Genomic DNA, 115,343 nt, shown 5'->3' with positions numbered 1-115,343 from the left:
TGAAGGAAAAGAACATTGCCGTAGAAATTTTGAAAAAACTTATGGCAGAGCAAGTTTCACTGTATAAACGGACAAATGTTGTGCAGTCTCAGAAGTTTTCAGAAAAGATTACACAGTTGATGAACTCTTACTACAATGGCTTGATTACAAACGAGGAGGTCATCAAGGAACTTCTGAAAACGGCACAGGAGATTACAGAACTGTATAACAACGGTAAAAAGCTGGGCTTGACGCAGGAAGAACTGGCTTTTTACGATGCTCTGACAAAGCCGGAAAACATCAAGGATTTCTACCAAAACAATGAACTGATTGACTTAACCAGAGAACTTACGGAAATGCTGCGCAAAAATCGGACAATAGACTGGCAGAAAAAAGAAACTGCTCGTGCGAGTATGCGTAAGATGGTGAAGCACCTTCTGAAAAAGTATAAGTATCCACCGGAAGATTATGATACGGCAATCAGCACGGTCATTAGCCAGTGTGAGATGTGGACGGACAATATGACGATTTGAGGAGGAAGAGTAAAAAATGACATTAGAGCAAATTGAGTCCATCTTTAATAAGCTCCAAGAAGGAAGTTCCTTAAGCCTTCAACTCCTCAAAATTAAGGTGTCGGCAAAAAATAAAACAAGTTATTCTACTTGTAAGGTCAATCTTTCACCAGAGGGAAGACTGACTCATTTTGTTGGTGAAATTTCTGATCATTACAAAAAAGAATTTAAGAAATATCATACCGTAAAAGAATATGATGGGAGTGCTGATGCACAAACAATTTATGAGCTACCAGCGGAAAATGTATTGATTTGTGATGAATTTAAAACACTTCAAGAAGCGATATCGAAACCAGATGTGGAAATTAATCCTTTGAAATTTTCCGCATCGGCTCAGCTAATCAAAGAAACCCTAAGTATAAATGGAGAAGATTATCGTATTAAACTTTTTTCAATGCAAAATCCGATTACAACATTGCGGCATAAATTTTGGGAATCGAGTGGCACATTTAGCGAAATCGATAACAAAGTACTTTCACTCAGAACCAACTTGGATATTATAATAATAGACGATACAGCTTATATGCTATCCATGGCAGGAGAAAAACTTTTTAATATAGAAAGAGCATATAAGGGAATCTGTTTGCAAAAAGTTGCAGCAGTAGAAAAAATGCGCATTGTGACAGATTTTGAGTTGTTTAGGACATGTGCATCAAGTGGCCATAATCCGAGAAGATTTGTGGCTTTTAATGACGAGCATTTAAAAAAGTTAGAAAATTCGGATGATAGAAGACGTTTGGCCGAAAAGTTTGGTCTTCCGTTGCTTGAAGGAAAATTCGACACAACACAAAACGGTGTTTCTGAAAAGCTTGTTAAACTGCTATGTAATAAAGGTATGGTTGACCCATTTGATGATCTTCCGATGGAAGTGTCCAGTCCTCGAAAGTGGGAGTGAATAGAGTGTCAAAACTTTTTACAAGCGCATTGTTTTTCATATCATTTGCGCCATTATGGTTGTCTGTTATTTTTGTTGACACTGTGAGCCTTTTAGAAGATACTCAGTCATCAGGTATAGAGAAGATAGGCATTTCAACAATACTAGTTGTCTTTTCAATATCTCTTGTTTTCGTGTTAAAAAAACTTCGAGTAGAAGCAAACTCTGAAGCTGAAAGATATACAATACTTACTGTTACCGAAGAAAAAACGGTGACATCAGAATTTTTACTTTCATATATTTTACCATTGTTTGCATTTGACTTCACACAATGGAAAAGCGTTGCGTTGTTTTTGATATTTTTTCTCACACTTGGTTTTTTGTGTGTTAAGCACGAAACATTTACAGTAAATATTGTGTTAGAGGTGTTTGGCTATCAATTTTATAGATGTGATTTGGAGGATGAAGATGGAAACGGTATCACATGGATGATTATTAGCAGAACAGACCTAAAAGGATGTGTTGGAGACAGTGTGTACCTTAGACCGTTGAATAATGAGTGCCGGTTGAATGCTTCAACTCGATGAGATATAAATCTGAAAAATTAGGTGTTGACTTTTAAATCTTTTCCATGTAAAATTTAATTAAAGAATACTATTATTGAAAAAGTGAAAGGCTACTTTATGGGAAAGATGATTTTAGATGACCTCCGCAAGCGTCTGGAACGTCTGGACGAAGACGCAGACCTGATGATCGACAATAACGACCGCTATCAGATGGTGATTGTAGGTGGCAGTGCGTTTATTTTGTTGGGCAAGCTGACCCGCGCTACTCATGACATTGATGCCTTGAGTGTTCCGAAAGAACTGTACAGTTTGCTTGGCAAGTACGACATCAACACCGATGTGGAAGCCTACATCGACAATTTCCCATATAACTTCCAAGACCGGCTTCAGCCGCTACCCTTTGGTGGTACAAAGGTGCAGTTCTACACACCCAGTCTGGAAGATTTGGTGATTGCAAAGCTGTGCTCTTTCCGGGACACCGACAAAGCAGACGTAGAGAGCGAGGCCGTGCGGAACTCTTTGGACTGGGATTTGCTGGAACACCTTGCAACGGATGAAGATGAACTGAAAGCCAGCATCTTGAACGACTGGCGGTATCGGGATTTTTATATCCGTTATCAGGAGTATGTGGAGAGGTGGAGACCATGCGAAAGCTGACATTTGAGGGTTTCTTGAAGCAGTATGTGGCAGAGCTTTCCGGGGTGCAGACGGCTAGTATTCATAAGCTGGCAGATTGTCTGAGCGAGAATCCCCGCCTGAAAGAACCGTTGTTTCTCTATGCTTTGGCCTTTGATAAAGTAGAACTGCTGCTCCGCTACACCGCAAACAGTACGATTGCTGCGGAATATGAGCAACTTTCTAATCTCTATTCGCTGGAGCAAATGCTGGTGCTTCTTGAAAAGCAATCATCAGAACTGCCGGAAGGCTATTTGAAGGTTTGGCGCAGCTATTGCTCGGTGCGGGATACCTCTCTTGCGGACAATGATACGAAAGCGTTGATCCATCGCCGGGTATTGGAACTTCAGCAGAAAAAGAAACTGACGAATTATCGTCTCTACACAGACTTGAAGCTGAATCCCGGCAATGTGAATGCATGGCTCAAACATAACGATTCCAGCAAAATGAGCCTCGACTGTGCGCGCCAGATCTACAAGTATGCAAAAAGCTACCCATCTGTTCGATAAAAAAGGAAGTGAGTCTATGACCGCCGTAATCTATGCCCGCTATTCATCGGATAACCAGCGCGAAGAATCTATCGAAGGCCAGATTCGGGAATGCACAGATTATGCGGAAAAGAACGGCATTACGGTCATCAAGCACTACATTGACCGTGCATTCTCTGCCAAAACGGACAATCGCCCGGAGTTCCAGCAGATGATCAAAGACAGCGGCAAAAAGCTGTTTGATGTTGTTCTCGTCTGGAAATTTGACCGCTTTGCCCGGAATCGTTTTGATAGCGCAAACTATAAGATGATCCTGAAAAAGAACGGTGTCCACCTGATTTCCGTTATGGAACCCATTGCCGAGGGTTCACAGGGCATTCTGGTGGAAACCCTCCTGGAAGGTATGGCGGAATACTATTCGGCAGAGCTGTCCGAAAAGGTGATTCGTGGCCAGACGGAGAATGCTTTGAAGGGAAAGTGTACTGGCGGTACGGGAACCATCGGCTATAAAATCGACGATGACAAGTTCTATCATCTTGACCCGCTGACCGCTCCGTTGGTACTGGAAGCCTTTCAGCGGTATGACAACGGCGATAAGATGGTGGAAATCGTAAACTTCCTCAACGACAAGGGTGTCCGCAATATGCTGGGCGGCAAAATGACCCACAGCAGCGTGAACACCATGCTGAAGAACCGCCGGTACATTGGCGAACTGTCTTTCTGGGATATCGTTGTGCCGGATGCAATTCCGGTTATTGTTCCGAAAGACCTGTTTGACCGGGTGCAGAAGCGTCTGGATAAGAACAAGCGTGCCCCTGCCTGTGGCAAGGCAGACGAGGAATATCTGCTGACCACCAAGCTGTTCTGCGGCAAATGCGGTGTGCTGATGTTCGGTGAAAGCGGAACCAGTGCCACCGGACGCGCCTACTATTATTATAAATGCGCCAACGTCAAGCGGCGCAAGGGCTGCAACAAAAAGACCGTGCAGAAGGACTGGCTGGAAGATCTGGTCGTCCGGGAGACCATGAAGCTGATTCAGGACGATGTGGTGATCGACAAGATCGTTCAACTGGTCATGGATGTCCAGAATCAGGAGAACACAACGATCCCTCTGCTGATTACGTTCAACTACAAGGATGGCACCCAAACCGTCCGTTTTGAGGACACTTTGACCGCTGATGGGGTGGAAGGAAAAAGTTCGGATTTGTCCAGCTCTGCTGGACCATAGATCCAACGATTTCACGTTAGAAATCGTTGGATTTTTTTGTTTGTGGGCTGACCTCATTTGATTTTGACCACAATTTTGACCACAATGCCAAAGATTTTATCTGGTCAATCGCAGGGGCAAGTGGGCTTTTTTGACGCAACATCATCTGCTGCGATATGCGAGCCAGCGTTGATGCCAACAATTTGAAAAGCTGGCTCGCGATAATTAGTGCTGTTCCGTCCAATTTTCAGGCCGAAACCGCCTTGCTGAACAACTGGATCGCACTCTGCCGAATGGATTCCTGAACATGGAGATAATGCTCAGTCATCTCGGTGTCGGCGTGACCTACGATGCTCTGGATGGTCTGAATATCCACGCCCAATGCCTGCATACCACAGTTTTCGCAAAACTGCCAGCCTTCAAGGTGATCTTTCAGTCGATCCTTTATGTCAGCCGACCTCCGTCAACGAAGATGGGTGGCGATGCCGCAGCTTGGATGGGAGAGACGGTAGAAAATGTCCCGCTGGAGGCTCTTTCATCAGCCAATCCGGTTCTATCATCAGCCGATGAACCTATGCAAAGGGGTGCGGATGAGCACAACCAGCGACTTTGCAGCCTGCAGGTTTTGCTAATAAAAACCTTGAACCGAAACAACTCATGTGTGTACGCCTCCTATCAAATTTTTGTGTAATTCTATATAGCTTTTGGGGAATGTGCTGATTATATCCTAAAAATTTGTATACTTCAATACGTTAAAGAAAGTTTGGAGAACCATTCAAAGAAATGCTCTAAACAAAAGCTGAATGCAGTTATTTTGACATAGCAACGCTACTTATATAGAGCGAAGCACTACTTGTAAATAGTGGTGTCAGGAATTGAGATTTTGTGATACCAAAAAAGACACCCTCGCTTTTGATAGTAATCTCATGCAGGGATGTCCATATCTCAATGCGAAGGTGTCTTAATAACGAGGGTCAGATGCCACGGAACGTAAAGGTGAACTCCACAGGCTTGGTTACATCAGGAATATACTCCGGGTGGACATTGGCACCCCAGCTGTCATCACCGCCGACGCCCATCTGCTCGCCGATGGCACGGATGACCGTGTAATGGACCGGGGGCAGCTCGTAGGGGTGCTTGGCACTCTCCATTTCATGGGGAGTGTAGGGCAGCGCAGAGAAGAACATGGGCTTTGCGGCATCTGCGGTAAACAGCAGCCCGCGACCCTTGCGGTCCACTACCTTTGCCCAGCGCACAGCGGTCTTTGCGCCACACTCCTGCGGCACAAGGTACTGTGCCATGTTGTCTGCGACCTTGTTCTGGTAAATGCCCAGCTTTGCACCATGCTGACGATCCCAGTAGGTCTCCGCAGGACCGTTTCCGTACCACTCCACCGTGTCGTAGTCAGCGTCGATCTTGAACAGTACGCCGAACTCCGGCATTGCTGCAAGTCCTTCCACCGGGTCATAGTGCAGGGTGGTCTGGATGCGGCCATCACCGAACACACGGTACTGCAGGCTGCACTCTGCTGCGGGGCTGGTCTGGAGGTTATAGAGATAGGTCACGACAACGCTGTCGGCTTCCACCTCGCAGGTGGGGTTCTGGAGGATGGTGCCGCCATGAACAGACGGAATCTCCTTGCCGATGCCCTTGGCGGTAGCGTACAGGCTTGCCAGCTTCCACTGACCGCGAACGCCGCCCATGTTGTTGCCGCAGTCGTTGTCGGTGGGAGCGCGCCAGAAGTTGGGACGGGGAATCTCCTGAATCATCTCCTTGCCAGCATAGCGGTAGGAAGTCAGACCACCGTTCAGATCGGAGAACAAAACATCGAAATTCTCACCACGGACACCGATGTTGTGTGTACCGTGCGTAACGGTAAACGGCGTGACCTTCTTGCTGGGAATGGAATGGACCACAGCGATCACACCCTGTCCAAAGGCGACTTCATGGCCCTTCTTTGCCCAGCTGGTGTCCTCCTTCAAACGGAAGCTGATGGTCACTGCATATTCACCGGGGAGCGCAGGAACTATAAACGGCAGCGGGAAGCTGGAACGCTCTTCGGGAGCAACATCAATATTGGTCAGTTCCTGCTGCTGATACAGCTTTCCATCACGATGCAGCAGTGCAACGCAGTCGAAAGCATCCGTAGAGGTGAACAGGTTCTTATTCCAGACTTCGAAGCCAGAGTTGTCGATGGAAATGGCGATGTTCTGATAGCAGAACTTGACCTCCTGCATCTTGGGAGAAGGAGCACGGTCACCACCGTAGGCAATGCCGTTTCCGCTGAAATTATAGTCGGTAGGACGCTCGCCGAAATCGCCGCCGTAGGCTTGGAACCACTTGCCGTAGCGGTCTTTTTTCCAGATGGACTGGTCGATGTAATCCCAGATAAAGCCGCCCTGATAGCCGCAGTCCTTCTGGTCGGCAAGTTCCGTGTACTTGTGCAAAGCACCGTTGGAGTTGCCCATAGCATGAGAGTATTCGCACTCGATATAAGGCCGCTTATCGCCCTGTGCCAGATACTCTTTAATGTCCTTCACAGTGCTGTACATATGGCTCTCAATATCGGTGGTTTCGAGGAAGCGGGGATCATTGACCACACCTTCGTAATGCACCAGACGGGTGTCATCAAAGCGGCGGACCATCTCTGCCATCTGGAGCAGGGTCTCACCGCCAAACGATTCGTTGCCCAGAGACCAGATCAGAACAGCAGGATGGTTTTTGTCACGCTGGTAAGTGGAATTCATGCGGTCAAACAAGACGGCTTTCCACTCCGGCTTATCATTGGGCAAAACGCCCTCGATGCCGCGAATGCCCGCCTGATGGATGTCCCATGTGCCATGGGATTCCAGATTATTCTCTGCGATCAGATACAGACCATACTCGTCGCACAGGTCGTACAGTGCATCCTGATTCTGGTAATGGCTGGTGCGGATGGCATTGATGTTGTTCTGCTTCATGGTGATGATATCCCGAAGCAGTTCCTCATGGGTGTGTACGCCCATAGCACGACCCGTAATGGAGCTGAACTCATGACGGTTAGCACCCTTGAACACGATGCGCTTGCCGTTGAGCAGCATCCGATTGTTCTTCAACTCGAACTTGCGGAAACCGACTTTCTGCCCAGTCACCTCTACCAGATGGCCTGCATCGTCCAGCAGCTCGATTTCCAGTTCATACAGAGCCGGGTTTTCTGCACTCCACAGGTAGGGGTTCTCCACCGCATGGCTGAACAGAGCAGAGCCGCCGTTCAGTGCGATTTTTTCGGAGAACACTTCCAGTTCACTGCGGCGCAGGGTCAGACGGGCTGCGCCCTTACCCTCCACCTGCAGTGCAACTTCCAGCGTGGAATGAGTAAAATCATCCCCGGCAAACAGCGTTTTGACAGATACATCTTCCAGATGCACGATGGGGATGGCGTACAGCCACACGCTGCGGAAGATGCCGGAGAAGCGGAAGAAGTCCTGATCTTCGCACCAGCTGGAGGAAGTCCACTTGAACACCTGCACAGCAAGTTTGTTCACGCCCGGCTGGAGATAGGGAGTCAGATCGAATGCGTGTGCGGAGAAGCTGTCCTCGGTGTAACCCACATAAGACCCGTTCAGCCAAAGAGCCATGCCGCTTTCCACACCCTCGAACTCGATGTGGACGGGCTTGCCCTGCATGGATTCCGGCAGCTCGAAGTATTTTACATAGCTTGCCACCGGATTGAACCGCTGCGGGATCTCACCCGGCTGTACTTCTTCACGGCCATCCCACGGATACTGAACATTCGCGTATTGGGGAATGTCGTAGCCCTCCATCTGGATGTGTGCCGGAACATGAATGTCATCCCAGCCGCTGCAATCGTAATCTGTCTTTTCAAAGCTGGGGATGGCACTGGTGTAGTTCTTTGCGTAGGCGAATTTCCAGATACCGTCCAGCTTCAGCGCCAAAGAAGAGGAGCCTGTCCGATATTCTTCGCGGGAAGCGTAAGTACGGAAACTTGCATGAGCATTCAGCACGTTTTCCTTGAAAAAGGTGGGGTCTTTTACTTTTGCAAAATCAAATGTAGCCATAGTATTTCCTCATTTACCTTTTATAATTTTATAATATTTCTCCAGCCTCCCCGGAGGAATCGCTGGATTCCTCCGGGGAACAGCAGATGAAGGAGAAATGATAATGGCTTCTTATCAGGCTGCTGCACGCAGCTTTTCATTTGCTTCTTCGACCTTCATACGAGAGAGAATGAAGGTGATGATGGCATCCAGAGCAAACGGAATCACAAGATACATGATCTTCAGCATCGAGATGCAGGATTCGGGCTGGATAGCCAGCGCACTATCGAAATGGCTTGCTGCCAGCAGCCAGCCGGTGATGGCAGTACCCAGACCGCCGCCCAGCTTCACACCGAGAGAAGTGCAGGAGTACATCGTGCCATCCACGCGCTTATGCTTCGTCAGCCAAGTGTACTCGGAGCAGGCTGCGATCACGGCGTTCATGTCGCCCTGCCAAGGACCCTGACCAAGAGCTGCGATTGCAGTAAAGAGCAGCATCAAGGTCACATTGCCGCTGCCCATGTAACCTGCCACAGCGACCAGTGCACGGGCAACGGTTGCCAGAGTATAGCTCATGACGTTCAGCTTGTACATTCCGCTCCATTTGGCAACCAGCGTCGGGGTGAATACCAGAGCGATGATCAGAGGAATATTGACTGCCCAAGAGAACACGCCAAACAGATTCTGGTTGCCGAGAATGTAGGTTGCATAGTAGGTGCCCATGCTGATCATGGCACCGTAGATCTGCTGCAAAATGTAGGTGACGCAAATCATCATATAATATTTGTTACCAGCAAGCAGCTTTGCAGCCTGAACCAGATTGTACTTTTCGTCCTGTTCGATTTCCTTTTTGTCGGTGGTATCCACCAATTCGCCTTCCGGCAGTTCCTTCACGGAGAAAACGGAGAGGGTGTTGACAAGCAGACCGATGATGGCGTAGATGATTGCAACAGTGCGCCAACCGGCAGCACCACCGCCCAATGCCGTAACAGCACCCAGCGTGATGGACTGGATGAGCAGGCTGGTGGCAAAGGCGAACATGAAACGCCAAGAACCCATCTCGACCTGTTCGGCACTGTTCTTCGTGACGAGAGCAGTCAGTGCAGAGTAAGCAATGTTGTTGGCAGTGTAGAATACAGCGTTCAGCAGAGTATATGCGATCAGGAACCATGCGTACTGTGCAAACTGCCCCAGATTGGTCGGGATGGCGAAAATTGCCACCAGCGTAATGGCACAGCCAATGTAGCCGTACAGCATCCAAGGACGGGCTTTGCCCATCTTAGAATGCGTTTTGTCGATCAAAGAACCGAAGAAAATGTCCGTCACACCGTCCAGCAGTTTGGAAACTGCAATCAGAGTGCCGACAATACCGGGGTTCAGGCCAACGGTGTTGGTCAGATAGATCATGACGAAGGAGGACAGGAATGCATACACCACGTTGCCTGCAATATCGCCTGAACCATAGCCGACTTTATTATACCACTTTAGATAACGCTTCTCAGTCATTGTGCTTTCTCCCATCTTGCTTGTTTTATGTGGGCGCGCCCAATCTGCTGCGCACTTCAGACTGGAATTCTCATTACGCAAGTTGCCCAAATCTCTTGCGTTTCGTCTGAAAATATTATAGAATCTAATGGAACAAAAAGATATGGACAAGATGGAACAAAATATGCACAAAATCAAAGAGTTTGTAATTTTTTGATAGAACATTTCTCAAATCACTGTAAAATCTCTGAAGATGAGGAGGACGCAGGGATGTATTTCAACTCAGGATATTTGAACAACTCCCGTTTGGATTTCAAAGACTACTCAAAGCCGCTGGTCGTAGGCAGCTGCGGCACTTATCGCTTGAAAAAACGCCCTAAGCTACCTACTTTTTGGGCAAAGGGTCGCAGAGACTATCAAATCCTCTATGTGGCATCTGGTAAAGCACACTTCTGGTTCGATGGTGTTGAGGAAGTGGTGACTTCTGGACACATGGTGCTTTATCAGCCGAAAGAAATCCAGAAGTATGTCTACTATGTAGAAGATCATCCAGAGGTGTTCTGGATTCACTTTACAGGATATGATGTCAAAAACATCCTGAACTATCACGGAATACCCTTGGACAAGCACGTTTTTTACAGCGGCACACTGCCGGACTACAAAATGCTGTTCCGAAAGATCATCCGGGAACTGCAACAATGCGAATATGGCTATGAAGACTATATTGCTTCTCTCTTCAACATCATTCTGCTTTTAGTAAGCAGGCAACAGCAGGAAAGCGAGAAAACAACTACAAGCATCCCCGAAGAAATCGAAGCCGCCGCTGCCTACTTTAACGAGAATTATAATACAAAGGTCAGTGTGGACGATTACGCAGAATCGCTGCATATCAGTACGAACTGGTTTATCCGTAATTTTAAGCAGTACATGAAAATAAGCCCTGCACAATACATCCTGTCCCTTCGGATGGTAAATGCACAAAGCTTATTGGAGAACACCGAATACAATATTGGAGAAATTGCAGAGATCGTAGGGTATGATAACCCACTCTATTTTAGCCGGGTATTCAAGAAAGAGTATGGTGTCAGTCCGGCACAGTACCGAAAGAATCTGGAAGAATCGACTGAAAAATGAGAAGGATTCCTTATAAATAAGAAGAGTAGAACCATGCCGATAAAAAATGCAATCCACAGCCAACAAGTCTACGACCCAACGGATGAATCCATCATGGCAGAGCAGGAACTTTGCATGGAGCGGCTGTATGATTATAACCACACCCGCCCTTCCGAACACGCAAAACGGGAGCAGCTTTTGAAAGAAATGCTTGCAGAGTGCGGCGCAGACTGCTGGATTGAGCCGCCGTTTCACGCCAATTGGGGCGGAAAGCACGTTCACATGGGCGATTATGTCTATGCCAACTTCGGGCTGACCTGCGTGGATGATACCCATATCTACATCGGGGAGCATACCATGATCGGCCCGAACTGTGTCCTTGCGACCACAAACCACCCGATCCTGCCGGAACTGCGTGAGAAAGCATACCAGTACAATCTGCCCATCCGCATTAGACGCAACTGCTGGCTGGGTGCTGGCGTAATCGTGGTGCCGGGTGTTACCATTGGGGATAATACGGTGATCGGTGCGGGAAGCGTTGTGACAAAGGACACTCCTGCTAACGTAGGGACCATTTGCTTCTCAGTCGAACAATCTTCGGGTTGGTTCGACTGGGGAGCTTTTTTATTTTATCCGAAGCTTTTTAAACAACAGAGCCGCAGTCCTTTCGGGGGCTGCGGCTCTGTCTGCTTCTGTATCCTTATTTTCCCTCTGCGCGGAGGCGGGCGTCCTTGTCCAGCAGCGGCTTGAGGTACTGGCCGGTAAAGCTTTCCGGTACCTCTGCCACCTGCTCGGGTGTTCCCTCCGCCACGATGAGTCCGCCGGCGCTTCCGCCCTCGGGACCGAGATCGATGATGTGGTCGGCGCACTTGATGAGGTCGAGGTTGTGTTCGATGACGATGACGGTATTGCCCGCATCCACCAGCTTCTGCAGCACCTCGATGAGGCGGTGGACATCCGCGATGTGGAGGCCCGTAGTCGGCTCGTCGAGGATATACACGGTCTTGCCGGTGCTGCGGCGGGCCAGCTCATTGGCCAGCTTGACGCGCTGGGCTTCGCCGCCCGAAAGGGTCGTGGCGCTCTGTCCCAGCGTGACATAGCCCAGCCCCACATCCAGCAGGGTCTGCAGTTTGCGGGCGATCTTCGGCTGATTGGCGAAGAAGACCACTGCCTCCTCCACTGTCATGTTCAGCACGTCGGAGATGGTCTTTTCCTTATATTTGACTTCCAGCGTCTCCCGGTTGTAACGTGCACCCTTACAGACCTCGCAGGGGACGTAGACATCGGGCAGGAAGTGCATCTCGATCTGGAGGATACCGTTGCCCTCGCAGGCCTCACAGCGGCCTCCCCGGACGTTAAAGCTGAACCGGCCCGGGCCATAGCCCCGCATCTTGGCGTCCTGTGTCTGCGAAAAGACGGTGCGGATGTCGTTGAAGACGCCGGTATAGGTGGCCGGGTTGGAGCGGGGTGTCCGGCCGATGGGCTGCTGGTCGATGCCGATGACCTTGTCCACAAATTCGAGGCCCTCTACCCCATCGCATCTGCCTGCGCGGGAACGTGCGCCGTTCAACTCACAGGCCAGCGTCTTATACAGGATCTCATTGATGAGGCTCGATTTGCCCGAGCCAGAGATGCCCGTCACGCAGATAAACTCTCCCAACGGGAACTTCACATCAATATTCCGCAGGTTGTTCTCCCGTGCCCCCCTCACCGTGAGGAAATTGCCATTGCCGGTGCGGCGGGTCTGGGGCACCTCGATGCGCTTGCGGCCCGATAGATAGTCGCCGGTAATGCTGCGCTTGGCCTTGCAGATGTCCTTCACCGAGCCGGCAGCCACGATCTCACCGCCATGGACGCCTGCGCCGGGGCCGACGTCCACGATATAGTCCGCGCTGCGCATGGTATCTTCATCGTGCTCGACCACGATGACCGTGTTGCCGAGGTCGCGGAGATTTTTCAGCGTAGCGATGAGCTTATCATTGTCCCGCTGATGCAGGCCGATGGACGGCTCATCCAGCACATAGAGCACGCCGGAGAGCGCACTGCCGATCTGGGTCGTCAGGCGGATGCGCTGGCTCTCGCCGCCGGACAGAGTGCCTGCCGCCCGGGCCAGCGTGAGGTAGTCGAGTCCCACGCTCTGCAAGAACTGCAGGCGGTTCTTGATCTCCTTCATGATCTGGCCGCCGATCTGCTTCTGTTTTTCGGTCAGTTTTGGCTCATTGTCGGCGATGAACTTCAGCTCGTCCCGGATGGACAGCTCGCAGAAGTCGCTGATGTTCTTGTCTCCGATGGTCACAGCCAGCACCACCGGCTTGAGGCGTTTGCCGTGGCAGTCGGGGCACTCGACGCCTGACATAAAGCTGCCGATCTCCTCCTTCATCCACTCGCTGTTGGTCTCCCGGAAGCGGCGCTCAAGGTTCTCGACGATGCCCTCGAAGGTATTGTAATAGACACCGCTGCCGAACTCGTTGGTCCGGTGCATCTCGATCTTTTCGCCGTTGGTGCCGTAGAGCAGGGCGTTGACGGCTTCAGTGCTCATATCCTTGATCGGCGTATCCAGCGTGAAGCCGTACTTTTTACCCAGACCCAGATAGTACATCTCCGACACAGAGCCTTCGGCGTAGTACCAGCCGCTGGCCTTGATGGCCCCTTCCCGGATGGAGAGATTCCGGTTGGGCAGGATGCGCTCTTCGTCCACCCGCATAAAGGTACCAAGGCCGGTGCACTTTTCGCAGGCACCCAGCGGGTTGTTGAAGGAGAAGAGACGGGGCGACAGGTCGCTGATGGAGATGCCGTGCTCCGGACAGGCGAAATTCTGGCTGAAGGTCATGCACTCGCCGCCGATGACGTCCACCTCGGCCACGCCGCCGGTGAGGGCAAGGGCGGTCTCCAGCGAGTCCGCCAGACGGCCCCGGATGCCCTTGCGCAGGGCGAGGCGGTCCACCACCACCTCCACGGTGTGCTTGATGTTCTTTTCCAACGTGATCTCCTCGTCAAGATCGTACAGGTTGCCGTCGATCTTCACGCGGGCATAGCCAGCGCGACGGGCGGCTTCCAGCTCCTTCTGCTGGGTGCCCTTACGCTGGCGGACGACGGGGGCAAGGACCTGAAACTTCGTCCCCTCTTCCAGCTTGAGGACGGCGTCCACCATCTCGTCCACGGTCTGCTGGCTGATGACCCGCCCGCAGACCGGACAGTGGGGCACGCCCACACGGGCGTACAGAAGGCGCAGGTAATCGTAGATCTCGGTCACAGTGCCCACGGTAGAACGGGGGTTGTGGCTGGTGGTCTTCTGGTCGATGGAAATGGCCGGTGACAGGCCGGTGATCTCGTCCACATCGGGCTTGTCCATCCGGCCAAGGAACATCCGGGCATAGCTGGACAGGCTCTCCACATAGCGGCGCTGGCCGTCGGCGTAGATGGTGTCGAAGGCGAGGCTCGATTTGCCCGAGCCGGACAGGCCGGTCATGACGATGAGCTTTTCCCTCGGGAGGGTCAGATTTACATTTTTCAGGTTGTGCTCCCGCGCACCCTTTATGACTATTTTATCGTTTGCCAAGGTACTTTCTCCCTCTTCTTTGTGTCTGTGCATGGTTCTGCTTCCGCTCTGTCTCCGCCGAGGAATCCACGGTGGGGTTCTCGCCCCGGCGCAGACGGTCGATCTGGTCGCGCAGGAAGGCCGCGTGCTCAAATTCCAGCAGCTTCGCCGCCTCCTTCATCTCCCGGGTCAGGCGGTCAATGGCGGCTTCCCGCTCCAGCTTGCCCATCCGCCGGGTGTTCATCTTGGCGTTCTCGGCCTTGTCGCTGATCTCGATGCTGTCCGGGATGGCCTTCACGATGGTCTTGGGCACGATGCCGTGCGCAGCGTTGTAGGCCATCTGGATGGCGCGGCGGCGCTCCGTCTCAGTGATGGCGCGGTCCATGCTGTCCGTCACCTCGTCGGCGTACATGATGACCAGACCTTCTGCGTTGCGGGCCGCACGGCCGATGGTCTGGATCAGGCTGGTCTCACTGCGGAGGAAGCCTTCTTTATCGGCGTCGAGGATGGCCACAAGGCTCACCTCGGGCAGATCGAGGCCCTCACGCAGCAGGTTGATGCCCACCACCACGTCGATGGTGCCGAGGCGGAGGTCTTTGATGATCTCCATCCGCTCAAAGGTGTCCACCTCGTGATGCATATACTTGACCTTTATCCCCTGCTCGGTGAAGTAATCCGTCAGGTCCTCGGCCATCTTCTTGGTCAGGGTCGTGACAAGGACGCGCTCATGCCGCTGGATGCGGGCATTGATCTCGCCCAAGAGGTCTGTCACCTGCCCCTCCACCGGGCGCACCGAGATGAGCGGGTCCAGCAGACCGGTCGGCCGGATGACCTGCTGGGCCACCTGCGTGCTGTTCTGGCGCTCGTACTCGCCGGGGGTGGCCGAGACGAAGATCATCTGGTTGAGCTTGGATTCCACCTCTTCAAACTTGAGGGGGCGGTTGTCGAAGGCCGACGGCAGGCGGAAGCCGTACTCCACCAGCGTCTTTTTGCGGGCATAATCCCCGCCGTACATGGCCCGCACCTGCGGCAGGGTGACATGGCTCTCGTCCACGAAGAGCAGAAAATCCTCCGGGAAATAGTCCAGCAGGGTCGTGGGCATACTGCCCGGCGCGCGGCCCGACAGGACAGCGGAGTAGTTCTCAATGCCCTTGCAGATGCCCACCTCGGTGAGCATCTCGATGTCGTAGTTCGTCCGCTGCTGGATGCGCTGGGCCTCGATGAGCTTGCCCTCCGAGGTGAACTGCTTCACCTGCGCGTCGCACTCTGCCCGGATCTTCTCGATGGCCGCAGCCTTTTTGTCGGCGCTGACGATATAGTGGCTGGCCGGGAAGATGGCAACGTGCTTCACCACGTTCTGTTTTGCGCCGGTGAGGGGGTTGAACTCGGTGATGCGGTCGATCTCGTCGCCGAAAAATTCCACCCGGATGGCCAGCTCGCTCATATAGGCCAGATAGATGTCCACGATGTCCCCATGGACGCGGAATTTATTGCGGATAAAGTTGACGTCGTTCCGCTCATATTGCAGCGTCACCAGCTTCTCGCACAGCTCGTCCCGCTCCATCTGCATCCCGGGCCGCAGGCTGATGACCATGCTGCGGTAATCAATAGGGTCGCCCAGAGAGTAGATGCAGGACACTGACGCCACGATGATGACATCCCGCCGCTCCGACAGCGCCGCCGTGGCCGAGTGGCGCAGACGGTCGATCTCGTCGTTGATGGCACTGTCCTTCTCGATATAGGTATCGGTGCTGGGGATATAGGCCTCCGGCTGGTAGTAGTCGTAGTAGGAGACGAAATACTCCACAGCATTGTCCGGGAAGAACGAGCGGAACTCGGTGCAGAGCTGGGCCGCCAGCGTCTTGTTATGGGCCAGCACCAGCGTGGGACGGTTGCACTGGGCGATGACATTCGCCATCGTGAAGGTCTTGCCGCTGCCGGTGACGCCCAGCAAGGTCTGGCAGCGGTCGCCCCGCTCTACCCCTTCCACCAGCTGGGCGATGGCCTGCGGCTGGTCGCCCGTGGGGGCGTAGGACGACACCAGATGGAATTTTTCCTCTGCCACAAAAAGCCCTCCTTTTTGAAACTACGATTAGTTGTATGTCGTAGCGCTATTATACCACAATTATTTTATAATGTAAATCATTCTCTTCCATATGGGCGTAGCATTGTGCCGGTCTCGAAGTCGTAGAAGGGCAGGCGGTTGGATTCCCGCATGGAAAAATACTCATTTTCCGCGATGATGATGTGGTCGCGCAGGCGTATCTTCACCAGCCCCAGCGCACGGACGATGTTTTCCGTGGCGGCAAGGTCTTCCCGGGAGGGCAGCGGCACACCGTTCGGGTGATTATGGCAGAGCACAACACTCTCCGTCCCGCCTCGGAGCGCCGCCGAGACGACATCCTTCACCTCCAGACCCACCATCCGGCTGTTCCCTTCTTTCAGCCAGCAGACCCCCTTTACCCGGCTGCGGCTGTCCAGCGAAAGGAGCAGGACCTTCTCCTGCCTTGCCCCGGCGAAGCGGGGCTTCAGGTAAGTCACCAGCCGCTCGGTGGTCGTCAGCGCACCCTCGGTACTGGTGCGGTCGTGCTCATAGTATCGGCTCACCTCGGGCAGGAGATGCAGCATCCGGGCGCTGGCCGGGCCGATGCCCGCCACACTGCACAGCTCTTCTTCACTGGCCTCCAGCACCCCGGTAAAGCTGCCGAACCGCTCCAGCAGCGCGTGGGCGATGCCGTTGGTGTCCCGGCGGGCGTTGGTGATGTAGAGCAGGTATTCCAGCACTTCGTGGGGTGCGAGGCTTTCCAGCCCGTACTGTTCCACCCGGGTGCGCATCCGCTGTCGGTGTCCCTCGTGGCTTATGTTCTGTCCCGCCATAGCTGTGCTCCTTTGCATTGCAGTCGTTTCTTTTATAGTACCCCATTTTCAGCAAAAGACAAGAGCCGACCGAAAATATTCTGCGTTGACTTCATGAGAAGAGTAGATTATTATAAGGTAGAAGCAGCCCTCTCAGTCTCATCGCAGGCCCCTCTCCAGCTTCCCTTGTAGGGGGGCTTCGGCAAAAAGACAAACGACATCTTTTCAGAAAATAAAAAAGGATATGCTTTTATGAAACAATACACTGCCACCGCCAACGACGAGGGCGTCCGCCTCTCCCGCTTTGTCCAGAGCGTGACCCGCGACTTCCCTACCAGCCTCTTATACAAGAGCTTCCGCAACAAGCGCATCAAGGTCAACGGCAAAAAGGGTGCGCCCGAAGACCGCATCAAGGCCGGCGACCTCATCGAGCTGTACATCAACGACGAGTTCTTCCCGCCGGAGGGTGCAAGGCCGGCCCATAAGCCTGCCCCCAAGAAACAGCAGAACCAGCCCAAGGTGACGGTCATCTACGAGGATGAGAACATCGCCGTCCTCTACAAGCCCACCCACCTGCTCTGCCACAGCGACCGCACCGGCGACGCGAATCTCGTGGACGCATTTACCCAGTATCTGGCCCAAAAAGGCGAATACGACCCGCAGGGCGAGAACCGCTTCAAGCCCGGCATCTGCAACCGCCTCGACCGGGGCACCGAGGGCCTCGTCATTGCGGCCAAGAGCTACGCCGCCCTCCGGGACATGAACGAGATCATCCGCACCGACCTGCTCAAAAAAGAGTATTACACCATTACCGTGGGCATCCCCCAGAGCGGACGGTTCACCGCGTGGTGGGAGCACGACGAAAAGAACAACAAGGTGAGCATCCACGCCCACCAGTCACAGGACGAGCGCCGCAAGCAGATCATCACCGATGTGGATGTGCTGCGGACGGCAGGCCCCTTCGCCCTCTGCCGCATCGGCCTTATCACCGGCCGCACCCATCAGATCCGTGCCCATCTGGCCTATCTGGGCAAGCCGGTGCTGGGCGACATCAAATACGGCAACCGGAAGATGAACGAGCGCACCGGCACCACGACGCAGGCCCTCTGCGCCGTCCGTATCAGCTTCCTCGACATCCCTGAGGAAAATACCCTCCACTACCTCTCCGGCAAGGTCATCAAACTGAAAGACCCGCAGATCGTAAAGCAGTTCGACGCGCTGGATAAAAATAAGCAGGCCCCCGCCGAGGAGAAGTAAGATGGAAAAGGCCGACATCGACGCGCTATAATAAGGAGGCATTCTGATGTATCCTGACCGCAAGACCGCCGAGGCCCTTTTGAGAGAGGCCGAGCCGCACAACCCCGGCCCGTGGGGCGACCACAGCTCATAAGTAAGCCTCTCCCCTCGTTTTGCATTGGAGGTATCATATCATGCGCAAGCCCCGCATCATCTTTTTCGACATCGACGGTACTCTCATCGACATGGAGAAAAAGCGCATCACCAAGCCGACTTTGGACGCTCTGCGCCGCTTACAGCAAAACGGCATCCTGCTGGCCATCGCCACCGGGCGTTCCCCGCTCATCGTGCCGAGATTCGACGGCGTGGAGTTCGACGTCTTTCTTACCTACAACGGCTCCTACTGCTACGACCGCCGCGGAGATATTTTTGCCAGCCCCATCCCGCCGCAGGATGTGCAGACCATCCTCAAAAATGCGGCTGCTCTGGGGCGGCCCGTTTCGGTCGCGGGCCGGACGCAGCTGCTCTCCAACGGAACGGATGACGATTTAACGGCATATTACGCCATCGGCGGACGAGCGCCGGTCATTTCCGATAAGTTCGATGAAGTCTCCCGAGGTGAAGTCTTCCAGCTGCTGATGGGCTGCCGCAAGCAGGACTGGCCTGCCATCCTCAAGGGCACCACCGGCGCAAAGATCGCCGCGTGGTGGGACAGGGCCGTAGACATCATCCCCACCTCGGGCGGCAAGGGCGCAGGCATCCGGAAGGTACTGGCCCACTACGGCCTGACAAAGGAAGATGCGATGGCTTTCGGCGATGGGAACAACGATATAGAAATGTTTCAGGCCGTCGGCCACAGTGTGGCCATGGGCAACGCCTCCCCCGACCTGAAAGCCATTGCCAGCGAGGTCTGTCGTCCCTGTGCGGAGGATGGTATTTACCACTACTGCAAAGAAAATGGTTTGATTTAAGAAAACAAAAAAAGGCCGCTGTGTTCAACCTCTCCGTCACGGCTTCGCCGTGCCACCTCCCCTATCGAGGGGAGGCTTTGGCATGGCAGAAAGCCCAATCTCTTCGCCAGAGGCTCCCCTCGGTAGGGGAGCTGTCGAACGAAGTGAGACTGAGAGGTTGCTTTTACAGCGGCCTCTTTTTTGCTATTTACTTTTCTTCTCGTTCCGCCTTTTCGGCCTCCTGCTGCTGACGCAGCTTTTTGATGCGCTTTTTCTCGCTCTCAACGCGAGGCCATGGCCACGAAAAGCCCTCGTTCTCTTTGCACCAGCGGGTGAGCGGATAGAACGCGAAAGCCAGCCCGAACAGGTACAGCAGGACGTACAGCAGGCCTGAAAGCGTTACCAGTGCGTCCAGTGCACCGATGAGGGCCATAAGAAAGCCCGCCTTCAGGAAGAAAAGTCCGTTCTGACGGCAGTACTCGGGAAAATTTTCAGCCTTGACGGCCTGACGGCCCTGATCGCCCCAGACCCGGGGATTTTTCATGACCGAATACCCGTAAAAGACCAGCATCAGGCCACAGGTGAGTTGGAATCCAAAAAACATCTGCGTCGTTCCTCGCTTTATTCTGGTGTAATGGTCTCAGAAGACCGATTAGTCGTCGTACTCGCCCAGCAGCGGCTTCATGAAGGGCAGGAAGTCCAGCGTTGCGAAGTAGTCGCGGGGAGTCTCGGCGCGGCGGATGAGACGGTGGGAGCCGTCCTCGCAGAGCAGGACTTCGGCGCTGCGCAGCTTGCCGTTGTAGTTGTAGCCCATCGCAGAGCCGTGGGCACCGGTGTCGTGAATATACACGATGTCGCCGATGTCGATCTTGGGCAGCATCCGGTCGATGGCAAACTTGTCGTTGTTCTCGCACAGGCCGCCCACTACGTCATACTTGTGGTCGCAGGGGGCATTCTCCTTGCCCAGCACCGTGATGTGATGGTAAGCGCCGTACATGGCGGGGCGCATCAGGTTGGCCGCACAGGCGTCCAGACCGATGTACTCCTTGTAGATGTGCTTCTCGTGGATGGCAGTTGCCACCAGCGCGCCGTAGGGGCCGGTGGTGAAGCGGCCCATCTCGGTGAAGATGGCGACATCGCCCATCCCGGCAGGGACCAGGATCTCCTCGAATTTCTTACGGACACCCTCGCCGATGGCCATGATGTCGTTCTCAGTCTGCTCAGGACGGTACGGGATGCCCACGCCGCCGGACAGGTTGATGTAGGCGATGTGGACGCCGGTGGCCTTCTGGACGCGGACCGCCAGCTGGAACAGGATCGCAGCCAGCTCGGGGTAGTAGGCGTCCGAAATGGTGTTGGAAGCGAGGAAGGCGTGGATGCCGAAGTTCTTAGCTCCCTTTGCAGCCAGCTTCTTGTAGCTGTCGATCATCTGCTCCTCGGTCATGCCGTACTTGGCATCTCCGGGCTTGTCCATGACCTGAAAGCCCTCCTTGCTCTCGCCCAACTGGAAGGTGCCGCCCGGATTGTAGCGGCAGAAGATGTTCTCCGGCACACCGGCCACCCGGTCGAGGAAGTCCACCATCGTGGCGTCGTCGAGGTTGATATAAGCGCCCAGCTCGTAGGCCTTCTTCATGTCCTCCACGGGGGTCTGGTTGGAGGAGAACATGATGTCGCTGCCGCTGAAGCCGCACACCTCACTGAGCATCAGCTCGGTCAGGGAGGAGCAGTCCACGCCGCAGCCCTCTTCCTTCAGGATCTGGAGGATGATGGGGTTGGGCAGAGCCTTGACCGCGAAATACTCGCGGAAGCCCTTATTCCAGCTGAAGGCTTTGTTGATGCGGCGGGCGTTCTCCCGGATGCCTTTCTCGTCGTAGACGTGGAAGGGGGTGGGCACGTCCTGAATGATGTCCTGAGCCATCGACTCAGTCAAAAACGGTTTCTTTTCCATGATATACATCCCTCTCATATATTTTTACACGGCCGAATGCCGTGCAGCCAGCAGTTCACAGCTTGAGGTTCTCCCGGGTGGGGGTAAAGGTAGGCACCATCTTGGCCAGCTGGGCTACGACGTTGTCGTCGTTGTGCTCGGCGGCGGCAGACAGCTCCTGAAGCTGCTGATAGAACTCGCCAAGGTCGATGTTCCGGGGCGGAGCCACGAAGATCTTATTGTGGCCGGTACGGCGCATCTTGTCCTGTTCCTCGTCCATCATCAGCTCTTCGTAGAGCTTCTCGCCGGGGCGGAGACCCACGATCTTGATGTCCATATTCACGCCCGGCTCGTAGCCGTAGAAACGGATGAGCTGCTTTGCGAGATCCATGATCTTGACCGGCTCACCCATATCCAGCACATAGATGCTGCCGCTCTCAGCCAATGCGCCGGCCTGCAGCACCAGCTGCGCGGCCTCCGGGATGGTCATGAAATAGCGCTCGATGTTGGGGTCAGTCAGGGTGACGGGGCCGCCTTTTTTGATCTGCGCCTCGAACAGCGGGATGACGCTGCCGTGGCTGCCCAGCACGTTGCCGAAGCGGACGGCCACGCACTTCATGTCGGTGTTGCCCGCAAAGGTCTGAATGAGCATCTCGCACAGGCGCTTGGTGCAGCCCATAACGCTGGTGGGGTTGACGGCCTTATCGGTGGAAAGCTGCACCAGCCGCTCCACACCGTGTTCGCTGGCGCTGACCAGCAGGTTCTTGGTGCCGAAGACGTTATTCTTGACGGCCTCAGCGGGACTGATCTCCATGAGCGGGACGTGCTTGTGGGCCGCGGCGTGGAACACCACCGTGGGGTGGTAGGTCTCAAAGACCTCGTCCAGACGGGCCTTGTCCCGGATGGAACCCACCAGCACCGTGATGGGCACATCGCGGCCATACTTCTGTTGTAGTTCCATCTGCAGCTCGTAGGCGCAGTTCTCGTAAATATCGAAGATGAGCAGCTTCGCGGGTCTGAAGCGCATGACCTGACGGCAAAGCTCGCTGCCGATACTGCCGCCGCCGCCCGTCACCAGCACGGTCTTGCCGGTGAGGTAGCCCGAGATCTGGGCCGTGTCCAGCGTGACCTCCTCACGGGAGAGGAAGTCGGCCGTATTCAGCTCTCGGAACGCCCCCTGCTGGGGTGCGCCTGCCCCCACAAGCTGGGGGTCGCTGAGCATCTGCACCGCACAGTGGGTAGAGACGCAGAGGTCGATGACATGGTTCAGGCGGCTGCCCCGCAAGGTCGGGATGGCAATGATGATGGTGTGGATGCTGTAGCGGGTGCACAGGTCGGGGATCTCCTCCAGCGTGCCCTTCACCGGGACGCCGTGGATGGTCTGACCCAGCTTGGCGGGGTCATCGTCCACCGCCACCACCGGGTGGCCGTAGCTGCCGTTGCTCTTGCAGACGTTGATGGCCCACGCACCGGCCTCGCCCGCGCCCACGATCATCACAGGGCGGTTGGGGTCTTTGCTGGTGTTGCCCCGCAGCCGCTCGCCCAGCGGGTGGTTCAGGAAGAGCCGCCACGCCAGACGGCTCCCGCCGACGAGCAGGAAGATGAGCACCGAAGCCATCGCGTTGGCCGAGTTGAAGAGCACACCATGGATGAAGCAGCGGTTGACCAGATACACCACGACCGTCGGGGCAGCGATCATCCCAGCCAGACGGATGAGGTCCCGCTCTCCGGCGTATTTCCAGAGGATGGTGTAGAGTCTCCCGCCCAAGAAGCTGAGCAGATAGACCGCCACGATCCACGGCAGGTTCGCGTAGAGCAGGGCACGGTTGTGAGGCCACCACGAGGCCTCGACTGCGCCGTCTGCGCGGAGCAGGAGCGCAAAATAAAAGCTGAAGGCTACGATGGCTGCGTCCAGCACCACCAAAAAGGCCCGGCGGGCCAGCACCTGCAGCATACTTGTTTTCTTTTCCTTCACAAAAAGTCCTCTTTTGCATCAGGGCCGGTGTCGGAGAGACGCCAGCCGCCGTTTTTTCGACCCAAGGGCCTATCGCCCCATCGTATCTGTATCATTATACTCGATTCTTCTCCCCATGTCCAGCGCTTTTGTGTCTTCTCTCCCCTGCCACCACGTCCCGCAGCTCCTCGCCGAGGCCCAGCGGCCATGCCGCCGCAAAGCAGACCAGCGTCATCCCCGCACCGCCCAGCGCCACCGCCGCCAGCTGCGCGGGCACTCCTCTCGCCAGCCATGGGGTCAGGAGCTTCCGCAGCGCCAGCCCCGCTCCGGCACCGGCCGTCCCCGCAAGACCCGGTGCCCCCAGCCACCGCCACAGTCGCAGCGGCAGGCCGCAGCTGGACAGCAGCCGCCCGGTGTTGGCGGCGCAGGTGTAGAGACTGGACAGCAGGATCACGAAGAGGAACCCTTTCATCCCGAACCGGGGCAGCAGGAGCACCACCCCCGCGATGCGGAGGCAGGAGTCCCACATACTGTACCGGAAGACGGCTTTCTGCTCTCCCATCCCCTTCATCGCGCCGTCCACCATGCTCTCGAGGTACATCAGCGGCATGGCCGGGCCGAGGATGACGAGATAGCTGCCCGCCTCCGCGCTGCCGTAGAGTGCCTCGGCCAGCGGCTGTCCCCACACCCAGAATGCTGCCCCCGCCAGCGCCGAAAAATAGCCTGTGAGCCGCAGCATCCGGTCGATGAGGACGGAGAGGCGCCTGCTCTGCCCCCGGAGATGGGCTTGGGTGATCTCGGGCATCAGGAGGACGGACAGACTCCCCAGCAGCCCGAAGGGAAAGGTCAGCAGGGGCAGGGCCATCCCTTTCAGGTTTCCGTACTGGGTCACAGCCTCGGCACGCCCGCCGGAGCATTGCAGATAGACCGCAAGACAGGCTGGGACCAACATATTCTCGGCGGTGTGGAGGGCACTGGCGAGACATCGCCCGCCCTCCACCGGCCAGAGGATGTCCCAGAGCCGCCGCCCCGGGTCATGGGGACGCTGTACAGGCTGTGAGCCGAAGCATCGGCGGGCCTCCCGGCAGTAGAACAGGGCCATCAGACCGGTGCTGACGGCCTCGCTGGCCGCCGTTGCGCCCAGCACTGCCGTACAGCGCTGCCCCGCATCCCATCCGAGAGCGTCGGCCCGGCCCAGCGCGGTCCAGACGATGCCGATGCGGACGGTCTGCTCAGCCAGCTGGCTCAGGACATTCGGCTCGACCCGCCGTCGGGCGATGAAAAAGCCCCGCAGCACCGACGACACCGCCATCCACGGCAGGCCCAGCGACGAGACGCGCAATGCCCCCGCCGCCCGGGCATCTCCCAGCCACCACCGTGCGGCGAGGCCGGCCAGACCGAACTGGGCCGCCAACGCCGTCACTCCCAGCCCGGCCCCCGCCAGCAGAAGACGGCGCAGCATCCCCCGGGCCTCGGCCGGGCTTCGGGCCAGCTCTTCGGCCATCAGGCGGGTGGCCGCCACCGATACGCCTGCCGTCGCCAGCGTGACGAAAAGCGAGTAGACCGCCAGCACCAGCTGATACAGCCCCATCCCCTCGCCGCCCAGCGCGTTCGCCAGCCAGATGCGCAGCCCCATCCCTGCCAGCCGGAGCAGGACATCTGCTCCGGTCATCAGGGCCGCGTTTTTCAGATAGCTCTTCCCCACTGCGCCCCCTCCCTTTCCTGCTCGTATCCTTTTATAGGTATGCACGCCGCTCTGGGAAATATGAGCGGCGGCGTGGGTTGTTTCTTTCCCAGTTTTATGATATGATATATATTGCATCTGGCGGAGCGTTTTCTGCCAGACAGGATCTAAGAATGCAAGGAGGAAGCGCACCCCGGCACCACGGCCGTGCGCAATGAGACAATGAGCGAAGAATGTACCCATGACTGCTCCAACTGCGGGGCAGCGTGTTCTTCCCGCAATGCTGCACCCCAGCATGACGCCCCCAACCCTAACAGCAGCGTCAAGAAGGTCATCGGCGTCGTGTCCGGCAAGGGCGGCGTCGGCAAGAGCATGACCAGCGCCCTGCTGGCCTGCGCCATGGCACGCCGCGGCTACCACTGCGGCATCCTCGACGCCGACATCACCGGCCCGTCCATCCCGAAGCTGTTCGGCATCCATGGCCGCGCCATGGTGGACGACAAGGGCTGCTGGCCCATCCAGAGCCGGATGGGCATCGACGTCATGAGCATCAACCTGCTGGTGGAGAACGAAGAGGACCCCGTCGTCTGGCGCGGCCCCGTCATCGCCGGTGCGGTCAAGCAGTTCTGGACCGATGTGGTCTGGAAGGACGTCGATTTCCTGTTCGTGGATATGCCTCCGGGAACGGGCGATGTGCCCCTGACCGTCTTCCAGAGCCTGCCTGTGGACGGCATCGTCGTCGTGGCAAGCCCGCAGGAGCTGGTGAGCATGATCGTCGCCAAGGCTGTGAACATGGCCGAGATGATGAAGGTGCCTATGCTGGGCATCGTCGAGAACATGAGCTACATCGTCTGCCCCGACTGCGGCAAGCACATCAATGTGTTCGGCGACAGCCATGTGGACGAGGTGGCCGCAAAGCATCACCTGCCCGTGCTGGCTAAGTGCCCCATCGACCCCCAGCTGGCCGCACTGTCCGACGCCGGCATGATCGAGACCTACGGCGGACAGTTCCTCGAGGGTGCCGCTGACGCCTGCGAGAAGCTGCTGAAGTAAGACTTATCCCCCTGCACCGCCCTTCCCGGGCCGGTGCAGGGGGATTTTTATTCTTTCGCAAAATCATGCGTTATCGCCGCTTTTTGAAGCACCCGTTCTTTTTTGTGAAGTATGTTCATCTTTTCTGTAGTTTTTTTGAAAGATTTTCCAGCTTTTGCAGGGCGGGCCATCTTGTAAATCGGCGGATAAAGCTTTATAATAACGAAGTGTGCTGAGGTTCGCTGTCCTCGCCGTGGAAACGGGAGAGCCGGAGCCTCATGATAGAGCTACACGATAGAGTTAAGGGAAAAGGAGTATCTTACTATGCTGACGAATGAATATCTGAAGCGTGTCTACGAGGGCCTCGAGAAGCGCAATGCCAACGAGCCTGAGTTCCTGCAGGCTGTCCGTGAGGTGCTGGAGAGCATCCAGCCCGTCGTGGAGAAGCACCCCGAGTACGAGAAGGCCGGCCTCATCGAGCGTCTGGTCGAACCGGAGCGCATCATCTCCTTCCGTGTGCCTTGGGTCGATGATCAGGGCAAGGTCCAGGTGAACCGCGGCTACCGCGTCCAGTTCAACAGCGCCATCGGCCCCTACAAGGGCGGCCTGCGCTTCCACCCCTCTGTCAATCAGGGCATCCTGAAGTTCCTCGGCTTTGAGCAGACCTTCAAGAACAGCCTGACCACCCTGCCCATGGGCGGCGGCAAGGGCGGCTCTGACTTCGACCCCCACGGCAAGAGCGACATGGAAGTCATGCGCTTCTGCCAGAGCTTCATGACCGAGCTGTACCGCCACATCGGCCAGTTCGTGGACTGCCCTGCCGGTGACATCGGCGTCGGCGGCCGCGAGGTCGGCTATATGTTCGGCCAGTACAAGCGCCTGACCAACAGTTTTCAGGGCGGTATGCTCACCGGCAAGGGCCTGACCTTCGGCGGCTCTCTGGCCCGTACCGAGGCCACCGGCTACGGCCTGTGCTACTTCACTGCTGAGGCCCTGAAGTGTATGCGCAACGACAGCTTCGAGGGCAAGACCGTGGTCATCTCCGGCTCCGGCAACGTCGCCATCTATGCCTGCGAGAAGGCCACCCAGCTGGGTGCCAAGGTCGTCACCATGTCCGACTCCAACGGCTATGTCTACGACCCCAACGGCATCGATCTGGCCTACGTCAAGGATCTGAAGGAAGTCCGCCGCGGCCGCATCAAGGTGTATGCTGAGACCCACAAGGATGCGACCTATGTTGCTGACTGCACCAAGGTCTGGACTGTCCCCTGCGACATCGCCCTGCCCTGCGCTACCCAGAACGAGATCAACAAGGAGTCCGCTGAGGCTCTGGTGAAGGGTGGCTGCACCGTGGTCTGCGAGGGCGCTAACATGCCCAGCACTCCCGAGGCCATCGAGGTCTATCTGTCCAACGGCGTTCTGTACGGACCCGCAAAGGCTTCCAACGCCGGCGGCGTGGCCACCTCCGGTCTGGAGATGAGCCAGAACTCCGAGCGTCTGAGCTGGAGCTTCGAAGAGGTCGATGCAAAGCTGAAGGGCATCATGGAGGGCATCTTCCACGCTTCCTATGACGCTTCTGTGGCTGCCGGCTCCGAGGGCAACCTGATGGTCGGTGCAAACTGCGCCGGCTTCCTGAAGGTCGCTACCGCCATGATGGCTCAGGGCATCACCTACTAAGCTTTTTCCTGATCTGCAAGGGCCGCATCCGCGAGGGTGCGGCTTTTTTTGGTTTGCCCCGCCTGCCTGCATAACCGTCTGCCGCCCCGCTCATACTCCTTTCATCAAATGAAAAGAGGTTTTTGCATGGACGAAATGATGTTCTGTTATCAATGCGAGCAGGCGGCAAACTGCACGGCCTGCACCGGAAAAGCGGGTGTCTGCGGCAAATCAGCCGAGACAGCCGACGCGCAGGACAAGCTCACCGGGGCACTCATCGGCTTTGCCACCCTGCTGCTGGACATCGGCAGACCCATCCGGCCCCCGCAGGCACTCCTGCTGACGGAAGGATTGTTCACCACCATCACCAATGTTGATTTCGACCCCCAGACGGTGGCGCAGCTGACCGATAAGGTCTGGAAGGCCAAGCAGGAAGCCTTTGCCTCGGCCAGCCCTGCACCTGCACCAGTGTCCGACTACGATATGCAGAAGCTGTGGCAGGAGCCGGACCCCGACCGGAAGAGCCTGTGCTCCTTTGTCCTCTTTGGGCTGCGCGGCATGGCAGCTTACTCCTACCACGCGCGGGTGCTGGGCTATACCGATGGCGAGATCGACCTGTTTTTCTGCACGGCGCTGCGGGCCATCGCACAGGAGCGGGACAAGGACAAGCTCTTCCAGCTGGTAGAGGACACCGGGCGGATGGCCTACCGGGTCATGGCTGAACTGGACAAGGCCAACACCGGCGCGTTTGGCGACCCGGAGCCGGTGGAGGTGTCCCTGACCATCGAGAAAGGGCCTTTCATCGTCATCTCCGGCCACGACCTCTACGACGCCAAGTGCCTGTTGGAGCAGACCGAGGGCAAGGGCATCAATGTCTACACCCACTCCGAGATGCTGCCTGCCCACGGCTACCCGGAGCTGAAAAAGCGCTTTCCTCATCTGAAAGGCAACTTTGGCACCGCATGGCAGAACCAGCAGCGGGAGTTTGAGGACATCCCTGCACCGGTGCTCTTCACCACCAACTGCATCATGCCCCTCCGGCCCAGCTATGCCGACCGGGTATTCACCACCTCTGTCGTCTCCTATCCCGGCGTCACCCACATCGGGGAGGACCGGGATTTTTCGCCGGTCATCGCCAAGGCGCTTGAGCTGGGCGGCTACCCGGAGGACACCCTCATCCCGGGCATGAACGGCGGCAGTGTGGTCGCCACCGGCTTTGCCCACCATGCCGTACTGAGCCATGCGGAGGAGATCGTCCAAGCCGTCCACGAGGGTGCCATCCGGCACTTTTTCCTCATCGGCGGCTGCGACGGCACCCGCCCCTCCCGCCGGTACTACACGGATTTTGCCAAGCTGACCCCGCCCGACACCGTCATCCTGACGCTGGCCTGCGGCAAGTTCCGGCTCAACGACCTGCCGCTGGGTACGGTGGCGGGTCTGCCCCGCATCCTCGACGTGGGCCAGTGCAACGACGCCTACAGTGCCATCCGGATCGCGCTGGGTCTGGCCGAAGCTTTTGACTGCTCGGTCAACGAGCTGCCCCTCTCCATCATCCTCTGCTGGTTCGAGCAGAAGGCGGTCTGTGTGCTGATGGCCCTGCTGGCGCTGGGCATCCGGGGCATCCGTCTCGGCCCCACCCTGCCCGCCTTCCTCTCCCCCGGGGTGGCCGCTGTTTTGCAGGAGAAGTATGACCTCCGGCCCATCACCACGCCGGAGGACGATCTTGCCGCCTGTCTGGGCCGGCACTGAGCCGGAAAAGGCATACTATTTCCTACTCTGCGTGTCTGTTTTTCACAAGAAGAGCCGCCGCCGTGTACCCAGCTTTGGTGCAGCTGTCACTTGAATCTATTTCAACACCTTTGTATAATAGTGTTGTTATCCGGAACAAGGGCGTTCCAGATGTGTCTTTGCCGACCCATCTGGGACGCCTTTTCTTTTTATCGGCACAGAGGGGCGCTGCGGATTGTGCCGCAGCACTGCCAGGATAAGCCTCCGGAAAATCGAAAAAAGGATGGGAAAGTCTATGGAAAATTTCACGGAGCAAAAACGACCACTCGGCCTGTATGACCCCCAGTTCGAGCACGATGCCTGCGGCATCGGCGCGGTGGTGGACATCAAGGGCCGCAAGAGCCACCAGACCGTCAGCGATGCACTGTCCATCGTGGAGCGCCTTGAGCACCGCGCCGGCAAGGACGCCGAGGGCAAGACCGGCGACGGCGTCGGCATCATGCTGCAGATCAGCCACCGTTTCTTCACGAAGGTGGCCGACGAGCTGAACATCAGCCTCGGCAACGAGCGCGAATACGGCGTGGGTATGTTCTTCTTCCCTCAGAACGAGCATCTGCGGGCGCAGGCCATGAAGCTGTTCGAGCTTGTGACCCGCAAAGAGGGCCTTGAGTTTCTGGCATGGCGCGCCGTGCCCGTAGACCCCGACGCTGTGGGTCAGAAAGCCCGTGACTGTATGCCCTCCATCTGGCAGTGCTTCATCAAAAAGCCCGCCAAGGTGAGCAAGGGCATCGACTTCGACCGCAAGCTCTACATCGTCCGCCGGGTCTTTGAGCAGGCCAGCAACGGCACCTATGTGCCCAGCCTGTCCAGCCGCACCATCGTGTACAAGGGCATGTTCCTCGTCCACGACCTGCGCCTGTTCTACCTCGACTTGCAGGATGAGGATTACGAGTCCGCCATCGGCATGGTGCACAGCCGCTTCTCCACCAACACCAACCCCAGCTGGATGCGCGCCCACCCCAACCGCTTCATCCTCCACAACGGCGAGATCAACACCATCAAGGGCAACACCGACGCCATGCTGGCCCGCGAGGAGACCATCTCCTCCCCCATCATGAAGGAGGACATGAACAAGATCCTGCCCATCATCAATACCTCCGGCTCGGACTCCGCCATGCTGGACAACGCCCTCGAGTTCATGGTGATGAACGGCATGGATCTGCCGCTGGCCGTCATGATCACGATCCCCGAACCGTGGGAGAACAACAAGAACATCAGCCAGAAAAAGCGGGATTTCTACCAGTATTACGCCACCATGCTGGAGCCGTGGGACGGCCCGGCGGCCATCCTCTTCTCCGACGGCGACGTGGTAGGCGCGGTGCTGGACCGCAACGGCCTGCGTCCCAGCCGGTACTACATCACCAAGGATGGCCGGATGATCCTGTCCTCCGAGGTGGGCGTGCTGCCCTGTGAGCCGGAGAACATTCTGGTGAAGGATCGTCTCCGCCCCGGCAAGATGCTGCTGGTGGACACCCTCAAGGGCGAGGTCGTGGACGACGAAAAGCTGAAGGAGTACTACGCCAGCCGCGAGCCTTACGGCGAGTGGATCGACCGCAACCTCGTCCAGCTGAAAGACCTCAAGATCCCCAATGTCAAGACCCCCAGCTATACCGGCGACGACCTGCTGCGTCTGCAGAAGGTGTTCGGCTACAAGTACGAGGACATCAGCACCCTCATCCTGCCGATGGCACGTCAGGGCGCAGAGCCTTCCGGCGCAATGGGCACCGATACCCCGCTGGCTGTCCTCAGCGGCCAGCACCCCCCGCTCTTCAACTACTTCAAGCAGCGGTTCGCACAGGTGACGAACCCGCCCATCGACGCCATCCGTGAGAAGGTCGTCACCTCCACCAGCGTCTATGTGGGCGCACACGGCAACCTGCTGGAGGATAAGCCCGAGAACTGCAAGGTGCTCAAGGTCCACAACCCCATCCTCACCTCCACCGACCTTCTCCGCATCAAGTACATGAATGTGCCGGGCTTCAAGGTGTCCACGGTCTCCATCAATTACTACAAGAACACCAGCCTCGAAAAAGCCATCGACCGCGTCTTCCTCGAGGTGGACCGTGCCTACAAAGAGGGCGCGAACATCATCATCCTGTCCGACCGGGACATCGACGAGTACCATGTCGCCATCCCCAGCCTGCTGGCGGTGTCGGCTGTGTCCCAGTACCTCATCCGCACCAAGAAGAGCACCGCACTGGCCCTCATCCTCGAGAGCGCCGAGCCGCACGAGGTGCACCACTTCGCCGCCCTGCTGGGCTACGGCGCCTGCGCCGTCAACCCCTATCTGGCCCATGAGACCATCGGCCAGCTCATCGACGACGGCCTGCTGGACAAGGACTATTACGCTGCCGTGGACGACTACAACAAGGCTGTGCTGGGCGGCATCGTGAAGATCGCCTCCAAGATGGGCATTTCCACCATCCAGAGCTACCAGAGCAGCCAGATCTTTGAGGCCGTCGGCATCTCCAAGGACGTCATCGACAAGTACTTCACCGGCACGGTCAGCCGCGTGGGCGGCATCGGCCTCGAGGACATTCAGGCAGACGTGGAGGCTCTCCACAACGCCGCCTTCGACCCGCTGGGCCTCGACATCAATATGCAGCTGGAGGACGGCGGTGCCCACAAGTTCCGCAGCGGCAAGGAAGAGCACCTGTTCAACCCTCAGACCATCCACCTGTTCCAGAAGGCCTGCTTCACCGGTGACTACGACACCTTCAAGCAGTTCACCCACACTGTGGACAACATGGGCAGGAACGGCGTCCATCTGCGCAGCCTGCTGGACTTCAACTACGCCCCTGACGGCGGCATCCCGCTGGACGAGGTGGAGCCGGTCAGCTCCATCGTCAAGCGGTTCAAGGCTGCAGCCATGAGCTACGGCGCACTGAGCAGCGAGGCCCACAAGACCATCGCCATCGCCCTGAACCGCCTCGGCGGCCGGAGCAACACCGGCGAGGGCGGCGAGCCGGAGGAGCGCTATCACAGCGAGAGCAATTCCAAGATCAAGCAGGTGGCCTCTGCCCGCTTCGGCGTCACCAGCAAATACCTCGTCTCCGCCGAGGAGATCCAGATCAAGCTGGCACAGGGCGCAAAGCCCGGCGAGGGCGGCAACCTGCCCGGCGCGAAAGTGTATCCGTGGATCGCCAAGACCCGCCACAGCACCACCGGCGTGGGCCTCATCTCTCCCCCGCCCCACCACGACATCTACTCCATCGAGGACCTTGCAGAGCTGATCTATGACCTCAAAAACGCCAACCGTCACGCAAACATCAACGTCAAGCTGGTGAGCGAGGCCGGTGTCGGCACCATCGCAGCCGGTGTGGCCAAGGGCGGCGCACAGGTCATCCTCGTCTCGGGCTATGACGGCGGCACCGGCGCTGCCCCCCGCAACTCCATCAAAGACGCTGGTCTGCCTTGGGAGCTGGGCATCGCCGAGACCCACCAGACCCTGATCCTGAACGGCCTGCGCACCCGCGTGCGCATCGAGAGCGACTCCAAGCTCCTCTCCGGCCGGGATGTCGCCATCAGCTGTATGCTGGGCGCGGAGGAATTCGGCTTCGGCACCTCCCTGCTGATGACCATGGGCTGCGTGATGATGCGTGTCTGCAACCTCGACACCTGCCCCATGGGCATCTGCACCCAGAACCCCGAGCTGCGCAAGCATTTCCGCGGCAAGCCCGAATACATCATCAACTACCTGACCTTCGTGGCGCAGGAGCTGCGGGAGTACATGGCAAAGCTGGGCATCCGCACCATCGACGAGCTGGTGGGCCGCACCGACCTGCTCCACGTCAAGCCCGCCCCTGCCGGAAGCCGTCTGGCCAAGATGGACCTCGACTGCATCCTGCACAACCCCGCCATCGTCAACAGCAACGTCCACTTCCAGAAAGAGGATACCTATGACTTCCATCTGGAAGACACGCTGGACATGAAGGTGCTGATGAAGAAGTTCAAGCTGTCCAGCAAGACCCCCCAGAGCGTCAAGCTGGAGGTCTCCAACACCGACCGCGCCTTTGGTGCCATCTTCGGCAGCGAGATCACCCGCAAGTATGGCGGCGATCTGCCGGATGACGTCTACACCGTCCACTGCACCGGCGCAGGCGGCCAGAGCTTCGGCGCGTTCATCCCCAAGGGCCTGACCCTTGAGCTGACCGGCGACTGCAACGACTACATGGGCAAGGGTCTGTCCGGCGGCAAGCTCATCGTCCGCCCGCCCGAGGGCATCACCTTCAAGCCCGAGGACAACATCATCATCGGCAACGTGGCCCTCTACGGTGCCACCAGCGGCAAGACCTTCGTCTCCGGCGTGGCCGGTGAGCGCTTCTGTGTCCGCAACTCGGGCGCTGTGGCCGTCGTCGAGGGCGTGGGCGACCACGGCTGCGAGTACATGACCGGCGGCACCGTCGTCGTTCTGGGTCATACCGGCAAGAACTTCGCGGCCGGTATGACCGGCGGCATCGCCTATGTGCTGGATGAAAACTGGGACTTCTACCAGCGGGTGAACAAGGAGACCGTCAGCCTCGAGCCGGTGGAGCACAAATACGATGTCGCCACCCTGAAGGAGCTGATCCGGGAGCACGTCGAGCTGACCGGCTCGCCCCGCGGCAAGGAGATCCTGGACAACTTCAGCGAGTTCCTGCCCAAGTTCAAGAAAGTTCTCCCCTACGACTACGACCATATGCTGCGGGTCATCGCCTCCATGGAGGAGCGGGGTCTCGACGGCGAGCAGGCGCAGATCGAAGCATTCTACGCCGTGCAGAAGAAGAAGTAAGGAGGGGAACATCATGGCAAAACTCACTGGTTTTATGGATTACGCGCGCAAGACCAGCACGGATGTTCCGCCGCTGGAGCGCATCGAGAATTTCAACGAATTTCACATCTGGCTCTCCCGGGAGGAGCAGCAGACGCAGGCGGCACGCTGCATGGACTGCGGCGTCCCCTTCTGTCAGGCCGGCATGATGATCGGCGGCATGGCCTCCGGCTGCCCCCTGAACAACCTCATCCCGGAGTGGAACGACCTCGTATATCAGGGCAAGTGGGAGCTGGCGCTCCGCCGTCTGCGGGCCACCAATCGTTTCCCGGAGTTCACGAGCCGGGTCTGCCCGGCTCTCTGCGAAGCCGCCTGCACCTGCGGCGATGTGACCGGCAGCAGCGTCACCGTCCGGGAGAACGAGCACGCCATCGTAGAGACGGGCTACGCCAAGGGCTGGCTCCACGCCGCCCCGCCCCCGGCCCGCACCGGCAAGAGCGTGGCCGTCATCGGCAGCGGCCCCTCGGGCCTGTCGGTGGCCGAGTACCTCAACATCCGCGGCCACGCCGTCACCGTTTTTGAGCGGGCCGACCGGGTGGGCGGTCTGCTGATGTACGGCATCCCCAACATGAAGCTGGACAAATCCGTCATCGAGCGCCGCATCAAGATCATGCAGGCCGAAGGCGTGGAGTTCCGCACCAACATGGACGTGGGCGGGGCCGTGGATGCCGCCGAGCTGCTCAAGAGCTACGACGCCATCGTCCTCTGCTGCGGCGCAAAGAAGGCCCGGGACCTGAACGTCCCCGGCCGGGATGCCCGGGGCGTCCATCTCGCGGTGGACTACCTCACCAGCGTGACCAAGAGCCTGCTGGACAGCAGCTTTGCCGACGGCAAGGCCATCAGCGCCGCAGGTAAGAATGTCCTCGTCATCGGCGGCGGCGACACCGGCAACGACTGTCAGGGCACGGCCCTGCGGCAGGGCTGCACCGACCTGATGGCGCTGGAGATGATGCCCCAGCCCCCGAAGGAGCGTGCAGCGAACAACCCGTGGCCCGAGTGGCCCCGGGTGCTGAAGGTGGACTACGGCCAGACCGAGTGCCTCGCCAAGTTCGGCAAGGACCCCCGCGTTTACCAGACCACCGTGAAGGAGTTCCTGAAGGACGAGGCCGGAAATCTGACCGGCGCGGTCATCTCCTATCTGAAGCCCCAGCGCGACCCCGACACCGGCCGCACCAGCATGGTGCCCACCGGCGAAGAGTTCACCTACGACTGCCAGCTGGCTTTCATCGCCGCCGGTTTCGTGGGCTGTGAGGACTATGTCGCTGAGGCATTCGGCGTAGAGCGGAACGCCCGGGGCAATGTGGCCGACCAGAGCTTCCGCACCAATGTGGATAAAGTCTTCGTCTGCGGCGATATGCGCCGGGGCCAGAGCCTCGTCGTCTGGGGCCTGCGAGAGGGCCGCGACTGTGCCGCCGAGGTAGACCGCTATCTGATGGGTTACACCAACCTGTGACCCCCCTACTTTTGACATTCTCTTTCCTATCCTAAACAGAAACGGGAGCTTTCCTTTGTGGGAGGCTCCCGTTTCTGTTTCTCCAGTTTCCCGATTTCACAAAGCTTTCACAGTTAGTGTGTTCTATCTGCTTGCAAAAGATACCCCTAAGTGGTAAAATCAAATCATCGGGAGGCTTACCCCCGCAGGGTACGTCCTCCTACATTGAACTACCCAGAAAGGAGCTATCTGCTATGACTGATGCTGAAAAGAAGCCCTGCTGCGCCGCTGCGCCCGCCGAAAAGGAGACTGCCCCCTCCTGCTGCCGCCACAAGGACCGCACTCCCGAGGAGTACCGTGCCCTCGTCAACCGACTGAGCCGCATCGAGGGTCAGGTGCGCGGGATCCGCGCGATGGTGGAAAAGGACGTTTACTGCACCGATATTCTGGTGCAGGTGGCGGCTGTGAACGCTGCACTGAACGGCTTTTCGAAGGAGCTGCTGGGCCAGCACGTCCGTACCTGCGTGGCTGACGACCTGCGGAATGGCAGCAGTGAAAAACTGGACGAGCTGCTGACCCTGCTGCCCAAGCTCATGAAATGACCCCATTCCGGGCATCTTATGCAGCGGAAAGGAATCTGCAATGGAACAATACAATGTCACGGGCATGAGCTGCGCGGCCTGCTCTGCCCGGGTGGAAAAGGCCGTAAAGAAGGTGCCGGGCGTCACGAGCTGCTCGGTGAGCCTGCTGACCAACTCTATGGGCGTGGAGGGCACTGCCTCCCCTGCCGCCATCATCTCGGCGGTGCAGGAGGCAGGTTATGGTGCAAGCCCCAAGTCGGACGCCGCCCATAAGGCATCGGACACCAATGCCGACCTCGACGCACTGGCCGACCACGAGACCCCCAAGCTCAAGCGCCGTCTCATCGCCTCGCTGGGCTTCCTGCTGGTGCTGATGTACTTCTCGATGGGCCACATGATGTGGGGCTGGCCTCTGCCTCACTGGTTCGACGGCAACCACATCGCCATGGGCCTTGTCCAGCTGATCCTGGCTGGCATCGTCATGGTCATTAACCAGAAGTTTTTCATCAGCGGCTTCAAAGGCCTCATCCACGGTGCCCCCAACATGGATACGCTGGTGGCCCTCGGCTCCATGGCAAGCTATGTGTGGAGCACCTACGCCCTCTTTGCCATGACCGACGCCCAGCTCCACGGCAATGACGCGCTGGTCATGCACTATATGATGGAGTTCTACTTCGAGTCGGCCGCCATGATATTGACCCTCATCACGGTGGGCAAGATGCTGGAAGCACGCTCCAAGGGCAAGACCACCGACGCCCTCAAGAGCCTGATGAAGCTGGCCCCCAAGACCGCCACGCTGGTACGGGACGGCGCGGAAGTGACCGTCTCCATCGCCGATGTGCAGAAGGGCGACATCTTCGTCGTCCGCCCCGGCGAGAACATCCCTGTGGACGGCTTGGTGCTGGAGGGTGTCAGCGCCGTGAACGAGAGCGCCCTGACCGGCGAGAGCATCCCGGTGGACAAGGCCGCAGGCGACAGAGTCAGCGCCGCTACTACCAATCAGTCGGGCTTCCTCCGCTGCGAGGCTACCCGCGTGGGCGAGGACACTACCCTGTCCCAGATCATCAAGATGGTCAGCGATGCCGCCGCCACTAAGGCTCCCATCGCCAAGATCGCCGACACCGTATCGGGCTACTTTGTCCCGGCGGTCATCTCCATCGCCGTCCTCACCACCATCGTCTGGCTCCTGCTGGGCCGTGAGCTGGGCTATGCGCTGGCCCGGGGCATTTCCGTATTGGTCATCAGCTGCCCCTGCGCGCTGGGTCTTGCGACCCCCGTGGCCATCATGGTGGGCAACGGTCTCGGCGCAAAGAACGGCATCCTCTTCAAGACCGCCGCCTCGCTGGAAGCCACAGGCCGCACTCAGATCGTGGCGCTGGACAAGACCGGCACCATCACCGAGGGTGCGCCCCGGGTCACTGACCTGCTGCCCGTCGAGGGCGTCTCTGAGACCGAGCTGCTGACGCTGGCCGCCGCACTGGAAAGCCGCAGCGAGCATCCGCTGGCCAAGGCCGTTCTGGCCTGCTCCGAGGCAAAGGCCATCACGCCCCCGGAGGTCACAGACTTCGCAGCCCTGCCGGGCAACGGTCTGACCGCAAAGCTGGACGGCGTGGACATCTTCGGCGGCAGCGCATCCTTTATCCAGTCGAAACTTTCCCTGCCTGCCGCACTGACACAACAGGCCGAACAGCTGGCCGCTGAGGGCAAGACGCCCCTCTTCTTCGGCGGCGCAGGCCATCTGCTGGGCGTCATCGCCGTGGCCGACACCATTAAGGCGGACAGCCCCGAGGCCATCCGGCAGCTCCAGAATATGGGCATCCGGGTGGTGATGCTCACCGGCGACAACCAGCGCACCGCCGACGCCATTGGCCGACAGGCGGGCGTGGACGAGGTCATCGCGGGCGTCCTGCCCGACGGCAAGGAGGCTGTCATCCGCCAGCTTCAGGCCAGCGGCAAGGTAGCCATGGTAGGCGATGGCATCAACGACGCCCCCGCCCTGACCCGTGCTGACACCGGCATCGCCATTGGCGCAGGCACCGATGTGGCCATCGACGCTGCCGATGTCGTCCTGATGAACTCCAGACTCTCGGATGTGCCCGCCGCCATCCGCCTCAGCCGCGCTGCCCTGCGGAATATCCACGAGAACCTGTTCTGGGCGTTTATCTACAACATCATCGGCATCCCTCTGGCAGCGGGTCTGTTCATCCCCTTCGGCCTGACGCTGAACCCCATGTTCGGCGCTGCCGCTATGAGCCTGTCCAGCTTCTGCGTCGTGAGCAACGCCCTGCGGCTGAATCTGTTCGACCTGCACAGCACCAAGCACGACCACAAAAAAGCTTCCCCCGCAGCTGTTTCTGCACAGTCTGCGGCAGAAAATAATACGCCATCGGACACCGAAGCGCCCGATGGCAAAATGGAGGACGATCCCATGAAAAAGACCCTGAATGTTGAAGGCATGATGTGCTGCCACTGTGAGGCCCGTGTGAAAAAGGCTCTCGAGGCCATCCCCGGCGTCTCTGAAGCCGTGGCAAGTCACACCGACGGCACCGCCGTCGTCACCCTGACCGAGAATGTGGCCGACGACGTGCTCAAGAATGCAGTCGAGGCACAGGACTATAAAGTCACCGGCATCCAGTAAGCCATAAGACGCCAAAAAAGCCAGCGCACGGCTTGTGCACTGGCTTTTTTTGTTCTATTTCAGATCACGGAGTCAGACGGTTGGGGCCGCGGAACAGGAACTCGGCGTCCTTGATGCTCAGGCCGCAGAGCAGCATGGTCAGGCGGTCGATGCCCAGACCGAAGCCGCCGTGCGGGGGGCAGCCGTACTGGAAGAACTCCAGATAGAACTTGACGTCGTCGGCCAGACCCTTTTCCTCTGCCTGCTTCTTCAGCACCTCATAGCGGTGCTCACGCTGTGCGCCGGTGGTGATCTCCACGCCGCGCCAGATGAGGTCATAGCCCTGCGGCACGCCGTTCTCGTCGCGCATATGGTAGAACGCACGCTTCTCGGCGGAGTAGTCGGTGATGAACAGGAACTCGTGGCCGTAGTGCTTCTTGACCCAGTCGTAGCTCAGGCGCTCGGCCTCGGTGGTCAGGTCGCCCTTCTCGGACTCATCGACGGTGTAGCCGAACTCCTCTTCCAGAGCCTTGTACAGGTCGGCCAGCTTGACCACGGGGAACGGAGTGGTGGGGACGACGACTTCCTGACCAAACAGCTCCTTGATCTGGTCGCCGTACTGCTCCTTGACGGCCTTGAGGCCGGCAGTCAGCAGCTCCTCCTCCATCTTCATGACGTCCTTGTAGGAGGTGATGTAGCTGAACTCGAGGTCGAAGCCGGAGAACTCGGTGGAGTGCTTGTTGGTGTAGCTCTTCTCAGCGCGGAAGACGGGGCCGGTCTCGAAGATGCGCTCGAAGCCGGCAGCCATCGCCATCTGCTTGTAGAACTGAGGGCTTTGGGCCAGATAAGCGTTGCGGTCGAAGTAGTCCACCTTGAACACCTCAGAGCCGCTCTCGCTGGCGGCAGCGATGAGCTTCGGGGTGTGGATCTCGATGAAGTTACGCTCGAGCAGGAACTGGCGCATGGCGTTGACGAAGCAGCTCTGTGCCTTGAACATCAGCTGATTTTCATCGGTGCGCAGGTCGATCCAGCGGTAGTCGATGCGCTGGTCGATGCTGGAACGCTCCACAGCCTTCTTTTTCTTGGTGGCTGCGATCTCCTTGCGGACGATGGGCAGTGCGTCGGCGATGCTCTCGATCTCGATGGCCGAGGGGATCATCTCGATGCCGCCCATCTTGACATAGTCGTTCTCCACCACCTTGCCAGTGACGGTGATGACCGAGTCCGGGGTCAGCTTGTCGATGGTGTCCACCAGCTCGGGGTGATCCTCTTTCTCGACGGTGATCTGAAGCTTGCCGGTAATATCCTTCAGCACGATGAAGGCCATATACTTGCTGTTGCGCAGGTTTTCGATAAAGCCCTGCACCTTGACCGTGCTGCCAATTTCCCTTTGTACCTCATTGATATAGGTGCGTTCCATGGAAATCCTCCTTCTGTGTCTTGTATACTGTTTTATTATATAACATTTCCGACATAAATCAAGACAAAACCGCTTCGTTTCTCAAGATGCTTCAGCTCCTTCGGCGGTTCATCCCTGTTTCAGCTTTTTCCCCAGCCTCCACATCCAGCGTCCCGCCGCCGGGCAGCAGATCAGCGTCCAGAGCTTGCTCTTTTCACGCTTCTTGCTGTTCGGGACGCGCAAGGCTGCCCGCCAATGCTCTCGCGCCATCCGCACGATCTTGGCTTGCAGCTCCGAATCGGCATGGTCGCTGCCCGCCATCCGGTAATACACATGGGAGCAGGCCACCGCCAGCCGTTCCTCGGCTGTTCGTTCCATACTTTCCTCCCCAGGTCTCCTCTGCTCCCGGATCAGTGCATAAATTCTTTCCCATGCCGTTATCTCGCTGAACTGCTTTGGCTTGAATGTCTCCTGATGGAGCGCCGAGCCATCCCGCATATAGTATGCGTACAGACCGCACGGCAGATAAATATATCCTCCCGCCTTCAGAAGTGCCTTTGTCATAAACAGCGCATCTTCTCCGATCGAAAGCTCCTCATCGAACCGAATATCACGAAGAAATTCAGTCCTCATCATCCCTCTACAGCACCACAGGCACCCATTTTCATCCCAGAATGTATATCGCTTCAGATCCATCCGCTCTGTCTCCGGCATTTTTTCCGGAAGTGCCTTAAAGGGGGCCTCCTTTTCAAAATCATTCACCCGCACATCCCTGCAGATTGCAACCGCCTCTCCGCTCTGCCGGAGGGCCAGATACAGCCATTCCATATATTGCGGAGCCACAGCATCGTCCGCATCCACAAAGCACACATACTCGCCTTTTGCCTGTTCCAGCCCCCTATTGCGTGCTGAGGACACCCCGCCATTTTTCTTATGCAGGGTGCGGATGCGCAGGTCCTTCTCCGCGTATTTCTCCATGATCTCAGGGCTGCCATCCGATGAGCCATCGTTTATCAGAAGCAGCTCAAAATTCGAATACGTCTGTGTCAGGAGGCTCTCGATGCAGCGAGGGAGTTCTTTTTCTACATTGTAGACCGGTACGATCACGCTGATCTTCACATCTGTCCTGCTCGCCATCTTTTATCCCTTGCCTTTCTGCTCTGTCGATGTGCCGCCCAGCATCTCCGCTGTAACGTGATAATATTCCATCAGGTTTTGCAGCGCTTCGTCGTTCAGCATCCTTCCGGCGGTGTTGACCGACATCAGGCACTGGCGCTGGCTATTCCGGATGGTGAACCACTCCTTCGAATTGGTGCTCACCTTCACCGTCGGGATCCTTTTCTGTGCTCCTACGATCTTGAGCCACATATCGTCCGCCGTCGGACACAGCTTCAGGATCTTTTCACTGTCGAACTCGATACCGCTGAAATAGCCGGCAGGGTACAATACCCCTCCGACACCCACTGGAAAAAGCGCTTTCGAAGGACCTTTTTTGTCCGGCGACAAGCCGTGCCACTCCTGATAGGGTGCTACCCTCCCGCCTTCAAACGTGATCTCGTGCGCACGGTAGCAGCACACACAGCCCGGATACTTTTCATGGGTATCCCACAGCCCTTCCAGCCAGTTTTCCGGGTAGAGCGCATCATCGTCCGCTGTAATGATCACATCATTTTCAAATTCCTGTGCGGTATAGAACACCTTTTTAAAGGAGCGGATATTGTCGCAGAAGCGGATGTCCAGTCCCCTTTCCTTCAGGCGGAGCAGATTTTCCGGGAGCTGTGCTTCCTCCGGAAATTCCTCCTTGGACAGCCAGAGCAGGACACGAGCCGCCGGGCGGCTCTGCCGCAGGATGCTCTGGATCGTCAGATGGACTTTCCCGATCCGGAGCGGGAAGGTGGTCAGAGATACCACCATCTTTTCGCCCTGCGTTGTTTTCTGTTTCGGGAGCGGACTCCATGCACAATATACCGGATAAAGGACATTCGCCGCCACTCCAAGCATCCGGTTCACGTTGATCTGGCTTTTGGTTGCCTTTGCCCATGGAGTCGCAATGTGATACAGTTCATTCAGCATGTTATGTTTCCCCTATTTATGGTCGCTTTCCTCTTCCTCGTGCAGCGTTCCGGTGCCGCCCTCCACCACGCCGTCGTGGTCGGCCACGGCCCTGATGGTGCCGAAAAAGCATCTGACATCCAGCCAGAAGCTCATATGCTCCACATACCAGCCGTCGAGCTTGGCCTTTTCCGTGATCTCCAGCTCGTCCCGGCCATGGATCTGCGCCCAGCCGGTCAGACCGGGGCGGACATCGTTCGCCCCGTACTTGTCCCGCTCGGCCAGCAGGTCGTACTGATTCCAGAGCGCCGGACGCGGGCCGATGACGGCCATATCGCCCACGAGGATGTTCCACAGCTGGGGCAGCTCGTCCAGACTGGTCTTGCGCAGGAAGCGGCCCACCCGGGTGATATACTGCTCTGGGTCGTGGAGCAGATGGGTGGGCATATCGTGGGGGGTGTCGATGCGCATGGTGCGGAACTTGAGGATGTTGAAATAGCTCTTATGGATGCCCACCCGCTTCTGCCGGAAGAAAATCGGCCCCGGTGAGTCCAGCTTGATGGCAAGGCAAAGCAGAAGCAGCAGCGGCGACAGCACCAGCAGCCCGCAGGCCGACAGCACCACGGCCAGCAGCCGCTTGATTCCTTTCTGATACATGATGATCCTCCCCTTGTACACTAGAATATCTTTATTATATACCATTCCCCCCTGCCCAAACAAGCCCCGCGCCCTCCTTTCCGGCGAAAATGCCGGTTTTGTTGTATCGTTCTGACGGTTTTCTCTCTTGTTCTGCCGGGCCGGAGGGCGGCTCATCTCCTCTGCCGATGGCAGCGAGTGCATCGGCATCTTCCTTGATTTCCCGGGCAAAGTGAGCTGGCTACACCCGCCACGACACCCTCCGCTTCGCGGCGGCAGAATTGGACTATGCCCTCTATCTCATCACCTCCCTCACGGCGGCAGAGGCGGCGAAGGAGTTCCGGCAGCTCATCGGCCCCAGCTACATCCCGCCCAAGTGGGCCTTTCTGCCCTACCTCTACAGTGAATTCATGAAGGCCGCGCTGGAGGATGCGCCCTACTTCCGGCCTCTGGCATTCGACTACCCGACCGACCCCGACGCCCGGGAGGTGGAGGACCAGCTGCTTCTGGGCGAGGGCTTGATGATCGCCCCCATCTACACCCAGAACGCCCACGGCCGGACGGTCTATCTGCCCGAGCCGATGAAGCTGCTGCGCCTGCGCAGCAGCCGTGACTACGACGAAGAGATCCTGCCCGCCGGACGGCACTATCTGGCTTGCGGGCTGGACGAAGTGCTGCTGTTCCTCCGTCCGGGCCACACGGTGCCGGTGGCGCAGCCTGCCGCCAACACTGCCCTGCTGGACGACACCGCCCTCACCTTCTGGCGTTTTGCGCCGGACGGTCAGCCTGTGCCCTACCGAATGTACACCGACGACGGCGTCACCACCGACACTGATAAGCCCGGCCACTGGCGCATCGTCGGGTAATAAAAACCCCCGGGCGCAGCCAAGCGCTCTCCCTCTTCTGCAACGCGATGCAGCGAAACTCCTGCGGCACGGCACGATGAAAAACTCTTGACAAATGCCTCCGAAAGAGTTACACTATTTGCGTTGTGAAGAACATATGGGCCTATAGCTCAGCTGGGAGCCCATGCGGTCCTTAAACAATCTGGAGTTATATACCACGCGCCCCCAAGCGGTTTTTGGGGGCTTAAATATGGGCTCGTAGCTCAGTTGGGAGAGCGTTCGGTTCGCATCCGAAAGGTCGAGGGTTCGACTCCCTTCGAGTCCATAAAACGCCGTATCGTGTTAAACGATACGGCGTTTCTTTTTGCCATTCTTTGCAAAATCGTGCATCATTCGTCTTGACAGCGCAAAGTGACGTGTGCCGAACTTTTCGGCATAATGTTCATAGCTTCACCAGAAGTTTTGTCAAAAACGACGATTCCCCCATTCGGAGTACCCAGCCCCCTAACGGGTGCTTGTTTAAGGTCCGTTTTCCGCCCACTCGGAGTACGCACCGAGAGCGAATGACTCTTAAATTCTTCAAACTCCTCCAGCGGAACATTGAGGATGATCTCAATATCATAATCCCGTCCAACACGGACTTCCTTGATGAACTGGTTGAGGATTGCCTGCCGCTGCTGAAAGGATGCGTTCTGATAGGTGCTTGCCCAAGTGAACAGATTGCTGCAATCATTTTCAGCTTTCTTGTTTTCCTGCTCAATCTCCTCCAGCTTGTTCTGTGCAGCGGTTACCATCATTACGGATGTGGTACAGGTCGTGCAGCAAAAAGGCGTAGTCTGCCTTGCCTTTGGGGGCAAGGCCGTAATCCGAAAAGCGCGGGTTGTTCTCTTTGTCGTTCGGATTCCACGCCTGCGAATATGGGGGATTTGATACCACCGCATCCACAAACAGCGGGTCGTAGGTGTTGACCGGATCGTTTTCTTCAAAGTACGGCCAATCTTCCTCCAGCGTATCGCCGTTGCGCGTTACAATGTTGTCGGGCAGAATGCCGCGCATGACAAGGTTCATGCGGGTCAGGTTGTAGGTGTTTTCCTTCAACTCCTGTGCGTAGTATTTGATGTTGTTGCCATTGCCCATATAGGCATAATTCAGCTTTGCCTGCGATGCCTTGATATCCTCGTCCGGGAAGTCATTCAACTGCTGGTCGATCAACTCGTTGACGATCTGCCGCAGTTCCACCATGCCAGCCACACGGCCTTTGGCGTTGTCGGACAGTTCAATCTGTGTCATGATGGAGTTCTCGCGGTAGTAGATTTCACCATCCACCACAGTATAGCTGAAATTCTTCACGGTAGGGTCTGCGGGCAGAGTTTTGCGCTGCACTTCCGCATCGGCAACGTCCGGAGCGGCAATCTCCACCGCAGTGTACTGGCCCTCGATGTGCTGCACCGCTTCGGTAAGCTGGTCTGCAAGGTTTGCATCTTCGATTGGTGCAACGGTCAGGTCATGGCCGTACTGGGTGCTTTCTAGTTCCAAAATTCCCAGCACCATTTCCGGATGGTCTACAAAATACTGATTGATATTGAAGCCATCTTCGGTCTGCCCCAGCTGCACCCATGCAGGTTCGATGTCTGCAGGGCGGTCACGCTTCTGCAAAAAGAGGATATCCGAAACAACCTCGGTGCTTGCATTTGCCTTAAAAGCGTTGTTGGGTAAGCGGATGGCTCCCAGCAAATCAGCACGTTCCGCCATGTACTTGCGGGCACTGCTGTCTTTGCTGTCCATCGTGAAACGGCTGGTCACGAAAGCAATCACGCCGCCCGGTCGGATCTGGTCGATAGTCTTGGCGAAAAAGTAGTTGTGGATAGAAAAACCCAGTTTGTTGTACGCCTTGTCGTTGACTTTGTACTGACCGAAAGGGACATTACCTACGGCAAGGTCGTAAAAATCTCGGCGGTCGGTGGTTTCAAAGCCAGCAACCGTAATGTCGGCCTGTGGATATAGTTTTTGGGCGATACGCCCGGTGATGCTGTCCAGTTCCACACCGTACAGGCGGCTGTCCTGCATAGAGTCCGGCAGCATCCCGAAAAAGTTTCCCACGCCCATGCTCGGCTCCAAAATGTTGCCAGACTGGAAGCCCATCTTCTCGACCGCATCATAAATAGAGCGAATCACCACCGGGGAGGTGTAGTGGGCGTTCAGGGTGCTGGAACGGGCAGCAGCGTACTCATCCTCGGAAAGCAGCCCTTTCAGTTCGGCGTACTCTTTTGCCCAACTATCTTTGCTAGGGTCAAAGGCATCTGCCAAACCGCCCCAGCCCACATACTGCGAAAGCACCTGCTGCTCCTCGGCGGTGGCACCACGATGCTCCTGTTCCAGCTTGAACAAGGTGCGGATGGCTTCAATGTTCCGGGCATATTTCTGCTTTGCGCCACCCTCGCCAAGATGGTCGTCCGTGATGTGGAAGTTTCCGGCAGGCACAGCGTTCAGGGCTTCATCCAAGGCAGTGGCATCCGGGAAGGTCTGCACGTTTCCGTCCATCACGGTAGAGATGGGCAGTGCGTCCAGTTCCTCATCTGATAGTTCCGGCTCAACCTGCCGCAGACCGTCCTCAAATTGTTGCTTGTTGATAACCTCGTTATCCCACGACTGTCCCTGTGCGCTGGTGTCGATGCGAACGTCGGTTTCACCCACATAGCCGATTTTACCTTCGATGGTTCGGCTAGGAAGATCAACGATAACATTGTCACCGACCTTGTAAGCGGGCAGTGTGTGTTCCATCACTTCCTGTTCCTGCTCGTACAACTCCCGGACAAGAGCCAGCGGCTCCTCCCGGAAAATCGGCATCCGCATTTCTGCCAGTGCCACGTCCTGCAAGGATACGCTGCCCTTATCAAAGTTTACTGTATCCACCCGGAAGGCCCGCCCTTCCATGTGGACGGTGGCACCCAGCGGCAGATAATCCTCCCGGCGCAGATACTTCGTCTGGTGGTGGGTGCCATCCTCGTTCAGCCCGGCAAGGTAGACGTTCTCGCCGCACTGCCACAGCTGCTTGGCACGGTACACCCACTGGCCGCTGGGGAAGCCGGTGACAGGAACGATGCCCAGTGCTGTTTCTTTTTCCAGAAGTTTGCCGCCCAGAAGTTCGCAGACCTTTCGGGCATCCTCACCGTAAAACTCAAACTGTCCGTTCTGCTCAAAGCCCACCAGCGCATCCGGGTGCTGTTCCTTCAGGGCATTGTACTCGGTGGCGGCATCCAGCGGCAGCAGTGCCGAGCGTTCCTCTGCCTTGCTGTGGTAATGCTCCAGTTCCTCGTCTGTGACGCTGACCAGTTCCGAAAAATCCAGAGCCTCCAATTCGGTTTCGGTCAGATCTTCCAGACTTTCGTACTGGCGTTCATCCACAAGAATATCGCCCAGATAGCGTTCCACACGGTATCCCACCAGATCAATGTTGACCTGAATGGGAATCTCCTCATCGGTGGCGTTGGTGTAGGCAACGCCGATCTTGGACAGGTCGGAAAAGTCCGGCTCGGAGTCGTATTCTTCCAAGCAGAAATCCCGAATCAGGTTTTTGGCATGGGTAAGGGTGGCATCCGGCTCTGCGCTGACAGGCGCAGGGGGCGTGTAATGCTCCTTTTCTCTATCCGTCAGGTAGCGGTCGGACTGGACCATCAGGTCGATATACTTTTCCACCTGCGCCCATTTCAGGATGATTTTCTGATGGTCGGGATAACGGTCAAATTCCAGTCCCTTCCAGTCGTGGTTCACAAAGCCTCTGCTGCCATCCAGATAATCGTGGGAGTGCCCACCGATGCCGTACTCCTTTGCCAGAGCCTTGGCGCGGAGGCTGCGGTCAGTCTGGGTCTGGTACAGTGCCATAATGCGCTGCTTGCCGCCTACAAACCCTGAACCGTGCTTGCGCAGTTCGTTCTCAATTTCAGCCTGCGACAAAACAAAAGCGGAGGGCGTTTTTTCGCTCTCCGCTTGGTCGATGGTTTCGATTTGCTGGGCTTCGGTGGGGATGTGGGCATCGAAGAAGCTTAGCTGTAAATCAGCTCGTTCATCACCAGTTCCTCGGCCTGTGCTTTCAGGCTGTTTATGTGCTGCACCCACTCCATCTGATGCCGCTCTTTGTTCGGAGCCGGGTTCTGCTTCAGCAGTTCCTGCATGGTCTGCTGCATCCGGCTCTCTGCGGTCTGTTCCACTTCCAACAGGTGCGGATGCAGAGTCCCCGACAGGAGCATCGAATTGTACAGCACCGGGCGATGCTTCATCAGGTAGTATGATCTCGGCATGGACAAGTTCTTTCTTCTTGTTGTAGAATTTCGTTTTCTGGTCGTACTCGCTGAACAGCCGTTCGCCGCTCTGGTAAGCGGCCCCGGCAACAGCAGACTGCCCTTGGCTGCGCTTGACGATGGTAATTTTGAAATGCGGACACGGAATAGGCATCACCTCCTGATGACATTTGAATCGTTCTCTTGTAAAAATCACGGAATTATGGTACTATTATTTTGGATAAGTGAGCAGAAAGCTGGTGAGCCAATGTCGGAAAGAAAATCACAACAGGAACTAGATTTTGAACGGAAACATGAAGAAGATTTGCAGCGGTTGCGTGGGCTACGTCTGATTGATGATGATTTCATGGCTGCGGTGTTTGAAGAACGTGCTTGTGCTGAGTTTCTTTTGCAGATCATCTTGAAACGGGATGATTTGACCGTCAAAGAGGTTCACGGCCAGTACAGCATCAAAAATCTGCAAGGGCGTTCAGTCCGATTGGATATTTTGGCAGTGGATCGGGAAAACCGTGCATATAATATTGAGGTGCAGCGCAGCGACCGTGGTGCTAGTGAAAAGCGCGCACGGTACAACAGTAGCTTGTTGGATGCAAACCTGACTGATGCGGGCGATGATTACGATGCGCTGAACGAAACATACGTTATCTTTATCACGGAAAATGACGTATTAAAGGCAGGCCTTCCAATTTATCATGTTGACCGTACAGTTCGGGAAACTGGAACGGCTTTCAACGATCAGGCGCACATCGTTTATGTGAACTCACAAATCAAGGACGAAACCGCATTAGGAAAACTGATGCACGACTTTTTCTGTACCAACTCGAAGGATATGAATTATTCCATTTTGGCACAGAGGGTTCGTTATTTCAAAGAAGACACGAAGGGAGTGGCAGCTATGTGCAGAGCTATGGAAAAGATGCGGGATGAAACCGAGCATGAAACATCGGTCAAACACGCATTGGCAATGTTGGCAGATGGTGTGCCTTGTGAAAAGGTGGCAAAGTACACCGACCTTTCAATTGAGGAAGTCCGGGCATTAGCTGAAAAGAAATCTGCCTAACAAAAAGATAAGCCGATTGGAAATGCTTCTGTTTTCAATCGGCTTTTTCTATGCGTATTTTATGGTAGCGGGCAAAAGGATAGCTGCAAAGCAGCGCAAGGAAAATGCAGTTTTCCTTGGGATGGAATCGGGCTGGCGCATAAACGCCAGCTTCGATTTCATCGAGCCGTCTGCAAGACCGCAATTTCACCGGAACGGTGTATAATTGCGCCCTTTATTCTAAAGGGTTTTGGACGTTGCTGCGTTCGTGAACATCATGCACCATCTTTGCAAGAGCCAGCACGACTTCCGGTTGACGGAACGAGATTTTCAGCAGTTCCATCACCTGATCATCGGTCAGTTCTCCCGGACAGACCAGAAAACTTTCCAGCATTCCGGCACGGGTGCAAAGACGATGCACACGCTCTCTCCGGTTTAGCTCCGACATCCGGTGCTCAAGGATCTTCTCCCGGTGCTGGCAAGAGCGCAGCTTCTGCTCTGCTTTGGCTTTTTCGATGCGGAGATTTTTAAGTTTTGTATTTTCGTAGTCCAATTTTCCCTCCAGATAGTAAAGAAGAACACTCTCACAAAAGAATGTCCTTCTTTGTAAAAAAGATGAAATTTGAATGCAACTCAAGAAACGATATCAAGCTACTCCAATAGGCACACTGATATGTGCTCTGGCAACACAAATATTATTTTTCACCAGATAGCCTCATGAGTGTTTTTGAATATGATCCTTTCTTCCGGGGTTGCAGCACGGCGCTTTTTCAACTTGAAGTTCTCACGGATACTTTTACATAGCACTGTATGGCCGAGGTATTCCTGCCGGTCAAGAATAAACGGACGGCCACAGTTCTGACAGAATGCTACCCTGCCAGCCTTTTCCCGTTTATAATTCCTTCGTTCATATTCGGCATAGCACTCATCCGAACAATATTTTCTCGGCGCACCTCTTCCACTCTGCCCGATGATTCTTCCACAGACTGGACATCTGCGTTCTTTCACTCGGCCCGGCGGCACCAGATGGCAGCTTCCTATTTCCGGCAATCCCAGTTCCCGGCAGTAATCCATCACCTGTTCCACAGGCATTCCCGTCTGCTCTGCGATCTGAGAAAGTTTCGTTCCAGAAAGCCGCAGCGTCCTCACCTGCTCCCTGGCAGCATCAAACGCCATTCCTTCAAAAACACAATCCATACGGATGCCATTTCTTCTGACATCCCGTTCAATACTCAACGGCTGCATCTTTTGCCTCCTTTCCTCTTCCCCGGTTAGCACAAGCCCGGCTGCAATATTTTCGTTCCAACCCGTACTGATGCCGGTAGGAAAACTCCCTGCCGCACACCTGGCAGATCTTCGACCGCACGGTCTTCCAGTTCTCCGGCTTCGGGTGGGTGTTGTTCCACCGTGACCGGCATTCCGGTGAGCAGAACTTTCTCGGTCTGCCTTTATGATTCGGTACAATGGCTGTACCGCACTGAGGACAGAAGGAAAACGCCATGTCCCTTATCATCTCAGCCGTGTAATCTTCCATCTGCCCTCACCCCATTCTCATTTTTCGCCGTTTCTTCGGCGGTTTCTTAGAAAAATCTCATAATTCATACGAAAAGCGGCGAAGTGGAAATCGGCACCGCCCCGCCAGGTTGGATTGTTGTTGCGGCGTCCGATTCTCGCTCGCCCCTGCTCCTCCCGGAACAAGCTAAAATGTGCGAAAGCTCCCTGTTTACGAGAGGTTTCACACACTTTGGTTCATTTCGGGGAAAAAGAATGGCACCAGAACGAAAGCTCCGATGCCTGTACATTTTCCTGTTTCATTTTGCGCCGTTAATCCTCTGACCCCCGGCCTATGAATTTTGCGGTTTTTCACAGAAAAGGGGCCACCGGTCTCCGTGTGACTTCACCGTAGAGAAGTGACCCCGGCCCCGGCGGGCATGAAAAAAGCACCTATCAGATTGCTCTGACAGATGCTCTCTCGCGCTTTCGGTATTTACTTCGTCCAGTCCTCCACTTCCAAGTCTTCTACCCGGAAGAATTCTCTGGTATTGTTCGTCACAAGAATCAATCCTTCTGATCTTGCATGAGCTGCTATCAGCATATCCATCGGTCCAATCGGCGTTCCCTTGCGTTCAAGGTCTGCTCGTACCTTACCATATTCCTCTGCTGCGTAGTGGTCAAACGAGAGAATATCGATAGAAGAAAGGAACAGCGTGACTGCAACACGGTTTCGTTCCACCGCTTGACTCTTTTCTACGCCATGCATCAGTTCTCCATAAGTGATTGCTGAAATGCACATATCGTCAGGGTCATGCATCAAGAAGTTCTTAATTGCCTCTGGCGGTTTGTGCTTCATGGCGTAGATGCAGATGTTTGTATCCAGCATATATTTCATAAGGATTCACGCTCCTGCATTGCAGGCTGTTCACGACCTTCACTCATGAAATCATCAGAGAACAAATCCAAACTACTCAGGAATCCAGACCATCTGTTTTCCTTTGGCAAAAGGATTACGGCATCTCCAACCTTGCTAATCGCAACCTCGTCACCATTGAAGCGACATTCCTTAGGAAGTCGAACCGCTTGGCTACGACCATTCTCAAACAACTTTGCTGTCATCATAGTAACGCACCTCCTTGCATTTTTAGTATATACTAAGATATATATCACGTCAAGGTCTGTTTGAAATTTCTTCCGTAGTCTATGCGAAATAGCTGAAATTATGCCTCAGTAGTGGTACACTGGGTGGATGTCTTCGGTTAGGGTCTTTGCCGCTCAGAGCACCGCCGCCCATGCGACCGATGCCGCCGTATATGTCAAGAGACTTCAATGCCACATTTCCATTTGTATTTACGCATCAACTAAACCTCCATTTTGGCGAATTTGATTCTTAATTGACTCATCGCAGATACAGCCACGAAAATCATATGCATCAACATTGAAGTTCGTAACAATATCGGTGGCGCTATGAAATCTGCAATATTTTTCATGACAGAACATAATCTGTCCATTGGAAAGAATCGCAACAAGCTCATGATTTTCCGTATTAAAAGCAATATCCAATACGTCTCCGTTTATCGTAGGATCTTCAGATGAATATGGGTTACTATACCACCATCCCCTCTTTTGTCCGTCTACAGTCTTTTCATAATAGTTGAACGTCTGAAGTGCTTTACGTCCGTTAGAACAGGCAATCACCGTACTTTCAGGACTGACAACCATCATATAATTTCCGACCATCTTATCGAGAATTCGCTTTCTCATGCAATCCCCGATATGATAGATGCTAATAACATTGTCCTGCGTAGCAACCGCTATAAACGGCTCATTCTTGAAACTACTGATACCGATCACTGGTGTACTCTGACTGTTGACCTCAGAATAATTACCTGTACGAATATTTTTGAATTTTACCTTTCGAATATTGTTTCCCACAGCTGCAATCGAGCCATCCGGCATAAAACAAGCTAATTTAGCATCCTTACAGGGATTCTCTACATTTAACACTTCATCTGTCTTTAAATCATAGAGACAGATGTTAAGATTTGTATCCTTTCTCAAAACCTTAGTGTCATAGGTCGAAACTTTTCCATGTTGATCTGACACAAAGTGTTCATTGAACAGTCTAGATGTTCTTTTTTCCACATTGTAAACCCAAGTCTTCGTATCAGTTTCTCCAAGTATAAATGCACCATTTTCAGACAAGTGAACCTGCTCAACAGCACTTGGTGCTAAGACATCACCAACTCGGATCTTTTTATCCAAATCCCACAACTGTATTTTTCGTTTTCCGTTGCTCAATTCATAGCTGAGTGTTGCCGCAGACTTTCCATTCCCTGAAATAGCCCCATCCTTTAAGCACGTAACACCTCTCGCAAGGATTGCTTGAACCTCGTTACCACTTGTTATTGTTAAATCGCCTTCTACAGTGGCCGTTGCCCTAAGTCCTTGACTCTCTGTCTGACAACTCACGCCGGCTTTTCGATTTTTCTGTGCATTATCCTTTGCTTTCAGAAAAGAAACATCAATTCCGTTAACTGGATTTTTCCATGCATTCTGTTTCTGCTTGTTATAAATACGTCTACAATCTGTAAGAGAAAAACGTACCTCTCGATTGTTGTAGTAAAAATACAGGACATCATCCTTTAGAATTGCAAGCCGAAAACGGCTATTGAAGATGTCACAGTGCATTTCTGCTGGATTCAAAATCTTTCCGCAGTATGGCCATTCGTCCTTTCTCTGAAACACATGAATACTTGTATTAGATCCACCTGTTACAACAAACAAATACCCACCTATAAATTCGATTCGCGAAATCGAACTGCTGATAGAATAAACGAAGAGCGACTCTTCTGTTTGTAATGAAAATACAAATACTTTCCCATTTGAAGCTGCCGCCAAAAATTCATTCTGTGGCGAAAAGCGAAGATGCGTATAAAGTGTCACATGTTCTGAAGATTTTCCAACTGACACACAGTCTATCTTTGCTCCTCGTAACGAAATCCTATCGTCAGTCATTGTTACAGCATTGGGAATTTGTAAACCTCTTAAATCGAGATTTGAATAATTCGCGCACCCTCCAGTTTCAGAAGAAGGGAAACAGTCCAGAAGATTTCTCACGAGCTGGAATGCATCATCACGATTTTCTCCTATTACGTGAATCCGTTCAGCCAGACCGTCCCAGTACTTTCCAGAAAGATTCCGGATATGTTCCATAACCGGAAACGGTATTGCTCTGCCATTCCAATACTTTTCAAGTTCTGTCTGTTGTAAAATCCAGGTTGCAGACAGATAGTCTCTGTAAATTTGATGTGGGAATGCAGTGACAGTATCGTTTTTGTACAACAAATTCGTTTGACAAGTCAAAAAATCAGAAACCGTTCCAAATTTGAGTGCTGGCAAATCATAGTCACGGAATCTTTCCTGGAGCGGCAGAATTTTTTCTTCATTTACATGGTGCTCCTTCAAGATTCTTTGGAGAAGTCCCCGGCATTCCACATTACTCTTATTTAAGCAGTACGAGATATCGAATTCATACGCCAATGCAGGAAGAATTTCAAAAACAGCTTGATACGCAATTTGTATTTTTTCCCCATCAACACCGCTTCTCTGCAATAAGACAGCAATTTGTGCAACATAATAATTATGCAACAAATCCGACGAATTCTTAATTGGAATAATCCAGTCCAAACATTCTTCATTTTCGTACTGTTTTATAATTGGACAGATTTCCTTATACATTGTAACCATCATCGGGTTAGATAATAGTTTGTGCAATGTAAAGGTATCTTTGATTCCGGACCATTCTTCGGCGGAGAACACGGTCCCTATTTGCTCGTCACTCAATGGAACCAGTTGCCGCACGCTGTATCCGGTCATGCTATAACGCGCAGTAAAGTTTGTTCTTGAAGAAACAACAAACTGAATTCCCTCGAGCAAATTCAGTGCCTTTATTTCATTAATAAAATCTCGTTCTGTTTTCGCATCAATCTCGTTTAGGCCATCGACTAGCAGAACCAAACTTGGCTGAGAATATTTAACTCCGCAGAATTCCTCGAATCGCGCTTCATCGCCATCAAATAAGGATCGCACACAGTAGCTTTTTATCCCCATTCTCATGGCCACCAAACGTTCAGCCGGGATATATAAATTCACGTTCTCGCTATTTTCACACATATTAAGCAGCATGGTTGTCTTTCCCATGCCACCATTTGCAAGAAGGATTAAATGTGGTTTTTCTGTAATCCACGCATGATTCAACACTTCTTTTAGCCTATCCTCTCCCACGCCCTCAATGCGAGGAAGGATGCTCTCAATGACATTTGTTCTACCGACAAACTCTGTGTTGGCCCGATTCGCTTTCACGGCTTCACGGGATTGGCCATTATCACCCGGAAGCCTTAATTGAAAAGGATACTGGTCCTCTTTTCTCCCATCGTGCCAAAGAATTGGATATTTCGCCCATCCTTCCGCAAACCATGTGTATGCCGTCACATAACCTGTATGTGTATTCTCGTCAACTTCACCAATCAACACTGTCGCACGGCTCCGTTCTTCCATACGCAGTTCACCTGCTTGGAGAGAATCGAGGTAGTCAATCGGATGAACCATATGATCATGCTCATGACCTCCCAGCCATAAGCGCACGCCTTTTTTCCACAGCAATTCCCGTACATATTTTTTCTCTTCTTGAAGAAGTGCTGTAAAGGGATAATGTGAAAGTAGAATGGTCGGCTTATTCGGGTTAAGCTCCTTTAATGCATTTTGCAACAATTTCGTTCCTATAATCAAATCTGTTGCTTCCTGATTTTGGGTATATGTTAAAGTCGAGTCGATATGTAGGACATTAAACTCAGTCGTTTCTATATTAAAATGAGGTTGTAGGGGATTCGAATACTTTTCCACGCGACTAGCAGGATACAATTTAGAAAGAAAATTGCGAAAATCTTTCTGGCCAGAATAGATCAACTTCAAATCTTCGTCTTTGATCGTTCCGTATTTGGGATCATAATATCCCCCTCGCTGAAAGCTGATTTTCTTTATCGCACCATCTCGCCCATCCGAATTTCTATCCACATCATGATTTCCTGGCACAATAAACAACCTATCTGTTGTCAGCCCTACTGCGGCGCAAAGATCGATCAAATACTCTGCTGCTTCATCTGTAAACGTATTAGGATTCGCATTTGCTGTACGAATATCACCAGTACAGAAAACATAGTCGCAAAGAAGATTATTCTTTCTCAAAAATTGTGGTAACTCTTCACGCAGAGAAATTGTGCTCATGTCATCATTATTAAAATGGAGATCCGAAATATGTAACCACCTTAGCATAGAGCACATTTTCCTTTCAGCACCATAGCATTTTCGTCATTACAACAATATAACCATAATTTCATTCCACTGTTTCTGTACAATGTTCCAACAAATGCGTTGCGCAAATTCCAACTGCTTTATGACCAACACGGAAAACTGTATAATGATTTCATTGCTAACGGTCACTCATGCAAGCTTTCCCTTCTTTAACTGCAACTGCACAGAATCAATAGATGCAGCCCTCGAATATGGAAAATCGTTCACAATATATAAAAATATTTTTGAATCAAATCAAGAATCCATCAATACTCCTCCATCTATTTTCCATCTGATGTTTTAGCAACGATGCCGCGGCAGATTTACAATCTTTTCTTTTCCAGTGATCCAGATATACCAATCCGACATATAGTCTCCAACACCACCGCCATTTATTTTCCACGTCTTTTTCTTTTCATCTTTTGTATATCTGAATCCATAATCGTTTATGTATTCTCTTTCTTTTGGAGATAGCCACTCCAGCTTCGGATTCCATTCTATATAGTTCTCTACCATATCTACCAATTCAAGCAAGTAAGGATTTTCAAGATTGTAGCGGTAATAACTTTTCCGATTTTTTCCAGGCAGAGCTATTACATATGGCCATTCTAAACTCCGTAAACCATTTCGAATTATCGCCGACCTATCTACTATCTCCATGATTGTTTTTATCAATATCCGCCCTCTTGTATCCATTGCATAGTTTGCGGCATCCGGCTTATCAATCATTTTATTATTTTCACTCCTAATATGCAGCTTTTTCCAAAGCCTATTTACCGTGAAAATCTCATGGGCCAAAAGTTATGCTCGTCTTACTACAGCATTTTTCCCTTGGAATGCAATTCCTATTTTTATGATTGAATTGATGCCTGCATCACGCAGCTCTGTATCATACTTTTTCTCATCAATCTGCTGAAGTGCATTTTCTGCCAAGGAGCCCAAATCCACATGTGCATCGCTAGTATGCTTGAATTCAAAAATGAATCCCGGAATACCATTCACCAAAGGCATCAGCTGAATGTCAAAACGTCCAAGACCCGGTTCCCTATTAGAACGAACTCGATAACGATTTCCGAGGACAGCACATAACCCCAGCATCATCCCATGATAAAATTCCTCATTCACTCCATCCATAGAAGATATGCTTTTCAACATAAACTCTTCCAGAAGAATCTGCAACTTTTTCGTATCTCCCGAAAAAATGGCTTGACTGATTGAGATAGAGATATTATTTTGATTTGTGCGATTTAAAACCTCTTTTTCATACACAAATGCAATCTCTTTATTAGGGATTGCAACATCACACATAAAATTCCCATCATTTTGTGGGTAGACTGACGCAACTTTCAAGTACCCTGCAATAAGTAGGAAACTATAGATGCTGTAGGGATTATTCTGTATTTCGGGGTAAATCACACTGGTATCAATAAAAGTTGTAATTTTCTCACCGCAGAGTAGCTTATAAAGGTCTTCTGTGGTTTTCGGTGTAGCTGTCGAAATGATTTCTCCGATAATCTCGTTGCTGCCTGTAGACTGCCAAAATGCTCTAGGAAAGCACTTATCTGCAATGTAATTAATAACTGACCATGGGTTGAAGATTTCAGTATTGCCAAATCGATATCCATCGTACCAATCGCAAATTTCCTGATATTTTTCTTCCTTTTCATAATAGCTCAGAATATCCTTCACTTCTTCTTTTGTGAAGCCAAAATATTCGCTATAGCTTTCATCCAAGATTGAATTGATTTTCAAATTATTCATGCCACTAAAGATACTTTCTTTAGCTACACGCAGAATTCCTGTAAGAAATCCGAAAGCCAAATGCGGATTATCTTTGAGACCGCCAGAGAAGAAATTGCGCATGAAGTTTACGATTTCTGAGTAGAAATTGCAATTATGCCCCTGTTGAATCGGCGTATCATACTCATCAATAATAATAATACATTCCTTGCCGTAGTGCTTATGCAAGAGCAGTGACAAAAGCTGCAACCCCATTTGGCAATCGACTTCTGTTGCATTATCACTGGCGAGACGATGATACTGTTCTTTTTCATACGTAGTCAGTACAGAACTGTTTTCCAGCTCATTATGGCGTATAAATTCCAAAGAAATCAATATTCGAATTTTCTGAAAAGTTTCTTCCCATGTCAAGCATTTCACATCTTTAAACGTCAGAAAGACGACTGGATACTGACCTTGATGCCTTGTATAAAAATCGCCATACTGCCATATCTGTTTATCTTTAAAATAAACCGAAGTGTCCTCTGCCGTTTTCTCAAAAAAGACACGGAGCATATCCATATTCAGCGTCTTACCGAAACGTCGCGGGCGAGTAAAAAGCGATACCATCGGTTTTGCATCAAGAAAATCGCGGATCAGTAGAGTTTTATCCACATAGTAGTAGCCAGTGGTCGCAGCCTTAAAATCAGAGACACCTATGGGCAAAGGTTTCTTTTTTGCGTTTAAATCTTCCGAAACCGCATTTATCGGAATCATCCAAATCCGGCCTTCCTTTACTGCTCCCGGAAGTTCCCTTTGTTTGCACATCTGCTGAACCCTACGGATCGTAATCCCCAATTTTTCAGCAGCGTCAGCGCAAGATAAATAGTCCATAACGCACCTCCAAATGATGATCTACTGTGATTATACCCTGTAACGCGAAACAAATCAACTCAAATTTTCGTTTTAATTTCGTTTGAAGCGAAATTTTTAGCAATCGTTCCCCTCACAGAGAAAGGTACGCCGTCTTTGGTCATACTCTATCCACTCTTCCAGCGTCAGCGGCGTGTAGTCCGAATACATACAGAAGCAGTTGATCATCTGGCACGGCACTGGCTGCGCTGTTTCCTGATGGGCACTTTTCCGCATCGTGGCTCTGGTTTCTGCGCAAAATTTATCCACCAGCACTTGATCCTCCGTCTTATGGATATGCCCGTGCAACATATAAGTCAGCGGCGTTCCATCTTCCCCACGTCGAAACCGGCCGTTATAGCAGAATACCGGATAATGCATTAACACGATTTTTCGCTTATTGTCATATGCAGTTTGCGGATGTTGCTTGTGCATCAAAAACGCAAACTACTATAAATATATTCCTTGCCATTACGCAGCCGCGTATTCTTTGCATCATGAGGTACTTTTGCGTACGCAATTACTGCACGATCTTCTACACCTCATATTAGCAAGAATACAGCGATAATTCGTGCTTGACGAAAATCCAGTCATAGATTTTCGCTATACACACAAAAAACGCCGAGGACATCTCCCCAAAACGGGAAGAGTCCTCGGCGGTATTCGCTTATCGGGTCTGAGTTTTTTCGGTGGTGTCCTTTTCCTCTGCGAACTCCGCATCCAACACCTTGACCTTCGGCAGCTTTTGCAGTCCGGCTTCGTCAAAGGCAGCTTTTGCCGCCTTGTGCAGAGTGTTCTCCTCCCGGTGAGCCTCCAGAAAGGCTTTGCTGTACCCAGTTTTCCGATAATCAGTGTACACCTCACGGGTCTTGGCATAGTTGATGATGTGGGTTTTTAGCACGGCGATTTCCGTCAACCTCGCTTTTGCAACCTTGATGGAATCCCCCATAGAAATAATCAAGGATCATGCTGTTTTTCAACCGTCTGTCCTAAAATGAACGTGATTCTTCGTATGTGGGTAGATTTTTTTGCAACATAAATAACAGGCATTTTGAAAACTCACCCCCAGTTTTTCAGATGGGATATGCACAAAAATCAACGCTATATCGCATATGTTTTGTGATGCGTGTACCGATTGCTATATTTTGTATAGAGTAAGGCAATATTTGATAGCTTTTTGGGGCATTTTCATCTTTGTTGGGTGCGTAGCTTTCGGCGCTGTTTTTGCCGATTTGTGCAATAAAAAAAGAAACAGCCAGAAAAAATCCAACTGTTTCTCGTCAATTTTATTGCACAGGGGATATAATCCGAATCATCCCCATAAGTTGCAAAAAGCCGCTGTGTCGCAGAGCGATTCTCCGACACAGCGGCCTTTTCGTTTTTGGCTGCGGCTTACCACATCCGTCCATCGCCGCCTTTGCGTACCCAGACGGCCACCGGCTCCATGATGCCGCCGCAGTCGGAGGCGCAGTCGCCGGGTTCTTCGTCCACATGAAGGCTGGACAGGCTCACAAAATCTTATGCAGCTCCTGCACAAGGTCGCCGATCACAATGGGCTTGGACAAAAAGCCGTTCATGCCGCTCTCCAATGCGTTGCAGCGGTCCTCGTCAAATGCATTGGCCGTCATGGCGAGGATCGGGAGCTTTGCCCGGTCCGGGTCATCCAGTGCGCGGATCGTCCGGGTTGCGGTATAGCCATCCATCACCGGCATCTGCACGTCCATTAGAATCAGATCATAGCTGCCCGGTGCAGCGGCGCTGACCTTTTCCACCGCCACTGCGCCGTTTTCAGCTGTATCGACCTGAAAGCCGTACTCCCGCAGGATCTCCTGCGCGATCTCACGGTTCAGCTCATTGTCCTCCACCAGCAGGATGTGCTTGTCCTTGAAATCCGCATTCTCTTCGGGCAGGAGTTCCTGCTCTGCATCCGTCTGCTTCTGGCCGAGGGCGCTCATCAGGGTCTCCCGCAGGTCGGACATGAACATGGGCTTGGAGCAGAAGGCGGTCACACCGGCCGCCTTTGCCTCCACCTCGATGTCCGACCAGTCGTAGGCGGTCAGGATGATGATAGGCGTATCGTCGTTCAGGCTGCGGATCTGGCGGGTGACTTCGATGCCGTTCATGTCCGGCAGCCGCCAGTCGATGATATAGGCATGGTAGGCGTCGCTCATCTCGATGGACTGCCGCGCGCGCAGCACCGCCTCCTTGCCGGAGAGCGTCCACTCCGCGCGCATCCCCACCTTGACCAGCATCTTCGTCACGCTGTCGCAGGTGTTGAAGTCGTCGTCCACCACCAGTGCCTTCAGGCCTTCCAGCTCGGTGATCTTTTCCACCGGACGGTGCTCGGCCTGCGGGCGCAGCGGCACACGGATGATAAACTCGGTGCCCTTGCCCTGCTCTGTCTGGACTTCGATGGTGCCGCCCATCATATCCACGATGTTTTTGGTGATGGCCATGCCAAGTCCGGTGCCCTGTATCCTGCTTACTGTGGAGGTGCGCTCCCGCTCAAACGGCTCGAAGATCTTCTGGGCAAACTCCGGGCTCATGCCGATGCCGTTGTCCTTGATGCGAAACTCGTACTGCCCGCAGCCGCGCACCTTTCCGGCAAGCTGCCGGACGCGTACCGAGACCGTGCCGCCCGCCGGGGTAAACTTGATGGCGTTGGACAGCAGGTTCAGCAGGACCTGATTCAGCCGGGTCTTGTCGCAATAGACATCCTCGTCGGTCACATCCATGGCATCCATGTAAAGTTCCAGCTGCTTGGCGTAGATCTGCCCACTGACGATGGTTTTCAGGTCGTGCAGCACATCGGACAGGTTGACCTCCACCTCTTCCAGATGGAGCTTTCCGCTTTCGATGCGGCTCATGTCCAGCACGTCGTTGATAAGGGAGAGCAGATGCTTGCTGGAGGCAAGGGTCTTGGCGAGATAATCCTTCACCCGCTCCTTGTCGTCAATGTTGCTGACCGCCAGCGTGGTAAAGCCGATGATGGCGTTCATGGGGGTGCGGATGTCGTGGGACATATTGGAAAGGAAGGTGCTCTTGGCGCGATTGGCGGTCTCGGCGGCAGCCACTGCATCTGAAAGCGCCTGATTCACCTGCTTGTCGGCTGTGCGGTCGGACATGACGAGGATGTATTTGGCTCTGCCCTCCACCTCGCTGCCCATGGCGATGATGTGGAACCAGCGCTGCTCCCCGGTCTGCTGATGCAGATACTCAAAATCCCATTCGCGCTGTCCCCCGCTGCGAAGCCCATCCAGACAGACTTTGTCGTTTTTCGGGGCGTTTTTCGGGTGCAGCTTATCCAGAACATGGATATTCTGCCGGACTTCCCCTTCCGACACGCCCAGCAGACGCTCAATGTTCGGGCTGACGTAATCCACTTTGGAGGTCTTTGTGTCCAGCATCAGGAAGACGTCGTCCACGTTCAGCGAGAGCTTCTGGAACAGCTCGTCCCGGTACAGGATCTCGGTGTTCTTCCGGCGCAGCGTATCGTGGCTCTTGCGCAGGAGGAGCAGGATGACCGTCACTGCAAGGCAGAGGGCGATGCCTGTCACGATCTGCACCGTCCGGAACCAGAGCTTGTCCAGATTGGCATTGACGACCTTGACCGGGACAAGGCCCAGCATCGTCCAGCTCTGGACGGCTGTGCCCTCGTAGACCAGATAATAACTGGTGTCACCCAGCTTTACCTTCATGTTTCCGCTGCTGCCCTGCTCAAACGCATCCGAGAGGGCAAGGATCTGCTCCTCCGAAAGGTCGGAGTGGTCGCGCAGCACCGCGATAAAGTTGTAGACCGATTCTGTGGCGTTTGCAGAATTGTCGATGACCACCCGCCCGTCCGAGTAGACCACATAGTTGCTGGCGCTCCCCTGAAAAGCAGAATTGTCCAGCGCTTTCAGCACAGCATCGTTATAGTACGCGATGGCGATGGCATCGTAGTCGAAGTTCCGGTAGCTGCCCTGTATTTCGGGACAGATGAACACGAGCATCTGGGGTTTGCCGGGCAGTACCGCATTCATGACGATATCCTCGCCGTCGGAGAGCTTTTCGTCCAGATTGGTCTGCAAGCCGAGGTAGCCCGTTTCGCCAGACACGGTCATATAGTTTCCGTCGTAGGAAAGAAAGTAAAAGTCGGCAAATCCGGTGTCCTGCTGTGCCTTCTCGACATACGCCTGAATTTCGCCTTCGTCTGAGGTATTTTCCAGAAATCCGTTGTACAGATGCAGATAGGTCAGGTTCTTGCGCACCAGCTCCTTCAGCATATTGTTGGATTTATGCAGGACCTCTTCCAGATGCGACGTGCTCTCCTGATAGACCGTCTGCGACACATACGAGATGTACTGGCAGCTGACGCCGACCAGCAGCCCCAGCAGCAGGAGGGTGACGGCGGCGGCAGGGAGCCATTTCCGCCAGGAGCGGCCTTTTCGTTTGGGTTCGTGCATTTCGTCTGCCATTCCGCTCACCTCAGTGTCATGTAGTTTTCCGGCTCTGCAAGCGTTGCGCTGCCGCCGGAAACGTAATCGCGCCATGCGTCCTTTACCCACGTACCTTCGTCCGTGACGGCGCGGCTTTCGTCTGCAAACACCGCGGTCATCTGCTTTGTCGTGGCCAGACAGGTCACGGTGAGGGTGTCATCCTCCCGGAGCGGCTGGCCGTTCCGGGTGATGCCGGTCAGGGTATAGCTGCCGCCTGCCTCTTTTACCTCCATGGTGATGCCGCTGGCCACCGGCAGAGAGCCGCGGTTGAAGGGCACAAAGCCGCCCTCACAGCCCTCCACAAAGGCGCGGAGGGTCTCCTTCAGCTCTGCGCCGGTCATGGTGCGCTGGTAGGCCATCAGGCCGTTCGGCATGATCATGGAGACGGCCATCTCCTTGGTATAATCCGCCCGCAGCACACTGCCTGTAAAGCTGTTTGCTGCGGCGATGAGCACATCCGTGCCATACACGCCGCGCAGCGTGTTCGCCATGACGGAGAAGGAGGCGCTGCCGCCCTTTTTGTGGAAGACATTGGAATAGCTCTTCCCGGAGGTCAGCACCGTCTCGTCCGTGGTGGTCTTTTCCGTGAGGAGCTGGGCGTTGAAGTCCTGATACGCCTGCTTTGCCGTAAGCTTGCCCTCGATCATCCGGGAGACCACATCCTTGGAGATGGAGAAGAAATCGTTGGAGGCGATGCGGATGTACATATGGTTTTCTTCCACCACCGGGCGGATGTCCTTCATGTATTCGGTCAGGCGGAGGCTGACGTTCTGGCTGTAGCTCAGCAGATCCTGTCCGTCGGAGATGATGCGGTTCTGTGCGCCCTCGGAGAGCATGACGTTCAGCACCTTCATGGCCTTTTCGCGGCGTGCGCTGTCCTGCTCCAGCTCCCGGTTCAGGGCGATCTGGAAATAGGGGGTGGTCATAATCCACTTTTCCCCGTTCTGGCTAAAGAAGGGCAGAAAGGTCGTGTCGATGCCCTCCTCCTGAAACATCTTCACGCCGGCGGAGCTGCCAAAGTACATGGCCACTTCCCCGTTCCGGAACAGGTTCATCACGTCATCGTAAGTCAGCCCAAGGTCGTCCGCCGTGAGGTGGGTATCCTGAATGAACTGGGCCATCCGCTCGAATGCCCCCGGCCAGACAGTGTCGTCCAAACCCACCCGCTCGCTGTTGGCGGGGTCGCTGTAGGCGGTGCGCCACTTGCGCCCCTCCGTAGTGGTAAGCTCGGTAGCCGAAAGCCCCTGCAGCGTCTCCATGCAGGTGTAGTCGTAGGCATAATCGGCGGTAAAGCCGCGGATGCCTACCTTCTCAAAGGCCTGACAGGCCGCCACAAAGCTGTCGTAATCGGTAGGCAGCGGGATGTCGTACTGCTCGAACAGGCTGCGGTTGACCACGAATCCGTGGGCGTCGGCGCACACCGGCAGCCAGTTCACGCTGCCGTCCTCATTTTTGAAGCTGTTGAGGTAGGCGTTGTAGACCGCGCCCGCCTCGTTGGTGGTAGCAAGGTTCATCAGGCTGTCCTTCAGGGGAGCTGCATCGTGCAGCGAGAAGCGGCAGCTGGTGATGATGTCCGGCAGGCCGCCGTTCTCCTGCAAGAATTTGTAAAAGTCCAGATCGTTGTTGCCCACGATGAACTCGATATTCACGTCCGGCAGCTGCGCCTGGACATAGGGGGCATAGGTCTCGTACAGGCTATTCGTCCACAGATACACCTGAATGGTCTCAGCGTCTTCCTGCATCTCCGCCCGTTCTGCCGCCTTTCCGCTGCATCCGGTCAGCAGGGATACCCCCAGCACCAGTGCCATAAGCAGGGAAAAAAGGCTGCGCAGTGTTTTCTTCTTCATCAAACGATTCACCTCATGACCCGACGACAGCCTGCCGTCGCCCGGCAGGCTGCTTCGGTCTTCTTGTCTGTTCCATCACGACTCACGGAAAGGACGCCGCAGTCTCTCTTTGTGGGCATCCTGTTTTACGCCCCCAATACCACAACGCCATTGGAAAGGCACGTCCACAGCAAAATGACGATACAAGAATATTTTATCATTATAACGCCGGGGTTTCAAGGAATTTTAACATTTTTTCAAAAACATCGACAAACAGCAGCCCCTTTGCGGCCTTTCATTTTCTTTTTATTCCAGCACTCCCAAAAAAATGGGCAAAGCACAGGAGCGGCCTGCACAAAAAAAGAAGCAGCTGACAAAAGCTCAGCTGCTTCTCCGGTGTGTTCCGGATCTGTGGTTCAGGATTCCGCCGCCTTCTGTGCCCGGATGTCCTTTCCGACAAAGAGGCAGGGCAGGAAGGAAGCGAGGCGGCTGGAGATCTTCTCGGTATAGAGCCGTTCCAGCAGCGTGCTGTCGGTGATGTTGGTGGTGACGATGGTGGGCAGCTTTGCGCCCAGACGGTTGTTCAGCAGGCTGTAGAGGGTGCTGATGAGGAAGCTGGAGTTGAACTCCGAGCCGAGGTCGTCGAGGATGAGCAGGTCTGCCCCGGCAGCGGTGCGCAGGAGCGTCTCCTCTTCCCCGGCGGGATCTTGCCCGAAGTGCAGGGCTTCCAGCTTCGAGAAGAAATCGGGGCTGGACACATAGATGACGTCGAAGCCCTTTTCCAGCACCTCTCCGGCGATGGCCAGCGCGGCGTGGGTCTTGCCCAGACCGGCGTTGCCCAGAAGCACCAGACTGGGGCTGGTGCGGTCAAACTCGTCGGCGTAGCCCTTCAGCTCGGCCAGCTGTCCGGCCATGTACCTGCGCGCCGACTCGCCGACATCGGCGTCCTTCTCGTCGGGGTAATAGCGCAGCTCCATGGTATCGAAGCTGGAAATGGAGAGGCTGGACAGGGCCTCGATCTCCTCCCGGCGGAGCTGCTGCATCACCTTGTGGACGCACTCACAGGTGCGCCCCTTCACCACGCCGGTATCCTCGCAGAGCTTGCAGGTGAAGCGAGGTTCCAGCGCGTCAGCCGGGCGGCCGCTGGACGCCAGCAGCTCCGAGAGCTTCCTGCGGGCGTCCGCAAGGGCGGCGGCGGCCTCGGTGCGGTCCCTGCCCGCCGCACCGGCCAGTGCGCAGCGGATGCCCCGCACCCGCACCTCTTCCTCGGCGTGGCGCAGCCCGGGCAGGGCCGCTTCGGCCTCTGCACGGGCATCCTCTGCCCGCGCCCGGGCCGTCTGACGCCGCCGGGCGACGGTGCGCAGAGCCTCCTGATACAGTTCGTTCTTGGTACGCATAGTGTCTCCTTATGCCGGGTGTCACTCGGGCTTTTTCTTGAGGGAGCGGCGGCGGGCGGCGTTCTTGAGGAAGTCGTTGCCGCTGGGGGCTTCGCGGTCCACCCGGATGTTCCGGCTGGCGCCGATGGACGCCACCGGGCTGCGCACATCGTGGATGTTCCGCAGGCCCTTGGCGTTCCATGTCTTGAGGATGCTGTTCCAGTACCACAGGTCCCGCTTCGGCCCGGCCTGCACCGCTGCCTCCTGCACCATGGCGTCATCGTAGCCGTACACCTCATACCACCGGGCGATGGCCTTCCGCCCGCCGAGGGTAAGCTCGCTGTCCGGGATGCCCAGCAGAGAGGCGACGTACTGCTCCCGGGTCTGGCGGAGGGCCAGCAGCTTGAGGTGGGCGTCGGCCTGTTCGCCGGTCTCCACTCCCTCGGCCCGCCAGACCTTCAGCTCGTGGAGGACGGCGGCCATGGTCCGCTTGCCCCGGCTGGCCACATAGGCCACGCAGAGCATGACCGTCTCGGGGGCATAGCCCTCCTGCACATAGAGGTTGACCAGCTTTTCCATTTCGCTGTGGGTCAGCGGGCGGGCAAAGCCCGTCTGGGCGCAGTCGATGAGGCTGGAGATCATGGGGTCGGTGCGGCTTGCGGCGGCGATCTCCGCCCACGTCATGGGGGCGGGGGCCGAAGGCTCTGCGCCCGGGGCGGCGTTCTCGTCGTAGCGCTCCAGCAGCCCCGCGCCGGCCCAGAAAGAGAGGGCGCTCTCGGCAGAGATGCGGCTGCGCAGCTTCAGGTCTGCGCAGAGCTTGTCCGGGTCGGTGATGCCGGTAGCCAGCACATACAGCGCCACCCGGACGTTATACTCCTCGGCGATGCCCAGTTTGGAAAAGATGAGCTGCGGCACCGGGATGGTGTCGCCCTTGAGTTCCTTGATGCGGTAGATCATTTGTCTCCTTCGCTTTCTGCTTCCTCATCCTTCGGCGGCGACCACGGCTCCGAGTCCAGAATGGAGGGCCGCTGCTTCCAGTACGCAGTGTCGGCGCTGTAGGTGGCGGACAGGTACTCCGCCGCCTCCGCCCTGCCCTCCTCCGTCAGGGGAAAGACCTTCTGCCGCCGCAGGGCCGGGTCGGTGCGGTCCAGCGCCCACGGGTCGGGCCAGATGTCCACCGTGAGGACGGCCTCCTCCTTCTGCGCGCCCTCGCCGCCGTCCGGGTCGGGCACGCTGCGCTTGCCGGGCGAGAGCAGGTAGCGCATCCCGTCCTCGTTGCCGCTGTATTGGTTCTTGCACTTGAAATAGTGCAAAAGGGGTACAAAGATCATGGCGTCCCTCTCCGTTTTCTTTCGCCGAAATGATAAGAGCGCCAATTCTTGACGAATCAGCGCTCTTTTTGTGGAGCAGGATACGGGACTCGAACCCGCCGCCTACTGCTTGGGAAGCAGTCGCTCTACCGGATGAGCTAACCCTGCGTTTACTTGTTTATTGTAGCAAAGGGCGGCGGTTTTGTCAACAGCTTTTTGGCTCGAATCCCGCCGGGGCGGTCGATTTTCTGCTTTTCGGACAAAGAAATGGTAAAAAGATGGATTCTCCCTGTAAAATACAGTATAATAAGACCCAAAGAAAGACCCAAAGAGCGTTTACTTCGGAAAGGAATCAAAACTATGGGAATCGTAGTCATCGGCGCAGTTTTTGTGGACATCAAGGGCTATCCTCTCTCCACCTACATCCCCGGCGGACGGAACGCCGGGCGGATGGAGCAGGTGCACGGCGGCGTGAGCCGGAACGTGGCGGAGGACATTGCCAACGTGGAGCTGCGCCCCACCTTCGTGAGCCTTGTGGATGACAGCGGCATGGGGCAGGACGTCATCGACAAGCTGGACAACCACAAGGTCAACACCCGATACATCCAGAAAGTCCCCGACGGCATGGGCACATGGCTGGCCATCTTCGACAACGACGGCGACGTCCACGCGGCCATCTCCAAGCGGCCCGACACCACCCCTCTGACCACCCTGCTGGAAGAGAAGGGCGACGAGATCTTCCGGGACTGCGACAGCATCGCCATCGAGCTGGACCTCGAGAAAGAGACCGTCAAGCAGGTGCTCCACTACGCCAAGAAGTACAAAAAGAAGGTCTTTGCCGCCGTCTCCAACATGAGCATCGCCATGGAGCGCCGCGACTATCTGCAGCAGATCGACTGCTTCGTCTGCAACCAGCAGGAGGCCGGGCTGCTCTTCTCGGACGACTACGGCCACCTCTCCCCCACCCAGATGGCTCAGGTGCTGGCCCGGAACGTCCACAGCGCCAACATGACCAGCATGGTGGTGACGATGGGCGGTCTGGGGGCCGTCTACGCCCAGCACGACGGGGCCTGCGGCGTCGTGCCCGCCAAGAAGGTGGATGTCATCGACACCACCGGCGCAGGCGATGCCTTCTTTGCAGGGACGGTCATCGGCCTGACCTACGGCAAGAATCTGGCCCAGTCCTGCGAGATCGGCAGCCGCCTCGCCGCCTCGGTCATCTGCATCACCGAAAACGTCTGCCCCCGCTTCCGCCCGCTGGAATTCGGGCTGGATGTACCGGTGGTGGACTGACGCTGCCTCCCTCTGAGCACAGGAGCTTCTGCTTCTGTGCTCATTTTTTGATACGACCCTTCGATTCCTTCGATGGGTCTTCTTCTTCTTATCGGAAAATCGGTTGAATCCCCTCCCCGGCTGTGATACACTGGGGATATCGAATTTGTGAAAAGAGGAAAATCCAATGAATCAAAAACAGCACAAGCGGAGCGCCTTTTCGGGCAAGATCGGATTCGTTCTCTCCGCTGCAGGCGCGTCGGTGGGCCTCGGCAACATCTGGCGCTTCCCCTATCTTGCGGCCAAGTACGGCGGCGGCATCTTCCTGCTCATCTACATCATCCTCGCCTTCACCTTCGGCTACACCATGATCGTGGCCGAGACGGCGCTGGGCCGGATGACCAAGAAAAGCCCGGTGGGCGCGTTCGCCTCCTTCGGCAAAACGGGCGGGCTTTCCTTCGGCGGCTGGATCAACGCCATCATCCCCATCCTCATCGTCCCCTACTACTCGGTCATCGGCGGCTGGGTCATCCGGTATCTGGCCGACTACATCGGCGGCCACGGCAGCGAGCTGGCGGCGGACGGCTATTTCTCCGCCTTCATTTCCAGCGGCCCGTCGGCGGAGATCTGCTTCGCCATCTTTACCGTCTTTACCCTCTCCATCATCTTTGCGGGCGTGCGCAACGGCGTGGAGCGGGTATCCAAGGTGATGATGCCCATTCTTGTGGTGCTCTCCGTCGTCATCGCAGGCTACTCCGTCACACGCCCGGGCGCGCTGGAGGGTGTGAAATACTTCCTCGTGCCCAACATCGCCAACTTCTCGTGGATGACCGTCGTGACCGCAATGGGACAGATGTTCTACTCCCTCTCCATCGCTATGGGCATCCTCGTCACCTTCGGCTCCTATATGAAGAAGGACGTCTCCATCGAGGAGTCCACCGAAAACGTGGAGGTCTTTGATACCGTCATCGCCATCATGGCGGGCCTGATGATCATTCCGGCGGTCTTCTCCTTCTCCGGCGGCGACCCGGACACTCTGCAGGCCGGCCCGGCCCTCATGTTCATCACCATCCCCAAGGTGTTCGAGAGCATGGGCCTCGGCACGGTGGTGGGCATCCTCTTCTTTACGCTGGTGCTTTTCGCCGCTGTCACCAGCTCCATTGCTCTGACCGAGAGCGCCGTCTCCACCTTCGAGGACGAGCTGGGCTGGGACCGCAAACAGGCCACCATCCTCATCGGCATCATCATGCTGGTGCTGGGCAGTCTGTCGGCTCTGGGTTACGGCCCGCTGGCCCGATTCACGGTCTTCGGGATGCAGTTCCTCGACTTCTTCGACTTCCTCACCAACTCCGTCATGATGCCCATTGCGGCCATCACCACCTGCCTGCTGGTGTCTCGGGTCATCGGTGTGGAGAAGATCGAAGAGGAGGTCACGCTGGACGGCAAGTCCTTCCGCCGCAGACGCATCTTCAACTTTATGATAAAGTATCTCTGCCCCATCTTCGCGGCCATCATCCTTGTCAGCTCGGTGGCCAACGCCCTCGGCGTCATCTCCATGTAAACAGCAAAAACAAAGCGCTGGAAGCGGTCTAACGGCTTCCAGCGCTTTTTCTTTATGCTTGCAGGAGACTTTTTATCTCGTCCAAGTTCTTTGCGAAGCAGATGCCCTTCTGCCGCGCGGGGCTGGACAGGCCTGTCTCGACCATATGAGCCAGCAGGGCCTTCAGTCCGGCGTAGTAGTCGTCGAGGTCGTAGAGGATGCAGGGCGCATCGAGATGGCCCAGCGAGACCTTGGACATCACCTCGGCGATCTCTTCCAGCGTGCCGGTGCCGCCCGGAAAGGCGATAAAGGCGTCGCCCAGCTCGATCATCCGGGTCTTCCGCTCGGTCATGTCCTTCGTGACGATGAGCTTTGTTAGGCCGTCGTACTGCACCTCCGAGTCGATGAAGAACTGCGGCTCTACCCCGGTCACTTCGCCGCCCGCCGTCAGGACGCTGTGAGCGAGGCGGCCCATCAGGCCGCTGCGGGAGCCACCATAGACCAGAGCGTTCCCGCTCTCGCCGATCCACCGGCCCAGCTCCTCGACGGCCTGCTTCAGGGCCGGGTCATTGCCCTCGTTCGCCCCCAGATAGACTGTGATATTCATTCCCTTTTCTCTCCTCATCTTGCCCATGTCATTTCCTGATCCGGGCCGCTGTAGTCAAATCTGCCGTCATTCTTTTCTTCCAGCGCCTTTATCATGTGGTAAGCGAACTCATTGTAGGGCGTCGGGATGCCAAGCTCCCTGCCCATCCGGATGAGTGCGCCCGAGAACATATCGATCTCGGTGTGGCGTCCGGCGTCCAGATCCTGCAGGGTCGAATAGCGGGCCGATGGCTTGACGGCACAGCCCTTACCGGACACAGCCTCCACCCGCTGCATATCATGAAGCTATTATACCACGCTTTCCTCTTCCGGAAAAGCTCGTTGTGTTTTATTTTTGAACGTCAAAAATCTTTGACTTTTATCGAAAAGTTATAACAAAAGTGTAGAATCTCTCCGGCAAATAGAATCTTTGCCCAAAAAGGGCTTGATTTTTTTCGAAAACGGACTAGAATATCTTTTTGCAGAAGGGCCTTGCCTGTACGGCCCTCCCGCAAAACTATTTTTAAATATGAGGAGATTTTTCATATGAAACTCAAGAATGTTGCTGTTACCGTTGCTGCTCTGGTTCTGGCTGTCAGCATGACTGCCTGCGGCAGCTCTTCTTCTACCGCTGCTTCCACCTCTGAGGCTGCTTCTGCTCAGTCCGAGACCTCCGCTTCCTCCGCTGTCGCTGAGGAGAACAGCGCTTCCTCCGAGGCTGCAAGCGAGGCTTCCTCTTCTGAGGCCGCATCCGAGGTCTCCAGCGAGGCTGCATCTTCTGAGGCTGCTTCCTCTGAGGTTGCTTCTTCTACTGCCGCCTGATTTTTCGCACAAAAATGGGCCACAGCCTTCCCCTCGCGGGGTGGGCTGCGGCCCATTTTATTTTACACGAAGTCTTCCCGCATGGGGGTGAAGATGTCCAGCAGGATACCAGCCTCGGTGCAGACACAGCCGTGCTCCACGCCGTCCTCCTTCAGGATGGTATCCCCGGCCCGCACGGTGTGAGTCACGCCGTCCACAGTGAACTCGAACGCACCCGACACCACATAGGTGATCTGGGTGTGGGGGTGATGGTGGAGTGCGCCCACAGCCCCCTTCTCGAAGGTATTCTCCACGCACATCAGGCCGTCGGTATAGGCCAGCACCCGGCGGGTGACGCCCTCGCCTGCCGCCTGCGGCAGGGCCTCTGCATGGTAGACCCAGCGCTGTTTCTTCTCGGGAAGCTTCATATCCATTCCTCGTTTTCCGCCGCCAGACAGCGGCTTTTTCTTTTATTATAGCGGCCTTGGGGCTGGATTACAAGCTTGATTTGAGCGGGTGGCGCAGGATGGTCTTCCGTTTTTCCGGCAGGGTGCGGTTGGGGTCGGAGAGGTAGATTTCGTGGTGGAAGCGGGTATCCGAAAAGTCCACCGCATACCCCTGCTCTGCTGCGAACGCATCCATCCGGGCCAGCGTCTCCGGCTCATCGTCATAGAGGCCGAGGTGCAGGCACTGAACGCAGAGACCCTCATCATAGGTAAGATATTCCACCTTCGAGAAGTCCTGTTTCTTCTTGGCCGACACCTCCCTGACAGCCCAGTCAAACTCTTTCCGGGTCACGAACTCCGGCAGACGGAGCAGAGACGTCCAGCGGAAGTTTTTCTTTCCGGCACTGGTCTGCTCCCACAGCCCTTCCAGCGGGGGCACCACAAAGTCAAAATAGCCCTCCATCCGATAGCTGCCCTTTTTGCTCATCTTGATGGTGTAGAGGAGACCGTACAACAGCTCAACGGCCGCCTTGTACTCGCCTGCAGGGTCGTTGGGGTCGCCCTGCCCCCGCACTGCGGCAAAGGTCATGGCTGGCACGGTGACAAACTGCGGCTCACGAGGTGGTTGGTAGAGTGCCTTATATTCTTTCTTATAATCAAACGCCATCGTCGCTGACCTCCTCTGCCTGTCCAGCAGCTCCTTCAGCAGGGCAACCGACAGCTCCCTGTCAGTCCTAACCAAGTTCCAGTACTGCTTGTTCTTTCATCCCCAGTATATCACAACAACCAATCTTTGTAAACCATAAAGTTGTGCTATGCGCCGCAAAAAATTCCTCTGCCTTTCCAGACAGAGGACACAAACAAAAAAGTCCTTCCCACTCTCCGGAATGGGAAGGACTTTATAAGTGCTTAGTTCGCCTTAGAACTGACGTTCAAGGACAAAATCACTCAATGATCTTGCCGACGACGCCGGAACCAACGGTACGGCCACCCTCACGGATAGCGAAACGCAGGCCCTCTTCCATAGCGACGGGAGTCAGCAGCTCAACGTGCATCATGACGTTATCGCCAGGCATGCACATCTCAGTGCCTTCCGGCAGGGTGATGATGCCGGTCACGTCAGTGGTACGGAAGTAGAACTGGGGACGATAGTTGGAGAAGAACGGGGTGTGACGGCCGCCTTCGTCCTTGGTCAGAACGTAGACCTGAGACTCGAAGACCTTGTGGGGGTGCACAGAACCGGGCTTAGCCAGAACCTGACCACGCTCGATCTGGGTACGATCAACACCACGCAGCAGAGCGCCGATGTTATCGCCAGCCTCAGCGAAGTCCAGAGACTTACGGAACATTTCCAGACCGGTGATGGTGGTGCTCAGACGATCAGGCTTGATGCCGACGATCTCCATTGCATCGCCAACCTTGGCCATACCACGCTCAACACGACCGGTAGCAACAGTACCACGGCCAGAGATGGTCATGACATCCTCGATGGGCATCAGGAAGGGCTTGTCCTCCTCACGATCCGGGTTGGGGATGTAGGAGTCAACAGCATCCATCAGCTCCTTGATGCAAGCATACTCGGGAGCATCGGGATCCTTGGAGTCAGACTCCAGAGCCTTCAGAGCGGAACCACGAATGATCGGGGTGTCATCGCCCGGGAAGTCGTACTCGCTCAGCAGCTCACGGATCTCCATCTCGACCAGATCCAGCAGCTCCTCGTCGTCGACCATATCGCACTTGTTCATGAAGACAACGATATAGGGCACGCCGACCTGACGAGCCAGCAGGATGTGCTCACGGGTCTGGGGCATGGGACCGTCGGTAGCAGCAACGACCAGAATAGCACCGTCCATCTGAGCAGCACCAGTGATCATGTTCTTGACGTAGTCAGCATGGCCCGGGCAGTCAACGTGAGCATAGTGACGAGCGTCGGTCTGATACTCAACGTGAGCGGAGTTGATCGTGATACCACGAGCACGCTCCTCAGGAGCCTTATCGATGTTGGCGTAGTCCATGAAGTCTGCGTCGCCCTTCAGAGCCAGGTACTTGGTGATGGCGGCAGTCAGAGTGGTCTTGCCGTGGTCAACGTGACCGATGGTGCCGATGTTAACATGCGGCTTAGAACGGTCGAACTTTGCCTTTTCAGCCATTGGAATATCCTCCCTTAAATTAGGTTTTGATATTGGTTACAACAGTCCTGCTAATACAGAATTGCATTGCAAAACTATTCTACTAAATTCCACCTGTAAAATCAAGTGTTTTTACAGGAAATTTTGCCGGAGCTATACTACCCCGGCAAAATCTTTATCCGTTTTTCAACGATCAGCCCTTGGTGCGGCCAGCAATGATCTGGTCGGCGATGTTCTTGGGCACCGGCTCGTAGTGAGACGGCTCCATGACATACTGGCCACGGCCCTGCGTCTTGGAGCGCAGGTCGGTGGCGTAACCGAACATCTGAGCCAGAGGAACGAAGGCGTTGACACGCTGGGTGCCAGCCATTGCCTCCATGCCCTGGATCTGACCACGGCGAGCATTCAGATCGCCGATGACATCGCCCAGATACTCATCGGGAACGATGACAGCGACCTTCATGATAGGCTCGGTGATGATAGGATCAGCCTTGCGCATAGCATCCTTGAAGGCCATAGAACCTGCGATGGAGAAGGCCATCTCAGAGGAGTCGACCTCATGATAAGAACCATCCCACAGGGTGACCTTGACGTCAACGACAGGATAGCCTGCCAGAACGCCGGACTTCATAGCACCCTGAATACCGTTGTCGATAGCCGGGATGTATTCCTTCGGAATAGCGCCGCCAACGATGGCGTTGACGAACTCATAACCCTTACCGGGCTCGTTCGGCTCGATCTTGATCTTGACGTGACCGTACTGGCCCTTACCACCAGACTGACGAGCGTACTTGGTCTCCTGATTGGCCTCCTTGCGGATGGTCTCACGGTAAGCGACCTGAGGTGCGCCGACGTTAGCCTCGACCTTGAACTCACGGAGCAGACGGTCGACGATGATCTCCAGATGGAGCTCGCCCATGCCGGCGATGATGGTCTGACCAGTCTCCTCATCGGTGTAGGTCTTGAAGGTAGGATCCTCTTCGGCCAGCTTTGCCAGCGCGATGCCCATCTTCTCGTTGCCGGCCTTGGTCTTAGGCTCAATGGCGACACGGATAACAGGCTCGGGGAACTTCATGGACTCCAGAATGATGGGATGATTCTCATCACACAGGGTATCACCGGTGGTGGTGTTCTTCAGACCAACGACAGCAGCAATATCGCCTGCGTAGCAGCAGTCGATGTCCTTGCGGTGGTTGGAGTGCATCTGCAGGATGCGGCCCATACGCTCCTTGTTGTCCTTCACGGAGTTGTAGACAGTAGTACCTGCCTCGACCTTACCGGAATAGACACGGAAGTATGCCAGCTTACCAACGAAGGGGTCGGTAGCGATCTTGAAGGCCAGAGCTGCGAAGGGAGCGTCGTCGGAAGACGGACGGGTCTCCTGCTCTTCGGTCTCAGGATTCACACCCTTGATGTCCTCGACATCGGTAGGTGCGGGCATATAGTCAACGATAGCGTCCAGCAGCTTCTGCACGCCGCGGTTCTTGTAGGAAGAGCCGCAGACGACGGGAACCAGCGTATTGGCGATGGTCTCCTTGCGGATGGCAGCCTTCAGTTCCTCACGGGTGATCTCCTCACCCTCGAGGTACTTCTCCATCAGAGCCTCGTCGTTCTCAGCAACAGCCTCAACGAGGATGTTGCGGTACTCCTCGGCCTGCTCGCGCATATCCTCGGGGATAGGCTCGGTGCGCATATCGTTGCCCATATCGTCGTAGTAGACCTCAGCGTTCATATCGACCAGGTCAACGATACCACGGAAGGTATCCTCCTGACCGATAGGCAGCTGGATGGCCACGCCGTTGGCGTGCAGACGATCGTGCAGCATCTTGATGCAGCGGAAGAAGTCAGCACCCATGGTATCCATCTTGTTGACATACACCATGCGGGGGACTTTGTACTCATCAGCCTGACGCCAGACGGTCTCAGACTGAGGCTCGACACCGCCCTTAGCAGCCAGAACGGTCACAGAGCCGTCCAGAACGCGCAGGGAACGCTGGACCTCAACGGTGAAGTCAACGTGGCCCGGGGTGTCGATGATGTTGATGCGGTGACGATTCTTCTTGAATGCAACGGGATCCTTCTGAGTCTCAGAGTGGCTCCAGTAGCAAGTGGTAGCTGCGGAGGTGATGGTGATACCACGCTCCTGCTCCTGAACCATCCAGTCCATGGTAGCGCCGCCGTCGTGAACCTCGCCGATCTTGTGGTTGATGCCGGTGTAGTACAGAATACGCTCGGTAGTGGTCGTCTTACCAGCATCGATGTGGGCCATAATGCCGATATTTCTCGTCATCTGAAGAGAAACTTCTCTGGGAGTAGCCATGAAATTAACCTCCTACAGAACAGATCAATAACGGAAATGAGCGAAAGCCTTGTTGGCCTCGGCCATCTTGTGGGTATCCTCGCGCTTCTTCACGGCGTTGCCGGTGTTGTTGGCAGCATCCATGATCTCAGCAGCCAGACGCTGTGCCATGGTCTTCTCACCACGGCTGCGGCTGTAAGCAGTCAGCCAGCGCAGGCCCAGAGTCTCGCGGCGGGCAGGGCTGACTTCCAGAGGAACCTGGTAGTTAGCACCGCCAACGCGGCGGGTCTTGCACTCGAGGCTGGGCATGATGTTCTCCATCGCCTTCTCGAAAGTCTCGAGAGGATCGTTGCCGGTCTTCTCCTGAATCATGGAGAAAGCCTCGTAAACGATCTTCTGAGCGACGCCCTTCTTGCCGTCCAGCATGACGCTGTTGACCAGACGGGTGACCATCTTGGAATTGTAAATAGGATCAGCTAAGACATCGCGCTTAGCAATGTTACCTCTTCTAGGCATCTTTCTTCCCTCCTTCACAGAATGATATCATCGGTACTCGAAAGTAATAAAACTCCCGTTGTGTCACAAAGAGCTGACCTTACATAAACTGTTGCCCTCCGCACTTTCTGCGGACTTGTTATTTATATAATGGAAAGCCGTTTATGGCGGTTCGTTCCTCAATTACTTCTTTGCAGCACCGGCCTTAGGACGCTTTGCGCCGTACTTGGAGCGGGCCTGATTACGGCCTGCAACACCCTGAGTATCCAGGGTACCACGGATGATGTGGTAACGCACACCGGGCAGGTCCTTAACACGACCGCCACGGATCAGCACGACGGAGTGCTCCTGCAGGTTATGGCCGATACCGGGAATGTAAGAGGTGACCTCGATACCATTCGTGAGGCGGACACGGGCGACCTTACGCAGAGCAGAGTTAGGCTTCTTGGGGGTCATGGTACGGACTGCAGTGCAGACACCGCGCTTCTGGGGGCTGTTCAGATCAGAATACTGTTTCTTCTGAGAATTGTAGCTCTTCAGCAGGGCGGGAGCAGTGCTCTTCGTAGCCAGGACCTGACGGCCTTTGCGTACAAGCTGGTTAAAAGTAGGCATTGGTTTTCTCCTTTCTTAATGATGAACATCGGATATTTTCCGACTTTTTTGCCGCACTATCCCTGTGTGGGACGCGCAACAGTTATATAATACCCGTTTTCATCAGGAATGTCAACAGTTTTTCCAATATTTTTTTGTTTTATTCGCCGAAATAATTCTTGGCTCATTTTTTAGGGCAATTCAGCTGATTTTAACCTCTCAGTCTGCTTCGCAGACAGCTCCCCTACCGAGGGGAGCCTCTGGCGAAGAGGGAAAGCTTTCCGATATGCCAAAGCCTCCCCTCGATAGGGGAGGTGGCACGGCGTCAGCCGTGACGGAGAGGTTTATCCCAAAAAGAGCCGCCCCTGCGGATGCGCTCCGCAAAGACGGCTCTTCGTATTTACTTTACAGAATGCTGTGACGGAACATTACTGCTGCGCAGCAGCTGCCTGCTCAGCGGCGACCTCGGCGTCACGCTCTGCCTCACGGCGGGCCAGATCCTCACGCACCTCCGGGAGACCGGTACCTGCGGGGATGAGCTTACCGATGATGACATTCTCCTTCAGACCGGCCAGCGGATCGACCTTGCCCTTGATGGCGGCCTCGGTCAGCACGCGGGTGGTCTCCTGGAAGGAGGCGGCGGACAGGAAGGACTCGTTGGCCAGAGCAGCCTTGGTGATGCCCAGCAGCACCTGCTGATACTCGACCAGCTTGATGCCCTGCTCGCCTGCGTCGATCCGCTTCTGCAGCTCGGCGTTGATGTTCTCGACTTCCAGACGGTTTGCCAGAGCGCCGCCGATGAGGTCGGAAGAACCGGAGTCAGTCACGCGGACCTTGCGGCACATCTGACGGACGATGACCTCGATATGCTTATCGTTGATCTCAACGCCCTGCAGACGGTAGACCTTCTGGACCTCGCTGATGAGGTAGTTCTGGACGTCGCTCAGACCCTTGATGGCCAGAATATCCTGCGGATACAGGACGCCCTCGCGGGTGATGATGTCGCCCTTCTCCACGCGGTCGCCCGGCATGACGCGTGCGTGCTGGGTGAAGGGGATGGAGTAGCTCTTAACGACCTCAGCGCCGGTCTCGTCCTTGCCCGTGACCTTGATGACGACGTTCTTCTTGGTATCGTCGTGAGAGACGACACCGGAGATCTCGCTCATGATGGCCATGCTCTTGGGACGGCGGCTCTCGAACAGCTCCTCGACACGGGGAAGACCCTGCGTAATATCCTCAGCCGATGCGATACCGCCGGTATGGAAGGTACGCATGGTCAGCTGAGTGCCCGGCTCGCCGATGGACTCTGCAGCGATGACGCCGATGGACTCGCCCAGCTGGACCGGCTCACCGTTTGCCATATCGCTGCCGTAGCAGTGTGCGCAGACGCCGATCTTGGCGCGGCAGGTCAGCAGGCTGCGGATCTTCAGCTTGGTGATGCCTGCAGCCTCGATGTCGTTGGCATCGTAGAGGTCGATCATCTTGCCCTCGGGAACGATGACCTTGCCGGTGACGGGGTCGATGACATCGCCCACGGCGTAACGGCCGATGATGCGCTCCCGGAAGCTCTCGATCTTCTCCTTGCCCTCGTGGATCTCGGAGACCCAGAGGCCGTCGGTGGTGCCGCAGTCGATCTCGCGGACGATGACCTCCTGAGAGACATCGACCATGCGGCGGGTCAGGTAGCCGGAGTCAGCGGTACGCAGAGCGGTATCGGCCAGACCCTTACGAGCACCACGGGCAGAAACGAAGTATTCCAGAATATTCAGACCTTCGCGGTAGTTGGCACGAATGGGCATCTCGATGGTCTTACCGGCGGTGTTTGCCAGCAGGCCGCGCATACCAGCCAGCTGCTTGATCTGGTTCATAGAACCACGGGCGCCGGAGTCTGCCATCATGAAGATCTCGTTGTCCTCGGGCAGGTTTGCAGCCAGAGCCTTGGAGACCTTGTCGGTGGTGGCCTGCCAGATGTTGATGGTCTGGGCATAGCGCTCGTTCTCGGAGATCAGGCCGCGGTTGAAGAGCTTGCTGACCTGAGAGACCTGCTTGTCGGCGTCGGCGATCAGCTCGTCCTTCTGGGGCGGGATGACTGCGTCGCAGACAGCGACGGAGATGGCAGACAGGGTGGAGTACTTGTAGCCCTGTGCCTTGATGGCGTCCAGCATCTTTGCACACGTGCGGGTGCCGTTGCGGGTCATGCAGCGGGAGATGATGTCGGGCAGGGTCTTCTTAGTCACGCGGAAGCTGACCTCATACTCCAGCCAGTGCTCCGGGTCGGTGCGGTCGATATAGCCCAGATTCTGGGGCACGGGGTTGTTAAAGATGATGCGGCCGGCGGTGGCGTCCACCAGACCGGTGCGCTCCACGCCGTCGATGACCATGGTGCGGCGCACCTTGATGGGTGCGTGCAGGGTGATGACGTGCTCGGCGTAGGCCATCAGAGCCTCGTTCTCGTCGCGGAACACCTTGCCTGCGCCCTCCTCGTTCTCACGAACGGTGGTCAGGTAGTAGCTGCCCAGGATCATATCCTGCGTCGGCACGGTGACAGGTGCGCCATCCGAAGGCTTCAGCAGGTTGCCGGAAGCCAGCATCAGCATCTTGGCCTCACGGCAGGCATCCTCGCCCAGAGGCAGATGGACTGCCATCTGGTCACCGTCGAAGTCGGCGTTGAATGCGGTACAGGCCAGCGGGTGCAGCTTGATGGCACGGCCCTCGACCAGCACGGGGTTAAAGGCCTGAATGCCCAGACGGTGCAGGGTAGGTGCACGGTTCAGCAGGACGGGGTGGCCCTTGATGACCGTCTCAAGGCTGTCCCAGACCTCGGGCTTGGTACGCTCGACCATCTTGCGGGCAGACTTGATGTTGTTGGCCACGCCCTTCTCGACCAGATCCTTCATGACGAAGGGCTTGAACAGCTCCAGCGCCATCTCCTTGGGCAGACCGCACTGGTCCATCTTCAGCTCAGGGCCGACGACGATAACGGAACGGCCGGAGTAGTCAACACGCTTGCCCAGCAGGTTCTGGCGGAAGCGGCCCTGCTTGCCCTTCAGCAGATCGGAAAGGCTCTTCAGTGCGCGGTTGTTGGGGCCGGTGACCGGACGGCCGCGGCGGCCGTTGTCGATCAGGCTGTCAACTGCCTCCTGCAGCATCCGCTTCTCGTTGCGCACGATGATGTCGGGAGCGCCCAGCTCCAGCAGACGGCGCAGACGGTTGTTGCGGTTGATGACGCGGCGGTACAGGTCATTCAGGTCGGAGGTGGCGAAGCGGCCGCCGTCCAGCTGGACCATGGGGCGCAGGTCAGGCGGCAGCACAGGCAGCACATCCATGACCATCCACTCGGGGCGGTTGCCGGAAACGCGGAAGGCCTCGACGGCCTCCAGACGCTTCAGGATGCGCACCCGCTTCTGGCCGGAGGACTTCTCCACCTCAGCCGTCAGCTCCGCGCTGAGCTGGTCGAGGTCGATCTCCTTCAGCAGGTCCTGAATGGCCTCAGCGCCCATTGCAGCCTCGAACTCGTCGCCGTAGCGCTCCCGCATCTCGCGGTACTCTTTCTCAGTCAGCAGCTGCTTCTTTTCCAGCGGGGTCAGGCCGGGGTCGGTGACGATATAGCTTGCAAAGTACAGCACCTTCTCCAGCAGGCGGGGGCTGATGTCCAGCATCAGGCCGATGCGGCTGGGGATGCCCTTGAAATACCAGATATGGCTCACAGGAGCGGCCAGCTCGATGTGGCCCATGCGCTCACGGCGGACCTTGGCCTTGGTGACCTCGACGCCGCAGCGGTCGCAGATCTTGCCCTTGTAGCGGATGCGCTTATACTTGCCGCAGTGGCACTCCCAGTCCTTGGTAGGTCCAAAAATGCGCTCGCAGTACAGACCGTCGCGCTCCGGCTTCAGGGTGCGGTAGTTGATGGTCTCAGGCTTCTTCACCTCGCCGTAGCTCCAGTTGCGGATCTGGTCCGGAGAGGCAAGGCCGATTTTGATCGAATCGAAGACGTTGTTTTCCATGAAACGAACCCTTTCTTAATCTTTATAGTCTCGATGATAACAGTTGACGTTGGAAGACCCGCTGCCCTCCCCTGCCCTGCGGCGGCAGCACGCGCACCGCGCAGGGGGTCGCAGCTTTCTCATAGGGGGGTCTTATTCGTCGATGTTCACTTCGTCAGAAGCGGGCTCTGCAGCGGCAGAGCTGTCATCCTCCAGCACGGAGGGATCATCGAAACCAGCATCGGCGTCCTTGATGGTGTAATCGTTCAGCAGCTCGTTCTCGTTGGCGACAGTCTCGGTGCCGGCAACATCGCGCATATCAAAGCCGGTCTCTTCGTCGTCGAAGTTCTGGCGCATATCGATCTCGTTGCCGTCCTTGTCCTGAACGATAACGTCCAGACCCAGAGCCTGCAGCTCCTTGAGCATGACGCGGAAGGATTCGGGGATGCCCGGCTGCGGGATCGGCTCGCCCTTGACGATGGCCTCGTAGGTCTTGACACGGCCCTCGACGTCATCGGACTTGACGGTCAGGATCTCCTGCAGGGTATAAGCAGCGCCGTAAGCCTCCAGAGCCCAGACCTCCATCTCGCCGAAGCGCTGGCCGCCGAACTGGGCCTTGCCGCCCAGAGGCTGCTGAGTGACCAGAGAGTAGGGGCCGGTGGAACGGGCGTGGATCTTATCGTCAACGAGGTGATGCAGCTTGAGGTAGTACATATAGCCGACGGTGACGCGGTTGTCGAACTTCTCACCGGTGCGGCCGTCGTAAACGGTGGTCTTGCCGTCACGGTCCAGCTCGATCTTGGAGAAGTCGATGATGTGGCCCTTCTCGCCCATCAGCTTCGGCAGCTTGGTGGGGTAAGCGGGGGCGTTCTCGCCGTGCCACATCTCGCGGGCGGTATCGAAGGTATCGCCGATGTCAGCCTCGCGGGCGGAGTCGAAGACCGGGGTCATGACCTTGATGCCGCAGGCCTTGGCTGCGTAGCCGAGGTTGACTTCCAGCACCTGACCGATGTTCATACGGGAAGGAACGCCCAGCGGGTTCAGCACGATGTCCAGCGGGGTGCCGTCGGGCAGGTAGGGCATATCCTCCTGCGGCAGGATGCGGGAAACGACACCCTTGTTGCCGTGACGGCCTGCCATCTTATCGCCGACGCTGATCTTGCGCTTCTGAGCGATGTAGCAGCGGACGACCTCGCGCACGCCGGGCTGCAGCTCGTCGCTGTTCTCCGGGGTAAAGACCTTGACGTCCACGATGATGCCGTACTCGCCGTGGGGCACGCGCAGAGAGGTGTCACGCACCTCGCGGGCCTTCTCGCCGAAGATGGCGCGGAGCAGGCGCTCCTCAGCGGTCAGCTCGGTCTCGCCCTTCGGGGTAACTTTGCCGACCAGAATGTCGCCGCTCTTGACCTCTGCGCCGATGCGGATGATGCCGCGCTCGTCCAGATCCTTCAGGGCATCCTCCGAGACGTTGGGGATGTCGCGGGTGATCTCTTCGGGTCCCAGCTTGGTGTCGCGGGACTCGGTCTCATATTCCTCGATGTGGATGGAGGTGTAAACGTCCTCGCGGACGATCTTCTCGTTCAGCAGGACGGCGTCCTCGTAGTTGTAGCCCTCCCAGGTCATGAAGCCGATCAGAGCGTTCTTGCCCAGAGAGATCTCGCCGTTGCGCATTGCGGGGCCATCGGCCAGCACCTGACCGGCCTTGACGGTCTCGCCCACCTCGACGATGGGGCGCTGGTTGATGCAGGTGCCTGCGTTGGAGCGGGCGAACTTGATCAGAACGTAGTTGTCCACTGCACCCTGTGCGTTGCGCACCTCAATGTGGTCTGCGTCCACCTTCTCGACGATGCCGTCGGCCTTGGCCAGAACAGCGGTGCCGGAGTCGGTCGCAGCCTTGTACTCCATGCCGGTGGCAACGATAGGCTGCTGCGTGACCATCAGAGGCACGGCCTGACGCTGCATGTTGGAGCCCATCAGAGCACGGTTACAGTCATCGTTCTCGAGGAAGGGGATGCAGGCGGTAGCGACAGAGACCATCATTCGGGGCGAGACGTCCATATAATCGACCTTCTCGGCGTCGATCTCGAGGATGTCGTCGCGGCGGCGGGCGGAGACGCGGGCACGCTTGAAGTGCTTGGTCTCGTCCAGCGGCTCGTTGGCCTGTGCCACGACATACTCGTCCTCAACGTCAGCGGTCATATACTCGACCTCGTCGGTGACGACCTGATCGATGAGGTTGCCGTTCTCGTCGTAGGTCTTTTTGACCTTGCGGTAGGGAGCCTCGACGAAGCCGTACTCGTTGATCTTGGCGTAGGATGCCAGATAGGAGATCAGACCGATGTTGGGGCCTTCAGGAGTCTCGATGGGGCACATACGGCCATAGTGGCTGTAGTGGACGTCGCGGACTTCGAAGCCTGCGCGGTCACGGCTCAGACCGCCGGGGCCCAGAGCAGACAGACGGCGCTTGTGGGTCAGCTCAGCCAGAGGGTTGTTCTGGTCCATGAACTGGGACAGCGGAGAGGAGCCGAAGAACTCCTTGATGGCGGCCACCACAGGGCGGATGTTGATGAGGGCCTGCGGGGTGATGACGCTCTGGTCCTGGCTCTGGAGGGTCATCCGCTCACGGATGACGCGCTCCATGCGGGAGAAGCCGATGCGGAACTGGTTCTGCAGCAGCTCACCGACGCTGCGGATGCGGCGGTTGCCCAGATGGTCGATGTCATCGGTGGTGCCGATGCCGTGGCCCAGACCGTTCAGGTAGTTGATGGAGGAGAGGATGTCGGTCACGGTGACGGTGCGGCCGATGAGCTGGTCGTGGTTGCGGCGCAGCATCTCCTTCTGCTCCTCCACATCGGAGGTAGTGTCGAGGATCTTCTTGATCTCCTCGAAGGAGCAGCGCTCGTTGATGCCGCACTCCTTGACGTCGAAGGAGAAGAAGCCCTGTGCATCCACACAGCCGTTGGTGATGACCTTGACCTTCTTGCCCTCGACGTTCAGCACGACGATGTTGACGCCGGCTGCATCTGCGGCCTCCGCCATCTGACGGGTGATCTTGGCATCCTTCTCGATGAGCAGCTCGCCGGTCAGAGGAGCGACGACGTTCTCGGCGGCGACGTGGTTCATGATGCGGCGTGCCAGAGACAGCTTCTTGTTCATCTTATAACGACCGAACCGGGACAGATCGTAGCGGCGGGGGTCGAAGAAGAGCATATTGATCTGGCTGGTGGCGGACTCCACCGTGGGAGGCTCACCGGGGCGCAGCTTGCGGTAGACTTCCAGCAGGCCCTCCTCGGTGTTCTTGGTGGTGTCCTTCTCCAGCGTGGCAAGGATGCGCTCATCCTCGCCGAAGTAGTTCAGGATGTCCTCATTGGAGGACAGGCCCAGTGCGCGGCAGAGGACGGTAACGGGCAGCTTGCGGTTCTTGTCGATGCGGACATAGAACACGTTGGAAGCGTCGGTCTCGTACTCCAGCCATGCGCCGCGGTTGGGGTTCATGGTGGCGCTGTACAGGTCGTTGCCCACCTTATCCTTGGCATCACCGTAGAATACGCCGGGAGAACGGACCAACTGGCTGACGATGGCGCGCTCTGCACCGTTGATGACAAAGGTGCCTGCGTCGGTCATCAGGGGGAAGTCGCCCATGAAGATCTCCTGATCCTTCACCTCGCCGGTCTCCTTGTTCAGCAGACGGGCGGTGACGCGCAGGGGCGCTGCATAGGTCACGTCGCGCTCTTTGCACTCTTTGATGCTGTACTTCGGCTCCTTGTCGAGGCGGAAGTCCACAAAGCTCAGTGCCAGATTGCCGGTATAGTCCTCAATGGTGCCGATGTCGTGGAAGACCTCTTTCAGGCCCTCGTCCAGAAACCACTGGTACGAGTTCTTCTGGACCTCGATGAGGTTCGGCATACTGATGACTTCGTCGATGTGGGAGAAGCTCATGCGCTCGGTCTTGCCGAGCTTGACGGGCTTGACTTTCATCATAAAATCAACCACTCCTTACTTTTATACTCTACGGATGTTGCAAAATGCAGGTCGAATTTGAGCAGACACACATAATTCGGCCTGCACCGCGCGCAGAAGTCCGGCGTTTTGCACAAACTTTTCGGTGAGACCCGTCCGGCTCGCACTGCACAAACTCCCTTTTTGGCGCACTAGGCCATTATGTGATACTAATGCAGTATACACCCTGAAACCCCTGTTGTCAAGCCATTTTTCCGTTTTGAGGCAAAAAAATTCCCGAGCGCCCTCTTTTATGGGACGCCCGGGTGCGTGTACGCTTTGCGCGATTTTGGGGTTGATTTTTTTGTTTTTTACGTTCCAGACAAAAACACCCTTGTGCATTTTGTCACCATTTGCTCTTGCATCCTGCTCTACTCGTCCAGATAATCCCGCAGGCGCTTGGCCCGGCTGGGGTGGCGCAGCTTGCGCAGGGCCTTGGCTTCGATCTGGCGCACCCGCTCGCGGGTGACGTTGAACTCCCGGCCCAGCTCTTCCAGCGTCCGGGCGCGGCCATCCTCAAGGCCGAAGCGAAGGGCGATGACCCGCTCCTCCCGGGGCGTGAGGCTCTTGAGCACCGTCATCAGCTCCCGGCGGAGCAGCTGCCGCCCGGCCTCGTCGGCGGGGATGCCCGCCTCATCGTCCCGGATGAAGTCCTCAAGGTGGGCGTCCTCCTCCTCCCCCACCGGCGTTTCGAGGCTGATGGGGTCCTGCGACAGCTGCAGCAGCTCCCGCACCCGGGCCGCCTCCATGTCCAGCTGGGCGGCGATCTCCTCCACGGTCGGCTCCCGGCCTGTGCGGCGCAGCAGCTCCCCCGCCGTCTTCTTCACCCGGTTGATGCTCTCCACCAGATGCACCGGGATGCGGATGGTGCGGCCCTGATCGGCGATGGCCCGGGTGATGGACTGCCGGATCCACCATGTGGCGTAGGTGGAAAACTTGAAGCCCCGGTCCGGCTCGAACTTCTCCGCCGCCTTCATCAGGCCGAGGTTCCCCTCCTGAATGAGGTCGAGGAAGGGCAGGCCCCGCCCGGCGTACCGCTTTGCCACCGAGACCACGAGGCGGAGGTTCGCTTCGCTGAGACGGCGGCGGGCGTCCTCGTCCCCGGCCTGCGCGGCACGGGCAAGGGCAGCCTCCTCCTCCGCGGCCAGCAGGGGCACCCGGCCGATCTCCTTCAGATAGGTCTTTACCGGGTCGTCCAGCGCCACCCCCTCGGCAGAAAGCTCATCCTCGAGCCTGCCGATCTGCTCTTCGTCCAGAAGCGGCAGCTCTGTCTCCTCCTCAGCCACCTGCACGCCCCGCGTCTCCAGTGCGGCATACAGCTCGTCCAGCCCTGCCGGGTCGAAGTCCTGTTCCTCCATCGCACGGCTCACCTGCTCGGGCGTCAGGACATGGCGGCGGGCGCGTCCCGCCAGCAGTTTTGCCATTTCTTCCGTCTGTGACATTTTCTGCATCTGCTCTTCTCCTTCCGGCCCCAGCCGGTGGAGAGATCAGACCGAATCTTCTGCGTCAGCAGTTCCCTGCTTTTGTTCCCGCATCGACTGGAGATACTGTTCAATATCGTTGGTTGACATACTGGCGGCGCGGCTGGCCACGGGGGTGCCCCGGGCGATGCGTTCCAGATAGAGCTGGATGTCCTCCGGCGTACAGTTCACATCGCTGTATTGTGCCGCAAGACGGCTCAATTCATTCAGGGCCTCCTCGCTGACGAAGGCCCGCAGGGTGGCGAGGCTCACGTCCACCCCCTGCTCCCTGCAGCGGAGCATGGCCTCGTACAGCTCCTTCTGCTGGGGCTGCAAAAACTGCTCCGGCCTGAGCCGGGCACTCACCTTGTCGATGTAGCCCGGCTCCCGCAGCATGGCGGCCAGAAGCCGCTGTTCGGCGCTGGCCATCCCCAGTGCGCCCCGGCCTGCGCCGTAGGGCACCTTGATCTGGTCCATCTCGCCCTCCCGCAGACGGGCGCGGCTCCGCTCCCAGCGGCGCTTGCTGCCGGCCCTTTTCACGGCGTCGGCCAGCTGGGCCATGATGGCGGTCTTGGAGATGTTGGTCTCCTCGGCCAGACGGCCTGCGTAGACCTCCTGCTCGGTGGGGTTGGAGCGCTGGGCCAGCATCTCCACGGCCTCCTTGACGTACTCGAGGCGCTGGGCGTCCTGCTTGAGGTCGTACTGGTCCCGCAGCCGCTTCATCCGGAAGTCCAGCGCGTTGCCCACGCCGTCCAGCAGGGCCTTGAAGCGGTCGGCACCGTATTTCTTGATGTACTCGTCCGGGTCCTTCGCCCCCGGGATCTGTAAGACGCCCACCCGCACCGGGCTGTTGCAGAACAGCTCCAGCGAGCGGAGGGTGGCCTTCTGGCCCGCCTCATCGGAGTCGTAGCTGAGGATGACCTCCTCGGCGTACTGGCTGATGAGCTTGACCTGATCGGGCGTCAGGGCCGTGCCGCAGGCGCAGACGGCGGTGTCGATGCCCGCCTGATGCATGGAGATGACGTCCATGTAGCCCTCACAGAGGACATACCTGCGGGAGGCGCTCCGCTTGGCGATCTGGAGCGCAAACACCGTGTCCGACTTGTGGTAGACCAGCGTTTCGGGGCTGTTGACGTATTTGGGCTTGGAGTCATCCAGCACCCGGCCGCCGAAGGCGATGATGTTGCCCCGCAGGTCGAAGATGGGGGTCATGACCCGCCGCCAGAACAGGCAGTAGATGCGGCCCGACTGGCTGCGCTTGAACAGGCCGCTGGCGTCCAGCTCCTGCTGGTTGTACCCCTTATCCCGGAGGTACTGGTAGAGCGCCTGCCCGTCGTCGGGGGCATAGCCCAGCCCGAAGCGGTTGATGGTCTTGTCGTCGAGGCCGCGCCGCCGCCAGTAGGCCCGGGCCTGCCGGGCCTCCTCCACCGTGGAGTTGAGGCAGGCGTGGAAGAAGCGGGCCGCGTCCTTGTTCATGGTCAGGATGCGGCTGCGCAGACGGCCCGTTTTGTCGTCCTCGGTGGGTTCGGGCATCCCGGCCCGCTGGGCCAGCAGCTTGACGGCCTCGATGTAGTCGATGCTGTTGATCCTCTTGGTAAAGCTTACCGCGTCGCCGCCCGCGCCGCAGCCAAAGCAGTAGAAGCTCTGGGTGTCCGGGTAGACGTAGAACGAGGGGGTCTTCTCGCTGTGGAAGGGGCACAGCCCGCCGTAGAGCCGGCCCTTCCGTTTGAGCTGGACATAATTGCCCACCAGCTCCACGATGTCGGTGCGGCGGGTCAGCTCTTCAATATATTCGTGTGGGATCATAACGATGTTCGGCGCTCCTTTTTCTCCAAAACGTGCCGCCTGCGGGGCACAAAGACGTCCTCGAAGGTGCGGACGGCAGATCTGCCGCTTCTGTTTCTCTCGTTCCCCCTCCTCTCCGTGCGCGGCCGATCCCAGTGCCGCGTCTGCGGCTATTGTAACCGATTTGCGCTGTCGAAGGGGGAAAATCCATGACTCTTCGTTCAAAAAATGTTTCGATGGGTTTGCTGGGAATTTTTGGTATTTTGGCCTCTTTCGCCGGTTGCTGCTGTTTTTCGTTCTTTGGCAGCGGCATGCCCCCTCAGAACGCCGCATAAAACGGTGCGCTCACGGTGACATTGGCCGTGCCCCGTGTCAGCTCCTGCAGCTGGGTGAGCAGCGGCCCCTCGGTGTGTTCCGGCATCTGCCAGCGGAGGGTGACCCGGTCGGTGAACTCCGGCTCGGCCAGCTTGCCCCCTGCCGCCCGGATGAGGAGGTCGGCCCGCTCATAAAGCCCGTAGTCCACCGTCACCTCCAGCGCCACCACGCTGCGCACTGTGACCACCTCGGCGGCTTCCAGCGCCCGGGCGGTGGCTGTGGTGTAGGCCCGGACGAGGCCCCCTGTGCCCAGCAGCACACCGCCGAAGTACCGGGTGACGACCACGATGAGGTCGGTCAGGCCGCTGTGCTGCAAGACCTCCAGCGCAGGCGTCCCCGCCGTCTTGGCCGGTTCGCCGTCGTCGGAGTAGCGCTCCCGGCTGCCCTCCCGCAGACGGTAGGCATAGACGTTGTGGCGGGCAGTGCGGTTGGCCGCACGCACCTGCTCCAGAAAGGCCACGGCCTTTTCCTCGCTGTCTGCAAAGGAGAGCTGCGCGATGAAGCGGCTCTTCTTCTCTTCGTATTCTCCGATGGCCGTGCCTCGGATGGTGCGGTAATCCTCCACGCTGGTTCCTCCTGCTTTTCATCAATGAGATAAGTATAGCATAAACCGCCCCAAAGAAAAAGCCCGCCTGTGCCAGCGGCACAGACGGACTCATTTTTCATATCAGGTTCAGCGGATCTCGATGCCCAGCTTGAACTTCAGGTTGCCCAGCACCTTCTTGACGGTGCGCTCCACCTGCTCGGCGGAGACTTCGGCAGCGGGGTCGGACAGGGTCAGGGAGAAGGCCATGCTCTTCTTGCCCTCGCCGAGGTTCGCGCCCCGGTAAATATCGAACAGCTTGACCTCGGTGATGAGGGGGCTGGCCTTTTTGATGGCCTCCTCGATGTCGCCGCAGGCCACAGCCTCGTCGCAGACCAGCGCCAGATCGCGCTTGACGGCGGCGTAGGGGCTGAGGGGCTTGTAGCGCAGCCCGCCCTCGACGCAGGACATCAGGGCCTCGTAGTCCAGCTCGCCCAGATAGATGTTCTGGCTGTCCTTCTGCTCCTTGGCGATCTCCAGCTCAGCGTTGATCTCGTTGGCCAGCTTGCCAAAGACGCCCAGACGCTTGCCGTTGCAGTAGACGGCGGCGCTGATGCCGGGGTGGAGCCAGCTGGTGGTCTCCCGCTGGTAGGTGAAGGTCAGGTCGAAGCCTGCGGCCAGCGCCTCCAGAGCGCCCTTGACGGTGAAGAAGTCCTCCGCCGGGCCGAACGCGCCGAGGCAGAGGGTCTGACGCTCGTGGGGATGCTCCTGAATGGGCAGCTCCTTGGCGAGGTAGACCGGTGCCATCTCAAACAGACGGCCCTCGGCGTTGCCCTTCTTCAGGTTGTCCACGATGACGTTCAGCATGGAGGGGGCCAGCAGGGTGCGCATGACGGACAGATTCTCGCTGATGGGGTTCAGGATGCGGATGGCCTTGCGGGCCTCGTCGTCCTCCGGGATATGGAGCATATCGAACTCGGCGTTGGAGTAGAATGCCAGCGTGGAGGCCTCATAGAAGCCCTGTGCCGCCAGCAGCCGCTTGGTCTTGAGCTGCTGCTTCTGGTCGTAGTTCAGGCCGCCGTTGGTGACGGAGGCAGTGTTCAGGAAGGTGGGCACGATGTGGTCATAGCCGTACTCGCGGATGACCTCCTCGGCCAGATCGGGGAAGCTCTCCACATCCTCGCGGTAGAGCGGTGCCGAGACGTCCCAGCTGCCGTCGGCCTGCACATCCACGGTGAACTCGAGGCGCTCGAGGATGTCGATCATGGTCTGGTCGGGCACGGTGATGCCCAGCACGCCGCAGATCTTGGCCGGGGTGGTGACGATGTGCCTGCGCTCCAGCGGGCGGCCATCGGTCAGGTCGTATTCCAGCGTGGTGATGTCGCCGCAGTCCAGCTCCTGAATGAGGTGCAGAGCGCGGGCAAGGCCCATCTCGGGGGAGTGACGGTCCACGCCCTTCTCGTAGCGGGCGGAGGAGTCGCTGTTCTGGCCCAGAGCGCGGCTGGTCTTGCGGACCGAGTCGCGGGCGAAGGTCGCGCACTCGAAGAGCAGGCTGGTGGTGGCGTCGTCCATGCCGGAGTTTGCGCCGCCCATGATGCCGGCCAGCGCCACCGGCTTCTCGGCGTCGCAGATGACCAGATTGTTGGGGTTCAGGGTGAACTCCTTCTCGTCGAGGGTGGTGATCTTCTCGCCCTCCGCAGCGCGGCGGACGGTGATGCTGCGGCCCGCCACCTTATTCAGGTCGAAGGCGTGCATGGGCTGGCCCATCTCCAGCAGGGTGTGGTTGGTGATGTCCACCACGTTGCTGATGGAGCGCAGGCCGCAGAGGGCCAGATGGCGCTTCATCCAGCGGGGAGACTCGCCCATCCGGATGTTGCGGACGTAGTGTGCCATGTAGCGGGGGCAGAGGTCGGGGGCCTCCACCTTCACGCTCACCGGCGCGTCGGCGTCGCAGACGGCCTTGTAGTCCATGGCCGGCATGTGCAGGGGCTTGCCGAGGATGGCGGACACCTCGCGGGCGATGCCCAGCACCGACTGGCAATCGGGTCGGTTGGCGGTGATGGAGATGTCGAAGATGTAGTCATCCAGACCCACCACGGGGGCGATGTCGGTGCCGGGGACGGAGTCCTCGGGCAGGATGAGCAGGCCGTAGACCTCAGAGCCCGGGAACAGGTCGTCGTTCAGGCCCAGCTCCTCGCCGGAGCAGAGCATTCCGTTGGACTCGACGCCCTGCATCTTGCGGGCCTTGATCTTGATGCCGCCGGGCAGGGTGGAGCCGTCCAGCGCGGCGGGCACACAGTCGCCCAGCTTCATGTTCGAAGCGCCGGTGCTGATGCGGATGTCGTGGCCGTAGCTGCCGCAGTCCACGACGCACTTGGTCAGATGGGTGCCCTCCTGAGGCTCCATCTCCACGATCTTACCCACGACCACCTTGCTGATGCCGGCGTCCAGCGGGATCAGCTCCTCGACCTCAAAGCCGCAGGAGAAGAGCTTCTCTTCAAGCTCCTGTGCGGTAACGTCAATATCGACGAGTTCTTTTAACCAACTGAAAGGTACTTTCATTGTTTGCTCTCTCCCCTCTTATTCGTGGAACTGCTTGAGGAACTGCAGGTTGTTCTCAAACATCAGGCCGATGTTGTTGATGCCGTACTTCAGCATGGCGATGCGCTCGATGCCGATGCCGAAGGCAAAGCCCGAGTACACGTCCGGGTCGATGTTGCAGTTCTCCAGCACCTTGCGGTTGACGACGCCGCCGCCCAGCACCTCGATCCAGCCGGTGTGCTTGCACAGGGGGCAGCCCTTGCCGTGGCACTCGAAGCAGCTCACGTCCACCTCGACGCTCGGCTCAGTGAAGGGGAAGTAGGAGGGGCGCAGGCGGGTGCGGGTGTCGGCACCGAACAGCTTCTGCACGAAGGTGTTCAGCGCGCCCTGCAGGTCGCCCAGCGTGATGCCCTTATCCACCACCAGACCCTCCATCTGATGGAACATGGGGCTGTGGGTTGCGTCGGAGTCGGAGCGGAAGACGCGGCCCGGGATGAGCACCTTGATGGGCGGCTTCTGGCTGTCCATGGTGCGGATCTGGCCGCCGGAGGTCTGGGTGCGGAGCAGGAACTCGTCGGACAGGTAGAAGGTGTCCTGCATATCGCGGGCGGGGTGGTCCTTCGGGACGTTCAGACGGGTGAAGTTGTGGTCGTCGTCCTCGATCTCGGGGGCGTCTGCCACCGCAAAGCCCATGCCCGAGAAGACGTCGATGATCTGGTTGGTCACGAGGGTCAACGGGTGCAGACCGCCCACGGCGCGGGTCTTGGCGGGCAGGGTGATGTCCACCGTCTCAGCGGCGTTGCGGGCGGCAAGCTCAGCCTGTTTGACCTGCTCGGCGGCGGCGTCATACTCCACCTGCACCTTGGCCTTCAGTTCGTTGATGATCTTGCCCATGGCCGGACGCTCCTCGGGGGCGACCGAGCGCAGATTCTTCATCAGGGCGGGGATCTTGCCGTTCTTGCTCAGATATTCCTGCCAGAAAGTTGCCAGCGTCTCCTTGGAAGAGACCTGACCGAGGCTCTCTTCCGCCTGCTTTGCCAGCTCGTCGATCATTGCTTGCATGGATGTTCTCTCCTTCTCATTCGTGTTGTTCAGCGGACAGCAAAAAAGCTCCGTCCCCTGCCGGGGCCTCTCGTAAGGCCCGGCAAAAGGGACGAAGCTTCAAAAATTTACAGCTCCGCGGTACCACCCGGTTTCCGCCCGGCCCACTCGGGAGCCGTGCGGCGCTCAAAACGCCGTAACGGGGCGCACCGTCCGGCCCTACTGCAAGGTTCAGGCCAGCCGCTCGGGAGCGAACTTCAGCCAGCGCCCGCACGGAAGCCCTCTCAGCCGGTGAAGCCTCTCTCTTTGCTGCGGTGCGCCCGCCTACTCTCTCCGTCGCTGCGTTTGGAGTATTCAGGTCGTGGTCATCAAATAACCATGAATCATCTTACCACATTTCGGGCCGGTTTGCAAGCGGCGCAGGCAGATTTCGAGGAATATCCGCTTTTTTCTTGCGTTTTGCTGGGGGATTTTTTTGCTGGCAGAGGCAGGCCCTCTCCGTCACCTTTGGTGACACCTCTCCCATGGGGAGAGGCACTGGCGTACCGGTCAGGCCCACGCGGGACGAGCAAAGTTTCTTCTATCCGGAAACAGTAGTGCCCTGCGGTCTGGATTCACAGCAGCTTGACGAGGTGCTCTTGTCCAGAAGCCGCGGCCCCCGTAAGCGAGGCCCGCTCTTTTGCGCCCTGTCGGGCCTTATGCGTCCAGCGAAAAGTGGCCCGGCACGCCAGTGGCTCCCCCTCTGGGGCAACGGCGACGACCGCCGCCAGTGGCGGAAACAGGGAGGAGCTGTTGGGGCAGCGGCCAGCAGGATGCAAGCGACAGCGTAGCAGACGCTGGGTGCCGCAACCCGGGCTGTGGCATCGCAAAGCGATGACTGAGAGGGCAAGGATGCTGACCACAAAGCGCGGGCGCAGCGATGGTATCGCTCTGGCAAAGAGCCTGCTTATCGCTGTGTGGCGACTCTTGGCAGAAAGCCGCGCACTTCTTGATAAAAAACGCACTGCCGGGTTCCTTGACAGCCGCCCGGCAATGCGCTATAATATCCATAGAAAAGGCACTGTGACAAACGGTTTGGCCTCTTTCTAAGGATTTGGCTTTTTGAAAACCGTCACCTTGGCAGAGGTGGCGGTTTTACTTTTTGATCCGAATCGTGAACGTAAGTCCAAAGACATGGAACGTCAAAGTAATCGGCATCTTCTCACCTCCTTTCGGAAGTGAGAGACCAAACCGCCTGCCGTATGTACAGTGCCCCGCCGCTTTCCAGCGGCAGCACCAGTGTATCATAAACGCTGACAGAAAACAAGAAAATCCCCCACATTTGTGGGGGATTTTCTCATGTTCGCAATCTTTTACTTACTTCGCCAGCAGCTCCTCCGCCAGCGCATCCATCTGCGCCTCGGCGGCGGGGTTGGAGGCAGAGCGGAGGGTGACGACGGTGTCACAGACGGTGATGTTCTTCATGCCCTCCAGCTCGGCGCGCATGAGCTTTGCGGCCATGGGTGCCCAAGTGCCGTTCTCCATCAGGGCGATGGTGCGGCTCTGGAAGGCCTTGGTCTTCAGGTGGGTCAGCAGGTTCTCCATCGGCGGGAAGAGGAAGCCGTCGTAGGTGGCGCAGGCCAGCACGGTCTTGCCGCAGCGGAAGGCCTCCGTGACGGCGTAGGAGACATCGACCCGGGTCAGGTCGATCTCCACCACCTTCGCCCCCTTGGCCCGGAGCTTGTCGGCCAGAGTGTGGGCGGCGGCGCGGGTGTGGCCGTGGATGGAGGCGCTGGCTACCAGGATCTTCTCCGGCTCCTCGGCCCTGTAGCTGGACCACAGATCATAGTAGTTCAGGTATTTGCTGAGGTCGCCGGTGAGGACAGGGCCGTGCAGCGGGCAGATGGTGGCGATGTCCAGCGCAGCGGCCTTTTTCAGCAGGGCCTGCACCTGCGGGCCGTACTTGCCCACGATGTTCAGGTAGTAGCGGCGGGCCTCGCTGGCCCAGTCGGCTTTCTCGTCGAACTTTGCCACAGCGCCGAAGCGGCCGAAGCCGTCGGCGGAGAAGAGGACCTTCTCGGTGGACTCATAGCTCACCATGACCTCGGGCCAGTGGACCATCGGCGCAAAGACGAAGGTGAGGGTGTGTGCGCCCAGCGAGAGGCTCTCGCCGTCCTTCACGACGACGCGGCGCTCCTTGGCGATGGCCTCCGGGCCGAAGAACTGCTCCATATACTGGAAGGTCTTGGCGTTGCCCACCACCTGCATCTCGGGGTAGAGGGCAGCGAGGCGGGCCACATTTGCGCCGTGGTCCGGCTCCATGTGGTGGACGACGAGGTAGGCGGGCTTCTCCCCTGCCAGCGCCTCGGTGACGTTTGCCATCCACTCGTCGGTGGCACGTACGTCCACCGTGTCGAGGATGGCGGTCTTCTCGTCCCGGATGATATAGGAGTTGTAGCTGACGCCGGTGGGCACCGGGTACTGGCTCTCGAACAGGTCAATGGTGGTATCGTCCACACCCACGCCAAGGATGGCGCTGCTGATATTCTTTACGCTCATAAGCACATTTCCTCTCTGCTGTTTTGTGTATGACATACCGCAGTCGGCAGTATTTTTCAAGAATCTTTCTTAGTATAGCACAGCCTGCCCCCTTCGTCAACTATTTATCAGGCCGGGCAGCAGGCCGAGGCTCTACTCCTGTGGAATATAAGACCAAGTTCCAATATAATAACGTATATATGTTATATATTTGAACTTGGTCAGTTTGGCCAACTTGCCTTTGCTGGCCAAGTTCCAACTTGGTCACCTCCGTCGAAGTTGGTCTCCTTGGCCAAGTTCGATTTTCGGCGATGCACCGCCGTTAATTTCCAACTTGGTCAGATACCCCGCCTGTCTCGGAGAGCGCACCCGGCAGCTCGTTCATGTCGTCGATCTCGAGGAGGGCGCTGGCGCTGGCCTCATCGAGGCTCTGGACGCTGCGCAGCTTCCGGCTGATGGCGCGGCTGCGGACGCCGATGAGCTTGTCCAGCTCCTCGTCGGTCTGGCGCAGGCGCTGCTGCATCTTGGTGAGGCCCTGCCCGAACTTGTCGAACTCGGTCTTCACTGCGCCCAGCAGCTGCCACACCTCGCCCGAGCGCTTCTGGATGGCGAGGGTCTTGAAGCCCATCTGTAAGCTGTTCAGCAGGGCCGCCATGGTGCTGGGGCCTGCCACGTTGACCTGATAATCCCGCTGCAAGACCTCCAGCAGCCCGGCGTTCACCACTTCGGCATACAGGCCCTCAAAGGGCAGGAACAGGATGCCGAAGGCCGTGGTATAGGGCGGCTCGACGTACTTTTCCCGGATGTCCTTTGCCTCGCTGCGGAGGACCATTTCCAGCGCGTGGCGGGCGTTCTCCACGGCCTGTGCGTCGCCGGAGGCGTAGGCGTCCTGCAGGTGGCCGTAGGTGTCGCCGGGGAACTTGGAGTCGATGGGGAGCCAGACGCTGCCGCCGTCCGCGCCCGGCATCTTGATGGCGTATTCCACCCGCTGGGTGCTGCCCGGGATGGTGGCGACATTGGTGTCGTACTGCTCGGGGGCCAGAATCTCCTCGAGGATGGCCCCCAGCTGGATCTCGCCGAGGATGCCGCGGGTCTTGACGCCCGAAAGCACCTGCTTCAGGCCGCCCACATCGGCGGCAAGGGACTGCATCTCGCCCAGACCCTTGTACACCTGCTCGAGCTGCTGGTTGACGGCCTTGAAGCTCTCGGTGACCCGCTTCTGCAGGGCGTCCTGAAGCTGCTCGTCCACCGTGTGGCGGATCTCATCCAGCTTGCGGGCGTTCTCGGCCTGAAGCGTCGCCATGCTCTGGGTGACGGCCTGACGCAGCTGCTCCATCTGCTGGGTGTTGGCCTGCTCGAGGCTGCGCAGCCGCTGCTCAAGGATGCGCTGCTGGCTGTCCTGCCCCTGCCCCAGCGTGGTGCTCATCCCCTGCACGGCGGTCTGGAGCGTCTCGCTGACGCTGCGGATGGCGGCGTAGTTCTGCTGGGCCACGGCATCCTGCCGGGCGCTGAAGTCCTTGGCCTGTGCGGCAAGCTGCTGTTCCAGCCAGCTCTTCAGGGCCTCGTCGTCCTTCGGCTCCTTCAGCAGGCGGCTGGTGCGAGCCAGCAGCACCGCCATCATCAGACAGATGGCGACGAGCAGCAGGGTGTACACGAACGCAAGATATTCCATTTACTTTACTTCCTCAAATCTCAAAACTTCTTTGGTGGTGACCCTTTCCTCCCCGGCAAGGCCCACGCCGTCGGCCTCCATCTCCCCGCTCTGGTTGTCGTAGGGGTCGCTGCGGAAGCCCGTCATCGGCGGGTCGAAGGGGGCCTCGAAGGCGCTGTTGGCCACCATCCGGCCTGTGTCCAGACTGCCGAAATAGTGGCGGCGGAGCATCTCATCGCCCCGGCGTGCCATGGAGGAACCATAGGAGCAGTCGGCGTACATCCAGCCCTTGGGCGCGATGTAGAACCGTGCCCAGTCGTGGCAGCCTGCATCCCTCGGGGCCACCGCAAGGCCGCTCTCCCAGCGGGCCGGGATGCCCGCGATGCGGCAGAGGGTGATGAAGGTGAGGGCCATGATGCCGCAGTCGCCCCGGCGGCTGCGGGCGCAGTTCTCGGCGATGGACTCATGGACGAAATAAGAGGGCTGGAAGTGATACCGGACGTTCAGGGTGACGTAATCGTAGATGCGCTTCGCCTTCTCCGCCGGGCTGGTGACGCCCTCGGTGAGCTGGGCCGCCAACGCCCGCAGATAGGGCGTAAAGACGATGTGGGGCGCTTCCTCGCCGGTGTAGAAGTCCGGCTGCTCCGGGTCGGGCGTGAAGGAGAGCGGGTCGGCGTAGACCGCCGTTTCGCGGTAGCTGTACTCCGCGCCGAAGGTGCGGTTCTCGGCAAGGTCGGCCTCCCAGTACACGGTGCGCTGGGGCGCGTCCTCGGCGGCGATATGGCCGGGCGTCTCGGTGAAGGCGTCCAGCGTGATATGGCTCTGGGACGGGCAGGCGGCAGGCAGGGCCAGCCACGCCCGGACATGGACGGTATCCCGGCCCTCGGCTCTCGCCTTTTCCAGCGCGGCGGCGAAGGCCTCGTCCGACATCCGGATGCTGGTGCGGAGGGTGATGTCGGCGCTGGCGCTCCCCTCCTGCATCATCTTTTCGCAGAGGCGGTGACGCTCCTCGTTCTTATTGCTGGGGGCGTCCGGGGTCTTTTTCCGGGCGGCGAGGTCGGCGTGGGTGGCCAGCAGGGTCTCGGCGAACCGCTCCTGATACCGCTTTTCTCCCTCCACGAACCGCCAGTCCATCCGGCCCTCCCAGTCGAGGGCGCGGAACTCCTCCGCCGTGAACCCTTTCACCCGCTCCTGCATCCGGGCGATGGCCTCGGCCTCCGTCCAGCAGTATTCCCCGGGCAGACGGCGCATGATCTCCTTCTGGACGGTCAGCGCCTCCCGCAGGGCGTCCACGCCGTGGGGCGTGGGGTTCTCGGGCGGAACGTATCCCTCCGGCGCAGCGCTGCCGTTGGTGGCGGGGCTGTTCTGGGTCTTCGCCCAGTCCTCGGCCAGCAGCCGGTCGATGCGGGCGATGGCCTCCTTGTAGTATCCGGCTGCCTTCAGCCGGGCGATGTCGTCGGGCAGGCCCACGTTCAGGCTGCGGATGCATTCATTCAAATCGTACATATCCTTTCCCTCTTTTCTTTATTCTTCCGAAACGCTCTTCCAGAATGCGGCGGCATCGGCTACCCAGCCCTCCGCGTCGGTGCCCACGCCGATGCCGACGCCATGCTTGGCGTCGTCGTAGGCCTGCACCCGGTTGGGCACGCCGTTGTCCCGCAGGGCCTTGGCAAGGGCCGGCCCCTGCAGCGGGTAGACGAAGGCCATGAGCATCTTGTCGTTCCGGCCATACCACAGGAAGGTGGGCGGGTAGTCCGGCGTCACCAGCTTCGAGACCGTGTAGGAGTAGTAGCGCCTTTCCAGCCGGTCGGTGTCCATCAGGAGATGGTAGGCGGGCTTTGCCCCCAGAAAGTTGTTGATGGGGTAGGCCAGCAGCAGTGCGCCGGGCTTCGGGACGCCGTAGCGGCCCCAGCCCTTTTCCTCATTGCCGAAGACGCCCGCGATCTGCCCGCCGGAGGAGTAGCCCAGCAGGGCGTAATCCTCGGTGGAGACGCCGAAGGTGTCTGCGTTCGCCAGCACGAGGCGGATGGCCCGGGCAAGGTCTTCCATCGGGGCGTCGTCCCCGGCCTCGAGGCCGATGCGGTAGCGCAGGGAGAAGACAGCGTACCCCTGCTGGTGCAGCTCCCACGCCGTGGACACGCCGCCCCGCAGCTCGCCGCTGTAGTAGAGCGAGTTGCCCGACAGCACGATGGCGAACTTCGCCCCCGGCTGCTCTGCGGGGCAGTAATACAGCTCCGCGTGGGCGCGGGAGGGCATGGCGGCGATCTCCTCCTCCGAATAGAGCGGGTACGTCACCTGCACCCCGTCGTGGTACACCTGCGCCAGATAGTTCAGCCCCGCCGCGCAGGCCTCCGCCGATGTGTCGTCCACCACCTCGGCCAGCGTCTCATCGTCCCGGCTGGTGGAGAGCTTTTCGCAGTCCCGCTCCCATACATAGGTATAGGTGTAGAGGCCGCTGGCCCGGATGTCGGGGTCGTCGCGGATCTCTTTCATGGTGGTCTGGGGCGTGATGCTGGCCGCAGAGGCCGGGAGAGCGAGGAGGCCGAGCATCAGCGCAGAAGCAGTGAGTCGTTTCCAATCCATCTTCTTGTCTCCTTTTTTCGGAGCAGCCGAATTGCATTTTGCGGCAAAGAGGTCTATAATAGTTCCTGCCCCGAACGGGTATTTTCTCTATTGTATCACAACCGTGATGATTGTCAAAAAGATTTCTGCCCGGGAGGGGCTTTTTTCCATGCTGACCAATTACCACACCCACACCACCCGCTGCGGCCACGCCGAGGGCACCGAGGAGGAGTACATCCTCACGGCCCTGCGCTGCGGCTACAAGGTGCTGGGCTTTTCCGACCACACCCCATGGGCCTACGCCACGCCCGGCTTCGTCAGCCATATCCGGATGCTGCCCGCCCAACTGGACGACTATGTCCTGACGCTGCGAAGCCTGCGGGAGAAGTACGCCGACCAGCTCCATCTCCACATCGGCCTCGAGGCCGAGTATTTCCCGGCCTATCTGGGCTGGCTGAAGGAGGAGACCGAGCGGCTGGGCATCGAGTACCTCATCCTCGGCTGTCACTACGACACCACCGACGAGCAGGACGCCAAGGCCCGGCGCTTCGGCGGCAGCGCCTCCCCGGCCCACGGCAGACGGTACGCCGAGCAGGTGGAACGGGCGCTGGAAACGGGGCTGTACCGGTATCTGGCCCACCCCGACCTCTTTTTGAACCGGATGACGGCCTTCGACGCCGAGGCCGAGAAAGCCTGCCGGGAGGTCTGTGCCGCAGCGGCGCGGCTGGACATTCCCCTCGAGTACAACATGGCGGGCCTGACGCTTCAGCGCCGCCCCGACGGCTCGCTGGGCTACACCCGGGACGAGTTCTGGCGCATCGCGGCGGAGTATCCGGTCAGGGCCATCGTGGGCTGCGACGCCCACGCCCCCTCGGAGCTGGACGTCGTCCCTCTCATCGAGGAGAAGAGGGCCTTTCTGCAGGGGCTTGGCATCCCGGTGCTGGACACCCTGCCGGGGCTGGAGTGAGAAGTCATTGCACAGACGGGCCGCATCTGCTATACTGGGATAAACTGGGATAAGAGGAATGGTGCAGGGCGCATTGGGGCGCTCTGCCGGGGAAACGTATCATGAGCAATATCACTGTCCGGCCGATGACGCCGGAGGACTGGGCCGCTGTGTCCGAGATCTACTTGGAGGGCATCGCCACCGAGCACGCCACCTTCCAGACCACCTGCCCGCCCTACACGGCGTGGGACGCCTTCCACATCAAGGAATGCCGCCTCGTCATTCTGGACGGCGGCGAGCTGGCGGGCTGGGCCGCGCTGCGCCGCATCGACCCCCGCTGGTGCTACCGGGGCGTGGCCGAGGTGAGCATCTACGTCGGCGAGAAGTTCCGGGGCCGAGGCCTCGGCTCCCGGCTGCTGACGGCCCTCTGTGAGGCGTCGGAGCAGGAGGGCTACTGGACGCTCCACTCCACGGTCCTGCAGGACAACACCGCCAGCCTCGGCCTCCACACCAAGTGCGGGTTCCGGGTTGTGGGGCGGCGGGAGCGGATCGCCCGGGACTGTCATGGCCGCTGGCTGGACACCTACCTGATGGAGCGCCGCGCCAGAGCCGATGAGCCTGCGGGGTATAAGAAGCTATAAGAAAAGAGCTGCTGTATATAACGTACAGCAGCTCTTTTTGTATGGAACAAGCCCTTTACCACTCATTCTCCCCTGCGTCGGCATCGGCCACGCGGGTGCGCTGGAACATACTCTCCAGCACGGCGCAGTATTTGTCGGCCAGACAGACGATGATGGCCTCCCGGCAGGTGGGCACATGGCGGAAGGTCAGGGGCCACATATGGCTCGAGATGATGTTCTGCTCCTTCTTGGTGATGGCGAAGCAGCGCTCTGCGTTGACGCAGGCAGAGCCGGGGTGAGCGAAGCCATGCATCTCGAACAGACGGCGCAGGCCGTGGAAGGAGCTGCGCTTGTGCCAGTCGTAGAGGTAGAAGTCGTGGAGGAAGGCCCCCACGGCCAGCGATGTCTCGTCCGCACCCAGATGGAAGCGGCGGTTGAGCCAGAAGCTCACCAGCACCACGTTCTTGCAGTGCTGGTAGGTGGTCACATCGCCGTGCTGGATAAACTCCCGCATCCGCTGCACCTCAGGGTGCTGGTCGTATCGCATCAGGATGGCGGAAAGGCGCTGGCGCTCCAGATCAGAAAGCTGCATTGAAAAGTTTCCTTTCTTTCCATCATAAAAGGCTCTCCCCTTGGGAGAGCTGGCGCGAAGCGCCTGAGAGGGCAAGGACGCTGGCAGAGAGTCGTGTTGACGCGGTGATAATATCGCTCTGACAAAGAGACAGCTTATCGCTGCACGGCGGCTCTCGGGCAACAGGCTTGCCCTCTCCGTCACCTACGGTGCCACCTCTCCCAAGGGGAGAGGCTTTCGCCGAGGTCAACTTCTCAGCTGCACCGGGTTCGAATTTCCGAAGTTCTCGGCCTCGGTGGGGTTCGAGCGCCGGAGGTTCAGGTCCACGAGGTACTGCTTGCCGTCGCCCAGCTCTTCGAGCTGCGCCAGCTTGGCCTTGGCGGAGGCCTCGTCCGGATACCACTGGATGAGGAAGAAATTCTCCGCCTCCACACCGTAATAGAGCCACTGGCCGTCGGCGCGGAGCAGGTCGTCCAGATGGTCCACCTCGTCGCCGTCGGTCAGGCCGAGGCCCTCTTCGGCGTAGATATTTTCCGGCTCCACCTGCAGCACTTCGATGACCTGAATGGCGCTCTGGAGGTACTCGTCCTGCGAGATGCTCTTGTCGGACAGCTCCCAGCCCGTCAGGAATGCCTGCATCAGCAGGTCTTTGACCGAGATCTTCTTTTCCATGTACGTTTCCTTCTTCCTCGTTTGTTTCCGCTGACCAGTATACCCTTAAATCTTGGGCAGGTCAACCATAAAATTATGAATTTTTTGTAGGAATGTCCAATTCACCGCAGGTCGAACCCGAACGTCCGCCCCAGCCACTCGAGGCAGAGCGTCACCCAGTGGGCGCGGTGCCGGTCGGCGGCGTCCACCTCAGCGGTGCTGATGCTGGTGCCGTGGACCCCCTGCTCAAAGAGATGCGCCTCGCAGGCCACGCCCGCCCGCCGCAGGGCCGAGAGCAGCAGCAGCGTGTTCTCCACCGGGACGGTCCTGTCCTCCATGGTATGCCAGACGAAGACCGGCGGTGTGTCGGGCGTGATCTTATCCTCCAGGCCGAAGGCTCTCTGTGCGGCGGCGTCCTCACTGCCCGCCAGCTGGACGAAGCTGCCCCGGTGGGCATACTCCCCCGCCGTGATGACCGGGTAGCCCAGAATGACCGCGTCGGGCCTCTGCTGGGCCATCTCGCCCGGGATGTCCAGCACTGCGCCGGACAGGGCCAGATGCCCGCCCGCCGAGAAGCCGCAGACCGCTATTTTATCCGGCAGGATATGCCATTCCTCCGCGTGCTGCCGCAGCAGCCCCAGCGCCTCGCTGAGCTGGCGGAGAGGCCGGTAGTCCCGCGCCTCCTCCCCCACGCTGTAGGTCAGCACGGCAGTGTGATAGCCTGCCGCCGCGAACTGCAGGGCCACCGGGTCGCCCTCCCGGGGGCTGACGTGGCTGTATCCCCCGCCGGGCACCACCAGCACCAGAGGCCGCTGCTTCACCGTGGGCATGGCGTCCAGCGACGCCCGCAGGCAGACGGTCAGTGTCCCGCCGCCCTCAAGTTCCAGCTGTATCTGCTGCATCGTTCCGTTTTCCTCCTTTTTTATACAGATCACTCCGGCCCATTATACGGCTTCGGCAGGGCAAAGTAAAGCCAAACGCCGCCCCGCCGGGAAAGTTTTTTGAACTTTTTATGAAAGCCCTTGATTTTTATTTCCCGCCGGTGTATATTAGCACTCGAAAGTTATGAGTGCTAAGTCCTTGTGAGCAGTCAACCGCTCCGGGTGCTGGCATTGAATCTGATAAAAAGAGGTTTTGTATTATGGCGAAAAAAGAATTTCAGGCCGAAAGCAAAAAGCTGATGGACATGATGATCAACTCCATCTACACCAACAAGGAGATCTTCCTGCGGGAGCTGATCTCCAACGCTTCGGACGCCATCGACAAGCTGTATTATAAGAGCCTGACCGACCCCTCCGTCGGCATGAACAAAGGCGATTTCCGCATCCTGCTCACCCGCGACAAGGACAGCCGCACCCTTACCATCTCCGATAACGGCATCGGCATGACGAAGGAGGAGCTGGAGCAGAACCTCGGCACCATCGCCCACTCCGGCTCCCTCGACTTCAAGAAGGACAACAAGGACGAGAACATCGACATCATCGGCCAGTTCGGCGTCGGCTTCTACTCCGCCTTCATGGTGGCCGACAAGGTGACGGTCATCTCCAAGGCCTACGGCTCCGACGAGGCATGGCAGTGGGAGTCCAGCGGTGCGGACGGCTATGAGCTGGAGCCTGCCCAGAAGGAGACGGCGGGCACCGACATCATCCTCCACATCAAGCCCGACACCGAGACCGACCACTACGACAACTTCCTCGACGAGTATGGCATCGTGGCCATCGTCAAGAAGTACAGCGACTATGTCCGCTACCCCATCCAGATGGAGCGGGAGAAGAGCCGTCAGAAGCCCGAACCCGACCCCAAGCCCGAGGACTACAAGCCCGAGTGGGAGACTTACACCGAGCTGGAGACCCTGAACAGCATGGTACCCATCTGGAAGAAGCAGAAGAGTGAAGTCACCGACGAGGAGTACGCCAGCTTCTATAAGGATAAGTTCAACGACTACGCCGACCCCGCCCGGGTCATCGTCAGCCGCACCGAGGGCACCGCGAACTACAACGCCCTGCTCTTCGTGCCCAGCCACCGCCCCTACGACTTCTACACCAAGGACTACGAGAAGGGTCTGGCCCTCTACGCCTCCGGCATCCTCATCATGGAGAAGTGCGGCGACCTGCTGCCCGACTACTTCAGCTTCGTCAAGGGCATCGTGGACAGTCAGGACCTGAGCCTGAACATCAGCCGCGAGATGCTGCAGAAGGACAGCCAGCTCAAGCTCATCCACAACGCGCTGGAAAAGAAGATCAAGAACGAGCTGCACGCCATGCTGGCCAACGACCGCGAAAAATACGAGAGCTTCTGGAAGGAGTTTGGCCGTCAGCTGAAGTTCGGCGCTTACTCCGACTACGGGATGCACGCCGAGCTTCTGCGCGACCTGCTGCTGTTCTGGTCTGCCAAGGAGCAGAAGATGGTCACGCTGCAGGAGTACGTCGAGAAGATGCCCGCCGAGCAGAAGTACATCTACTTCGCCGCCGGCGACTCCACCGACCGTCTGGCCAAGCTGCCCGCCGCCGAGCTGGTCATGGACAAGGGCTATGATGTCCTGCTGCTGACCGAGGATGTGGACGAGTTCTGCCTGCAGATCATGCGCACCTATCCCCGCAAGGATGCCGAGGGCAAAGACGGCACCGTGGAGTTCAAGAATGTCAACAGCGGCGACCTCGGCCTCGAGACCGAGGACGAGAAGAAGGCCGCCGAGGAGACCAACACCGCCAACAAGGCCCTGTTCGACGCCATGAAGGACGCTCTGGACGGCAAGGTCAAGGAGGTCAAGGTCTCCACCCGCCTGAAGGATCACCCCGTCTGCCTGTCTGCCGACGGCCCGCTGTCCATCGAGATGGAGAAAGTCCTCTCCAAGCAGCCCGGCAGCGAGGGCGTCAAGAGCGACAAAGTTCTGGAGCTGAACGTCAACCACCCCGTCTTTGCTGTGCTGAAAGCCGCACAGGAGGCCGGCGATACCGACAAGCTCAAGAAGTACAGCGCCCTGCTCTACGCACAGGCACAGCTCATCGAGGGCCTGCCCGTGGATGATCCCGCCGCCTATGCCGAGGCTGTGTGCAGCCTGATGCAGTAATGCGTTTCCGGCCGGAGGGCTTTGCTCCCTTGCTCTCCGCCCGACATCATACTCTCTTCCCTTACTATCCTTTCATCGAAGTGCCGTGTTCCGCCCTGCCGACGGAACGCGGCCTTTATTTTTTCTCCATATCATTCCTCCGCCTCCGTCGGGACGCAGCGGGCAGAGGTTTTTGTGCAGTTACACAATGCTTTTTCGGTTTCGAAAAAACTTTTGTCTCAGTTGCATTTTATCCCGGAGCTTCGCTCCGCTCCCCCGTCGGGCAGCCCCAGCAGGGCTTTTTTGCAACTTTTCATTCAGATGCAACAATAAGACATGGTTTTTTGGGGGCAAATCCTTTACTATAGGGATAGAAGCGGGTGTTTCCCGCACCATCCAGAAAGTAAAACGTATCTGTCAGGAGGAAGATTCCATGATGAAGTCCATTCCCGTATGGAAGCAGGAGCTGTCCGGCGGCACCCACGCCGCGCGCCTCGCCTCCCTGTATTGCTGCGCACCCGCCGAGACGGCCTCCGAGGCCGCCCGCTACGCCGCCGTGCTGGACGGTCTGGAAAAGACCTTCGGCCCCCACGCCGAGGCCGGTCTTTACAGCGCCCCCGGCCGCACCGAGATCGGCGGCAACCACACCGACCACCAGCATGGCCGTGTGCTGGCCGGCAGCGTGAACATCGACATGATCGCTGCCGCCGCCCCCAACGACAAGGGCCAGCTCCGGGTCCAGAGCGAGGGCTACGACCTGTGCATCATCGACCTCGACGACCTCGAGGCCCGCAAGGAGGAGGAGAACACCACCGCCTCCCTGCTGCGCGGCGAGTGCGCCGCCTTCACCCAGCGGGGCGCAATGCTCACCGGTCTGGATGTCTACATCTCCTCCAACGTGCCCAAGGGCAGCGGCGTCTCCTCTTCTGCCGCCTTCGAGGTCCTCATCGGCGTCATCCTGAACGACTGCTTCATGGCCGAGAAGGTCTCCCCCATCGCCATCGCCCAGATCGGCCAGTGGGCCGAGAACGTCTACTTCGGCAAGCCCTGCGGCCTGATGGACCAGATGGCCTCCAGCGTGGGCAACATCATCACCATCGACTTCGCCAGCCCCGCCAAGCCGGTCGTCGAGCCGGTGGCCGTAGACTTCTCTAAGGCGGGCCTTGCCCTCTGCATCCTCGACTCCGGCGCAGACCACGCCGACCTGACCGATGAGTACGCCGCCATCCCCGCCGAGTGCCGCGCCGTGGCCGCTGTCTGCGGCGGCGAGGTGCTGCGGGACGTACCCTTCGAGACCTTCCTCGCAAAGCTGCCCGAATGCCGCAGACAGTGCGGCGACCGGGCCGTCCTCCGCGCCTTCCATATCTACGCCGACAACGACCGGGTGGCAAAGCAGGTGGCTGCTCTCCGCGACGACGACTTCGACACCTTCCTCCGCCTCGTGAACGAGTCGGGCCGCAGCAGCTGGGAGTACCTGCAGAACGTCATCCCCGCAGGCTACAAGGAGCATCAGGAGGTGGGCGTCACCATCGCCGCCGCAAAGCATCTGCTGGGCGGCAAGGGTGCAGTCCGCGTCCACGGCGGCGGCTTCGCCGGTACGGTGCAGGCCTTTGTGCCCGTCGAGATGCTGGCCGAGTTCAAGGCCGGCATGGAAGCCATCCTCGGCGAGGGCCGCTGCCACGTCCTCTCCATCCGTCCGGAGGGAGGCGCTGTCCTGTGATCTCCACCGCCATCCAGCAGCTCGTCAACTATGGTCTGGACACCGGGCTTATCCTGCCCGACGACGAGATCTACATCCGCAACCAGCTCCTCATGACCATGCAGCTCGACAGCTTCACCGAGCCGGAGGGTGAGGTCTGCTACGCCGACCTCGAGAGCATCCTGAAGGCGCTGGTGGACGATGCCGTGGCCCGGGGTGTCTGCGACGACAGCCCCACGGCCCGCGACCTCTTCGACACCAAGCTCATGGGCGTGCTGACTCCCCGCCCCAGCATCGTGCGGGCCAACTTTGAGGAGCGGTATGAGACGGACGGCCCGCAGGCCGCCACCGACTGGTTCTACCAGTTCAGTCAGGACACCGACTACATCCGCCGCTACCGCATCAAGCGGGACCTCAAGTGGGTCACCAAGACCCCTTACGGCGACCTTGACATCACCATCAACCTCTCGAAGCCCGAAAAGGACCCCAAGGCCATCGCGGCGGCAAAGCTCGCCCCCCAGAGCGCCTACCCCAAGTGCCAGCTCTGCGTGGAGAACGAGGGCTATGCGGGCCGGCTGAACCATCCCGCCCGCGAGAACCACCGCATCATCCCGCTGACCATCAACGACAGCGCGTGGAATTTCCAGTACAGCCCCTACGTCTACTACAACGAGCACTGCATCGTCTTCAACAGCCAGCACACCCCCATGAAGATCGAGCGTGCCACCTTCCGCAAGCTGCTGGACTTCGTGGCCCTCTTCCCCCACTACTTCGTGGGCAGCAATGCCGACCTGCCCATCGTGGGCGGCAGCATCCTGAGCCATGACCACTTTCAGGGCGGCCACTACGAGTTCGCCATGGCCAAAGCCCCCATCGAGAAGGCATGGGTCTTCCCCGGCTTTGAGGACGTGGAGGCCGGCATCGTCCACTGGCCCATGAGCTGCATCCGGCTGACCTGCGCCGATGACGAGCGCCTCGTGGAGCTGGCCGACAAGATCCTGACCGCATGGCGGGGCTACACCGACGAGAGCTGCTTTGTCTACGCCGAGACCGACGGCGAGCCGCACAACACCATTACCCCCATCGCCCGGATGCGGGATGGCCGGTTCCAGCTCGATCTGGTGCTGCGCAACAACATCACCACGCCGGAGCATCCGCTGGGCGTTTATCACCCCCACGCAAAGCTCCACCATATCAAAAAAGAAAACATCGGCCTCATCGAGGTCATGGGTCTCGCCGTCCTGCCCAGCCGCCTGAAGGCAGAGATGGCTGATGTGGAGACCGCTCTCGCGGCCCGCACTCCCGCCGCCGAGTACGGCGAGAGCATCCAGAAGCACGCCGAGTGGGCGATGGACATCCTCGCCCGTCACCCGGAGCTGAACGCCGAAAACGTCCACAGCATCGTACAGGACGAGGTCGGCCACGTCTTCGCGCAGGTGCTCGAGGACGCCGGCGTCTACAAGATGGACGCCGCAGGCCGCGCAGGCTTCGAGCGGTTCCTTTCTACGATTTGATCCAGCAAAAAAGGCTGTTGCTTTTGCCGCAACAGCCTTTTCCTTTATAACTTTTTACTGCTTGCCTAATTGCCAGAACGCCACGGCGCTGGCGGCGGCGACGTTCAGCGAATCGACGCCGTGGGACATGGGGATCTTCACGGTATAGTCGCAGGACGCGATGGTGCTGGCGGCCAGACCGTCGCCCTCGGTACCCAGCACGATGGCAAGCTTCGGCTCTCTGGCCAGCTGCTCGTCATCGATGTTCACCGAGCGGTCGCTGAGGGCCATCGCCGCCGTCTTGAAGCCGAGGGCGTGGAGGACGTCCATCCCCTTCTCCGGCCAGTCTGCCGGGCTGTCGCCCAGCTGCCCCCAAGGCACCTGAAACACCGTGCCCATGCTGACCCGGACAGCGCGGCGGCAGAGCGGGTCGCAGCAGGAGGGATTGATGAGGACGGCGTCCATGTTCAGAGCCGCCGCCGAGCGGAAGATCGCCCCCACATTGGTGGAGTCCACGATGCCCTCCAGCACCGCCACCCGGCGGGCGTCCCGGCACAGCTCTTCCACCGGGCGGGGCGCGGGACGGCGGAATGCGCAGAGCACGCCCCGGGTCAGCTCAAAGCCGGTCAGCGCCGCCAGCAGCTCCCGATCGGCGGTGTACACCGGCGCATCGCCGCAGCGGCTCAGGATGCCCGCCGCCGGGCCGGTGATCTGTCGGCGCTCCATCAGCAGGGACACCGGCTCATAGCCTGCGTCCAGCGCCCGGTCGATGACCTTCGGGCTTTCGGCGATGAAGATGCCTTTCTCCGGTTCGAGGCGATTGCGCAGCTGGTTCTGGGTCAGCCGGGCATAGGGGTCCAGCTCCGGCGCGTGGAAATCCGTGATCTCGATGATGTTGGGCATACAGACAGCCCCTCCTTCTCCTGCAAATGCTGTTTTCTGTGTATTATACCATGAACGCAGTGAAATGGTATAATTGCGCATCCAAAGCCGGTTGCCACGCAGCTCCGCAGGAGCAAGCGGCGAGGCGCTGCGCATAAAACTTATAATATCGCGTTAGCGATATTATACCACAGTCTGCGCCGCATTGCAAAGCATCGTGCCTCCTGCGATACCCGCCCGGAATCGTCATTATTGATAAAAAATATCCCACAGTTTTTGACAAAACGCCAATTTTGCGTTATAGTATGGCATGGAGTTATTCTAGATATAAGGAGGAAGCTTTTATGCCGTCTCTCAAACCTCACGGACAGATGTCCGAAGCCTTCATCACCGCCCTTTTTCTCTCCGTCTCGGGCGGTCTGCAGGACGTTTATACTTATCTCTTCCGCGGCAAGGTCTTTGCCAACGCCCAGACCGGCAACATCGTGCTGATGTCGGTCCATGCCTTTGCGGGCGAGTGGGGCGAGGCCCTGCGGTATCTGGTCCCCCTGTGCGCCTTTGCGTTGGGCATCTTCGCTGCCGAGTTCATCCGCCTCAAGCTGAGGGAGATGCAGTGGCTCCACTGGCGTCAGCTGGTGGTGCTGTTCGAGATCCTGCTGCTCTTCGTCGTGGGCTTTCTGCCGCAGGAGCTGAACCTGCTGGCCAATTCCATCGTCTCCTTCTCCTGCGCGATGCAGGTGCAGGCCTTCCGCAAGGTGAACGGCTACGCCTTCGCCAGCACCATGTGCATCGGCAACCTGCGCAGCGGCATGGACTCTCTCTGTGCGTGGCTGGTGGGCGGCAACGCCAAGGCCTTCGGCAAGGCGGTGCACTACTTCGCCATCATCTTCCTGTTCGCGCTGGGTGCAGGCATCGGCAGCGTGGCCCTGCTCCCCATGGCAGGCCGGGCAATCTGGCTGTCCTGCCTGCTGCTGGGCGTGAGCTTCTGCCTCATGTTCCTCAAGGAGGACATCGAGGAGCTGGAGCAGCTGGAACAGATGGAAGCCCACAAAAAATAATTGCGCCGGGGTCCCTCGTATGCTATACTATAAAGTGTTTGTGTGACTCTCCGGCCTGCCGCACCACCGGGGTGCCGGAGTTGAAGTTGTAAAAACAGGAAGAGGAGCATTCCATGAAAATAGGCTTTGACAACGCGAAATATCTTCAGATGCAGTCCCAGCACATCCGGGAGCGCATCGCACAGTTCGACAACAAGCTCTACCTCGAGTTTGGCGGCAAGCTGTTCGACGACTACCACGCCTCCCGCGTGCTGCCGGGCTTTGAGCCGGACTCCAAGCTGCAGATGCTGCTGCAGCTCAAGGAGCAGGCCGAGATCGTCATCGTCATCAGCGCACAGGACATCATCAGCAGCAAGGTGCGCGGCGACTACGGCATCACCTACGACCTCGACGTCCTCCGCCTCATCGACGCTTTTCAGGGCATGGGCCTGTTCGTGGGCAGCGTCTGCGTGACCATGTACACCGCCGCCCCCGAAGTCGAAGCCTTTGAGCACAAGCTGAACAGCGTGGGCGTGCGCACCTTCCGCCACTACAAGATCCCGGGCTACCCCAACGATGTGGCCCGCATCGTCAGCGACGAGGGCTACGGCAAGAACGACTACATCGAGACCCAGCGCCCCCTCGTCGTCATCACAGCCCCCGGCCCCGGCAGCGGCAAGATGGCCACCTGCCTGTCCCAGCTCTACCATGAGCACAAGCGGGGCATCAAGGCGGGCTACGCCAAGTTCGAGACCTTCCCCATCTGGAACCTGCCCCTCAAGCACCCGGTCAACCTCGCCTATGAGGCCGCCACCGCCGACCTGAACGACGTGAACATGATCGACCCCTTCCATCTGGAGGCCTACGGCGTCACCACCGTCAACTACAACCGCGACATCGAGATCTTCCCGGTGGTCAATGCGATGTTCGAGCTGATCGCAGGCAAAAGCCCCTACAAGTCTCCCACCGACATGGGCGTGAACATGGCAGGCAACTGCATCGTGGACGACGAGGTCTGCCGCGAGGCATCCCGCAACGAGATCGTCCGCCGCTACTTCAAGGCCCTCTGCGACCAGAAGACCGGCAAGAACGTGGACGGCGAGCTGTTCAAGCTGGAGCTGCTGCTGAATCAGGCCGGTCTGGCCGTCGGCGAGCGCCCGGTGGAGAAGCAGGCCCATGCCGTGGCCGAGCGCACCGACGGCGCGCCCGCCGCCGCCATCGAGCTGCCGGACGGCACCGTCGTCACCGGCAAGACCGGCCCCCTGCTGGGCGCGGCCTCCTCTGCCCTCCTGAACGCCCTCAAGAAGCTGGCCGGCATCGATCAGGAGATCGACCTCGTCTCCGCCCGTGCCATCGAGCCGATCCAGACCCTCAAGACCAACTACCTCGGCAGCCGCAACCCCCGCCTGCACACCGATGAGATCCTCATCGCGCTGTCCAGCTCTGCCGCCGAGAATGAGACTGCCGCCATCGCGCTGCGGCAGCTCTCCAAGCTCAAGGGCTGCGATATGCACTCCACCGTCATCCTGTCCAGCGTGGACACCGACACCCTCAAGCGTCTGGGGATGTACCTCACCTGCGAGCCTGCCTATGAGCAGGAGGACCGCAAGTATCACAAGCTGTAAGCGCCTCTGCGCATGACAAAAGCCGCTCTGTACCGTTTTTCGCAGTACAGAGCGGCTCTTTCTTTTGCTTGGGACGCCTCTCAGACGTGGGAGAGGCTGGGCGCACCGCCCGCGATCTCCTCAGCCGTCAGGGGCTTCGGCGCAGCGGGGGCGTTCAGACGCTCCTTTGCCACCGCCAGCATCAGCTTGATGCGGTTCTCCTGATTGACCTTGGTAGCGCTGGGGTCGTAGTCGATGGGGGTGATGTTGGCGCTGGGGTACAGGGCGCGGATCTTATTCACCATGCCCTTACCCACGATGTGGTTCGGCAGGCAGCCGAAGGGCTGGGCGCAGACGATATTGCCGTAGCCGCCCTGCACCAGCTCGATCATCTCGGCGGTCAGCAGCCAGCCCTCGCCCATCTTCGCGCCCAGAGAGATGACTCCCTCGGGCTTTTCCACCAGCTCCTTGAAGGGGCCGGGGGCGTAGAATCCGGCCTCCGATTCCGCTTTGAGCATGGAGCGCTCCACGCTGTCCAGCCAGTTGAGCAGCTGGTCGGTGCCCATCTTCATGGCCAGCTTGCCGCCGTAGAGGACGTGATCCTCGCCCATGTTGAAGATGCAGTACTGCACAAAGCCCATCAGGCCCGGGAAGTTGACCTCACAGTCCTGACTTTCGAGGAACTTCTGCAAATCGTTGTTGCCCAGCGGGCTGTACTTGACGTAGATCTCGCCCACGACGCCCACCTTGACCTTCGGCACGCGGGTGACGGGGATGGAGGCGAAGTCCTTGGCGATGAGGGGGAAGGTGTGCTTCATCTCGCGGGAGGTGAAGCCCTTGCCCGCCAGCAGCACCCGGCCCAGACGCTCCACCCAGAGGTCTACCATCCTGTCGGCAGCGCCCTTCTCGTTCTCGTAGGGAGCCACCTGATTGCGGAGGGCGCAGAGCATATCGCCGTAGAAGACGCTGGCGATGGCACGACGGGCCAGCGGCAGGGTCATCTGGAAGCCGCTGTCCTTCTCGAGGCCCGAGAAGTTGAGGCTGGCCACCGGGATATTGGGGTAGCCTGCCTTGACCAGCGCCTTGCGGAGCAGATGGATGTAGTTGGAGGCACGGCAGCCGCCGCCCGTCTGGGTGATGAGCAGGGCCGTATGCTCGAGGTCATATTTGCCGCTGTTCAGCGCATCGAGGAACTGGCCGATGACCAGCAGCGCCGGATAGCAGGTGTCGTTGTGGACGTATTTCAGGCCCAGCTGCGCCACAGCGCTGCCGCAGTTGCCCAGTATCTCGCACTTGTAGCCGTCGTAGCGCAGGGCGTATCCCAGCAGACGGAACTGGGTAATGGCCATGTTGGGGATGAGGATGGTGTGGGTCTTCTTCATCTCCGGGGTGAATTTAGGGTAATTGTATTCCATAGGTTCCTCCTATGTTAAACCTCTCAGTCTCGCATTCGCTCGACAGCTCCCCTAGCGAGGGGAGCCTCTGGCGAAGAGGGAAAGCTTATAAGTTATGCCAAGGCCTCTCCTCGATAGGAGAGGTGGCACGCCGTAGGCGTGACGGAGAGGTTATTTTCTATCTTCGTCCCGCTCGTCCAGCGCGGCGAACAGGCTGCGCAGGCGGATATTGACTGCGCCCAGATTGGTGATCTCATCGATCTTGAGCTGGGTGTAGAGCTTGCCGCCCTCCTGTAAGATCTCGCGGGTCTCATCGGTGGTGATGGCGTCCACGCCGCAGCCGAAGGACACCAGCTGCACAAGATCCATATCCTTCTGGGTGGTGCAGTACTTGGCGGCGGCATAGAGGCGGCTGTGGTAGGTCCACTGGTTCAGCACGCTGGTGGGGAACTTCTCCACCCGGTTGGAGATGCTGTCCTCGGTGACGACAGCCGCGCCGTGGCGGGTGATGAGGTGGTCGATGCCGTGGTTGACCTCCGGGTCCACATGATAGGGACGCCCGGCCAGCACGATGATGCGCCTGCCCTGACGGCGGGCTTCGTCGATGATCTCGCTGCCCTTGACCCGGATCTGTGCCATATGGGCCTCGTACTCGGCGTAGGCGGCGTTGGCAGCCTCCTGCACCTCCTTCTCGGAGATGCCGCCGAAATACTTGGGCAGGATCTCCTTCGCCATCTTATGGACGAAGTCCTTCGGACGGTGGATGCCGACGTAGTCGTAGATGAACTTCTGGCCCTCCAGCTCGGGGCAGTTCCCGGCCAGCACCTCAGGGTAGTAGGCCACGACGGGGCAGTTGTAGTGGTTGTCGCCCAGTCCCTCGTCGATGTTGTAGGTCAGGCAGGGGTAGAAGATGGCATCCAGATGCATCTGGGTCAGGGCCTTGATGTGGCCGTGGCTGAGCTTGGCCGGGAAACAGGCGGTGTCACTGGGGATGGTGGCCTGACCGGCC

At 57.6% G+C, this 115,343-nt stretch carries 84 protein-coding genes, 2 tRNA genes and 4 pseudogenes (2 of these 90 cut by a window edge); 33 read left to right on the top strand and 57 right to left on the bottom strand.

The window, feature by feature from the left end; all coding sequences use genetic code 11:
• The 7 genes and pseudogenes from MTP38_RS05800 to MTP38_RS13680 form a co-directional block, all read left to right on the top strand.
• Nucleotides 1-512: the final stretch of a type I restriction endonuclease subunit R gene (locus MTP38_RS05800; RefSeq protein ID WP_249234549.1), read on the top strand. Its footprint begins 2,557 nt before the window's first position; only the last 512 of its 3,069 coding nucleotides appear in the window; its start codon lies off the left edge, out of view; the stop codon is at nucleotides 510-512.
• 16 nt (nucleotides 513-528) lie between these two features.
• Nucleotides 529-1,446 (top strand): Kiwa anti-phage protein KwaB-like domain-containing protein, encoded by a 918-nt coding sequence (locus MTP38_RS05795; protein WP_005927024.1) that lies wholly within the window; start codon nucleotides 529-531, stop codon nucleotides 1,444-1,446.
• A 5-nt stretch (nucleotides 1,447-1,451) separates the two neighbouring features.
• Nucleotides 1,452-2,012 carry a hypothetical protein gene (locus MTP38_RS05790; RefSeq protein ID WP_080545325.1) on the top strand — a complete coding sequence of 187 codons (561 nt, stop codon included), beginning with the start codon at nucleotides 1,452-1,454 and terminating at the stop codon, nucleotides 2,010-2,012.
• 96 nt (nucleotides 2,013-2,108) lie between these two features.
• Nucleotides 2,109-2,648 (top strand): DUF6036 family nucleotidyltransferase, encoded by a 540-nt coding sequence (locus MTP38_RS05785; protein WP_005927020.1) that lies wholly within the window; start codon nucleotides 2,109-2,111, stop codon nucleotides 2,646-2,648.
• Nucleotides 2,636-3,175, top strand: a complete 540-nt coding sequence (locus MTP38_RS05780) for a hypothetical protein (protein WP_005927017.1) — start codon at nucleotides 2,636-2,638, stop codon at nucleotides 3,173-3,175. The genes MTP38_RS05785 and MTP38_RS05780 overlap by 13 nt, the downstream gene beginning before the upstream one ends.
• A 16-nt stretch (nucleotides 3,176-3,191) precedes the next feature.
• Nucleotides 3,192-4,271 (top strand): annotated as a pseudogene (locus MTP38_RS05775) (recombinase family protein); the annotation flags it as partial.
• Nucleotides 4,272-4,668: 397 nt separating this feature from the next.
• The gene (locus tag MTP38_RS13680; protein WP_330221128.1) at nucleotides 4,669-5,052 is read left to right on the top strand and encodes a hypothetical protein; all 384 of its coding nucleotides are present in this window, start codon (nucleotides 4,669-4,671) and stop codon (nucleotides 5,050-5,052) included.
• A 283-nt stretch (nucleotides 5,053-5,335) separates the two neighbouring features.
• On the opposite strand, the gene MTP38_RS05765 is transcribed toward MTP38_RS13680, so the two are convergent.
• Complete coding sequence (locus MTP38_RS05765; RefSeq protein ID WP_249234547.1) at nucleotides 5,336-8,419, bottom strand: glycoside hydrolase family 2 TIM barrel-domain containing protein; 3,084 nt, start codon at nucleotides 8,417-8,419, stop codon at nucleotides 5,336-5,338.
• A gap of 114 nt (nucleotides 8,420-8,533) precedes the next feature.
• Nucleotides 8,534-9,904: an MFS transporter gene (locus MTP38_RS05760; RefSeq protein ID WP_249234546.1), complete on the bottom strand. Its 1,371-nt coding sequence runs from the start codon at nucleotides 9,902-9,904 to the stop codon at nucleotides 8,534-8,536.
• Nucleotides 9,905-10,153: 249 nt separating this feature from the next.
• Between MTP38_RS05760 and MTP38_RS05755 the strand changes: the two genes are divergently transcribed.
• Together MTP38_RS05755 and MTP38_RS05750 are read left to right on the top strand one after the other, a co-directional pair.
• The gene (locus MTP38_RS05755) at nucleotides 10,154-11,017 is read left to right on the top strand and encodes a helix-turn-helix domain-containing protein (protein ID WP_249234545.1); all 864 of its coding nucleotides are present in this window, start codon (nucleotides 10,154-10,156) and stop codon (nucleotides 11,015-11,017) included.
• A gap of 33 nt (nucleotides 11,018-11,050) precedes the next feature.
• The gene (locus tag MTP38_RS05750) at nucleotides 11,051-11,746 is read left to right on the top strand and encodes a sugar O-acetyltransferase (protein ID WP_330221127.1); all 696 of its coding nucleotides are present in this window, start codon (nucleotides 11,051-11,053) and stop codon (nucleotides 11,744-11,746) included.
• Here MTP38_RS05750 and uvrA read toward each other — a convergent pair.
• The 3 genes from uvrA to MTP38_RS05735 form a co-directional block, all read right to left on the bottom strand.
• On the bottom strand, nucleotides 11,697-14,555 hold the full coding sequence (uvrA, locus tag MTP38_RS05745; protein WP_249234544.1) for an excinuclease ABC subunit UvrA: 2,859 nt from the start codon (nucleotides 14,553-14,555) through the stop codon (nucleotides 11,697-11,699). The genes MTP38_RS05750 and uvrA overlap by 50 nt on opposite strands.
• Nucleotides 14,542-16,599 carry an excinuclease ABC subunit UvrB gene (uvrB, locus tag MTP38_RS05740; RefSeq protein ID WP_249234543.1) on the bottom strand — a complete coding sequence of 686 codons (2,058 nt, stop codon included), beginning with the start codon at nucleotides 16,597-16,599 and terminating at the stop codon, nucleotides 14,542-14,544. The genes uvrA and uvrB overlap by 14 nt, the downstream gene beginning before the upstream one ends.
• Nucleotides 16,600-16,676: 77 nt before the next feature.
• Nucleotides 16,677-17,411, bottom strand: coding sequence for a JAB domain-containing protein (locus MTP38_RS05735; protein ID WP_249234542.1), 735 nt, complete (start codon nucleotides 17,409-17,411; stop codon nucleotides 16,677-16,679).
• 231 nt (nucleotides 17,412-17,642) lie between these two features.
• Here MTP38_RS05735 and MTP38_RS05730 point away from each other — a divergent pair, with 231 nt between their 5' ends.
• Nucleotides 17,643-18,647, top strand: coding sequence for an RluA family pseudouridine synthase (locus MTP38_RS05730; protein ID WP_249234541.1), 1,005 nt, complete (start codon nucleotides 17,643-17,645; stop codon nucleotides 18,645-18,647).
• A gap of 173 nt (nucleotides 18,648-18,820) precedes the next feature.
• Entirely contained in the window at nucleotides 18,821-19,597 is a 777-nt protein-coding gene (locus tag MTP38_RS05725) for a Cof-type HAD-IIB family hydrolase (protein ID WP_249234540.1), read from the top strand.
• Nucleotides 19,598-19,784: 187 nt separating this feature from the next.
• Here the strand turns inward: MTP38_RS05725 and MTP38_RS05720 are convergent, their stop codons facing one another.
• From MTP38_RS05720 to MTP38_RS05705, 4 genes are all read right to left on the bottom strand, one after another.
• Nucleotides 19,785-20,180 carry a hypothetical protein gene (locus tag MTP38_RS05720; protein WP_227620010.1) on the bottom strand — a complete coding sequence of 132 codons (396 nt, stop codon included), beginning with the start codon at nucleotides 20,178-20,180 and terminating at the stop codon, nucleotides 19,785-19,787.
• A gap of 48 nt (nucleotides 20,181-20,228) precedes the next feature.
• Complete coding sequence (locus MTP38_RS05715) at nucleotides 20,229-21,524, bottom strand: diaminopimelate decarboxylase (RefSeq protein ID WP_249234539.1); 1,296 nt, start codon at nucleotides 21,522-21,524, stop codon at nucleotides 20,229-20,231.
• A 55-nt stretch (nucleotides 21,525-21,579) separates the two neighbouring features.
• A complete protein-coding gene (locus tag MTP38_RS05710; protein ID WP_249234538.1) occupies nucleotides 21,580-23,478 on the bottom strand; it encodes a nucleoside-diphosphate sugar epimerase/dehydratase in 1,899 nt (632 codons plus the stop codon).
• Nucleotides 23,479-23,572: 94 nt separating this feature from the next.
• On the bottom strand, nucleotides 23,573-25,162 hold the full coding sequence (locus MTP38_RS05705) for an oligosaccharide flippase family protein (RefSeq protein ID WP_249234537.1): 1,590 nt from the start codon (nucleotides 25,160-25,162) through the stop codon (nucleotides 23,573-23,575).
• Between the two features lie 201 nt (nucleotides 25,163-25,363).
• Between MTP38_RS05705 and MTP38_RS05700 the strand changes: the two genes are divergently transcribed.
• From MTP38_RS05700 to MTP38_RS05670, 7 genes are all read left to right on the top strand, one after another.
• Nucleotides 25,364-26,194, top strand: coding sequence for an Mrp/NBP35 family ATP-binding protein (locus MTP38_RS05700; RefSeq protein WP_249234536.1), 831 nt, complete (start codon nucleotides 25,364-25,366; stop codon nucleotides 26,192-26,194).
• 303 nt (nucleotides 26,195-26,497) lie between these two features.
• Entirely contained in the window at nucleotides 26,498-27,850 is a 1,353-nt protein-coding gene (gene gdhA, locus MTP38_RS05695; protein WP_249234535.1) for an NADP-specific glutamate dehydrogenase, read from the top strand.
• Between the two features lie 126 nt (nucleotides 27,851-27,976).
• Nucleotides 27,977-29,578, top strand: coding sequence for a hydroxylamine reductase (gene hcp, locus MTP38_RS05690; protein ID WP_158397159.1), 1,602 nt, complete (start codon nucleotides 27,977-27,979; stop codon nucleotides 29,576-29,578).
• A gap of 274 nt (nucleotides 29,579-29,852) precedes the next feature.
• Nucleotides 29,853-34,388, top strand: coding sequence for a glutamate synthase large subunit (gene gltB, locus MTP38_RS05685; RefSeq protein WP_249234534.1), 4,536 nt, complete (start codon nucleotides 29,853-29,855; stop codon nucleotides 34,386-34,388).
• A 13-nt stretch (nucleotides 34,389-34,401) separates the two neighbouring features.
• Nucleotides 34,402-35,880, top strand: coding sequence for a glutamate synthase subunit beta (locus tag MTP38_RS05680; protein ID WP_249234533.1), 1,479 nt, complete (start codon nucleotides 34,402-34,404; stop codon nucleotides 35,878-35,880).
• Nucleotides 35,881-36,113: 233 nt separating this feature from the next.
• Complete coding sequence (locus tag MTP38_RS05675) at nucleotides 36,114-36,461, top strand: metal-sensing transcriptional repressor (protein WP_249234532.1); 348 nt, start codon at nucleotides 36,114-36,116, stop codon at nucleotides 36,459-36,461.
• Between the two features lie 40 nt (nucleotides 36,462-36,501).
• Nucleotides 36,502-39,078 (top strand): heavy metal translocating P-type ATPase, encoded by a 2,577-nt coding sequence (locus tag MTP38_RS05670; protein WP_249234531.1) that lies wholly within the window; start codon nucleotides 36,502-36,504, stop codon nucleotides 39,076-39,078.
• A 64-nt stretch (nucleotides 39,079-39,142) separates the two neighbouring features.
• On the opposite strand, the gene aspS is transcribed toward MTP38_RS05670, so the two are convergent.
• The 4 genes from aspS to MTP38_RS05650 all read right to left on the bottom strand — a co-directional run bounded on the left by aspS (nucleotide 39,143) and on the right by MTP38_RS05650 (nucleotide 43,165).
• Entirely contained in the window at nucleotides 39,143-40,477 is a 1,335-nt protein-coding gene (aspS, locus tag MTP38_RS05665; protein ID WP_249234530.1) for an aspartate--tRNA(Asn) ligase, read from the bottom strand.
• Nucleotides 40,478-40,585: 108 nt separating this feature from the next.
• Nucleotides 40,586-41,575 carry a glycosyltransferase family 2 protein gene (locus MTP38_RS05660; protein ID WP_249234529.1) on the bottom strand — a complete coding sequence of 330 codons (990 nt, stop codon included), beginning with the start codon at nucleotides 41,573-41,575 and terminating at the stop codon, nucleotides 40,586-40,588.
• A 21-nt stretch (nucleotides 41,576-41,596) separates the two neighbouring features.
• On the bottom strand, nucleotides 41,597-42,529 hold the full coding sequence (locus tag MTP38_RS05655; RefSeq protein ID WP_249234528.1) for a glycosyltransferase: 933 nt from the start codon (nucleotides 42,527-42,529) through the stop codon (nucleotides 41,597-41,599).
• A 12-nt stretch (nucleotides 42,530-42,541) separates the two neighbouring features.
• Nucleotides 42,542-43,165: a sugar transferase gene (locus MTP38_RS05650; RefSeq protein ID WP_249234527.1), complete on the bottom strand. Its 624-nt coding sequence runs from the start codon at nucleotides 43,163-43,165 to the stop codon at nucleotides 42,542-42,544.
• A gap of 260 nt (nucleotides 43,166-43,425) precedes the next feature.
• Here MTP38_RS05650 and MTP38_RS05645 point away from each other — a divergent pair, with 260 nt between their 5' ends.
• Nucleotides 43,426-44,010, top strand: coding sequence for a glycoside hydrolase family 31 protein (locus MTP38_RS05645; protein WP_249234526.1), 585 nt, complete (start codon nucleotides 43,426-43,428; stop codon nucleotides 44,008-44,010).
• Between the two features lie 231 nt (nucleotides 44,011-44,241).
• Nucleotides 44,242-44,314: transfer RNA gene (locus MTP38_RS05640), tRNA-Ala, on the top strand.
• Nucleotides 44,315-44,378: 64 nt separating this feature from the next.
• Here MTP38_RS05640 and MTP38_RS05635 read toward each other — a convergent pair.
• The 4 genes and pseudogenes from MTP38_RS05635 to MTP38_RS05615 form a co-directional block, all read right to left on the bottom strand.
• Nucleotides 44,379-44,786 (bottom strand): hypothetical protein, encoded by a 408-nt coding sequence (locus MTP38_RS05635; protein ID WP_249234525.1) that lies wholly within the window; start codon nucleotides 44,784-44,786, stop codon nucleotides 44,379-44,381.
• A pseudogene (locus MTP38_RS05625) lies at nucleotides 44,779-47,871 on the bottom strand (N-6 DNA methylase); the annotation flags it as partial. The gene MTP38_RS05635 and the pseudogene MTP38_RS05625, both read right to left, overlap by 8 nt.
• Before the next feature lie 161 nt (nucleotides 47,872-48,032).
• Nucleotides 48,033-48,287 carry a TnpV protein gene (locus tag MTP38_RS05620; protein WP_249234664.1) on the bottom strand — a complete coding sequence of 85 codons (255 nt, stop codon included), beginning with the start codon at nucleotides 48,285-48,287 and terminating at the stop codon, nucleotides 48,033-48,035.
• A 25-nt stretch (nucleotides 48,288-48,312) separates the two neighbouring features.
• Nucleotides 48,313-48,441, bottom strand: a pseudogene (locus MTP38_RS05615) (hypothetical protein); the annotation flags it as partial.
• Between the two features lie 93 nt (nucleotides 48,442-48,534).
• Here MTP38_RS05615 and MTP38_RS05610 point away from each other — a divergent pair.
• Complete coding sequence (locus MTP38_RS05610) at nucleotides 48,535-49,347, top strand: PD-(D/E)XK nuclease family transposase (RefSeq protein WP_055192377.1); 813 nt, start codon at nucleotides 48,535-48,537, stop codon at nucleotides 49,345-49,347.
• Nucleotides 49,348-49,363: 16 nt separating this feature from the next.
• Nucleotides 49,364-49,552, top strand: a complete 189-nt coding sequence (locus MTP38_RS05605; protein WP_249234524.1) for a hypothetical protein — start codon at nucleotides 49,364-49,366, stop codon at nucleotides 49,550-49,552.
• A gap of 9 nt (nucleotides 49,553-49,561) precedes the next feature.
• Here the strand turns inward: MTP38_RS05605 and MTP38_RS05600 are convergent, their stop codons facing one another.
• From MTP38_RS05600 to MTP38_RS05530, 15 genes and pseudogenes are all read right to left on the bottom strand, one after another.
• Nucleotides 49,562-49,879 (bottom strand): DUF3847 domain-containing protein, encoded by a 318-nt coding sequence (locus MTP38_RS05600; RefSeq protein WP_249234523.1) that lies wholly within the window; start codon nucleotides 49,877-49,879, stop codon nucleotides 49,562-49,564.
• Nucleotides 49,880-50,028: 149 nt separating this feature from the next.
• Nucleotides 50,029-50,571 carry a hypothetical protein gene (locus MTP38_RS05595; protein WP_249234702.1) on the bottom strand — a complete coding sequence of 181 codons (543 nt, stop codon included), beginning with the start codon at nucleotides 50,569-50,571 and terminating at the stop codon, nucleotides 50,029-50,031.
• A 742-nt stretch (nucleotides 50,572-51,313) separates the two neighbouring features.
• Nucleotides 51,314-51,715, bottom strand: a complete 402-nt coding sequence (gene vapC / locus MTP38_RS05590; protein WP_249234522.1) for a type II toxin-antitoxin system tRNA(fMet)-specific endonuclease VapC — start codon at nucleotides 51,713-51,715, stop codon at nucleotides 51,314-51,316.
• Nucleotides 51,712-51,942 (bottom strand): type II toxin-antitoxin system antitoxin VapB, encoded by a 231-nt coding sequence (vapB, locus tag MTP38_RS05585; RefSeq protein WP_249234521.1) that lies wholly within the window; start codon nucleotides 51,940-51,942, stop codon nucleotides 51,712-51,714. Before vapB ends, vapC begins: the two co-directional genes overlap by 4 nt.
• A gap of 228 nt (nucleotides 51,943-52,170) precedes the next feature.
• Complete coding sequence (locus tag MTP38_RS05580) at nucleotides 52,171-56,154, bottom strand: metallophosphoesterase (protein ID WP_249234520.1); 3,984 nt, start codon at nucleotides 56,152-56,154, stop codon at nucleotides 52,171-52,173.
• 318 nt (nucleotides 56,155-56,472) lie between these two features.
• On the bottom strand, nucleotides 56,473-56,901 hold the full coding sequence (locus MTP38_RS05575; protein WP_249234519.1) for a hypothetical protein: 429 nt from the start codon (nucleotides 56,899-56,901) through the stop codon (nucleotides 56,473-56,475).
• Between the two features lie 72 nt (nucleotides 56,902-56,973).
• Complete coding sequence (locus tag MTP38_RS05570; protein ID WP_249234518.1) at nucleotides 56,974-58,785, bottom strand: AAA family ATPase; 1,812 nt, start codon at nucleotides 58,783-58,785, stop codon at nucleotides 56,974-56,976.
• A 685-nt stretch (nucleotides 58,786-59,470) separates the two neighbouring features.
• Nucleotides 59,471-59,752, bottom strand: a pseudogene (locus MTP38_RS05565) (relaxase/mobilization nuclease domain-containing protein); the annotation flags it as partial.
• Nucleotides 59,753-60,195: 443 nt separating this feature from the next.
• Nucleotides 60,196-60,315: an RNHCP domain-containing protein gene (locus MTP38_RS05560; RefSeq protein WP_330221126.1), complete on the bottom strand. Its 120-nt coding sequence runs from the start codon at nucleotides 60,313-60,315 to the stop codon at nucleotides 60,196-60,198.
• On the bottom strand, nucleotides 60,312-63,260 hold the full coding sequence (locus MTP38_RS05555; RefSeq protein ID WP_249234517.1) for a PAS domain-containing hybrid sensor histidine kinase/response regulator: 2,949 nt from the start codon (nucleotides 63,258-63,260) through the stop codon (nucleotides 60,312-60,314). Before MTP38_RS05555 ends, MTP38_RS05560 begins: the two co-directional genes overlap by 4 nt.
• A gap of 5 nt (nucleotides 63,261-63,265) precedes the next feature.
• A complete protein-coding gene (locus MTP38_RS05550) occupies nucleotides 63,266-65,128 on the bottom strand; it encodes an ABC transporter substrate-binding protein (protein ID WP_249234516.1) in 1,863 nt (620 codons plus the stop codon).
• Between the two features lie 395 nt (nucleotides 65,129-65,523).
• Nucleotides 65,524-66,504 carry an ATP-binding protein gene (locus MTP38_RS05545; protein WP_249234515.1) on the bottom strand — a complete coding sequence of 327 codons (981 nt, stop codon included), beginning with the start codon at nucleotides 66,502-66,504 and terminating at the stop codon, nucleotides 65,524-65,526.
• 21 nt (nucleotides 66,505-66,525) lie between these two features.
• Nucleotides 66,526-67,440, bottom strand: a complete 915-nt coding sequence (locus tag MTP38_RS05540; protein WP_227620030.1) for a DnaD domain-containing protein — start codon at nucleotides 67,438-67,440, stop codon at nucleotides 66,526-66,528.
• Nucleotides 67,437-67,814 carry a hypothetical protein gene (locus MTP38_RS05535; protein WP_249234514.1) on the bottom strand — a complete coding sequence of 126 codons (378 nt, stop codon included), beginning with the start codon at nucleotides 67,812-67,814 and terminating at the stop codon, nucleotides 67,437-67,439. Before MTP38_RS05535 ends, MTP38_RS05540 begins: the two co-directional genes overlap by 4 nt.
• Nucleotides 67,815-67,885: 71 nt before the next feature.
• Nucleotides 67,886-67,961: transfer RNA gene (locus tag MTP38_RS05530), tRNA-Gly, on the bottom strand.
• Between the two features lie 192 nt (nucleotides 67,962-68,153).
• On the opposite strand from MTP38_RS05530, the gene MTP38_RS05525 reads away from it, so the two are divergent.
• Together MTP38_RS05525 and MTP38_RS05520 are read left to right on the top strand one after the other, a co-directional pair.
• Nucleotides 68,154-69,086 (top strand): carbohydrate kinase family protein, encoded by a 933-nt coding sequence (locus tag MTP38_RS05525; RefSeq protein WP_249234513.1) that lies wholly within the window; start codon nucleotides 68,154-68,156, stop codon nucleotides 69,084-69,086.
• A 166-nt stretch (nucleotides 69,087-69,252) separates the two neighbouring features.
• Entirely contained in the window at nucleotides 69,253-70,626 is a 1,374-nt protein-coding gene (locus MTP38_RS05520; protein WP_249234512.1) for a sodium-dependent transporter, read from the top strand.
• Nucleotides 70,627-70,678: 52 nt separating this feature from the next.
• On the opposite strand, the gene MTP38_RS05515 is transcribed toward MTP38_RS05520, so the two are convergent.
• Nucleotides 70,679-71,212 (bottom strand): TIGR00730 family Rossman fold protein, encoded by a 534-nt coding sequence (locus MTP38_RS05515; protein WP_249234511.1) that lies wholly within the window; start codon nucleotides 71,210-71,212, stop codon nucleotides 70,679-70,681.
• A 14-nt stretch (nucleotides 71,213-71,226) separates the two neighbouring features.
• On the bottom strand, nucleotides 71,227-71,487 hold the full coding sequence (locus tag MTP38_RS05510) for a ketopantoate reductase family protein (RefSeq protein WP_349138488.1): 261 nt from the start codon (nucleotides 71,485-71,487) through the stop codon (nucleotides 71,227-71,229).
• A gap of 249 nt (nucleotides 71,488-71,736) precedes the next feature.
• On the opposite strand from MTP38_RS05510, the gene MTP38_RS05505 reads away from it, so the two are divergent.
• A complete protein-coding gene (locus tag MTP38_RS05505; protein WP_249234510.1) occupies nucleotides 71,737-72,012 on the top strand; it encodes a hypothetical protein in 276 nt (91 codons plus the stop codon).
• Between the two features lie 62 nt (nucleotides 72,013-72,074).
• Here the strand turns inward: MTP38_RS05505 and MTP38_RS05500 are convergent, their stop codons facing one another.
• From MTP38_RS05500 to pheS, 13 genes are all read right to left on the bottom strand, one after another.
• Nucleotides 72,075-72,419 carry a cupin domain-containing protein gene (locus tag MTP38_RS05500; RefSeq protein WP_158403475.1) on the bottom strand — a complete coding sequence of 115 codons (345 nt, stop codon included), beginning with the start codon at nucleotides 72,417-72,419 and terminating at the stop codon, nucleotides 72,075-72,077.
• 67 nt (nucleotides 72,420-72,486) lie between these two features.
• Nucleotides 72,487-73,104, bottom strand: coding sequence for a GyrI-like domain-containing protein (locus MTP38_RS05495; RefSeq protein ID WP_249234509.1), 618 nt, complete (start codon nucleotides 73,102-73,104; stop codon nucleotides 72,487-72,489).
• 277 nt (nucleotides 73,105-73,381) lie between these two features.
• Complete coding sequence (gene tuf, locus MTP38_RS05490; RefSeq protein ID WP_227620036.1) at nucleotides 73,382-74,587, bottom strand: elongation factor Tu; 1,206 nt, start codon at nucleotides 74,585-74,587, stop codon at nucleotides 73,382-73,384.
• A 172-nt stretch (nucleotides 74,588-74,759) separates the two neighbouring features.
• Nucleotides 74,760-76,886 carry an elongation factor G gene (gene fusA, locus MTP38_RS05485; protein ID WP_227620037.1) on the bottom strand — a complete coding sequence of 709 codons (2,127 nt, stop codon included), beginning with the start codon at nucleotides 76,884-76,886 and terminating at the stop codon, nucleotides 74,760-74,762.
• A 24-nt stretch (nucleotides 76,887-76,910) separates the two neighbouring features.
• Entirely contained in the window at nucleotides 76,911-77,381 is a 471-nt protein-coding gene (gene rpsG / locus MTP38_RS05480) for a 30S ribosomal protein S7 (RefSeq protein WP_005930552.1), read from the bottom strand.
• Between the two features lie 162 nt (nucleotides 77,382-77,543).
• A complete protein-coding gene (gene rpsL, locus MTP38_RS05475) occupies nucleotides 77,544-77,972 on the bottom strand; it encodes a 30S ribosomal protein S12 (protein WP_005940205.1) in 429 nt (142 codons plus the stop codon).
• Nucleotides 77,973-78,379: 407 nt separating this feature from the next.
• Nucleotides 78,380-81,955: a DNA-directed RNA polymerase subunit beta' gene (gene rpoC, locus MTP38_RS05470; protein ID WP_227620038.1), complete on the bottom strand. Its 3,576-nt coding sequence runs from the start codon at nucleotides 81,953-81,955 to the stop codon at nucleotides 78,380-78,382.
• 132 nt (nucleotides 81,956-82,087) lie between these two features.
• Nucleotides 82,088-85,915 carry a DNA-directed RNA polymerase subunit beta gene (gene rpoB / locus MTP38_RS05465; RefSeq protein ID WP_249234508.1) on the bottom strand — a complete coding sequence of 1,276 codons (3,828 nt, stop codon included), beginning with the start codon at nucleotides 85,913-85,915 and terminating at the stop codon, nucleotides 82,088-82,090.
• A gap of 389 nt (nucleotides 85,916-86,304) precedes the next feature.
• The gene (gene rpoD / locus MTP38_RS05460) at nucleotides 86,305-87,384 is read right to left on the bottom strand and encodes an RNA polymerase sigma factor RpoD (RefSeq protein ID WP_227620040.1); all 1,080 of its coding nucleotides are present in this window, start codon (nucleotides 87,382-87,384) and stop codon (nucleotides 86,305-86,307) included.
• A gap of 36 nt (nucleotides 87,385-87,420) precedes the next feature.
• Nucleotides 87,421-89,199, bottom strand: coding sequence for a DNA primase (gene dnaG, locus MTP38_RS05455; protein ID WP_249234507.1), 1,779 nt, complete (start codon nucleotides 89,197-89,199; stop codon nucleotides 87,421-87,423).
• Nucleotides 89,200-89,497: 298 nt separating this feature from the next.
• Entirely contained in the window at nucleotides 89,498-90,118 is a 621-nt protein-coding gene (locus MTP38_RS05450) for an IMPACT family protein (protein ID WP_227620042.1), read from the bottom strand.
• A 108-nt stretch (nucleotides 90,119-90,226) separates the two neighbouring features.
• Nucleotides 90,227-92,638, bottom strand: a complete 2,412-nt coding sequence (pheT, locus tag MTP38_RS05445) for a phenylalanine--tRNA ligase subunit beta (protein ID WP_249234506.1) — start codon at nucleotides 92,636-92,638, stop codon at nucleotides 90,227-90,229.
• A gap of 18 nt (nucleotides 92,639-92,656) precedes the next feature.
• Nucleotides 92,657-93,679 carry a phenylalanine--tRNA ligase subunit alpha gene (gene pheS, locus MTP38_RS05440; protein ID WP_249234505.1) on the bottom strand — a complete coding sequence of 341 codons (1,023 nt, stop codon included), beginning with the start codon at nucleotides 93,677-93,679 and terminating at the stop codon, nucleotides 92,657-92,659.
• A gap of 870 nt (nucleotides 93,680-94,549) precedes the next feature.
• Here pheS and MTP38_RS05435 point away from each other — a divergent pair.
• The gene (locus tag MTP38_RS05435; protein WP_249234504.1) at nucleotides 94,550-94,747 is read left to right on the top strand and encodes a hypothetical protein; all 198 of its coding nucleotides are present in this window, start codon (nucleotides 94,550-94,552) and stop codon (nucleotides 94,745-94,747) included.
• Between the two features lie 267 nt (nucleotides 94,748-95,014).
• On the opposite strand, the gene MTP38_RS05430 is transcribed toward MTP38_RS05435, so the two are convergent.
• The 4 genes from MTP38_RS05430 to MTP38_RS05415 all read right to left on the bottom strand — a co-directional run bounded on the left by MTP38_RS05430 (nucleotide 95,015) and on the right by MTP38_RS05415 (nucleotide 100,409).
• Complete coding sequence (locus MTP38_RS05430; RefSeq protein ID WP_249234503.1) at nucleotides 95,015-96,196, bottom strand: FprA family A-type flavoprotein; 1,182 nt, start codon at nucleotides 96,194-96,196, stop codon at nucleotides 95,015-95,017.
• A 301-nt stretch (nucleotides 96,197-96,497) separates the two neighbouring features.
• Nucleotides 96,498-97,847 (bottom strand): DNA recombination protein RmuC, encoded by a 1,350-nt coding sequence (gene rmuC, locus MTP38_RS05425; RefSeq protein ID WP_249234502.1) that lies wholly within the window; start codon nucleotides 97,845-97,847, stop codon nucleotides 96,498-96,500.
• Nucleotides 97,848-99,332, bottom strand: coding sequence for a transglutaminase-like domain-containing protein (locus MTP38_RS05420; RefSeq protein WP_249234501.1), 1,485 nt, complete (start codon nucleotides 99,330-99,332; stop codon nucleotides 97,848-97,850).
• An 18-nt stretch (nucleotides 99,333-99,350) separates the two neighbouring features.
• Complete coding sequence (locus MTP38_RS05415) at nucleotides 99,351-100,409, bottom strand: alpha/beta hydrolase (protein ID WP_249234500.1); 1,059 nt, start codon at nucleotides 100,407-100,409, stop codon at nucleotides 99,351-99,353.
• A gap of 148 nt (nucleotides 100,410-100,557) precedes the next feature.
• Between MTP38_RS05415 and MTP38_RS05410 the strand changes: the two genes are divergently transcribed.
• Both MTP38_RS05410 and MTP38_RS05405 read left to right on the top strand, forming a co-directional pair.
• Complete coding sequence (locus tag MTP38_RS05410) at nucleotides 100,558-101,355, top strand: histidinol-phosphatase (protein ID WP_249234499.1); 798 nt, start codon at nucleotides 100,558-100,560, stop codon at nucleotides 101,353-101,355.
• A gap of 101 nt (nucleotides 101,356-101,456) precedes the next feature.
• Nucleotides 101,457-101,975 (top strand): GNAT family N-acetyltransferase, encoded by a 519-nt coding sequence (locus MTP38_RS05405; protein WP_227620051.1) that lies wholly within the window; start codon nucleotides 101,457-101,459, stop codon nucleotides 101,973-101,975.
• Nucleotides 101,976-102,030: 55 nt separating this feature from the next.
• Here MTP38_RS05405 and MTP38_RS05400 read toward each other — a convergent pair whose 3' ends face one another.
• The 3 genes from MTP38_RS05400 to MTP38_RS05390 all read right to left on the bottom strand — a co-directional run bounded on the left by MTP38_RS05400 (nucleotide 102,031) and on the right by MTP38_RS05390 (nucleotide 104,078).
• The gene (locus tag MTP38_RS05400; RefSeq protein ID WP_249234498.1) at nucleotides 102,031-102,546 is read right to left on the bottom strand and encodes an HD domain-containing protein; all 516 of its coding nucleotides are present in this window, start codon (nucleotides 102,544-102,546) and stop codon (nucleotides 102,031-102,033) included.
• Between the two features lie 225 nt (nucleotides 102,547-102,771).
• Nucleotides 102,772-103,197 carry a hypothetical protein gene (locus MTP38_RS05395; RefSeq protein WP_249234497.1) on the bottom strand — a complete coding sequence of 142 codons (426 nt, stop codon included), beginning with the start codon at nucleotides 103,195-103,197 and terminating at the stop codon, nucleotides 102,772-102,774.
• A 101-nt stretch (nucleotides 103,198-103,298) separates the two neighbouring features.
• Complete coding sequence (locus tag MTP38_RS05390) at nucleotides 103,299-104,078, bottom strand: alpha/beta hydrolase (RefSeq protein WP_249234496.1); 780 nt, start codon at nucleotides 104,076-104,078, stop codon at nucleotides 103,299-103,301.
• A gap of 239 nt (nucleotides 104,079-104,317) precedes the next feature.
• Here MTP38_RS05390 and htpG point away from each other — a divergent pair, with 239 nt between their 5' ends.
• The 3 genes from htpG (at nucleotide 104,318) to galT (ending at nucleotide 109,438) form a co-directional block, all read left to right on the top strand.
• Nucleotides 104,318-106,246, top strand: a complete 1,929-nt coding sequence (gene htpG, locus MTP38_RS05385) for a molecular chaperone HtpG (protein ID WP_249234495.1) — start codon at nucleotides 104,318-104,320, stop codon at nucleotides 106,244-106,246.
• A 412-nt stretch (nucleotides 106,247-106,658) separates the two neighbouring features.
• Nucleotides 106,659-107,945 (top strand): galactokinase, encoded by a 1,287-nt coding sequence (locus MTP38_RS05380; RefSeq protein ID WP_249234494.1) that lies wholly within the window; start codon nucleotides 106,659-106,661, stop codon nucleotides 107,943-107,945.
• Nucleotides 107,942-109,438: a UDP-glucose--hexose-1-phosphate uridylyltransferase gene (gene galT, locus MTP38_RS05375; RefSeq protein ID WP_249234493.1), complete on the top strand. Its 1,497-nt coding sequence runs from the start codon at nucleotides 107,942-107,944 to the stop codon at nucleotides 109,436-109,438. The genes MTP38_RS05380 and galT overlap by 4 nt, the downstream gene beginning before the upstream one ends.
• Before the next feature lie 54 nt (nucleotides 109,439-109,492).
• Here galT and MTP38_RS05370 read toward each other — a convergent pair whose 3' ends face one another.
• A complete protein-coding gene (locus tag MTP38_RS05370) occupies nucleotides 109,493-110,320 on the bottom strand; it encodes a TrmH family RNA methyltransferase (RefSeq protein ID WP_249234492.1) in 828 nt (275 codons plus the stop codon).
• A 323-nt stretch (nucleotides 110,321-110,643) separates the two neighbouring features.
• Between MTP38_RS05370 and MTP38_RS05365 the strand changes: the two genes are divergently transcribed.
• On the top strand, nucleotides 110,644-111,357 hold the full coding sequence (locus MTP38_RS05365; RefSeq protein ID WP_249234491.1) for a YoaK family protein: 714 nt from the start codon (nucleotides 110,644-110,646) through the stop codon (nucleotides 111,355-111,357).
• Between the two features lie 113 nt (nucleotides 111,358-111,470).
• Nucleotides 111,471-112,961, top strand: a complete 1,491-nt coding sequence (locus tag MTP38_RS05360; protein WP_249234490.1) for a DUF1846 domain-containing protein — start codon at nucleotides 111,471-111,473, stop codon at nucleotides 112,959-112,961.
• A gap of 80 nt (nucleotides 112,962-113,041) precedes the next feature.
• On the opposite strand, the gene MTP38_RS05355 is transcribed toward MTP38_RS05360, so the two are convergent.
• Together MTP38_RS05355 and MTP38_RS05350 are read right to left on the bottom strand one after the other, a co-directional pair.
• A complete protein-coding gene (locus tag MTP38_RS05355) occupies nucleotides 113,042-114,355 on the bottom strand; it encodes a 2-hydroxyacyl-CoA dehydratase (protein ID WP_227620061.1) in 1,314 nt (437 codons plus the stop codon).
• Between the two features lie 150 nt (nucleotides 114,356-114,505).
• A protein-coding gene (locus tag MTP38_RS05350) for an acyl-CoA dehydratase activase (RefSeq protein WP_249234489.1) crosses the window boundary here: on the bottom strand, nucleotides 114,506-115,343 show its 3' portion. It continues 2,090 nt past the right edge of the window; the window shows 838 of its 2,928 coding nt (coding positions 2,091-2,928); its start codon lies beyond the right edge, outside the window; it ends in the stop codon at nucleotides 114,506-114,508.

It is taken from the genome of Faecalibacterium sp. I3-3-89 (genome assembly GCF_023347275.1).
Taxonomy (GTDB): Bacteria; Bacillota; Clostridia; order Oscillospirales; family Ruminococcaceae; genus Faecalibacterium; species Faecalibacterium butyricigenerans.
Note: the sequence above shows the minus strand (reverse complement) of the source record. Positions and strands in the feature narration are given on the sequence as shown.

Coding starts and splice junctions, on each gene's coding strand:
- rpsL (WP_005940205.1), bottom strand. CDS start 77,972: ATGCCTACTTTTAACCAGCTTGTACGCAAAGGCCGTCAGGTCCTGGCT.
- MTP38_RS05380 (WP_249234494.1), top strand. CDS start 106,659: ATGATGAAGTCCATTCCCGTATGGAAGCAGGAGCTGTCCGGCGGCACC.
- MTP38_RS05760 (WP_249234546.1), bottom strand. CDS start 9,904: ATGACTGAGAAGCGTTATCTAAAGTGGTATAATAAAGTCGGCTATGGT.
- MTP38_RS05500 (WP_158403475.1), bottom strand. CDS start 72,419: ATGAAGCTTCCCGAGAAGAAACAGCGCTGGGTCTACCATGCAGAGGCC.
- fusA (WP_227620037.1), bottom strand. CDS start 76,886: ATGGCTACTCCCAGAGAAGTTTCTCTTCAGATGACGAGAAATATCGGC.
- MTP38_RS05495 (WP_249234509.1), bottom strand. CDS start 73,104: ATGGCGTTTGATTATAAGAAAGAATATAAGGCACTCTACCAACCACCT.
- MTP38_RS05520 (WP_249234512.1), top strand. CDS start 69,253: ATGAATCAAAAACAGCACAAGCGGAGCGCCTTTTCGGGCAAGATCGGA.
- MTP38_RS05610 (WP_055192377.1), top strand. CDS start 48,535: ATGTCGGAAAGAAAATCACAACAGGAACTAGATTTTGAACGGAAACAT.
- vapB (WP_249234521.1), bottom strand. CDS start 51,942: ATGATGACAGCAAAGTTGTTTGAGAATGGTCGTAGCCAAGCGGTTCGA.
- MTP38_RS05730 (WP_249234541.1), top strand. CDS start 17,643: ATGAAACAATACACTGCCACCGCCAACGACGAGGGCGTCCGCCTCTCC.
- MTP38_RS05735 (WP_249234542.1), bottom strand. CDS start 17,411: ATGGCGGGACAGAACATAAGCCACGAGGGACACCGACAGCGGATGCGC.
- MTP38_RS05545 (WP_249234515.1), bottom strand. CDS start 66,504: ATGCGTACCAAGAACGAACTGTATCAGGAGGCTCTGCGCACCGTCGCC.
- rpoD (WP_227620040.1), bottom strand. CDS start 87,384: ATGCAGAAAATGTCACAGACGGAAGAAATGGCAAAACTGCTGGCGGGA.
- MTP38_RS05370 (WP_249234492.1), bottom strand. CDS start 110,320: ATGCCCAACATCATCGAGATCACGGATTTCCACGCGCCGGAGCTGGAC.
- MTP38_RS05575 (WP_249234519.1), bottom strand. CDS start 56,901: ATGATTGATAAGCCGGATGCCGCAAACTATGCAATGGATACAAGAGGG.
- MTP38_RS13680 (WP_330221128.1), top strand. CDS start 4,669: ATGGAGATAATGCTCAGTCATCTCGGTGTCGGCGTGACCTACGATGCT.
- rpsG (WP_005930552.1), bottom strand. CDS start 77,381: ATGCCTAGAAGAGGTAACATTGCTAAGCGCGATGTCTTAGCTGATCCT.
- dnaG (WP_249234507.1), bottom strand. CDS start 89,199: ATGATCCCACACGAATATATTGAAGAGCTGACCCGCCGCACCGACATC.
- hcp (WP_158397159.1), top strand. CDS start 27,977: ATGGACGAAATGATGTTCTGTTATCAATGCGAGCAGGCGGCAAACTGC.
- MTP38_RS05540 (WP_227620030.1), bottom strand. CDS start 67,440: ATGATCTACCGCATCAAGGAACTCAAGGGCGACACCATCCCGGTGCCG.
- MTP38_RS05505 (WP_249234510.1), top strand. CDS start 71,737: ATGAAACTCAAGAATGTTGCTGTTACCGTTGCTGCTCTGGTTCTGGCT.
- MTP38_RS05670 (WP_249234531.1), top strand. CDS start 36,502: ATGGAACAATACAATGTCACGGGCATGAGCTGCGCGGCCTGCTCTGCC.
- gdhA (WP_249234535.1), top strand. CDS start 26,498: ATGCTGACGAATGAATATCTGAAGCGTGTCTACGAGGGCCTCGAGAAG.
- MTP38_RS05655 (WP_249234528.1), bottom strand. CDS start 42,529: ATGCTGAATGAACTGTATCACATTGCGACTCCATGGGCAAAGGCAACC.
- MTP38_RS05785 (WP_005927020.1), top strand. CDS start 2,109: ATGGGAAAGATGATTTTAGATGACCTCCGCAAGCGTCTGGAACGTCTG.
- MTP38_RS05780 (WP_005927017.1), top strand. CDS start 2,636: ATGCGAAAGCTGACATTTGAGGGTTTCTTGAAGCAGTATGTGGCAGAG.
- MTP38_RS05580 (WP_249234520.1), bottom strand. CDS start 56,154: ATGCTAAGGTGGTTACATATTTCGGATCTCCATTTTAATAATGATGAC.
- MTP38_RS05395 (WP_249234497.1), bottom strand. CDS start 103,197: ATGGAAAAGAAGATCTCGGTCAAAGACCTGCTGATGCAGGCATTCCTG.
- aspS (WP_249234530.1), bottom strand. CDS start 40,477: ATGGAACGCACCTATATCAATGAGGTACAAAGGGAAATTGGCAGCACG.
- MTP38_RS05435 (WP_249234504.1), top strand. CDS start 94,550: ATGCTGACCACAAAGCGCGGGCGCAGCGATGGTATCGCTCTGGCAAAG.
- htpG (WP_249234495.1), top strand. CDS start 104,318: ATGGCGAAAAAAGAATTTCAGGCCGAAAGCAAAAAGCTGATGGACATG.
- MTP38_RS05555 (WP_249234517.1), bottom strand. CDS start 63,260: ATGGCAGACGAAATGCACGAACCCAAACGAAAAGGCCGCTCCTGGCGG.
- MTP38_RS05535 (WP_249234514.1), bottom strand. CDS start 67,814: ATGATCTTTGTACCCCTTTTGCACTATTTCAAGTGCAAGAACCAATAC.
- MTP38_RS05390 (WP_249234496.1), bottom strand. CDS start 104,078: ATGCAGCAGATACAGCTGGAACTTGAGGGCGGCGGGACACTGACCGTC.
- MTP38_RS05525 (WP_249234513.1), top strand. CDS start 68,154: ATGGGAATCGTAGTCATCGGCGCAGTTTTTGTGGACATCAAGGGCTAT.
- MTP38_RS05595 (WP_249234702.1), bottom strand. CDS start 50,571: ATGCAGCCGTTGAGTATTGAACGGGATGTCAGAAGAAATGGCATCCGT.
- MTP38_RS05570 (WP_249234518.1), bottom strand. CDS start 58,785: ATGGACTATTTATCTTGCGCTGACGCTGCTGAAAAATTGGGGATTACG.
- MTP38_RS05715 (WP_249234539.1), bottom strand. CDS start 21,524: ATGGAAAAGAAACCGTTTTTGACTGAGTCGATGGCTCAGGACATCATT.
- pheT (WP_249234506.1), bottom strand. CDS start 92,638: ATGAAAGTACCTTTCAGTTGGTTAAAAGAACTCGTCGATATTGACGTT.
- MTP38_RS05355 (WP_227620061.1), bottom strand. CDS start 114,355: ATGGAATACAATTACCCTAAATTCACCCCGGAGATGAAGAAGACCCAC.
- MTP38_RS05750 (WP_330221127.1), top strand. CDS start 11,051: ATGCCGATAAAAAATGCAATCCACAGCCAACAAGTCTACGACCCAACG.
- MTP38_RS05795 (WP_005927024.1), top strand. CDS start 529: ATGACATTAGAGCAAATTGAGTCCATCTTTAATAAGCTCCAAGAAGGA.
- MTP38_RS05405 (WP_227620051.1), top strand. CDS start 101,457: ATGAGCAATATCACTGTCCGGCCGATGACGCCGGAGGACTGGGCCGCT.
- MTP38_RS05755 (WP_249234545.1), top strand. CDS start 10,154: ATGTATTTCAACTCAGGATATTTGAACAACTCCCGTTTGGATTTCAAA.
- MTP38_RS05720 (WP_227620010.1), bottom strand. CDS start 20,180: ATGTTTTTTGGATTCCAACTCACCTGTGGCCTGATGCTGGTCTTTTAC.
- MTP38_RS05415 (WP_249234500.1), bottom strand. CDS start 100,409: ATGGATTGGAAACGACTCACTGCTTCTGCGCTGATGCTCGGCCTCCTC.
- rpoC (WP_227620038.1), bottom strand. CDS start 81,955: ATGGAAAACAACGTCTTCGATTCGATCAAAATCGGCCTTGCCTCTCCG.
- MTP38_RS05515 (WP_249234511.1), bottom strand. CDS start 71,212: ATGAATATCACAGTCTATCTGGGGGCGAACGAGGGCAATGACCCGGCC.
- MTP38_RS05675 (WP_249234532.1), top strand. CDS start 36,114: ATGACTGATGCTGAAAAGAAGCCCTGCTGCGCCGCTGCGCCCGCCGAA.
- tuf (WP_227620036.1), bottom strand. CDS start 74,587: ATGGCTGAAAAGGCAAAGTTCGACCGTTCTAAGCCGCATGTTAACATC.
- gltB (WP_249234534.1), top strand. CDS start 29,853: ATGGAAAATTTCACGGAGCAAAAACGACCACTCGGCCTGTATGACCCC.
- MTP38_RS05420 (WP_249234501.1), bottom strand. CDS start 99,332: ATGTACGATTTGAATGAATGCATCCGCAGCCTGAACGTGGGCCTGCCC.
- MTP38_RS05700 (WP_249234536.1), top strand. CDS start 25,364: ATGAGCGAAGAATGTACCCATGACTGCTCCAACTGCGGGGCAGCGTGT.
- MTP38_RS05510 (WP_349138488.1), bottom strand. CDS start 71,487: ATGCAGCGGGTGGAGGCTGTGTCCGGTAAGGGCTGTGCCGTCAAGCCA.
- MTP38_RS05360 (WP_249234490.1), top strand. CDS start 111,471: ATGAAAATAGGCTTTGACAACGCGAAATATCTTCAGATGCAGTCCCAG.
- MTP38_RS05650 (WP_249234527.1), bottom strand. CDS start 43,165: ATGTATCAGAAAGGAATCAAGCGGCTGCTGGCCGTGGTGCTGTCGGCC.
- pheS (WP_249234505.1), bottom strand. CDS start 93,679: ATGCAAGCAATGATCGACGAGCTGGCAAAGCAGGCGGAAGAGAGCCTC.
- MTP38_RS05410 (WP_249234499.1), top strand. CDS start 100,558: ATGCTGACCAATTACCACACCCACACCACCCGCTGCGGCCACGCCGAG.
- MTP38_RS05430 (WP_249234503.1), bottom strand. CDS start 96,196: ATGAGCGTAAAGAATATCAGCAGCGCCATCCTTGGCGTGGGTGTGGAC.
- MTP38_RS05725 (WP_249234540.1), top strand. CDS start 18,821: ATGCGCAAGCCCCGCATCATCTTTTTCGACATCGACGGTACTCTCATC.
- MTP38_RS05550 (WP_249234516.1), bottom strand. CDS start 65,128: ATGAAGAAGAAAACACTGCGCAGCCTTTTTTCCCTGCTTATGGCACTG.
- rmuC (WP_249234502.1), bottom strand. CDS start 97,847: ATGGAATATCTTGCGTTCGTGTACACCCTGCTGCTCGTCGCCATCTGT.
- MTP38_RS05635 (WP_249234525.1), bottom strand. CDS start 44,786: ATGATGGTAACCGCTGCACAGAACAAGCTGGAGGAGATTGAGCAGGAA.
- MTP38_RS05365 (WP_249234491.1), top strand. CDS start 110,644: ATGCCGTCTCTCAAACCTCACGGACAGATGTCCGAAGCCTTCATCACC.
- MTP38_RS05680 (WP_249234533.1), top strand. CDS start 34,402: ATGGCAAAACTCACTGGTTTTATGGATTACGCGCGCAAGACCAGCACG.
- rpoB (WP_249234508.1), bottom strand. CDS start 85,915: ATGATGAAAGTCAAGCCCGTCAAGCTCGGCAAGACCGAGCGCATGAGC.
- MTP38_RS05765 (WP_249234547.1), bottom strand. CDS start 8,419: ATGGCTACATTTGATTTTGCAAAAGTAAAAGACCCCACCTTTTTCAAG.
- MTP38_RS05620 (WP_249234664.1), bottom strand. CDS start 48,287: ATGCCGAGATCATACTACCTGATGAAGCATCGCCCGGTGCTGTACAAT.
- vapC (WP_249234522.1), bottom strand. CDS start 51,715: ATGAAATATATGCTGGATACAAACATCTGCATCTACGCCATGAAGCAC.
- MTP38_RS05400 (WP_249234498.1), bottom strand. CDS start 102,546: ATGCAGCTTTCTGATCTGGAGCGCCAGCGCCTTTCCGCCATCCTGATG.